At 64.8% G+C, this 111,878-nt stretch carries 109 protein-coding genes and 2 pseudogenes (1 of these 111 cut by a window edge); 62 read left to right on the top strand and 49 right to left on the bottom strand.

Annotated features, from left to right (window positions below; genetic code table 11):
- Positions 1-289: 289 nt before the first annotated feature.
- Positions 290-1,600, bottom strand: coding sequence for an urea ABC transporter substrate-binding protein (gene urtA / locus J3R73_RS08230; RefSeq protein WP_307424884.1), 1,311 nt, complete (start codon positions 1,598-1,600; stop codon positions 290-292).
- A gap of 337 nt (positions 1,601-1,937) precedes the next feature.
- Between urtA and J3R73_RS08225 the strand changes: the two genes are divergently transcribed.
- Both J3R73_RS08225 and J3R73_RS08220 read left to right on the top strand, forming a co-directional pair.
- Positions 1,938-5,315, top strand: a complete 3,378-nt coding sequence (locus tag J3R73_RS08225; protein ID WP_307424883.1) for a hybrid sensor histidine kinase/response regulator — start codon at positions 1,938-1,940, stop codon at positions 5,313-5,315.
- The gene (locus J3R73_RS08220) at positions 5,308-6,231 is read left to right on the top strand and encodes a response regulator (protein ID WP_307424878.1); all 924 of its coding nucleotides are present in this window, start codon (positions 5,308-5,310) and stop codon (positions 6,229-6,231) included. The genes J3R73_RS08225 and J3R73_RS08220 overlap by 8 nt, the downstream gene beginning before the upstream one ends.
- A 201-nt stretch (positions 6,232-6,432) precedes the next feature.
- On the opposite strand, the gene J3R73_RS08215 is transcribed toward J3R73_RS08220, so the two are convergent.
- A complete protein-coding gene (locus J3R73_RS08215) occupies positions 6,433-8,433 on the bottom strand; it encodes an SEL1-like repeat protein (RefSeq protein WP_307424875.1) in 2,001 nt (666 codons plus the stop codon).
- Positions 8,434-9,021: 588 nt separating this feature from the next.
- On the opposite strand from J3R73_RS08215, the gene J3R73_RS08210 reads away from it, so the two are divergent.
- The gene (locus tag J3R73_RS08210) at positions 9,022-9,396 is read left to right on the top strand and encodes a YciI family protein (RefSeq protein ID WP_307424872.1); all 375 of its coding nucleotides are present in this window, start codon (positions 9,022-9,024) and stop codon (positions 9,394-9,396) included.
- The gene (locus tag J3R73_RS08205) at positions 9,393-10,655 is read left to right on the top strand and encodes an RNA polymerase sigma factor (RefSeq protein WP_307424869.1); all 1,263 of its coding nucleotides are present in this window, start codon (positions 9,393-9,395) and stop codon (positions 10,653-10,655) included. The genes J3R73_RS08210 and J3R73_RS08205 overlap by 4 nt, the downstream gene beginning before the upstream one ends.
- 25 nt (positions 10,656-10,680) lie before the next feature.
- Here the strand turns inward: J3R73_RS08205 and J3R73_RS08200 are convergent, their stop codons facing one another.
- The 8 genes from J3R73_RS08200 to J3R73_RS08165 form a co-directional block, all read right to left on the bottom strand.
- The gene (locus J3R73_RS08200; RefSeq protein ID WP_307424866.1) at positions 10,681-10,848 is read right to left on the bottom strand and encodes a hypothetical protein; all 168 of its coding nucleotides are present in this window, start codon (positions 10,846-10,848) and stop codon (positions 10,681-10,683) included.
- Positions 10,845-11,183, bottom strand: coding sequence for a hypothetical protein (locus J3R73_RS08195; RefSeq protein WP_307424863.1), 339 nt, complete (start codon positions 11,181-11,183; stop codon positions 10,845-10,847). The genes J3R73_RS08200 and J3R73_RS08195 overlap by 4 nt, the downstream gene beginning before the upstream one ends.
- Before the next feature lie 116 nt (positions 11,184-11,299).
- A protein-coding gene (locus tag J3R73_RS08190; protein ID WP_370879838.1) for an IS630 family transposase occupies positions 11,300-12,255 on the bottom strand; the annotation gives its coding sequence in 2 pieces (ribosomal slippage) (positions 11,300-11,907 and positions 11,907-12,255; 957 coding nt in all).
- A 305-nt stretch (positions 12,256-12,560) separates the two neighbouring features.
- The gene (gene alkB, locus J3R73_RS08185; RefSeq protein ID WP_307424860.1) at positions 12,561-13,211 is read right to left on the bottom strand and encodes a DNA oxidative demethylase AlkB; all 651 of its coding nucleotides are present in this window, start codon (positions 13,209-13,211) and stop codon (positions 12,561-12,563) included.
- Positions 13,212-13,214: 3 nt separating this feature from the next.
- Positions 13,215-14,024 (bottom strand): DUF72 domain-containing protein, encoded by an 810-nt coding sequence (locus tag J3R73_RS08180; protein ID WP_307424857.1) that lies wholly within the window; start codon positions 14,022-14,024, stop codon positions 13,215-13,217.
- Between the two features lie 499 nt (positions 14,025-14,523).
- Complete coding sequence (locus tag J3R73_RS08175) at positions 14,524-15,315, bottom strand: bestrophin-like domain (RefSeq protein ID WP_307424854.1); 792 nt, start codon at positions 15,313-15,315, stop codon at positions 14,524-14,526.
- A 93-nt stretch (positions 15,316-15,408) separates the two neighbouring features.
- The gene (locus J3R73_RS08170) at positions 15,409-15,993 is read right to left on the bottom strand and encodes a TetR/AcrR family transcriptional regulator (protein ID WP_307424852.1); all 585 of its coding nucleotides are present in this window, start codon (positions 15,991-15,993) and stop codon (positions 15,409-15,411) included.
- A 168-nt stretch (positions 15,994-16,161) separates the two neighbouring features.
- Entirely contained in the window at positions 16,162-16,536 is a 375-nt protein-coding gene (locus J3R73_RS08165) for a winged helix-turn-helix transcriptional regulator (RefSeq protein WP_307424849.1), read from the bottom strand.
- Between the two features lie 93 nt (positions 16,537-16,629).
- Here J3R73_RS08165 and J3R73_RS08160 point away from each other — a divergent pair, with 93 nt between their 5' ends.
- Positions 16,630-17,205 carry an FMN-dependent NADH-azoreductase gene (locus J3R73_RS08160; RefSeq protein ID WP_307424845.1) on the top strand — a complete coding sequence of 192 codons (576 nt, stop codon included), beginning with the start codon at positions 16,630-16,632 and terminating at the stop codon, positions 17,203-17,205.
- A 181-nt stretch (positions 17,206-17,386) separates the two neighbouring features.
- Positions 17,387-18,901, top strand: a complete 1,515-nt coding sequence (locus J3R73_RS08155) for an MFS transporter (protein ID WP_307424842.1) — start codon at positions 17,387-17,389, stop codon at positions 18,899-18,901.
- A 33-nt stretch (positions 18,902-18,934) separates the two neighbouring features.
- Here the strand turns inward: J3R73_RS08155 and J3R73_RS08150 are convergent, their stop codons facing one another.
- Together J3R73_RS08150 and J3R73_RS08145 are read right to left on the bottom strand one after the other, a co-directional pair.
- Positions 18,935-19,609 (bottom strand): glutathione S-transferase family protein, encoded by a 675-nt coding sequence (locus J3R73_RS08150; protein ID WP_307424839.1) that lies wholly within the window; start codon positions 19,607-19,609, stop codon positions 18,935-18,937.
- A gap of 335 nt (positions 19,610-19,944) precedes the next feature.
- A complete protein-coding gene (locus J3R73_RS08145; protein ID WP_307424835.1) occupies positions 19,945-21,558 on the bottom strand; it encodes a rhomboid family intramembrane serine protease in 1,614 nt (537 codons plus the stop codon).
- A gap of 278 nt (positions 21,559-21,836) precedes the next feature.
- On the opposite strand from J3R73_RS08145, the gene J3R73_RS08140 reads away from it, so the two are divergent.
- Positions 21,837-23,741: a DEAD/DEAH box helicase gene (locus J3R73_RS08140; protein WP_370879869.1), complete on the top strand. Its 1,905-nt coding sequence runs from the start codon at positions 21,837-21,839 to the stop codon at positions 23,739-23,741.
- 183 nt (positions 23,742-23,924) lie between these two features.
- Here J3R73_RS08140 and J3R73_RS08135 read toward each other — a convergent pair whose 3' ends face one another.
- The gene (locus tag J3R73_RS08135) at positions 23,925-24,836 is read right to left on the bottom strand and encodes a S1C family serine protease (RefSeq protein WP_307424832.1); all 912 of its coding nucleotides are present in this window, start codon (positions 24,834-24,836) and stop codon (positions 23,925-23,927) included.
- A 242-nt stretch (positions 24,837-25,078) separates the two neighbouring features.
- Between J3R73_RS08135 and J3R73_RS08130 the strand changes: the two genes are divergently transcribed.
- Both J3R73_RS08130 and J3R73_RS08125 read left to right on the top strand, forming a co-directional pair.
- Positions 25,079-25,903, top strand: coding sequence for a CoA transferase subunit A (locus J3R73_RS08130; RefSeq protein WP_307424829.1), 825 nt, complete (start codon positions 25,079-25,081; stop codon positions 25,901-25,903).
- Between the two features lie 11 nt (positions 25,904-25,914).
- Positions 25,915-26,691 carry a CoA transferase gene (locus J3R73_RS08125; RefSeq protein WP_307424827.1) on the top strand — a complete coding sequence of 259 codons (777 nt, stop codon included), beginning with the start codon at positions 25,915-25,917 and terminating at the stop codon, positions 26,689-26,691.
- Positions 26,692-26,708: 17 nt separating this feature from the next.
- On the opposite strand, the gene J3R73_RS08120 is transcribed toward J3R73_RS08125, so the two are convergent.
- The 3 genes from J3R73_RS08120 to J3R73_RS31510 form a co-directional block, all read right to left on the bottom strand.
- Complete coding sequence (locus J3R73_RS08120) at positions 26,709-27,194, bottom strand: VOC family protein (protein WP_307424824.1); 486 nt, start codon at positions 27,192-27,194, stop codon at positions 26,709-26,711.
- Between the two features lie 299 nt (positions 27,195-27,493).
- Entirely contained in the window at positions 27,494-27,733 is a 240-nt protein-coding gene (locus J3R73_RS08115) for a hypothetical protein (RefSeq protein WP_307424821.1), read from the bottom strand.
- A complete protein-coding gene (locus J3R73_RS31510; RefSeq protein ID WP_370879868.1) occupies positions 27,724-28,347 on the bottom strand; it encodes an SLATT domain-containing protein in 624 nt (207 codons plus the stop codon). The genes J3R73_RS08115 and J3R73_RS31510 overlap by 10 nt, the downstream gene beginning before the upstream one ends.
- A 109-nt stretch (positions 28,348-28,456) precedes the next feature.
- On the opposite strand from J3R73_RS31510, the gene J3R73_RS08110 reads away from it, so the two are divergent.
- The 10 genes from J3R73_RS08110 (at position 28,457) to J3R73_RS08065 (ending at position 38,941) form a co-directional block, all read left to right on the top strand.
- Positions 28,457-30,283: an RNA-directed DNA polymerase gene (locus tag J3R73_RS08110; protein WP_307424819.1), complete on the top strand. Its 1,827-nt coding sequence runs from the start codon at positions 28,457-28,459 to the stop codon at positions 30,281-30,283.
- A gap of 195 nt (positions 30,284-30,478) precedes the next feature.
- A complete protein-coding gene (locus tag J3R73_RS08105) occupies positions 30,479-31,633 on the top strand; it encodes a TIGR03364 family FAD-dependent oxidoreductase (protein WP_307424816.1) in 1,155 nt (384 codons plus the stop codon).
- A gap of 218 nt (positions 31,634-31,851) precedes the next feature.
- A complete protein-coding gene (locus J3R73_RS08100; RefSeq protein WP_307424813.1) occupies positions 31,852-32,892 on the top strand; it encodes a 2-aminoethylphosphonate ABC transporter substrate-binding protein in 1,041 nt (346 codons plus the stop codon).
- Positions 32,893-33,095: 203 nt separating this feature from the next.
- The gene (locus J3R73_RS08095; RefSeq protein WP_307424811.1) at positions 33,096-34,253 is read left to right on the top strand and encodes an ABC transporter ATP-binding protein; all 1,158 of its coding nucleotides are present in this window, start codon (positions 33,096-33,098) and stop codon (positions 34,251-34,253) included.
- Positions 34,254-35,150, top strand: a complete 897-nt coding sequence (locus tag J3R73_RS08090) for a 2-aminoethylphosphonate ABC transporter permease subunit (protein ID WP_307424808.1) — start codon at positions 34,254-34,256, stop codon at positions 35,148-35,150.
- Complete coding sequence (locus tag J3R73_RS08085; RefSeq protein ID WP_307424803.1) at positions 35,134-35,934, top strand: ABC transporter permease subunit; 801 nt, start codon at positions 35,134-35,136, stop codon at positions 35,932-35,934. Before J3R73_RS08090 ends, J3R73_RS08085 begins: the two co-directional genes overlap by 17 nt.
- A 73-nt stretch (positions 35,935-36,007) precedes the next feature.
- Positions 36,008-36,820, top strand: a complete 813-nt coding sequence (gene phnX / locus J3R73_RS08080; RefSeq protein WP_370879866.1) for a phosphonoacetaldehyde hydrolase — start codon at positions 36,008-36,010, stop codon at positions 36,818-36,820.
- Entirely contained in the window at positions 36,817-38,169 is a 1,353-nt protein-coding gene (gene pbfA / locus J3R73_RS08075) for a (R)-1-hydroxy-2-aminoethylphosphonate ammonia-lyase (RefSeq protein ID WP_307424798.1), read from the top strand. The genes phnX and pbfA overlap by 4 nt, the downstream gene beginning before the upstream one ends.
- Positions 38,170-38,381: 212 nt before the next feature.
- A complete protein-coding gene (locus J3R73_RS08070; protein WP_307424794.1) occupies positions 38,382-38,642 on the top strand; it encodes a type II toxin-antitoxin system ParD family antitoxin in 261 nt (86 codons plus the stop codon).
- Complete coding sequence (locus J3R73_RS08065) at positions 38,642-38,941, top strand: type II toxin-antitoxin system RelE/ParE family toxin (protein ID WP_307424791.1); 300 nt, start codon at positions 38,642-38,644, stop codon at positions 38,939-38,941. Before J3R73_RS08070 ends, J3R73_RS08065 begins: the two co-directional genes overlap by 1 nt.
- Before the next feature lie 142 nt (positions 38,942-39,083).
- Here J3R73_RS08065 and J3R73_RS08060 read toward each other — a convergent pair whose 3' ends face one another.
- Positions 39,084-40,142 carry a calcium:cation antiporter family protein gene (locus tag J3R73_RS08060; RefSeq protein WP_307424787.1) on the bottom strand — a complete coding sequence of 353 codons (1,059 nt, stop codon included), beginning with the start codon at positions 40,140-40,142 and terminating at the stop codon, positions 39,084-39,086.
- A gap of 110 nt (positions 40,143-40,252) precedes the next feature.
- Positions 40,253-40,867, bottom strand: a complete 615-nt coding sequence (locus J3R73_RS08055; protein WP_307424785.1) for a TIGR02466 family protein — start codon at positions 40,865-40,867, stop codon at positions 40,253-40,255.
- Positions 40,868-41,026: 159 nt separating this feature from the next.
- Between J3R73_RS08055 and J3R73_RS08050 the strand changes: the two genes are divergently transcribed.
- Positions 41,027-41,809, top strand: a complete 783-nt coding sequence (locus J3R73_RS08050) for a hypothetical protein (protein WP_307424783.1) — start codon at positions 41,027-41,029, stop codon at positions 41,807-41,809.
- A gap of 692 nt (positions 41,810-42,501) precedes the next feature.
- Here J3R73_RS08050 and J3R73_RS08045 read toward each other — a convergent pair.
- The 3 genes from J3R73_RS08045 to J3R73_RS08035 form a co-directional block, all read right to left on the bottom strand.
- Positions 42,502-43,395, bottom strand: a complete 894-nt coding sequence (locus J3R73_RS08045) for a LysR family transcriptional regulator (protein WP_307424780.1) — start codon at positions 43,393-43,395, stop codon at positions 42,502-42,504.
- Between the two features lie 112 nt (positions 43,396-43,507).
- Positions 43,508-44,470 (bottom strand): thioredoxin-disulfide reductase, encoded by a 963-nt coding sequence (gene trxB, locus J3R73_RS08040; protein ID WP_307424777.1) that lies wholly within the window; start codon positions 44,468-44,470, stop codon positions 43,508-43,510.
- 12 nt (positions 44,471-44,482) lie between these two features.
- Positions 44,483-45,445: a mitochondrial fission ELM1 family protein gene (locus tag J3R73_RS08035; protein WP_307424774.1), complete on the bottom strand. Its 963-nt coding sequence runs from the start codon at positions 45,443-45,445 to the stop codon at positions 44,483-44,485.
- Positions 45,446-45,654: 209 nt separating this feature from the next.
- Here J3R73_RS08035 and J3R73_RS08030 point away from each other — a divergent pair, with 209 nt between their 5' ends.
- Positions 45,655-46,026, top strand: coding sequence for a septal ring lytic transglycosylase RlpA family protein (locus tag J3R73_RS08030; RefSeq protein WP_307424771.1), 372 nt, complete (start codon positions 45,655-45,657; stop codon positions 46,024-46,026).
- A gap of 157 nt (positions 46,027-46,183) precedes the next feature.
- Here J3R73_RS08030 and J3R73_RS08025 read toward each other — a convergent pair whose 3' ends face one another.
- Positions 46,184-47,386 (bottom strand): pyridoxal phosphate-dependent aminotransferase, encoded by a 1,203-nt coding sequence (locus J3R73_RS08025; RefSeq protein WP_307424769.1) that lies wholly within the window; start codon positions 47,384-47,386, stop codon positions 46,184-46,186.
- Positions 47,387-47,773: 387 nt separating this feature from the next.
- Here J3R73_RS08025 and J3R73_RS08020 point away from each other — a divergent pair, with 387 nt between their 5' ends.
- From J3R73_RS08020 to J3R73_RS07960, 13 genes and pseudogenes are all read left to right on the top strand, one after another.
- Positions 47,774-47,935, top strand: a complete 162-nt coding sequence (locus tag J3R73_RS08020) for a hypothetical protein (protein ID WP_307424766.1) — start codon at positions 47,774-47,776, stop codon at positions 47,933-47,935.
- Between the two features lie 126 nt (positions 47,936-48,061).
- Positions 48,062-49,318 carry an aconitase X gene (locus J3R73_RS08015; protein WP_307424764.1) on the top strand — a complete coding sequence of 419 codons (1,257 nt, stop codon included), beginning with the start codon at positions 48,062-48,064 and terminating at the stop codon, positions 49,316-49,318.
- Positions 49,315-49,761 carry an aconitase X swivel domain-containing protein gene (locus tag J3R73_RS08010; RefSeq protein WP_307424760.1) on the top strand — a complete coding sequence of 149 codons (447 nt, stop codon included), beginning with the start codon at positions 49,315-49,317 and terminating at the stop codon, positions 49,759-49,761. Before J3R73_RS08015 ends, J3R73_RS08010 begins: the two co-directional genes overlap by 4 nt.
- A 257-nt stretch (positions 49,762-50,018) precedes the next feature.
- Complete coding sequence (locus J3R73_RS08005; RefSeq protein ID WP_307424758.1) at positions 50,019-52,082, top strand: elongation factor G; 2,064 nt, start codon at positions 50,019-50,021, stop codon at positions 52,080-52,082.
- 306 nt (positions 52,083-52,388) lie between these two features.
- Positions 52,389-53,348, top strand: a complete 960-nt coding sequence (gene trhO, locus J3R73_RS08000; protein ID WP_307424756.1) for an oxygen-dependent tRNA uridine(34) hydroxylase TrhO — start codon at positions 52,389-52,391, stop codon at positions 53,346-53,348.
- 176 nt (positions 53,349-53,524) lie between these two features.
- Positions 53,525-54,220: a 7-cyano-7-deazaguanine synthase QueC gene (gene queC / locus J3R73_RS07995; protein ID WP_307424753.1), complete on the top strand. Its 696-nt coding sequence runs from the start codon at positions 53,525-53,527 to the stop codon at positions 54,218-54,220.
- 176 nt (positions 54,221-54,396) lie between these two features.
- A complete protein-coding gene (gene uvrB, locus J3R73_RS07990) occupies positions 54,397-57,063 on the top strand; it encodes an excinuclease ABC subunit UvrB (RefSeq protein ID WP_307424751.1) in 2,667 nt (888 codons plus the stop codon).
- Between the two features lie 62 nt (positions 57,064-57,125).
- Complete coding sequence (locus J3R73_RS07985) at positions 57,126-57,368, top strand: DUF4160 domain-containing protein (RefSeq protein ID WP_307424749.1); 243 nt, start codon at positions 57,126-57,128, stop codon at positions 57,366-57,368.
- Positions 57,352-57,600 (top strand): DUF2442 domain-containing protein, encoded by a 249-nt coding sequence (locus tag J3R73_RS07980; RefSeq protein ID WP_307424746.1) that lies wholly within the window; start codon positions 57,352-57,354, stop codon positions 57,598-57,600. The genes J3R73_RS07985 and J3R73_RS07980 overlap by 17 nt, the downstream gene beginning before the upstream one ends.
- Positions 57,601-57,710: 110 nt before the next feature.
- Positions 57,711-57,842: pseudogene (locus J3R73_RS07975) on the top strand (ISAs1 family transposase); the annotation flags it as partial.
- Positions 57,843-57,987: 145 nt separating this feature from the next.
- Entirely contained in the window at positions 57,988-59,052 is a 1,065-nt protein-coding gene (locus J3R73_RS07970; RefSeq protein WP_307424743.1) for a hypothetical protein, read from the top strand.
- Positions 59,053-59,171: 119 nt separating this feature from the next.
- Positions 59,172-60,125: an AlbA family DNA-binding domain-containing protein gene (locus tag J3R73_RS07965; RefSeq protein WP_307424741.1), complete on the top strand. Its 954-nt coding sequence runs from the start codon at positions 59,172-59,174 to the stop codon at positions 60,123-60,125.
- A gap of 699 nt (positions 60,126-60,824) precedes the next feature.
- Positions 60,825-61,112 carry a hypothetical protein gene (locus J3R73_RS07960; RefSeq protein WP_307424738.1) on the top strand — a complete coding sequence of 96 codons (288 nt, stop codon included), beginning with the start codon at positions 60,825-60,827 and terminating at the stop codon, positions 61,110-61,112.
- A 94-nt stretch (positions 61,113-61,206) separates the two neighbouring features.
- On the opposite strand, the gene J3R73_RS07955 is transcribed toward J3R73_RS07960, so the two are convergent.
- The gene (locus J3R73_RS07955) at positions 61,207-62,154 is read right to left on the bottom strand and encodes a LysR family transcriptional regulator (protein WP_307424736.1); all 948 of its coding nucleotides are present in this window, start codon (positions 62,152-62,154) and stop codon (positions 61,207-61,209) included.
- A gap of 20 nt (positions 62,155-62,174) precedes the next feature.
- Between J3R73_RS07955 and J3R73_RS07950 the strand changes: the two genes are divergently transcribed.
- The 7 genes from J3R73_RS07950 to J3R73_RS07920 all read left to right on the top strand — a co-directional run bounded on the left by J3R73_RS07950 (position 62,175) and on the right by J3R73_RS07920 (position 70,184).
- On the top strand, positions 62,175-62,627 hold the full coding sequence (locus J3R73_RS07950; RefSeq protein ID WP_307424732.1) for a lipocalin-like domain-containing protein: 453 nt from the start codon (positions 62,175-62,177) through the stop codon (positions 62,625-62,627).
- 21 nt (positions 62,628-62,648) lie between these two features.
- Positions 62,649-63,593, top strand: a complete 945-nt coding sequence (locus J3R73_RS07945; RefSeq protein WP_307424730.1) for a 3-hydroxyacyl-CoA dehydrogenase NAD-binding domain-containing protein — start codon at positions 62,649-62,651, stop codon at positions 63,591-63,593.
- A gap of 30 nt (positions 63,594-63,623) precedes the next feature.
- Positions 63,624-65,117, top strand: coding sequence for a CoA transferase (locus J3R73_RS07940; protein WP_307424727.1), 1,494 nt, complete (start codon positions 63,624-63,626; stop codon positions 65,115-65,117).
- A gap of 253 nt (positions 65,118-65,370) precedes the next feature.
- Complete coding sequence (locus tag J3R73_RS07935) at positions 65,371-66,126, top strand: SDR family NAD(P)-dependent oxidoreductase (protein WP_307424723.1); 756 nt, start codon at positions 65,371-65,373, stop codon at positions 66,124-66,126.
- A gap of 237 nt (positions 66,127-66,363) precedes the next feature.
- Positions 66,364-67,191, top strand: a complete 828-nt coding sequence (locus J3R73_RS07930; RefSeq protein ID WP_307424719.1) for a class I SAM-dependent methyltransferase — start codon at positions 66,364-66,366, stop codon at positions 67,189-67,191.
- A 120-nt stretch (positions 67,192-67,311) separates the two neighbouring features.
- The gene (locus J3R73_RS07925; protein ID WP_307424716.1) at positions 67,312-68,925 is read left to right on the top strand and encodes a GMC family oxidoreductase; all 1,614 of its coding nucleotides are present in this window, start codon (positions 67,312-67,314) and stop codon (positions 68,923-68,925) included.
- Positions 68,926-69,353: 428 nt separating this feature from the next.
- Positions 69,354-70,184 carry an SDR family NAD(P)-dependent oxidoreductase gene (locus J3R73_RS07920; protein WP_307424713.1) on the top strand — a complete coding sequence of 277 codons (831 nt, stop codon included), beginning with the start codon at positions 69,354-69,356 and terminating at the stop codon, positions 70,182-70,184.
- Positions 70,185-70,300: 116 nt separating this feature from the next.
- Here J3R73_RS07920 and ltrA (J3R73_RS07915) read toward each other — a convergent pair whose 3' ends face one another.
- Complete coding sequence (gene ltrA / locus J3R73_RS07915) at positions 70,301-71,668, bottom strand: group II intron reverse transcriptase/maturase (RefSeq protein ID WP_307424710.1); 1,368 nt, start codon at positions 71,666-71,668, stop codon at positions 70,301-70,303.
- 777 nt (positions 71,669-72,445) lie between these two features.
- On the opposite strand from ltrA (J3R73_RS07915), the gene J3R73_RS07910 reads away from it, so the two are divergent.
- The 3 genes from J3R73_RS07910 (at position 72,446) to J3R73_RS07900 (ending at position 74,241) form a co-directional block, all read left to right on the top strand.
- Positions 72,446-73,486 (top strand): RelA/SpoT domain-containing protein, encoded by a 1,041-nt coding sequence (locus J3R73_RS07910; RefSeq protein ID WP_307424707.1) that lies wholly within the window; start codon positions 72,446-72,448, stop codon positions 73,484-73,486.
- A 249-nt stretch (positions 73,487-73,735) separates the two neighbouring features.
- Positions 73,736-73,978: a hypothetical protein gene (locus J3R73_RS07905; protein ID WP_307424704.1), complete on the top strand. Its 243-nt coding sequence runs from the start codon at positions 73,736-73,738 to the stop codon at positions 73,976-73,978.
- Positions 73,978-74,241, top strand: a complete 264-nt coding sequence (locus J3R73_RS07900; RefSeq protein WP_307424702.1) for a hypothetical protein — start codon at positions 73,978-73,980, stop codon at positions 74,239-74,241. The genes J3R73_RS07905 and J3R73_RS07900 overlap by 1 nt, the downstream gene beginning before the upstream one ends.
- Positions 74,242-74,312: 71 nt before the next feature.
- Here J3R73_RS07900 and J3R73_RS07895 read toward each other — a convergent pair whose 3' ends face one another.
- The 4 genes from J3R73_RS07895 to J3R73_RS07880 all read right to left on the bottom strand — a co-directional run bounded on the left by J3R73_RS07895 (position 74,313) and on the right by J3R73_RS07880 (position 78,679).
- Positions 74,313-74,876 (bottom strand): hypothetical protein, encoded by a 564-nt coding sequence (locus tag J3R73_RS07895; RefSeq protein ID WP_307424699.1) that lies wholly within the window; start codon positions 74,874-74,876, stop codon positions 74,313-74,315.
- 188 nt (positions 74,877-75,064) lie between these two features.
- Positions 75,065-75,691, bottom strand: a complete 627-nt coding sequence (locus J3R73_RS07890) for a zincin-like metallopeptidase domain-containing protein (protein ID WP_307424696.1) — start codon at positions 75,689-75,691, stop codon at positions 75,065-75,067.
- A gap of 178 nt (positions 75,692-75,869) precedes the next feature.
- Positions 75,870-77,189 carry a group II intron reverse transcriptase/maturase gene (gene ltrA / locus J3R73_RS07885; RefSeq protein WP_307437198.1) on the bottom strand — a complete coding sequence of 440 codons (1,320 nt, stop codon included), beginning with the start codon at positions 77,187-77,189 and terminating at the stop codon, positions 75,870-75,872.
- A 581-nt stretch (positions 77,190-77,770) separates the two neighbouring features.
- Positions 77,771-78,679 carry a LysR family transcriptional regulator gene (locus tag J3R73_RS07880; protein WP_307424693.1) on the bottom strand — a complete coding sequence of 303 codons (909 nt, stop codon included), beginning with the start codon at positions 78,677-78,679 and terminating at the stop codon, positions 77,771-77,773.
- A gap of 119 nt (positions 78,680-78,798) precedes the next feature.
- Here J3R73_RS07880 and J3R73_RS07875 point away from each other — a divergent pair, with 119 nt between their 5' ends.
- Positions 78,799-79,494 (top strand): NADPH-dependent F420 reductase, encoded by a 696-nt coding sequence (locus J3R73_RS07875; protein ID WP_307424690.1) that lies wholly within the window; start codon positions 78,799-78,801, stop codon positions 79,492-79,494.
- Positions 79,495-79,691: 197 nt separating this feature from the next.
- Here the strand turns inward: J3R73_RS07875 and J3R73_RS07870 are convergent, their stop codons facing one another.
- Complete coding sequence (locus J3R73_RS07870) at positions 79,692-80,246, bottom strand: helix-turn-helix domain-containing protein (protein ID WP_307424687.1); 555 nt, start codon at positions 80,244-80,246, stop codon at positions 79,692-79,694.
- Positions 80,247-80,396: 150 nt separating this feature from the next.
- Between J3R73_RS07870 and J3R73_RS07865 the strand changes: the two genes are divergently transcribed.
- The 4 genes from J3R73_RS07865 to J3R73_RS07850 all read left to right on the top strand — a co-directional run bounded on the left by J3R73_RS07865 (position 80,397) and on the right by J3R73_RS07850 (position 85,249).
- Positions 80,397-81,818 carry an APC family permease gene (locus tag J3R73_RS07865; RefSeq protein WP_307424684.1) on the top strand — a complete coding sequence of 474 codons (1,422 nt, stop codon included), beginning with the start codon at positions 80,397-80,399 and terminating at the stop codon, positions 81,816-81,818.
- The gene (locus J3R73_RS07860; RefSeq protein ID WP_307424680.1) at positions 81,815-82,636 is read left to right on the top strand and encodes an alpha/beta fold hydrolase; all 822 of its coding nucleotides are present in this window, start codon (positions 81,815-81,817) and stop codon (positions 82,634-82,636) included. Before J3R73_RS07865 ends, J3R73_RS07860 begins: the two co-directional genes overlap by 4 nt.
- Entirely contained in the window at positions 82,633-83,433 is an 801-nt protein-coding gene (locus J3R73_RS07855) for an SDR family NAD(P)-dependent oxidoreductase (RefSeq protein WP_307424676.1), read from the top strand. Before J3R73_RS07860 ends, J3R73_RS07855 begins: the two co-directional genes overlap by 4 nt.
- Before the next feature lie 190 nt (positions 83,434-83,623).
- A complete protein-coding gene (locus J3R73_RS07850) occupies positions 83,624-85,249 on the top strand; it encodes an AMP-binding protein (protein WP_307424673.1) in 1,626 nt (541 codons plus the stop codon).
- A gap of 234 nt (positions 85,250-85,483) precedes the next feature.
- Here J3R73_RS07850 and J3R73_RS07845 read toward each other — a convergent pair whose 3' ends face one another.
- Positions 85,484-86,332 (bottom strand): hormone-sensitive lipase, encoded by an 849-nt coding sequence (locus J3R73_RS07845; protein ID WP_307424670.1) that lies wholly within the window; start codon positions 86,330-86,332, stop codon positions 85,484-85,486.
- Positions 86,333-86,592: 260 nt separating this feature from the next.
- On the opposite strand from J3R73_RS07845, the gene kynU reads away from it, so the two are divergent.
- A complete protein-coding gene (gene kynU / locus J3R73_RS07840) occupies positions 86,593-87,783 on the top strand; it encodes a kynureninase (protein ID WP_307424667.1) in 1,191 nt (396 codons plus the stop codon).
- 55 nt (positions 87,784-87,838) lie between these two features.
- Here the strand turns inward: kynU and J3R73_RS07835 are convergent, their stop codons facing one another.
- The gene (locus tag J3R73_RS07835; RefSeq protein ID WP_307424664.1) at positions 87,839-88,480 is read right to left on the bottom strand and encodes a YceH family protein; all 642 of its coding nucleotides are present in this window, start codon (positions 88,478-88,480) and stop codon (positions 87,839-87,841) included.
- 85 nt (positions 88,481-88,565) lie between these two features.
- On the opposite strand from J3R73_RS07835, the gene J3R73_RS07830 reads away from it, so the two are divergent.
- On the top strand, positions 88,566-88,757 hold the full coding sequence (locus J3R73_RS07830) for a hypothetical protein (protein ID WP_307424662.1): 192 nt from the start codon (positions 88,566-88,568) through the stop codon (positions 88,755-88,757).
- A gap of 158 nt (positions 88,758-88,915) precedes the next feature.
- Here J3R73_RS07830 and J3R73_RS07825 read toward each other — a convergent pair whose 3' ends face one another.
- From J3R73_RS07825 to J3R73_RS07815, 3 genes are all read right to left on the bottom strand, one after another.
- Positions 88,916-89,770, bottom strand: coding sequence for a hypothetical protein (locus J3R73_RS07825; RefSeq protein ID WP_307424659.1), 855 nt, complete (start codon positions 89,768-89,770; stop codon positions 88,916-88,918).
- Between the two features lie 166 nt (positions 89,771-89,936).
- Positions 89,937-90,191, bottom strand: coding sequence for an SRPBCC domain-containing protein (locus J3R73_RS07820; RefSeq protein WP_307424656.1), 255 nt, complete (start codon positions 90,189-90,191; stop codon positions 89,937-89,939).
- Positions 90,192-90,552: 361 nt separating this feature from the next.
- Positions 90,553-91,311 carry an outer membrane protein gene (locus J3R73_RS07815; protein WP_307424654.1) on the bottom strand — a complete coding sequence of 253 codons (759 nt, stop codon included), beginning with the start codon at positions 91,309-91,311 and terminating at the stop codon, positions 90,553-90,555.
- 321 nt (positions 91,312-91,632) lie between these two features.
- On the opposite strand from J3R73_RS07815, the gene J3R73_RS07810 reads away from it, so the two are divergent.
- Both J3R73_RS07810 and J3R73_RS07805 read left to right on the top strand, forming a co-directional pair.
- On the top strand, positions 91,633-91,833 hold the full coding sequence (locus J3R73_RS07810; protein ID WP_370879865.1) for a helix-turn-helix transcriptional regulator: 201 nt from the start codon (positions 91,633-91,635) through the stop codon (positions 91,831-91,833).
- A 128-nt stretch (positions 91,834-91,961) separates the two neighbouring features.
- Positions 91,962-92,726, top strand: coding sequence for a hypothetical protein (locus J3R73_RS07805; RefSeq protein ID WP_307424652.1), 765 nt, complete (start codon positions 91,962-91,964; stop codon positions 92,724-92,726).
- A gap of 54 nt (positions 92,727-92,780) precedes the next feature.
- Here J3R73_RS07805 and J3R73_RS07800 read toward each other — a convergent pair whose 3' ends face one another.
- The 4 genes from J3R73_RS07800 to J3R73_RS07785 all read right to left on the bottom strand — a co-directional run bounded on the left by J3R73_RS07800 (position 92,781) and on the right by J3R73_RS07785 (position 96,762).
- Entirely contained in the window at positions 92,781-93,293 is a 513-nt protein-coding gene (locus J3R73_RS07800; RefSeq protein ID WP_307424650.1) for a hypothetical protein, read from the bottom strand.
- Positions 93,294-93,896: 603 nt separating this feature from the next.
- Positions 93,897-94,976: an IS5 family transposase gene (locus tag J3R73_RS07795; RefSeq protein WP_307424647.1), complete on the bottom strand. Its 1,080-nt coding sequence runs from the start codon at positions 94,974-94,976 to the stop codon at positions 93,897-93,899.
- Positions 94,977-96,175: 1,199 nt separating this feature from the next.
- A complete protein-coding gene (locus tag J3R73_RS07790; protein WP_307424645.1) occupies positions 96,176-96,415 on the bottom strand; it encodes a hypothetical protein in 240 nt (79 codons plus the stop codon).
- 86 nt (positions 96,416-96,501) lie between these two features.
- A complete protein-coding gene (locus tag J3R73_RS07785) occupies positions 96,502-96,762 on the bottom strand; it encodes a hypothetical protein (protein WP_307424643.1) in 261 nt (86 codons plus the stop codon).
- Between the two features lie 156 nt (positions 96,763-96,918).
- On the opposite strand from J3R73_RS07785, the gene J3R73_RS07780 reads away from it, so the two are divergent.
- Positions 96,919-97,557, top strand: a complete 639-nt coding sequence (locus J3R73_RS07780; RefSeq protein ID WP_307424640.1) for a VOC family protein — start codon at positions 96,919-96,921, stop codon at positions 97,555-97,557.
- A 46-nt stretch (positions 97,558-97,603) separates the two neighbouring features.
- Here the strand turns inward: J3R73_RS07780 and J3R73_RS07775 are convergent, their stop codons facing one another.
- Positions 97,604-98,017, bottom strand: a complete 414-nt coding sequence (locus J3R73_RS07775; RefSeq protein WP_307424638.1) for a VOC family protein — start codon at positions 98,015-98,017, stop codon at positions 97,604-97,606.
- Positions 98,018-98,191: 174 nt separating this feature from the next.
- On the opposite strand from J3R73_RS07775, the gene J3R73_RS07770 reads away from it, so the two are divergent.
- Both J3R73_RS07770 and J3R73_RS07765 read left to right on the top strand, forming a co-directional pair.
- The gene (locus tag J3R73_RS07770; protein WP_307424635.1) at positions 98,192-98,644 is read left to right on the top strand and encodes an MbcA/ParS/Xre antitoxin family protein; all 453 of its coding nucleotides are present in this window, start codon (positions 98,192-98,194) and stop codon (positions 98,642-98,644) included.
- On the top strand, positions 98,641-99,168 hold the full coding sequence (locus tag J3R73_RS07765) for an RES family NAD+ phosphorylase (protein ID WP_307424632.1): 528 nt from the start codon (positions 98,641-98,643) through the stop codon (positions 99,166-99,168). The genes J3R73_RS07770 and J3R73_RS07765 overlap by 4 nt, the downstream gene beginning before the upstream one ends.
- Before the next feature lie 22 nt (positions 99,169-99,190).
- Here the strand turns inward: J3R73_RS07765 and J3R73_RS07760 are convergent, their stop codons facing one another.
- Together J3R73_RS07760 and J3R73_RS07755 are read right to left on the bottom strand one after the other, a co-directional pair.
- Positions 99,191-99,616: a hypothetical protein gene (locus tag J3R73_RS07760; RefSeq protein ID WP_307424630.1), complete on the bottom strand. Its 426-nt coding sequence runs from the start codon at positions 99,614-99,616 to the stop codon at positions 99,191-99,193.
- Positions 99,617-99,721: 105 nt separating this feature from the next.
- Positions 99,722-100,114: a hypothetical protein gene (locus J3R73_RS07755; RefSeq protein ID WP_307424627.1), complete on the bottom strand. Its 393-nt coding sequence runs from the start codon at positions 100,112-100,114 to the stop codon at positions 99,722-99,724.
- A 264-nt stretch (positions 100,115-100,378) separates the two neighbouring features.
- Between J3R73_RS07755 and J3R73_RS07750 the strand changes: the two genes are divergently transcribed.
- Both J3R73_RS07750 and J3R73_RS07745 read left to right on the top strand, forming a co-directional pair.
- Positions 100,379-101,536: a diphosphate--fructose-6-phosphate 1-phosphotransferase gene (locus tag J3R73_RS07750; RefSeq protein ID WP_307424623.1), complete on the top strand. Its 1,158-nt coding sequence runs from the start codon at positions 100,379-100,381 to the stop codon at positions 101,534-101,536.
- Positions 101,537-101,691: 155 nt separating this feature from the next.
- Positions 101,692-102,549 carry an alpha/beta hydrolase gene (locus tag J3R73_RS07745; RefSeq protein ID WP_307424622.1) on the top strand — a complete coding sequence of 286 codons (858 nt, stop codon included), beginning with the start codon at positions 101,692-101,694 and terminating at the stop codon, positions 102,547-102,549.
- Between the two features lie 33 nt (positions 102,550-102,582).
- Here the strand turns inward: J3R73_RS07745 and J3R73_RS07740 are convergent.
- Positions 102,583-103,235 (bottom strand): annotated as a pseudogene (locus J3R73_RS07740) (DUF2161 domain-containing phosphodiesterase).
- Between the two features lie 28 nt (positions 103,236-103,263).
- Positions 103,264-104,193 carry a ribonuclease T2 family protein gene (locus tag J3R73_RS07735; RefSeq protein ID WP_307424620.1) on the bottom strand — a complete coding sequence of 310 codons (930 nt, stop codon included), beginning with the start codon at positions 104,191-104,193 and terminating at the stop codon, positions 103,264-103,266.
- A 437-nt stretch (positions 104,194-104,630) separates the two neighbouring features.
- Between J3R73_RS07735 and J3R73_RS07730 the strand changes: the two genes are divergently transcribed.
- Positions 104,631-104,804 (top strand): hypothetical protein, encoded by a 174-nt coding sequence (locus tag J3R73_RS07730; protein ID WP_307424616.1) that lies wholly within the window; start codon positions 104,631-104,633, stop codon positions 104,802-104,804.
- A gap of 33 nt (positions 104,805-104,837) precedes the next feature.
- Here the strand turns inward: J3R73_RS07730 and J3R73_RS07725 are convergent, their stop codons facing one another.
- Positions 104,838-105,263 (bottom strand): hypothetical protein, encoded by a 426-nt coding sequence (locus J3R73_RS07725; protein WP_307424614.1) that lies wholly within the window; start codon positions 105,261-105,263, stop codon positions 104,838-104,840.
- Between the two features lie 248 nt (positions 105,264-105,511).
- Between J3R73_RS07725 and J3R73_RS07720 the strand changes: the two genes are divergently transcribed.
- The 3 genes from J3R73_RS07720 to J3R73_RS07710 all read left to right on the top strand — a co-directional run bounded on the left by J3R73_RS07720 (position 105,512) and on the right by J3R73_RS07710 (position 108,548).
- Positions 105,512-105,640 carry a hypothetical protein gene (locus J3R73_RS07720; RefSeq protein ID WP_307424607.1) on the top strand — a complete coding sequence of 43 codons (129 nt, stop codon included), beginning with the start codon at positions 105,512-105,514 and terminating at the stop codon, positions 105,638-105,640.
- 69 nt (positions 105,641-105,709) lie between these two features.
- Complete coding sequence (locus J3R73_RS07715; RefSeq protein WP_503128788.1) at positions 105,710-106,921, top strand: MFS transporter; 1,212 nt, start codon at positions 105,710-105,712, stop codon at positions 106,919-106,921.
- A gap of 220 nt (positions 106,922-107,141) precedes the next feature.
- Positions 107,142-108,548, top strand: a complete 1,407-nt coding sequence (locus J3R73_RS07710; protein ID WP_307424602.1) for an MATE family efflux transporter — start codon at positions 107,142-107,144, stop codon at positions 108,546-108,548.
- 191 nt (positions 108,549-108,739) lie between these two features.
- Here the strand turns inward: J3R73_RS07710 and J3R73_RS07705 are convergent, their stop codons facing one another.
- The 5 genes from J3R73_RS07705 to J3R73_RS07685 all read right to left on the bottom strand — a co-directional run.
- Entirely contained in the window at positions 108,740-109,765 is a 1,026-nt protein-coding gene (locus tag J3R73_RS07705) for a Gfo/Idh/MocA family protein (protein WP_307424601.1), read from the bottom strand.
- A gap of 88 nt (positions 109,766-109,853) precedes the next feature.
- Positions 109,854-110,381, bottom strand: coding sequence for a VOC family protein (locus J3R73_RS07700; RefSeq protein ID WP_307424597.1), 528 nt, complete (start codon positions 110,379-110,381; stop codon positions 109,854-109,856).
- Between the two features lie 41 nt (positions 110,382-110,422).
- Positions 110,423-110,731, bottom strand: a complete 309-nt coding sequence (locus tag J3R73_RS07695) for a putative quinol monooxygenase (protein WP_307424595.1) — start codon at positions 110,729-110,731, stop codon at positions 110,423-110,425.
- Positions 110,732-110,763: 32 nt separating this feature from the next.
- Entirely contained in the window at positions 110,764-111,780 is a 1,017-nt protein-coding gene (locus J3R73_RS07690) for an ABC transporter permease (RefSeq protein WP_307424592.1), read from the bottom strand.
- Positions 111,777-111,878: the 3' end of a sugar ABC transporter ATP-binding protein gene (locus tag J3R73_RS07685; protein ID WP_307424590.1), read on the bottom strand. Its footprint extends 1,437 nt past the window's final position; the window shows 102 of its 1,539 coding nt (coding positions 1,438-1,539); its start codon lies beyond the right edge, outside the window; it ends in the stop codon at positions 111,777-111,779. The genes J3R73_RS07690 and J3R73_RS07685 overlap by 4 nt, the downstream gene beginning before the upstream one ends.

The raw sequence follows: 111,878 nt of genomic DNA, 5'->3' as shown, positions 1-111,878 counted from the left end.
CCGCAGGCATTCTGCCCGCCGTTGAAAATGTCCCGTTCGACGAAGAGGCAGGCAGGGGTGCCCTGATGCGCTGACTTGGCCGGGTAAGGCGTGGCGATGGAGGGGCGATCACCGATCGCCCTTCTTGGAAACGCCGAGCCTGCCGGAAAGGAAGAGGTCGATCGGTGATCGCCCCTCCAATCGCCGGCCCGGGTAAGAGCATAGGGGCAGGATGCCCGCGATCCCGGGCTTGCGGCACCCGGGGAAGGGCCGCTCCGGAGAGCGGCCCGCCAAGTGAGGTAGCCTTGGATCAGGCGGCCTTGCCGCCGCATTTGCCGATCTTGACGTTGAAATTGCCGCAGGACATCGGCTTGCGCCAATCGGCGATGAGGTCCTTCGAGCCGTCGAGATAGTCGGACCATTCGTCGCCGACGACCATCGGCGACTGCTGGACGATGTTGAACTGGCCGTCCTCCTGGATCTCGCCGATCAGCACCGGCTTGGTGATGTAGTGGTTCGGCATCATGGTGGAGAGGCCGCCCGACAGGTTGGGTACGGAGATGCCGATCAGCGCGTCCTGCACCGCGTCCGAATCGGTGGTGCCGGCCGCCGTCACCGCCGCAACCCACATGTTGAAGCCGATGTAATGGGCTTCCATCGGGTCGTTGGTGGTGCGGTTCGCCTTCTTCGTGAAGGCATGCCACTTGTCGATGAACGCCTTGTTCTCGGGCGTGTCGACCGACATGAAGTAGTTCCAGGCGGCGAGATGGCCGACGAGCGGCTTCTTGTCCATGCCGGCGAGTTCTTCCTCGCCGACCGAGAAGGCGACGACCGGGATGTCGGTGGCCTTGATCCCCTGGTTGCCGAGCTCCTTGTAGAAGGGCACGTTGGCGTCACCATTGATGGTGGAGACCACGGCCGTCTTCTTGCCGGCGGAGCCGAACTTCTTGATGTCGGAGACGATCGTCTGCCAGTCGGACTGGCCGAACGGCGTGTAGTTGATCATGATGTCTTCCGGCGCCACGCCCTTGGCCTTGAGATAGGCTTCCAGGATCTTGTTGGTGGTGCGCGGATAGACATAGTCGGTGCCGGCGAGCACCCAGCGCTTCACGTCCTCGTTCGCCATCAGATAGTCGACGGCGGGGATGGCCTGCTGGTTCGGGGCGGCGCCGGTGTAGAAGATGTTCTTGGAGGACTCCTCGCCCTCGAACTGCACCGGGTAGAACAGGATGGAGTTCAGCTCCTCGAACACCGGCAGCACGGATTTGCGGGAAACCGAGGTCCAGCAGCCGAAGGTGGCGACGCAGCCATCCTTGGTGATCAGCTCGCGCGCCTTCTCGGCGAAGAGCGGCCAGTTGGAAGCGGGATCGACGACGACGGCTTCGAGCTTCTTGCCGAGCAGGCCGCCCTTCTTGTTCTGCTCCTCGATCAGCATCAGCATGACGTCCTTCAGCGTCGTCTCGCTGATCGCCATCGTGCCGCTGAGCGAATGCAGCACGCCGACCTTGATGGTGTCCCCGGCGGCGAAGGCCGAGCGCGTGCCGCCGGCGAAGGCGAGCGCGCCGGCGGCGCCGGCGAGGCCCAGCAAGGCTGAGCGACGGTTGATCACCGGTAGTTTCATCGAGTTTCCCCTTTCGATGTGGACGGCGGACGCGCCGACTGAAATGCGTGCCGGCAGGCTGTCACCATGCCGATGCCGCGACTTCACCGCCTTTGTGTGATGCGGCACATACGTCGATTGACGTATTCGGGACGAAGTGCTGCTAATTTGTTCCACATGGCGAAATATTGAGCAGTGCCGCGGCGGCGGCGCGCATAGAATGGGCACCGGGCCGGCACGCGGTTTGCTAAGACAAGGAGGTCGGGGAAGCGCTCTCGCGCGCAGGGCGAAGGAAAGCCACGGCTTGTCCGCAGCGCCGCGCGCGTTCCCTGCAAGACACATGAGGAGACGATCATAAATGCCTGTCCGCCAACGTATTCTTCCCGTGCGGCGGGCTTATAATCGCTGGGTCGCCAACCAGACGCTGGAAGACTACGCGCTGCGCTTCACCGCCAAGAGCGCGCGCCGCTGGTCGGCCAGCCGCGTGTCGCAGACCGCCATCGGCGCGATCTCCTTCCTCGCGCTCGAGGCGATCGGCGGCGCCATCACTTTGTCCTACGGCTTCACCAATACGCTGGTCGCGACCCTGGTCGTCGGAATCATCCTGTTCGCCACGGCGCTGCCGATCAGCCGCTATGCCGCCCGCTACGGCGTCGACATCGACCTGCTCACCCGCGGCGCCGGCTTCGGCTATATCGGCTCGACCGTCACCTCGCTGATCTACGCCACCTTCACCTTCATCCTCTTCGCCATCGAAGCCTCGATCATGTCGACGGCGCTGCAGCTGTGCTTCGGCCTGCCGCTGTGGATCGGTTATGTCGTCAGCGCCGTCGCCGTCATCCCGCTGGTGACGCACGGCATCACCTGGATCAGCCGCTTCCAGCTGATCACCCAGCCCTTGTGGATCATCCTCAACGTGCTGCCCGTCGGCTTCATCCTCGCCAGCGATCCCGGCGCCTTCACGCGATGGACGCATTTCGCCGGGCTGCATGGCGGCAACGACGCCCTCGACATCCTCAAATTCGGCGGCGCGGCCTCGGTGATCCTCGCCCTCATGCCGCAGATCGGCGAGCAGGTCGACGTCCTGCGTTTCCTGCCCGCCAACGGCTCGCGGCGCGGCTGGCTCCTGTCGCTGCTCGCCGCCGGCCCCGGCTGGATCGTCCTCGGCGCGCCCAAGCTGCTGTTCGGCTCCTTCCTCGCCGTGCTGGTGCTGGCCCACGGCGTCCCGCCCGAGCATGCGGCCGAGCCGGCGCAGATGTACCGCCTCGCCTTCGGCTACGTGCTGCCATGGCCGCAGGCCGTCACCGTGCTGACGGCCGCCTTCGTGGTGGTGTCGCAGCTCAAGATCAATGTGATGAACGCCTATGCCGGCTCGCTGGCCTGGTCGAATTTCTTCTCGCGCCTCACGCACAGCCATCCGGGCCGGGTCGTCTGGCTGATCTTCAACGTCGCCATCGCCCTTCTCCTGATGGAGCTCGGCATCTATGAGGCGCTGGAGCAGATCCTCGGCCTGTTCGCCGTCGTCGCCGTCGCCTGGCTCGGCGCCATCGTCGCCGACCTCGCCATCAACAAGCCGCTCGGGCTTTCGCCTGAGGGCATCGAGTTCAAGCGCGCCCATCTCTACGACGTCAATCCCGTCGGCACCGGCGCGATGGCGATCGCGGCGGGCTGCGCCCTGCTGGCGGCCGCCGGCCTGTTCGGCGACGTCCTCAAGGCGCTCGCCCCCTTCGTCGCACTCGGCGTCGCCCTCGTCACCGCCCCGGCCATCGCGGCGCTGACGCGCGGACGCTATTACCTCGCCCGCAAGCCGCGCGCCGCCTGGCGCCTGCAGGCGGAAATCCGCTGCAGCATCTGCGAGCATGCCTTCGAGCCCGAAGACATGGCCTATTGCCCGGCCTATTCGGGGCCGATCTGCTCGCTGTGCTGCTCGCTGGATGCGCGCTGCCACGATCTGTGCAAGCCGAACGCCAAGCTGCAGGCGCAGCTCAGCGAGGCCATCGAAGCCACCATGCCACGCTTCATCGGGCGGCACCTCAGCCCGCGCCTCATCCAGTTTCTGGGAACATTCACGTTGTTCGTCAGCGTGATAGGCCTCATTCTTTATCTAATTTCTTTCCAGGCCGCCGGCTTCGGCCGCCTCCATTCGGCCGCCATCAACCAGGCGCTCTGGGTTTCCTTCTTCATCCTGCTCATCGTCTCCGGCGTCGTCGCGTGGTTCTTCGTGCTCGCCCATGAGAGCCGGCGCGTGGCGCAGGAGGAATCGGCGCGCCAGACGACGCTGCTGCTCAAGGAGATCGAGGCGCACCGGCGCACCGATGCCGCCCTGCAGCGGGCCAAGGACGTGGCGGAAGCCGCCAACCTCGCCAAGAGCCGCTACGTCGTCGGGCTCAGCCATGAATTGCGGACACCCCTCAACGCCGTGCTCGGCTATGCCCAGATCCTGGAGCGGGACGAATCGATCCCTCTCCACCGCCAGGGCGGCGTGCGGGTGATCCGCCGCAGCGCCGAGCATCTGTCCGGCCTCATCGACGGCCTGCTCGACATCTCCAAGATCGAGGCCGGGCGCTTCCAGCTCCAGCGCAACGACATCCGCCTCAGCGAATTCCTCGACCAGCTCGTCGACATGTTCCGGCTGCAGGCCCAGGCCAAGGGGCTGGACTTCCGCTTCAGCCGCCCGGATACCCTGCCGGAGACGGTGCGGGCCGACGAGAAGCGCCTGCGGCAGATCCTGATCAACCTGCTGTCCAACGCCATCAAGTTCACCGCGGAAGGCCATATCTGGCTGCGCATCGCCTATCGCAGCCAGATCGCCACCTTCGTCGTCGAGGACAGCGGCGCCGGCATTCCCGCCTCCGACCTCGACCGCATCTTCGAGCCGTTCGAACGCGGCAGCCATGCCGCGGGCGGCGCCCCCCAGCCGCCCGGCCTCGGGCTCGGCCTCACCATCACCAGGCTGCTCGCCCAGATCATGGGCGGCGAGATCTCGGTCACCAGCACGCCCGGCCGGGGGTCGGCCTTCCAGGTGCGGATGATGCTGTCGGCGGTCGCCAGCACCTCGGCGCCGCCGGCCGTCAGCATCCGCGGCTATGCCGGTCCCCGGCGCACCATCCTGGTCGCCGACGACGACCAGGACCACCAGGACCTCATGCGCGAGATCCTCGAGCCGCTCGGCTTCACCGTGCTGGTGGCGCGCGACGGCGCGACCTGCCTCGCCCTCGTCGAGCACAGCCGGCCCGATCTCTTCCTGCTCGACATCTCCATGCCGGGCATGAACGGCTGGGACCTGGCGCGCAGCTTGCGCGAGGTCGCCAGGGTGCAGGCGCCCATCCTCATGCTCTCGGCCAATATCGGCGAGACGCCGCCGGCGCCCGCCGACAGCGAGACCGCCGGGGACGCCCATGACGAGACGCTCGCCAAGCCCTTCGACCTCGCCCAGCTGCTGCAGCGCATCGGCGCCCTCATGAGGCTGGAATGGCTCGACAGGCCGTGGGTGGAGGCCGAGCCCGCGCAGGCGGCGGCGGAGGCGGCTCCCCTGGTGAGCCCCGGCGCGGCCCATGTCGAGGAACTGCTCGAACTCGGGCGCATCGGCTATGTCAGGGGCATCGAGGCCAAGCTCGCCCAGCTCGCCGGCGACCCGTCCACCCTGCCCTTCGTCGAGGAGATCCGCCGCCACCTGCGCAATTTCGATTTCGACCGCTACACGGCCGTGCTGGAGGCGATGGACGCGCATGAGTGACCCGCTCGCGCCCGGCGCCGGCCCCCGCAGCATCGTGCTCGTCGTCGACGATTCGGCCGACGCGCTGGGCATGCTGACGGATGCGCTCGAACCGGCCGGCTTCACCGTGCTGGCATCGACCTCCGGCACGCAGGCGCTCGCCGTCGTCGGCCGCGTCACGCCGGACATCGTCCTCCTCGATGCGGTGATGCCCGGCATGGACGGTTTCGAGACCTGCCGCCGCCTCAAGGCGATGGCGGCGATCGCCGCCGTCCCCGTCATCTTCATGACCGGGTTGAGCGAGACCGAGCATGTCGTGCGCGGCCTCGAGGCGGGCGGAGTCGACTATCTCACCAAGCCCATCAACATCGACGAACTGCTCGCGCGCATCCGCGTGCACCTCGCCAATGCGCGGGCCTATCAGAGCGCCCATGCGGCGCTGGACGCGACGGGGCGCTTCCTGTTCGCGGCCAACCGGCTCGGCGAGATCCTGTGGTCGACGCCGCAGGCCCATCGCCTGCTCGCGGCCGCCTTCGCCGGCGGCGACGGACCGCTGCGCCTGCCGCCCGGCCTCGTCGCCGAGTTGCGCGACCGCCCGCCGGGCGAGATCCCGCCGCATACCGCCATGGCGGGCGAGGACCGGCTGCAGCTGAGCTTCATGGGCCGGACCTCGGCGGACGAATTCCTGTTCCGCCTCACCGCCGACCGCGCGGCGAGCGAGCAGGAGCAGCTGCGCTCCCGCTTCGCCCTCACCAATCGCGAGGCCGAGGTGCTGGTGTGGATCGCCCGCGGCAAGTCGAACCGCGACATCGGCGAGATCCTCGGCCTCAGCCCGCGCACCGTGAACAAGCATCTGGAGCAGATCTATGTGAAGCTCGGCGTCGAAAACCGCGCCTCGGCCGCCGTGCTGGCCAATTCCGCCGTGAGCGGGCGGTAGGCAGGACGCGGGGCCCTCGCCGTCCGTCGGAGCTGCGCGGTGCCGGCACGCGGCACCTCGAAAGCCGGATAGGCACGACTCGACTTCTTCACGGAACCGGCGCGCCATCATTCGCGGAAATCATACGAGCGCAGCGCGGAGATGGAGCCGGGGGGCGATCGGCATGCCTGCCGCTTGCGGATCGATCAGGCCGGCTCGAGCCTATGGGGCCTGTTTGCCGATCCAACCGCCAGTCGTCTCAAGGCCTTGAATTGCCTCACCAATATCGCGGTTTTTTGTTTCCATCGACGACAGATTTTGCAGATTGACCTTCGCCTGGGATTGCCCCTGATCGGCTGCCTTCTGAAGCCAATACCTTGCTTGGACGTAATCTTTCGGCAGGGTGTTACCGATCATGTACATATAACCAAGATTGTTCTGGCTCTCTCTATCTCCCTGCTCGGCCGCCTTGCGAAACCAGACTGCCGCCTGTGCATGGTCGGTCAGACCGGCCTCGCCGTGCAGATACATCAAGCCGAGCGTATTCTGTGCCGTTGGCGCCCCCTGTGCAGCGGCCTTTGCCAGCCAATACGCCGCCTGCCCCGGATCCTTCTCGATGCTGTCGCCGAGATAATACATTGCCGCGAGATTGAGCTGTGCCGGCAAATCGCCTCGTTCTCCCGCCTTTTTGAGATAGTCGAGCGCCGAAGCCACATCTTTCGGCACGCCTTGCCCGAAGAGGTAGAGATTGCCGAGCTGGCGTTGTGCCCCGATATTTCCTTGCTCGGCCGCCATCAGGAACCAGAATGCGGCCTGCTGGTCGTCATGCACGATCCCCCTGCCGGTCTGGTAACAGGCAGCCAGGTTGAACTGCGCCTCGGCAAGCCCGTGGCCGGCAGATTTCCTGAACCAGACGACGGCGGCAGCCGCATCCTGGGGAACGCCATCTCCCTGGGCATAGCGAATGCCCAACAGGTTCTGCGCCTCTCTGTTTCCCTGGTCCGCCGCCTCGCGAAGCAGAACGATGGACTGCTCCGGCGCCGGCGAGGAGATCTTATTGCCGCCCAACAGCGCGGACAGAATGTATTGGGCTTGGGAATTGCCTTGTGCCGACGCCTTCTCGTACCAGGCCTTTGCCTGTTCGATATCCTTTGTGACACCCTTTCCCGCCAAAAAGAGGCCGCCCATGCTGACCTCGGCGTCCGGATCGCCCTGATCGGCCGCCTTGCGATACCATTCGGCCGCCTTGCGAAAATCGACGGGCACGCCAAGACCCTCGGCATAGATGGAGCCGAGACGCATCTCGCCCGCGGCGTCGCCGGCGGCCGCAGCCCGGCTCGCCCACTCGATGACTTTTTTTGGGTCCCGGGCGACACCTTGCCCTCGCCGGTAAATGTCGCTCAGGTTGTTCATTGCACTGGTATTGCCACGGGCTGCAGCCTTTTCGTACCAGTAGATTGCCTCGTCGATATTGAAAGAAACGCCTCTCGCTCCATAATAGAGCGTGCCTGCTATGAATTGCGCAGCAGGCATATCGTGTTTGGCCGCATCGAGATACCAGGCCACGGCCGGACCATAGTCCTGGTAGGCACCAGGAGGAGCGGCCATGATCACGCCCATATTGTTGCCGAAGCGAAGTTCACTCTCGCGAGCCCGCAGCTGCAACTCCCACCATGCGGCATGCGCGGCATTCCGCTTGACGCCGAGGCCGAGCCGGTAATCCTTCGCAAGTTCACGCTGGGCCAGGGCAAAGCCTCGCTCTGCCGCCTGCTCCAGCCAGACTGCCGCCTGGACATCGTCCTTCGGCGTGTCGAGACCCTTGCTGTAGATCGCCCAGAGGTTGAGCAGGGCCGTCACATCGCCTTGTCCGGCGGCCAACCGGTACTGCCTGATGGCTTCGTTCCAGTTGAGGGACGTTCCTCGTCCCTGAGCGTAGAGAGTCCCCAGATTGTTCTGGGCCGCAGCCAATCCTTGACTGGCTGCCTTGTCATACCAGATCAGCGCTTGTGCGGGATCATCGGGAATACCTTCGCCGCGGTCATAGGCAAGTCCCAGCATGTACTGTGCGACGGCATCGCCCTTATCGGCGAGAGGCTGCAGACGATCGTGGACGGCCTTGTAGTTGGTGACGCTGTAGTTGAACGTTCCGAAGCGAGGATTCTCGTCTGCTAGCGCAGCGTTCGCAAGAAACAACAGAATAATTGATAGAACTAACTTTTCCACCTCTTGCCGCCTCGTATTTTCAATATTTAACTATATTTAATTTATAGTCTCATATATTTGTAATTTCGTTGATTTTCATGCTTGCGAACAGATTCGGAACAAGAATATCGCATGCGGAACACATCGCCAGATCTATACCACAGCGACAGTCACGAGGCCAACACCCGGGAAGAAGCCGAATGGCAGATGACCTGCCCGGACAGCGGGCTTCTCAGTCCAATCCGAAAGCATTATACTATTGTATATATACAATATAAATAACAAATTGAGTGCGAATATCGTATAAACATTGATATAGTAAGTAATATAAAAATAAAATTCTGAATAACTATATCTTTGAAGGTCCGTTACGGCCAATATCGTAGAAATAAATCCCCACACAATTTTGTACTGCTGATGCAGGCGATATGGATGACCGCCGATGCTTGATCTTGAGCAGGCGGCGAGGTGAGGATGAGAGACATCCGAACCCGCCGGGGGCATTTCAGTGCCCGGAATGACAAGCGCGGCCCCGTTCGAAAAAAAAGCCTTTGCACCCTGTCGGGAACACGCCTTGTTGTTCGTTCCTGAGGATAGGGAGGAAACCGCATGCTCTACGCCATCCTTTGCTACAATCAGGAAGATGTCGTCGGCGCCTGGTCCCGCGAGGAAGAGGATGCCGTGATGGAGAGGCTCGCCGCGGTGCAGAAGCCGCTGGCCACGGCCGGCCGGCTCGGCCCCGTCGCCCGCCTGCTGCCGACCACGGCCGCCACCACGCTGCGCAAGGGCGGCGCCGAGCCGCTGGTGATCGACGGCCCGTTCGCCGAGACCAAGGAACAGCTGCTCGGCTTCTATGTCATCGACTGCGCGGGCCTGGAGGAAGCGCTGGACGTCGCGCGCGACCTCGCCCGGGCCAACCCCGGCCCCGGCTCCTACGAGATCCGGCCGCTCCGGCTCTTCAGGCCGGGGGCGATGCCGGCGTGACCGAAACCGACTGGATCCATGCCGCCCTGGTCTCCGCCCGCCCGCAGGCGATGGGCGCCCTGCTGCGCTATTTCCGGGATCTCGACACCGCCGAGGAAGCCTTCCAGGAGGCCTGCCTCCGGGCGCTGAGGAACTGGCCGCAGCACGGCCCTCCCCGCGACCCCGCAGCCTGGCTGATCTTCGCCGGCCGCAACACCGCGATCGACGCCAAGCGCCGCGAGAAGAAGCAGGCGGCGCTGCCCGAGGAGGAGCAGATCTCGGATCTCGACGACGTCGAGACCCCGCTCGCCGAGCGGCTGGATGGCGCCCATTACCGCGACGACATCCTCCGGCTGCTCTTCGTGTGCTGCCATCCGGAGCTGCCGGCGACCCAGCAGATCGCGCTGGCGCTGCGCGTCGTCTGCGGCCTGACCGTCAGGCAGATCGCCCGCGCCTTCCTCGTCGGCGAAAGCGCGATGGAGCAGCGCATCACCCGGGCCAAGAGCCGCATCGCCGCGGCCGGCATCCCGTTCGAGACGCCCGGCGCCGCGGAGCGCAGCGAGCGGCTCGCCGCCGTCGCCGCCATGGTCTATCTCATCTTCAACGAGGGCTATACGGCCGGCGGCCCGCCGGACGGCGGCCGCGCCCAGCTCTGCGAGGAAGCCATCCGTCTCGCCCGCCTGCTGCTCCGCCTGTTCCAGGCCGAGCCGGAGATCATGGGGCTGACGGCGCTGATGCTGCTCCAGCATGCGCGCGCGCCCGCCCGGTTCGGGGCGGACGGCGCCGTCATCGTGCTGGAAGACCAGGACCGCGGCCTGTGGAACGGCCCGATGATCGCCGAAGGGCTGGCGCTGATCGACAAGGCGATGCGCCATCGCCGCCGCGGCCCCTATCTGGTCCAGGCCGCCATCGCGGCCCTGCATGCCCGGGCCAGGCGGCCCGACGACACCGATTGGGCGCAGATCGACCTGCTCTACGCCTCGCTGGAGCTGCTCCAGCCTTCGCCGGTGGTGACGCTCAACCGCGCCGTCGCCGTCGCCAAGGTGCGCGGGCCCGAGGCGGCGCTGGCGATGATCGAGCCGCTGGCGTCGCGCCTGTCGGGCTATTTCTATTTCTTCGGCGTGAAGGGAGGGCTGCTCCGGCAGCTCGGCCGCGGCCGCGAGGCGCGCATCGCCTTCGATCAGGCGATCGCGCTCGCCCATACCACCGCCGAGGCGGAGCATATCCGGCAGCATCTCGACCGCCTCGCCCGGGACGATGACGGCGCGCCATCGCCATGAACCGGCGGCGATCAGGGCGCGGCGATCATCCGCGCCGCGGCGGCACCGACGACCCCAGGGCCTCGCCCTCCTCCACGGTGTTGTCGTTCACCTGGAACGACGTGCCCCGAAGCTTGGTCCGGGTGCCGTCTCCCACGGTTTCCGGCCACGGCGGCGCCGGCGACGCGCCCTCCTCCACGGTGTTCTCGTTCACCTGGAACGCCTTGCCCGGGAGCTTGGTCCCGGTGCCGTCTCCCACGGATTCCGCGGCGGCGACGCCGGCGACCCGAGGGGCTCGCCCTCCTCCACAGTGTTCTCGTTCACCTGGAACGACCTGCCGTGGAGCGTGGTCTGATTGTCGTCCTCCGGGGGCTCCGACTCCGACGGCGGCGGCGACGATGCGATCGGCTCGCCTTCCTCCACGGTATTCTCGTTCACCTGAAACGACTTGCCCTGGAGCGTCGGGCTGCGATCGCCGCCGGACTGGCCCTGCGGGCGGGCCTGCCGGTCTTCCGGGCCGTTCTCGTTCACGTCGAGTGCTTTCGCCATCATGTCCTCCATTGCTGGAAGGACAATGCCCCGGCGCCGCCCGGGGTTCCGGACGAGGCATGTACGGTGCCGTTCGGATGCGCGCGCAGCGCCCATATGCGCTAGAGCGAAATTGTTCAGACTGTAGAATATCCAGCATTAGAGAAGTAATTTCTGCATTCGGACGGGGAGAAGCGCGGGAGAGTTTTGGCGATTTCGTCCCAGAGATCGTGGATGGATCGGGTTGCAGCCGCGCGCAGGAGAGCTTTGAGCTTTGCGAAGAGGTTCTCGATCGGATTGAGATCGGGGGAGTAGGCGGGCAAGTAAAGCAGTTCCGCCCCTGCGGCCTCGATGGCTTGGCGCACACCCGGGACTTTGTGGCTGCTCAGATTGTCCATGATGACGATATCGCCGTAATTGAGGGTGGGAACGAGGATCTGCGCGACATAGGCCTTGAAGCAATCGCCGTTGACTGGGCCGTCGAGCACGCAGGGAGCTGTCAATCCCCCGCTGCGCAGAGCGCCAATGAAGGTCGTGGTTTTCCAATGGCCATGCGGCACGTAGTCGATCAGGCGCTGTCCGCGCTTGCACCTGCCGTAGTGGCGCGCCATCGCGGTCGAGGCCCAGGTCTCGTCAATGAAGACCAGACGCGAGGGCCTCAGCCAGATTTGGTTGCTGTGCCATTTGCGGCGAGCGGCCGCGACATCGGGGCGTTTTTGCTCGCTGGCGTGGATCGTCTTTTTTTATATGTCAGCCCAAGCCGCTTGAGCATATGCCACATCGGGGCATGGCTGATGCTGACCCCCAATTCTTCCTCCGCCCAGGCCCGCAGATCCGCGACACGCGCATCCGGATCAGCCGCGACCTTGGCCCGCAGAACCTCTTCATGCTTGGCAAGCTTGAGCGGAACATGATTGCGCTGGGGGCGGGCACTGACCTCCCCCGTCGCGCGCCGCCGCGCGGCCGCCTTGTAGATGTAGGACACACTCACCCTGAAGATTGGTGCGATTGTGCTCGCCGACATCCCGCTATCCAGCGCCCCAAGCACACGATCTCGCAAATCCTGCGAATAGGCTTCACCACGCTTCGTCATGCTTCATCTCCGGAATAGCCCGGAAACCTATGAATCACACTAAGCCATCCAGTGGAATCCCTTCCGATTCCACTCAGACAAATTCCGCTCTAACTTTGCCGACAATAGCGCGATTTTCCTTCTCCCATGCGGGAGAAGGTGGCGCGAAGCGCCGGATGAGGGTCTAGACTTCTGCAATTCCAGCGCGACTATTGAGCTATCTGCGTTGAAGTTTAGACCCTCATCCCCCTACCGGGACCTTCTCCCGAACCGGGAGAAGGCGGGTATTTCCGTTATGTTAGCGCATATGTGCGTAGCGCCCGGGGTCACAGGGCCTTTCGGAACGTCAGGTTGATGCGGTTGCGTCCGAGCCGGGGATGCGCGCTGTCCTTCAGCGCGAGCACGCCATGGAAGGCGAGGCGTGACGGGCCGCCCCACACCACGACGTCGCCATGTTCGAGCGGCACTTTCTGCGGCTTGTCGTTGCGTGCGAGGCCGCCGAACTGGAACATCGCGGGCAGACCGAGCGAGACGGAGACGATGGGGTGGCCGAGATCGCCCTCGTCCTTGTCCTGATGCAGCGACATGCGGGCGCCCGGCTCGTAGCGGTTGACCAGGCAGGTGTCTGGCATGAAGCCCGCAAACCCCGCCTCCGCCGCGGCGCTCGTCGCCAGCTTCAGGAAGACGGCCGGCATCGGCGGCCAGGGCCGGCCGCTGAGCGGATCGAGCGGCGCGTAGCGGTAGCCGCCGCGATCCGTCACCCAGCCGGCCGCGCCGCAACTGGTCATCGCCACCGACATGGTGAAGCCGCCCGGCGTCACCATGTGGCGGAACGGGGCGGCGGCGACGATGCCGTCGAGCGATGCCAGCAGGCTCTCCTCGTCGGCGAGGGCGCGGCCGCGCAGCAGGACGGCGCCGTCGGCGAGTTCCTGCCGCGCGGGGCCCTGCATGCCCGCGAGGGAGAACAGGTCCGCCACCCCCTAGCCTTTCCGCCCGGCGAGTTCGGCGAGCAGCGCCATCGCCGCCGCCGGCGCCTTCGGCTTGAAGCCGTTGATCATGAAGACGAAGACGTCGCGCGGCGATCCGGCCCCGTCGGACGGCCCGGCCAGCCGCTCGAGATCCGCGGGATCCTCGCCGCGAGCCCATGCCTGCGCGCGGTCGGCCCATTGCGACAGGACCTTCGGCGCGTAGCCGCTCTCCTCCGCCTCGGATGCGCTCTGCAGGCGGGCATAGACGAAAGGCGCGGTGACGTCGGCGATTTCGGGAAACTCGTTCTTGTCGGTATAGACGACGCCGATGCCGTAGCCGCGCAGCAAGGCGATGAATTCCGGCACCCGGAAGCTCGGATGGCGCACTTCGACGACATGCCGCAGGGCCTGCCCGTCATGACTCGCGGGCAATAATTTCAGGAAGGCTTCGAAATCGGCAGGATCGAATTTCTTGGTCGGCATGAACTGCCAGTTGATCGGCCCGAGCTTTTCCTTCAGCTCGGTGACGCCGCTGGTGATGAAGCGCTCGATCGATTCGCCGGCTTCCGCGAGGATGCGCCGATTGGTGGTGAAGCGGGTTCCCTTCAGCGCGAAGACGAAGCCGTCCGGCGATTCCGCCCGCCATTTGGCGAAGCTTTCCGGCTTCTGCGAGCTGTAATAGGTGCCGTTGATCTCGATCGCCGTGACCTTGCGGCTGGCATATTCGAGCTCACGCTTCTGCGGCAGGTCGCCGGGATAGAAAGTGCCGCGCCAGGGCTCGAAGGTCCAGCCGCCGATGCCGACACGAATGGTTCCCGTCATTGCGAAGTCTCCAGAATCCGGGGGAGGCCCGCAGCATAGCACGGCCCGCGCCGGCGTCGAAACCGCGGGAAGCGAGGAAACGCGGTTCCCATAAAATCACGTTTCTCCAAAGGCTTGCGGGCATGTTTAACGCGATGCCCGGGCCGGAATCCGATGTGGATCACACATTTTCGCGGCTACCGTCCATGGCCGGCAGCAAGGCGGACGCCTGACACCCTTCGCTCCCACGGGCATCCGCAGCGCGGTCCAGGACTGCGTGCCGAAGGCGGCGGCTCACACGCGCGGCGGCCGCGTCTCCCATGCAATCCCGGCTTGCCTCCCACGAAAGCCCGCCACAGCGAGGGGCGCGCCGGTCGAGGCTCGACAGGAGGTATGCCGACCGGACCAGACGGCGCGCTCACACGAAATCCGGTCCTGTCGGCGCCGAAGGAGGCGGCACTTCCGGGCGAGACCGGCTCGGGCGGCGATCCTGCTTCCCACGCCTCGACGAGATGGAGGATCACTGGCCCGGCGGCAGGCTCTCGCCGATCGGGCCTTCGAGGAGCGTACTGAATGGCCTCGGCGCCAGCTCGCCCGGCGGCACGAAGGGATTGGCGAAGGCATAGATGAAGAACAGGATGATGCCCGAATAGAGGCCGAAGATGCCCAGCAGCAGCAGGTGGCTCCGGCTCGGCCGATACACGTAGAAGGGGACCGCCAGCAGCACGAGGCCGATCAGCGCCGGCCCCCAGAACAAGCCGCTGAAGCCGCTTCTGGCCGTCGCTCCCCTGATCTGGCGGAAGCGCGCCACGGCGGTGATACGGTCGCGCATGCGCGCGGCGAGATAGCGCTGGCGGTCCGTGGTCGGCGCCAGATCGAGCAATTGCTCGTAGACGGCGTTCCACTCGTTCCATGCGCCGGGCGACAGCCCCTCCCGGCGGCCGAGCCTGCCCCATTCCTCGTTCACCACGATCGAAAGGTAGCGCGCCAATTCGGCCTGGACCGGCTTGACGGCCGCCCCGCCATAGCGCGCGATATCGTTGTAGACGTCGGCGATCGCCACGGCTTCTTCCGTCAGATTGCTGCGGATGCCCTTGTAGTCCTCCAGCTCCTGGGCATAGACCAGGGCGAGGATCAGCCCGTAGAGCGCCGCGATGCGGCCGGCGACGGAAGCCGCCGCGTCATGCGTGCGATCGCCGTCGAGCCCCATGGGCAGAACGCGGCGCGCCAGGAAATAACTGCCGAGGACGATGAGGATCGCGATGGCGGCGAAACACACGCCGACGACCGAGGACGTGATGAAATCGTCCATGTCCCGCCCTCAGCCTCACCACGTCCCACGCGAATCCTACCATCATTCCGGGACGGGAAGAAGCAGGCGGGCGGCGCCTTCCACGAACCGCCGTCACCGCCGCTTCAGGGCCTCCATGGCGACGTCCACGACCTGCCGCAGTGCGGCGGCATCGAGCCCCGCCTTGCCGCTCACCTTCAAGCCGAGCAGGGTCGCCTGGATGAAATGCGCGGCCGCCTTCTCGTCCAGCCCGGCGGCGAGCTCGCCGCGTGACCGGGCCTTGCCGAGGGCGCGAACGAGCGCCGCGTCCAGCGTCAGCGCGCTCGACCGGTTCAGCGCGATGATCTCAGGGTCCGACTGGCCGAATTCGGAAATCGAGCCGACCCCCATGCAGCCGAGCGCCCGCGAGCCGACACTGCCTGTCGCGAACGCCATCAGCATCCGGCGGATGCCGGCGAGCGGCGAAGCCTCCGATTCCAGCATGGCGACATGGGACGAGACGCTGGCGGCGAGATAGCGCTCCAGCGCTTCGAGATAGAGACGCCGCTTGTCGCCGAACGTGTCGTAGAGGCTCTGCCGGCCGATCTTCATCGCCGCCAGCAGGTCGTCCGTCGAGGCGCCTTCGAACCCCTTGGCCCAGAACACGGCCGTGGCGTGCTTCAGCGCTTCGTCACGATCGAATTCCCTCGGTCTCGCCATGGCTGTCGTCTCGTATCTGTGGCCTGATCCGTCAATACACCGCCGCGCCGGATCCCGGGAGCGTCCAGCCAAGAGGCTTCGCTCGCCCCGGTCCCTGATCCTCGACCGCAATCGGCGTGTTGTCCACAGGGGGCGATCGATGATCGCTCCAGCCGCCTTGCCCGAACCTCAGTCCTTCCCATCGAATTTCGTGCGTGCCGCCTCGATCTCCGGCAGATGCGCGAAGGCCCAGTTGCCGAGCGCTTCCACCGGCTGCCACAGCGAGCGGCCGAGATCGGTGAGCTCATAGTCCACCCGCGGCGGAATGGTGGGGAACACCGTCCGCGTCACCAGCCCGTCGCGCTCCAGCCCGCGCAGCGTCAGGGTGAGCATGCGCTGCGAGATGCCGCCCACCATGCGCTTGATCTCGTTGAAGCGCCGCGGCCCGTCGCCCAGCAGCATGACGACGAGCATGCTCCATTTGTCGCCGATGCGCGCCAGGATCGTGCTGACGCCCCGGCAGTCCTCGGGGCCCCGATGACGGGGCCCGGCGGTCACATCCATGTGTCCGAGTTCCAAAAAAGTGCCTCCTTGCGCGCCTCTCGGGCGGGCATCTACATAGCCTTGGTTACATTTTTATACCAAAAAGGCTATGCCATGAAGCTTCTTCACATCGATACCAGCATCCTCGGCGATCATTCCGTCAGCCGCAGGATTTCCGCCGCCGTCGTCGCCCGCCTGCGCGCGGTGACGCCCGGCCTGGAAATCCGCTACCGCGACGAGGCCGCCCAGCCGCTCCCCCATCTGTCGGGCGCCGCTCTCGCCGGCCAAGGCGAGGACCTCGCCGCGGGCGCCGGCGCCCTGGAGGAGTTCCTCGCCGCCGATATCGTGGTGATCGGCGCGCCGATGTATAATTTCACCCTTCCGAGCCAGCTCAAGGCCTGGATCGACCGCATCCTCGTGGCGGGCAAGACCTTCCGCTATGGCGAGGGCGGCGCCGAGGGCCTGTGCGGCGGCAAGCGCGTCATCGTCGCCATGGCGCGCGGCGGCTTCTACGGGCCGGAGGCGCAGGCGGCCGAGCATCTGGAGACCTATCTGCGCTTCGTCTTCGGCTTCATCGGCATCACCGACATCACCTTCGTCGCCGCCGACGGCATCCAGATGGGCCCGGACCATCGCGAGAACGCCATCAACGGCGCCCTGCAGGCGGTCGAGGCGCTGCGCGCCGCCTGAAGCCGCGGCGGGGGAGCCGGTTCCCCACGGTTCCCCCGCATTCCGCGCATGGCTGCTGCGCCGAAAGCGCGGCTGCATCGCAGACCCTTTTGCTCTAAACATCGACACTTGGCGTTTCGCCTTGTCCTGTCGATTTGATTCACGAATTTTAAGAACCTTGCGGTTCCATGCCGGGGATGGAATGAGTATCGCCCAAGGGACGGCCCGGCATCGGGTGCCGGCGTCCCCTTCTGAAGCGTCGCCCGACCCGCGGCGTTGGGCGGCCCTGTTGGTGCTGCTCGCCGGCACGCTGCTGTCGCCGCTGGACTTCTTCATCGTCAATGTCGCCCTGCCCTCGATCCGCGACGATCTCGGCGCCTCCTCCTCCTCGATCCAGATGGTGGTCTCGGCCTATTCGGCCGCCTATGCGGTGCTGCTGATCACCGGAGGCCGGCTCGGCGACATCTATGGCCGGCGCCTCGCCTTCGTCGTCGGCCTGGTCGGCTTCGGCGTCGCCTCGGCGCTGTGCGGCCTCGCCTGGTCGCCCGCCATGCTGGTGGCGAGCCGCGTCCTGCAGGGCGTCTTCGCCGCGCTGCTGATGCCGCAATCCCTCGCCTCGATCCGCACCCTGTTCCCCGAGCGCGAGCGCCCGCGCGCCATGGGCTTCTATGCCATGACCTTCGGCATCGGCTCGATCGCCGGCCAATTGCTGGGCGGCCTGCTGATCGCGGCCAATCCGTTCGGCCTCGGCTGGCGCAGCGTCTTCCTGGTCAACCTGCCGATCGTCATGGTGGTCGCCCCGCTCGCTCATATGCTCCTGAAGGAGAGCCGGGAGGGCGAAGCGCCCCGCCTCGATACCGGCGGCGTCCTGCTCCTCGGCGCGGCGCTGACCGCCCTCATCGTGCCGCTGATCGAAGGGCGCGAGCAGGGCTGGCCACTGTGGTCGCTCGTCTCGCTGGCGGCCTGCGTGCCGCTGTTCCTTCTGTTCTGGCGCCACGAGCACCGCGTCGTGGCGCGGGGCGGCGCGCCGCTGGTCGTGCCCTCGCTCCTCGACGACCGCGGCCTCAGGCGGGGCCTCGCCGCGGCCCTGTTCTTCAACACCCTGTCCGCCTTCTTCCTGGCCTTCGCCATCTATGAGCAGTCCGGCAACCATCTCAGCCCGCTCGCGGCCGGCATCGCCATCCTGCCGCTGGCGATCGGCTTCGTCATCAGCCCGACGGCGCTGCCCTGGCTGCTGGTGCGCCTCGGCCACCGGACGCCGACGCTGGCGGCGATCCTGCTCGCGCTCGGCGCCTTCGGCACCTCGGCCGCCGCGCTGTCGGGCCAGGGCTGGGCCATGCCGCCCGCTTTGTTCGTCGTCGGCTTCGCGCAGGGGCTCGCTCTACCGACCATGATCCGCACCGTGCTCGAACGGGTGGACCGCCGATGGGCCGGCCTCTCCGCCGGCCTCGTCAACACCATGATGCAGATCAGCGGCTCGCTCAGCGTCGCCCTGGCCGGCGGCCTCTTCTACACCGTGCTGGGCACCAGCACGGCGTCGTCGGCGATCACGCTCGCCTTCGCCAGCGCGTCGGGCGCCGTCGGCGTCTCCGTCCTCGTCAGCGCCTGGCTGATCGACGGCGTGCGGCCGGCCGCCGGCAAGGCATCGGCGGTTCCCGGCGACGGCGCCTGCGAGACGGCCCGCGCCCCGGCGATCGATTTCGTCGCCGGGCACTGATCTGCCGTCCCGAGCGTCGCGAGCGAAGACCGGTCAGGCCGCCTTCAGGATCTGCGCATCGTGCAGGCGCAGGCGCCCCAGGAAGAGATCGATGAAGTCGGCGGGAACGGCGGCCTTGACGCTCGGACGCGCCGCCAGCGCCTTGCTCCAGGCCTTGACCCTCGGGAAGGCGTCGAGCAGGCCGGTCCGGTGGATCGTCTCGATCGCGTCGATCTGGCGGAAGGCCGGCGCGAAGACGGCGTCGACATAGCTGAAATCGGCGCCGGCGAAATAGGGTCCCTCGCCCAGCGTCTCCTCCAGGCGGCCGAGCTTGGCCACGAGCGCCTCGCGCGCCGTCGCGAGGTCGGCCGCGGTCCCGGCCGTGGTCAGGCGCCAGATGTCGCCGATCACCGTCGAACCGAACTCCATCCAGGCGCGATGCCGGGCCCGATCCACCGCATCGGCCGGGTGCAGCCTGGCGCCGGGGGCGGTCTCCTCCAGGAATTCGACGATGACCGAGCTTTCGAAGATCACCGCCTCGGGCTGGCCGGGCCGCTCGACCCGCAGCACCGGCACCTTGCCGAGCGGCGAGATCGCCAGGAACCAGTCGGGCTTGGCGGCGAGGTCGATATAGACGACGTCGAAATCGACGTTCTTCTCCTTCAGCGCGATGATGGCGCGCTGCACGAAGGGACAGGTGGGGAAGCTGATCAGGGTGAGCTTGGTCATGGCAATGGCTACTCGATGGGGAAAGGGATAAGGCGGCAAACACCATCACATCATTCGATATTTATCGAACAAGCACAAGCCGCCGGTCGGGCATTCCCGGGTGCGCGGACGTCCCGCTCTGGGCGCTGAGATATCGAACCTGCCGCCCTCTCCCAGCCGGGAGAAGGAAAATCGCGCCATTTTCTGCGAACTTAGCGCCCATGGACGTCCCGTCCTCTCCGGGAAACGCAGAGCGTGCGGGAGAGCAAGAGGTCGATCGGTGATCGACCCTCCATCGCGCGCTTATCCAGGCGCATGGGGAGGGACGTCCGCCCACCCCGGGAAATACCCGGCCCTCAGGGGCAGAGCCGCCGCTGCGCGAGCAGGTCTGCGAAATAGCGGGTCGCCACGGCGCCGCAGACCGGCTTCGCGGTTTTCGCCGCCTCGTCCGTCCGGCCTTCCTCATAGAGGATGGCGGCGAGGAAGGCAGTGAGGTTGGCTTCGAACTCCGGCGTGAAATCGTTACGCAGGATCTCCTTTTCCGCCAGCGCCGCGCGCAGCTGCGCTTCGGCGCCCGCCCGGTCGCCGGCCTGCGACAGCATCAGCGCCCGCACGAAGCGCACGCGCGGATCGTGGGGATAGCGGGCCTCGGCGGCCGGGGCTTCGGCGATCTGCGCCTTGATGTCGGCCGGCCAGTCGGCGGCCAGCAGGCCCTGCCGCCGATAGCCCTCGGCGAGCGGAACGGCGGCGCCGGCCGCCACCGCGAAGAACAGCGCCCCGAGCGCGGCGCCGGCATTGGCCCAGCGCGGGCGCGGACGATAGCCGGGCCACAGCGCCAGCAGCACGAGTCCCATGGCGGCGCCGGCGGCGGCCCCGCCCGCATGGGCGCCGTAGTCGATCCGCGAGCCCTCCCGGGCCGCGTTGAAGAAGGGCAGCAGCGCCGGCAGCAGGCCGTAGACGGTGCGGGCCTGCAGGCGCGACCGCAGGACGCCCGCCGGCATGCGGAAGGAGGCGATCAGGCCGGCGGCGAACAGGCCGACGATGCCGCCGGAAGCGCCGACGCCGATGAGGTCGTGCGGATTGACGGCGAGCGAGGCCAGCGAGCCGCCGAGAGCGCTGATCGCGAAGACGCCCGCCATCCAGCGCCAGCCGATCAGCGGCTCCAGCACGCGCCCGATCAGGAACAGAGCGAGGACGTTGAAGAAGATATGGACGGCGTCGGCATGGAGCAGCGGCGCGGTGAACAGGCGCCACCATTGCCCGCCGTCGACGACGAGCGGATAGCTCAGGCCGCCGAAGGCCTGGAGCGTGCGCAGCGACGGCGTCAGCAGGCCCGCCGTCCTGTCGAGGCCGAGGCCGGCCTCGCCGGCGAAGATCGCGGCCAGCAGGGCGATCAGGGCGAAGGTGAGGACGGGTGCCCGCCGCCTGTCGGCGATCTCGCGCCGCCTCGGCGCGAGCCTGGCCTCGTCGAGGCGGGGCGCGCCGAGCAGTCTCTCCATCGCCCGCCTCGGGCCGAAGCGGCCGCCGAAGGCCATGTTGGTCCAGGCCTGCCGCGTCTCGGTATCGAGAAGCCAGGCCCGGAGCACGCTCTTCGACGACAGGCCCTCGCGCCGGTAGGGCGCCAGGCGCGCCATGTTCGGCAGATCGACGACGCCGGGACCGATCTCGTAGACGGTGATCGTCACCGGCAGGCCGGCGCGTGCCGCCCGCCCGGCACGCGGACGGCAGGCCTGAGCGACGGCCGCGGTTTCCTCCGCAGACAGGCCGAAGCTGCGCTCGGGATCTGCCTCGCGGTCGACGATGGCCGCGATCTCGAGGCCGGCCCCACCGGTCCTGACGAGCACCTGGTCGCAGGCCCGCGCCAGAGGCTGCAATTCGGGCTGGGTCCCCGCGGCGTATCCGCGCCGGGCGATCAGATAGCGGGCGAAATAGGCCGCAAAGGTTTCGCCCGGGGCCGCCGATCCGTGCATGCGCTTGCCGCTCCTTCGATTCCCTCTTCCTTTCGGCAGCCTGCAGCGCCTTTGCAACCGATTTTGCGTGGGCCGCGCCGATTTGCCCGCCCGCTCCCGGCGCATGGCCGCATCCCGCCTTCACGCTCGCTTTTGCGCTTCATTTGCTGTATGTGCACCGCAACAGGTGAACCAACGCGAGAATCGGTCTTTGCATCCGGCATGCCGGATCCCGTCCGGCGGTCCGCTTCCCGCATTCCGATTCCCTTCAGGCTTTCCGCCCTCCGACAGGTTTTTCCGTGACGTTACCCCCCATGAATCCGGCGCTGCGACAGGCCCTGGCCGAACGCAGCTATGATGAATTGACGCCGGTTCAATCCGCCGTCATGGCCGACGAGACCGCCGGCCGCGACTTGCTGGTCTCCGCGCAGACCGGCTCCGGCAAGACGGTCGCCTATGGCCTCGCCATCGCCGCCGACCTCCTCGGCGACGACCCGACCTTCGAGGAGGCCCATCTCCCCCTCGCCTTGGTGATCGCGCCGACGCGCGAACTCGCCATCCAGGTCGAGCGCGAGCTCACCTGGCTGTACCAGAAGGCGGGCGGGCGCATCGTCTCCTGCGTCGGCGGCATGGATCCGCGGCGCGAGCGCCGCCTCCTCGCCGACGGCGCCCATATCGTGGTCGGCACGCCCGGCCGGCTGCGCGACCATATCGAGCGCCGCGGCATCGATCTGTCCGCCCTCAGGGCGGTGGTGCTCGACGAAGCCGACGAGATGCTCGACCTCGGCTTCCGCGAGGACCTCGAATTCATCCTGAAGGCGGCTCCCGAGGACCGGCGCACGCTGCTGTTCTCCGCGACCATGCCCAAGGGCATCGTCGCCATTGCGCGCGAATACCAGAAGAACGCGCTGCGCATCGAGGTGAAGACCGCCGAGCGCGCCCATGCCGACATCGAATACCGCGCCATCCGCATCGCGCCGAAGGAGACCGAGCACGCCGTCGTCAACCTCTTGCGCCTGATCGCGCCGCCGACGGCGATCGTGTTCTGCAACACGCGCGAATCGGTGCGCCATCTGCATGCGACGCTGCGCGAGCGCGGCTTTTCCGTCGTGCTGCTGTCGGGCGAGCTCGGCCAGCACGAGCGCAACCAGGCCCTGCAGGCCCTGCGCGACGGCCATGCCCAGGTCTGCATCGCCACCGACGTGGCGGCGCGCGGCATCGACCTGCCCAATCTCGGCCTCGTCATCCATGCCGACCTGCCGCATGACGTCGAGAAGATGCAGCACCGTTCCGGCCGCACCGGCCGCGCCGGCCGCAAGGGCATCAGCGCGCTGCTGGTGCCGATGTCGCGCCGCCGCAAGGCCGAGATGATGCTGAACCAGGCCGGCATCAAGCCGGTATGGGCCGGCCCGCCCCAGGCCGACGAGATCCGCCGGCTCGACCGCGAGCGCATGCTCGACGATCCCCTGCTGACCGAACCGGCCGGCGAGGAGGATCTCGCCATCGGCAAGCTGCTGCTGGAGAACCGCCGCCCCGAGGACATCGCCGCCGCCCTCGCCCGCGTCTACCGTTCGCGCCTGCCCGAGCCGGAGGAAGTGACCGATCCCGGCCAGGGCTTCGAGCGCCGCGACAGCCGCCAGAAGCCGTCGCGCTTCGAACGGGACGATCGTCCGGCGCGTTTCGAGCGCGACGACAGGCCGCCGCGTTTCGAGAAGAGCGACCGCCCGGCCCGGTTCGAACGACCGGAGCGCCAGGAACGGACCGAACGTCCCGAGCGGGCCGAGCGCCCCGAGCGCCCCGAGCGGACCGAACGCGCGCCCCGTTTCGAACGCGACGATGCCGGCCCGCCCGACAGCGGCGAGATGACGCTGTTCCGCCTGAGCATCGGCCGCCGCAACAATGCCGATCCGAAATGGATCCTGCCGATGCTGTGCCGCCGCGGCGGCGTCAAGCGCCGCGACATCGGCACGATCCGCATCCTCGACAACGAGACGGTGGTGGAGATCTCCAAGGAAGCCTCGGAGCATTTCGCGGCCAATGTCCGCAAGCCGGACGAGGAGAACATCCGCATCCAGCCCTATCGCGACCACGGCGGCGAGGAGCCCCGGGACGCCCGCCCCCCGCGCGAGCGCAGCACCGAAGCCCGGGAGCCCAGGTCGCCCCGCGCGGGCGGATCGCCCCGCAGGGGTCGCGCCAAGGAATGACGGGCCGACAGGGGCCGGGATAGGGGATCAGCCGCCTTCTCCCGGGCCGGACTCGACGCGGATAAGCCGATATCCGCACCTCGATTGTCGAAGTTCAGGCCCTCATCCGGCGCTTCGCGCCACCTTCTCCCGACCCGGGAGAAGAAAAATCGCGCTCTGTTCTGCAGGCCAGCGGCCCGCCCCTCAATGCAGGCGCGGCCGCTTCAGGAAGCTGCCGCGGTCGGCGGAGCGGACGCGGACCCACAGGCTGCGCCCCTCGCGCACCACCTCGATCGGGATCTCGGTCCCGGCGGGGCCGCTGCTCCACACCTTGCGGTAGAAATCGGCGAGGCCGTCGATGCCGAGGTCGCGCACGCCGGCGACGACGTCGCCCTGGCGCAGGCCGGCCGAAGCGGCCGGGCTCTTGCCGGCGACGTTGGCGAGCACGACCTTGCCGTCGCTTTCCGCCGAGTAGACGCCGAGCCAGGGCCGCGGCGGCTTGTTGACCTGGCCATAGGCCAGGAGGTCGTCGAGGATCGGCGGCAGCAGGTCGATCGGCACGATCATGTTGATGTCCTGCGTCTTGCCGCTGCCGGCCATCTGCTGCATCAGCAGGGAACCGATGCCGAGGAGCCTGCCCTCGGCATCGAGCAGGCCGGCGCCGCCCCACAGGGGATGGGCGGGGGCGACGAAGATCGCCTCGTCGAGCAGATATTCCCAATAGCCGGCGAATTCCTGCTTGCCGATGATGCTGGACTGCACGAAGGGCGCGCGTCCGCCGCCGGCGATGACGACGGAATCGCCCCGCCGGGCCTCACCCGACCGTCCGAGTTCGATGGCCGGCAGGTCGAGCTGGTCGAGCGCCTGCACCAGCCCGAAGCCGGTCTCCTGGTCATAGGCGAGCGCATGGGCCGGGACGACCCGCCCGCCGGAACTCGTCAGCCAGATGTTCTCGGCCTCGGTGATCAGGTAGCCGATGGTGAGGACGAGGCCGCTCTCGCGGATGACCACGCCGCTGCCCACCCTTTCCGTCCCCAGGCTGGCTGCCGTGAAGCCGTCCTCCGGAATGGTGGCATGGAGGGCGACGACGGATTGGAGAGCGTGATCGAGGTCCAATCCTTACTCCTTTGGTAAGCGACGACAGCCGGAAGAGGCCCTGTAGAACTAAGCCGCAATCGCGCCGACGCAAGATCCGATTTCGCGGCGCCAGGCGAACACCGGCAACGCGCCGGGTGGCCTTGCGGTTTCCGGCCGCCGCGAAGGGAATGCTGGATTTCGTCTCGGGGGGATGGTCATTGTGCAGCGAACCGGCCGCGGCCGGCTTCCGACACGCTCATGCCTGCCACGAGGCCCCGCCGATGTCTTCCAACCTGCAGCAATGGGCCGAACTGATCACGCCGGGATCGCGGCTGGCGCTGCCCGCCGACTATGCCGGCGTGTCGATGGCGATGACCCGCGCCATCATCGCCGCCGGGCCGGATAATCTCCACCTCGTCTGCGTGCCGACCGGCGGGATGCAGGCCGACATGCTGATCGGCGCCGGCCTGGTGTCCTCGATCGAGACGAGCGCCGTGTCGCTGGGCGAAGCCGGCGGAGCGCCCCGTTTTACCGATGCGGTCGGTCGAGGCGCGCTCGCCATCCGGGATGCGACCTGCCCGGCGGTGCATGCCGGCCTGATGGCGGCCCAGAAAGGCGTGCCCTTCATGCCGATCCGGGGGCTGATCGGTTCGGATGTCCTGGCCAACCGGCCGGATTGGACGGTGATCGACAATCCCATGGCCGCCGATCCCGATCCGATCGTCCTCGTTCCCGCCATTCACGTCGACTTCGCCATCTTCCATGCGCCGCTGGCGGACCGGGCCGGCAATGTCTGGATCGGCCGGCGGCGCGAACTCGCCGCCATGGCCTATGCCGCCCGGAGCGTCCTCGCCACCGTCGAGCGCATCACCGAGGACGACCTCCTCGATAGCGAGATCCTGGCGGCGGGCGTGCTGCCCTCGCTCTATGTCCGCGGCGTCGCGGTCGCGCCGCGCGGCGCCCGGCCCTACGGCCTGTGGGGCGAGTATGCCGCCGACACCGCCGAGCTCAAGCGCTATGCGAAGGCCGCGCGCAGCCAGGCCGGCTTCGACGACTATCTCGCCGGCTTCATGCGGGACGACAGCGCCGTCGGGGCCGCGCCATGAAGGGGAACGCCATGAAGGGGAACGCCATCGCCCCGCCCGTCACGCCGCGCGAACTCCTGATCGTGACCATCGCACGGCTGCTCGACGGTACCCGCCACGTCGCCGTCGGCGCCTCCTCGCCGATCCCGGCCGCCGGCGCCATGCTGCTGCGCGCCCTGAAGGAAGGCAGCGGCGAGGCGCCCGTGCGGCTCTCGATCCTGGGCTCGGTCAGGCACAATTTCTTCACCAATGGCGGCGCCGAACTGTTCGACTGCGCCGCGCAGGGGCGCATCGACGCCTTCTTCCTCGGCGGCGGCCAGATCGACGGCCACGGCAACATCAATCTCGTCGGCACCGGGCCCTATCCGACGTCGGCGGTGCGCTGGCCGGGCTCGTTCGGCTCCGCCTTTCTCTATTACGTCATCCCCCGCGTCATTCTCTTCCGCGAGGAGCATACGCGAAGGGTCCTCGTCGATCGCGTCGATTTCATCAGCGCGCCCGGCGCGAGCGACAGCGGCGTCTACCGGACAGGCGGCCCCCATGCCCTGCTCACCGGGCGAGGCCTGTTCTCCTTCGACAAGACGCGGCGCGGCTTCCGGCTCGAATCGATCCACCCCGGCCACAGCCTGCCGGAAATCGTGGCCGAGACCGGCTTCGCCTTCGAGCACGATGCCGAGACGGCCTCGACGCAATTGCCCTGCGCCCGCACCCTGGATCTCCTCCGCAGCCGGGTGTTCGACGAATTGGCGGAGACCTATCCCGATTTCGCCCGGCAGCTGCACGACGATACGGCGATCCGGGCCGGCTGACCGCCGCGGGATCGGCCCTACGCCCCCGCCCCGCGCCGGGCCGCCTCGATCGCGGCGACGTCGATCTTGTGCATCGTCATCATGGCATCGAAGGCGCGCTTGGCCTCGGCGCCGCCGGCCGCCATCGCCTCCATCAGAACGCGTGGCGTGATCTGCCAGGAGACGCCCCACTGGTCCTTGCACCAGCCGCAGGCGCTCTCCTGGCCGCCATGGCCGACGATGGCGTTCCAGTAGCGGTCGGTCTCTTCCTGGTCGTCGGTGGAAATCTGGAACGAGAAGGCTTCATTGTGCTTGATCGCCGGCCCGCCATTGAGGCCGAGGCAGGCAATGCCGGCGACGGTGAATTCGACCATGAGCACGTCGCCTTCCTTGCCCGACGGATAGTCGCCCGGGGCGCGGTGGACGGCGTGCACGCCGCTGTCGGGAAAGATCCCGGCATAGAAGCGGGCCGCTTCCTCGGCCTCCTTGTCGTACCACAGGCAGATCGTGTTCTTGGCGACCATCGCTCGTCCCTCCCTTTCCAGCCGGTGCCGGTCCGGCGTTGCACGCATTCCGGGCAGGCGCCGCGAACAGGGAATGCGTCCGCGCCATCCGAGGTTCCCCAAGGGTATCACGCCCCCGCCTTTCGAGGCCAGGGGGCGAGCAAGCCCGGCCACGCTGTCATCCCGTGCGCATGGCACCCCGCAGGGGTGCGATGCAGACACGGAACCGCAAGCCGAAAAGAGCGCCTCTATCGGCCCGACGGTCCCGGATCTGCGAAGCGTCACTTCGTGCCGCATCGCGTCCGGGATGACCCCCGCCCTCACCGCCCGATGCGCCGCGCCACGGCGGAAACGAGATCGCCGAGCACGGCATCGAAGGGCGCGCCGCCGGTCTCGACGCTCAGATCGGCAAAGGCCTGCGCGCCATAACCCTCCCCGATCATCGCCCGGATGCGTGCCTGCTCCTCCACGCCGAAGCGGCGGCCGCGTCCGAGCGCGGTGATCTGTTCATAGGAGGCCCGGAGAGGCTGTTTGGAAACGCGGCGATAGATCACCTCCATATAATATAATATACAATCGCTCCTAATAGAGGCGCCAGCATCGCGAACAAATATGTCATCCAGACTCTCAAACAAATTACCACTCGCGCGATAGCTCTGGTAATTATACACTTTACCCACCACTCGTTGAACTGCCTCGGATTAGACATCTGAAATATTCTGTAGTCCATGTCTCGATGATTATTAGGATATTTCTCTAGTATATTCGAATAACGACGATCGAATTCAGCAACCTCTTCTTGGGAAATTCCCTCATCCTCGTAACGAACGGAAATCTCTCCATATAATCTACCAATCTCCAAGGCAGAGGAATTCATTGCCTCTGCCGCTCCGAGATAATCCCGAGAGAATTCAATTAAGCTAAACGCAATAATACAAACTGAAAGGACGACATTAGCCGCATTTATCACCTTAAGGTCAATGTGATTTAATTCCGCTTCAAATAGCAAAGCTACTAGAGAGAGAGCAATTACGTAAATGGAAAGTACACTTATAGACCAAATTGACAGCAAATTTTGGCCTCTATATCGCGCCTGGGCAACGAACCGTGACCCACGCGTCTTCCACATTCGAGAACGTAAAGCTTTCGCCGCTTCTTTTGATTCCGCACTCATTATCCCTTAGCCTTAACCGATTCGTCTGCCCTATGTGTATATGCCCCTAAAAGGGCGGGCACCATGTTAAAGAACGTGAACGTCCTAATACGAATGTTGGAATCAAAAAGTGCGATCACCTCGTTTTTCCCTCCGAGAGAAAGAGTTACAAGATTTGTTTCGACCGAGTGCGTTGAAACGCACTTGGCGTGAAGATATTCGAACTAAGCTTCGTGAGAGAATGCTGCCGGATCCGATTGAAAATTTGGACTTTCATGTTGATCTAGACAACAACTGTAGACGAATTTCAGCTGAAATTTGCGGTGGAACTTATAGACCGCAGCAACCTATTAGAGTTCTGGTTGAAAAATCTAAGGGGATTTGCCGGCAGATCGCGCTGCCAACCGTTGACGACTCTCTTGTACTTCAGAGGCTTTCTGATGCACTCTTTCATTCTATTCGTGGCAAGGCTCCCTCCCCAAGTGCTTACTTTGAGCCTGATCAAACTCGTTTTAGAGGTAGGCGCTTCGATGGCCCCGACTATGGTAGTTTTGCCGCTTGGTTGAAATTTAAAGATAAAATTTATGACATGATCGAAGTGAATAAATTCATCGTGGTGACGGATATCGCCAATTATTATGACTGCATTGGATACGTTCTTTTAAGAAATGTAATTTCATCATATATTTCCGCCAGCGAAGCGACTCTGGATCTTTTGATTTTTACATTAGATGGAATGCTTTGGCAGCCTGATTATATGCCTAGGGTGGATATAGGCTTACCACAAATAGATCTAGACGCACCAAGAATACTTGCACATTGCTTTCTATACGATTTGGATGCCTACGTTACCAAAAAAGGCGTAAGCTATACTAGGTACATGGATGATATAAAACTTGGCGTTTGGTCTATATCTGAAGGAAAGTCTCTACTTCGTGATATAGATATTATTTTGCATACGCGTCATGTTCGCTTAAATTCAGGGAAAACAATAATTTTGAGTGCAACCGAAGCTATTAGATACTTCTGTGTTGACGAAAATAGGCGAATTGATAAGTTTGAGCGTTACATAGATCGAAAGATCACCGGCGGAAAACCTTTAGTAAAAATAGCATATTTACTTTCAAAAATTATCAAACAAATTGTCATCCGAGGCCATTTTAAAGACGGTTGGGGAGAGAAGATAGTTAAGAGACTTTTTGGTTTGGCTAAGATCGCGAAGGCTAATCTACCGCTTGCTCCATTACGGCAAATTCTTAAGGATCGTCCCGGCTGTAGACAGGCGGTCTTGGACTACTTGGCGTCACGTCCACTTACGAAAAAGTGGCTTGATCTGTTGAGATCTTATATTGAAGATCCTGAAATTGTGGATGACGCTGCAATTATTAAAGCGGCAGGTACAATTGTCGATATGACTTCAACGGGAAGGAGATACGAGGCCGTTGAGATAAGGGGCATCAGTCGTTCAATTGCAAGAAGAGGAAATTTTGGCTTTTATGCTGCAATCTGGTTGCTTTCAAAATACGGTGCGCCCGGCGTCATACTTTCACTTATTGAAGACGGCTACGATGTTTGGCGAAATGATCGACAGTTCGGAAGAATGGTAGCTGGCATGTACCCCTTATTTCTTCGGACAAAATATTTTGATAGATTTGAAACATTACTGACGAGTGTGAGCAACAGTGGCGTCGAAGAGGTATTGGATTTTCATAGGCAGCTTAGCGATACATTACGAGGCGCTGGGAGAATTAGATCTATTCTTCGTGCAAAAAACTCTTCTAGAGCTAGCGGAATCACGCATTCTAAATTTCTTATGCTTATAAGTGTTTTTCACAATAATCTTATAAATAATAAGCAAAAGGAAATGTTAGTGAAGATACATTCTAAAGCTTTTCTTGACAGACGATACCGCAAATTGGCTTTACGTTCACTTCCTCCTGCACTTAGAGTTTTTTAAATTTTAGTTACAAAAAATCCGTTTCCTTGTCGATTGTTCGGGCCGCGGTTCGTCCCACCGGGAACAAGAGCGGACGAGACGTCCGCACTCCCGGGAGGCCATCCGCGCCTCCGGCCCACTTTCCTCCGTCACGAAGACGTCGCATAAGGGCGGTTACTGTCCGCCTCCCCTGCCATCTCACCCCGTGCGTATCCCATGTCCGCTTCCGCTCGTTCCTTCGATCTCGCCGTCGTCGGCGCCGGCATTTGCGGGCTGGCCCATGCCCTCGCCGCCGCCCGGCGCGGCAAGCGCGTCGTGGTGTTCGACCGCGACGCCCAGGCCAACGGCGCCTCGATCCGCAATTTCGGCTTCATCACCATCACCGGGCAGCAGGCGGGCGCATGCTGGGCGCGGGCCATGCGCTCGCGCGAGGTCTGGTCCGAGGTCGCCGAAGCCGCGCGCATCCCGGTGCTGCAGCGCGGCCTCCTCACCGTCGCGCGCCGGCCGGAGGCGCGCCGCGTCATCGAGGACTTCCTCGCCACCGAGATGGGCGCCGAATGCCGCCTCGTCGAACCCGCGGGTCTCGCGGACTACGGCGCCGGCCTGCGCGCCGGGCGCTTCGCCGGGGCGCTCTACAGCCCGCACGAGATGCGGGTCGAATCGCGCGAGGCGATCCCGCAGCTCGCCGCCTGGCTCGCCGAACGCCATGGCGTGGTCTTCCACTATCAGACGGCGGTGCATGCCGCTGCGCCGCCGCGGCTCGAAACCAGCGCCGGCGCCTTCGAGGCCGGCGCCGTGGTGGTCTGCCCGGGCGACGATTTCCGCACCCTGCATCCGGAGCGGATCGCCGCCTACGGCCTCCGGCGCTGTCTCCTCCACATGATGCGGCTGGCGCCGGCGGCGTTCGACCCTGCCTTGCCGGCGGTGATGTCCGATCTCGGCATGGTGCGCTATCTCGGCTATGCCGAGCTGCCGGCGGCGGCGGCCCTGGCGCGCCGCCTCGAAGCCGAGCAGGCCGCCCATCTCGACAATGGCGTGCATCTCATCGTCGTGCGCAGCGCCGACGGCTCGCTGGTGGTCGGCGATTCCCATCATTATGCCGCGACGCCGCCGCCCTTCGCGCCGACCCGCGTCGACGATCTCATCCTCGACGAATATGCCGAGGTGTTCGACGGCCCCCTGCCGCCCGTGGTCGAGCGCTGGACCGGCACCTACGCCTCCGCCGCCGACCGCCTGATGCTGGTCGACCGGCCGTCCGACGCCCTGCGCATCGTGCTGATCACCAGCGGCACCGGGGCCAGCACCTCCTTCGCCATCGCCGAGGAGGTGATCGACGAACTCTACGGGTCGGCGCACGGTGTGCCGGCATAACGGCGTCCGGGTCGATCACCGATCGACCTTCTCCTCTCCCGCACGCTCTTCGCTTCCAAGAAGGGCGATCGGTGATCGCCCCTCCCGGCTGCGTTACCGCCCCCTCGCGCGAAGTATTCGCGGCGCGCTGTACCGGTGTTTGTCAACGTCACAATAGCTTCATCTGCGTGCCTTACCGATGCGCGCATCGACGGGATCGATGAACCGGAATGACACCCATGAAGACCTTGCTCGGCGCCGCGCTGCTCTGTGCCACTGCTTTCTCGCCCGCATGCCTGTCGCAGGCCTGGGCCGCTTCGGACGTCGTCACGATCTACAGCGCCGACGGGCTGCATGACGGCACGCCGAACTGGTACCAGAACGAGTTCGACGCCTTCACCAAGGCCACCGGCATCAAGGTGCAGTATATCGAGGGCGGCTCCGGCGGCGTCGTCGAGCGCATCGCCAAGGAAAAGTCCAACCCGCAGGCCGACGTCCTGGTGACGCTGCCGCCCTTCATCCAGCGCGCCGCCGCCGAGGGCCTGCTCCAGGCCTATGAGCCGGCCGGGGCGGACCAGATTCCCGCCGCCGACAAGGATGCCAAGGGCCGCTTCGAGCCCCTCGTCAACAACTACATGAACTTCATCTACAACGGCTCGGTGCTGAAGGACGCGCCCAAGACCTTCGCCGACCTGCTCGATCCGAAGTTCAAGGGCAAGATCCAGTATTCCACGCCCGGCCAGGCCGGCGACGGCACCGCGGTGATGATCGAGGTCTTCCACGCCTATGGCAGCAAGGAAGCCGGCCTCGACTTCCTGAAGAAGCTGCAGGAGAACAATGTCGGCCCCTCCGCCTCCACCGGCAAGCTGACGGCCCTCGTCAACAAGGGCGAGCTCTATGTCGCCAATGGCGACCTGCAGATGAACATGGCGCAGATGGCCGACAATCCGAACATCCGCGTGTTCTGGCCGGCTGGTCCGGACGGCAAGCGCTCGACCTTCGCCCTGCCTTATTATGTCGGCCTCGTGCACGGCGCGCCCAACGGCGACAACGGCAAGAAGCTGATCGACTTCCTGCTCAGCAAGGACGCCCAGTCGGCCGTCAGCTCCGTGGCCATCGGCCTGCCGGTGCGCAAGGACGTCACGCCGACCGACGCGAACTTCCAGAAGATCCATGACGCGATGGACGGCGTCACCGTGTGGACGCCGGCCTGGGACAAGGTCCTGGAGACGCTGAAGGCCGACGTCGCGGCCTGGCAGAAGGCCACGAGCGGCAACTAGAGCGTTTTGTGTTTTGACGGAATCGGCAAAACGCAAAGACGCGTCGAAAAACAAGGAGTGAGAGCAAAGCGCCGTTTCTGCCTAAACGCGCTTTGCTCGAGAGCGTTTCATCTTCGGATCGCATCAGCGAGAATCGCAAAATGCGTTTGATAACAGCACGTTAAATTGGTGGACCGTCCATGCTTGAACGCATTTTGCTTTAGATGACGGCAGCATCGCTCAGCATGCAGGCGGACGCGCAGGCCGGTGCCGCGACGCAGGTCGCCGCCCCGGCGGCCGGCAGCCGCGTCGGCTTCGACGAGGTGACGATCGCCTATGGCGCGTCGACCATCGTCGACCGCCTGACGCTCGACATCGATCCGGGCGAGATCCTCGCTTTGATCGGCCCCTCCGGCTCCGGCAAGACCACGGCCCTGCGCGCCCTCGCCGGCTTCGTGCGGCCCGTGGCCGGCCGGCTCACCATCGGCGATACCGACGTCACCCGCCTGCCGCCCTATGCGCGCGGCATCGGCATGGTGGTGCAGAACTACGCGCTCTTCCCGCATATGAAGGTCGAGGAGAACGTCGCCTTCGGGCTCGACGCCCGCGGGACGGCGCGCGACATCGTGCGCGAGCGCGTGGCCTCGAGCCTGCGCATGGTCGGCATGCTCGACTTCATGGGCCGCTATCCGCGCCAGCTGAGCGGCGGCCAGCAGCAGCGCGTCGCCATCGCCCGCGCGCTGGCGATCCGGCCGCGCGTCCTCCTGCTCGACGAGCCGCTCTCCGCGCTCGATGCCCAGATCCGCCGCACCATGGTGGAGGAACTCGCCAAGCTGCACCGCGAGCTGCCCGGCCTCACCGTGCTCTATGTCACCCATGACCAGGCCGAGGCGCTGACGCTGGCCGACCGCATCGCCATCATGCGGGGCGGCCGCCTCGCCGCGCATGCGCCGTCCAACGCGCTCTACCGCCGCCCGCCCAACCGCTTCGCGGCGGAATTCCTCGGCCGGGCCAATCTCCTCGACGTGTCCGTCGCCGGCCACGAGCAGGGCACGCCCTTCATGCGCGTCCGCTTCGGCGCGGGCACGCTGCTGGCGGCCGCCCATCCGCAGATGGAAGCCGGCGCGAAGGCGCTCCTGTGCGTCCGCCCGCACGACCTCGTGCTGCGCCGCGACGAGATCCATTGCAACGCCGTCACCGGCACGGTGCAGGCCATCCAGTGGCAGGGCGATCTCCATGCGCTCACCGTCGAGGTCGGCGGCAATGCCTCGCCGGTGCGCGTCGTCTCGGCGCCGCTGCGCGAGCCGCCGGCCCCCGGCACCACGGTCGAGCTCTATTTCGCGGCCGAGGACGCGACGCTGATCGCCGACGAGGCGGCCTAGATGGCGGATGTCGCAGCCCAGGCCGGCGCCGCGCCGGCGCCCGGCACCGGCGACCGCAGAGGCCTGCCGGCCGCGGCATGGGTGGTGCCGCCGGCGCTGGTCGTCGCCGCCCTGTTCGCCTATCCGCTGGCGCTGATCATCCAGCAGGCCTTCACCGACGCCGACGGGCTGGCCTCGGCCGCGCCGATCCTCGACGTCCTCGCCTCGCATGCCTTTCTCGGCGCGCTCTTCAACACGCTGGAGATCGCGCTCGCCTCGACGCTGGGCTGCCTCCTGCTCGGCTCGGTGCTGAGCGTCATCTTCTCCTTCGTGCCCTTCCCGGGCGTGGCCTTCGCCGCGCGGCTGATCGACACCTATATCGCCCTGCCGACCTTCCTGGTCACCCTCGCCTTCACCTTCCTCTACGGCTCCGCCGGCCTCCTCAATGCCGGCCTGATGCAGGCGATGCATCTCGACCTGCCGCCGATCCACTTCCTCTATTCGGCCTGGGGCGTCATCCTCGCCGAGACGACGGTGTACACGCCCTTCGTCATGCGCCCGCTGATGGCGGCGTTCTCGCTGCTCGACCGCTCGCAGGTCGAGGTGGCGAGCAGCCTCGGCGCCCGGCCGTCCTATGTGCTGCGCCGCGTCATCATCCCGGCCGCGCTGCCGGCCCTGCTCGCCGGCGGCAGCCTCTGCCTGCTGCTGACGGTGAACGAGTTCGGCATCGTCCTGTTCATCGGCGCCAAGGGGGTGATCACTCTGCCTTTGCTGATCTACGACAAGGCGATCCAGGAATCGGATTATTCCGCCGCCTGCGGCATCGCGATGATCAACATCGCGCTCTCCCTGGCGCTGTTCGCGCTCTATCGCCTCGTCGTCGCCAGGATCGGAAACACCCATGCTGCTGTGGTCTAGCGCCAGCAAGGCGGCGGCCTGGGGCCTCGCCGCCATCCTCGGCCTGGTGATCTATCTGCTGCCTTTGGCGGTCATCCTCCTGGCCAGCGTGGCCGGCCAGTGGAACGACGCTTTGCCCAGCGCCTTCACCCTCGGCCATTACGCCGACGCGCTGCGGGGCGATTCCGCCGGCCTGCTCACCACCAGCCTCGTCACCGGCGCGGCGGCGAGCCTCGCCGCGCTCGTCGTCGGCGCCTGGGCCGCGCTCGCCCTGCGCGGCATGGGCCGCCTGCCCCGCCGCCTGCTGACGCCGCTGTTCTTCATTCCGAGCGCGGTGCCGTCCGTGTCGGTCGGCCTCGGCCTGCTCGTCGCCTTCAGCCAGCCGCCCGTCCTCCTCAACGGCACCGTGGCGATCGTGCTGGTCGCCCATCTCGTGCTGATCTCGGCCTTCACCTTCGGCAATGTCTCGGCCGGGCTGGAGAGGCTGTCGCCGGATTTCGAGCAGGTTGCCGAAAGCCTCGGCGCCCGGCCGTTCTACAAGCTGCGGCGGGTGACGCTGCCGCTGATGATGCCCTATCTGCTCGCGGCCTTCAGCCTGAGCTTCGCGCTGTCGATGGGCGAACTCGGCGCCACCGTCATGGTCTACCCGCCCGGCTGGGTCACCATGCCCGTCGGCATCTTCAGCCTGACCGATCGCGGCGAGGTGTTCCAGGGCGCGGCGCTCACCATGCTCCTCGTCGTCCTCACGCTGTTCGTGCTCGCCGCCGTCTCGAAGATCCCGACGCGGGCTGCCGCGCCGCGATAGGAAATCCCGCCCCTCCGGCGCGCGCCGGGACTATGATAGGGCGCAGCCGCCTCCCGGCCCCATCCAACCCGCGATGAACCCCATGAAACATCTCAAAGCCGTCATTTTCGATTGGGCCGGCACCGTCGTCGACCATGGCTCGCTGGCGCCGATGGGCGCCTTCGTCGACGCCTTCCGGCAGTTCGGCGTCGACGTCACCATCGCGGAGGCGCGCGGCCCGATGGGGATGGCCAAGCGGCCGCATATCGCCGCGATCTTCGCCCTGCCGCGCGTCGCCGCCGCCTGGCAGGCCCGGCACGGCCGGCCGGCGACCGAGGCCGACATCGATGCCCTCTACGAGGTGTTCGTGCCGCGCAACATCGCCTCGGCCGCCCGGCACGCGACGCTCATTCCCGGCGCCGCCGAGACCGCGCGCGGGCTGCGCGCCCTCGGGCTGAAGATCGGCTCCACCACCGGCTATACCAGGGAGATCATGGCCGAGATCCTGCCGGTCGCCGCGCGGCAGGGCTTCGAGCCGGACAGCCTCGTATGCACCGGCGACACCGCACAGGGCCGCCCGACGCCGCTGATGATCTACCGCACCTTGCTGGACCTCGGCATCTGGCCGGCCTGGCACGCCGTGAAGGTCGACGACACCGAGGTCGGCATCGCCGAAGGCCTCAATGCCGGCGCCTGGACCATCGGCGTCGCCGTCAGCGGCAACGTTTTCGGTTACTCCCTGGAGGAGACGCAGGCCTTGCCCGCGCATGACTTCCGGCGCCTGCGGGGCGAGGCCGCCGACAAGCTCCTGGCCGCCGGCGCGCATTACGTCGTCGACAGCGTCGCCGACCTCCTGCCCGTCATCCACGCCGTCGAAGGGCGGCTGGCGCGCGGAGAGCGGCCGTGACGGCGGCCGAGGAGGACCCGGCACCGAGCGAGGGCGACGTCAACCGCTCGCCCGCCCGCGCCGCCTGGCGGGCCGGGCTGGCGCCTGCCACCGTCGCGCTGCTGGACGCCGACGAGCGCCATTTCCTGCACCAGTCGCTGTCGACGCCCTGCCTCGACGTGCTCGAACGCGCCGAGGGCGCCGTGCTCACCGATGTCGAGGGCCGGCAGATCCTCGATTTCCACGGCAACAGCGTCCACCAGCTCGGCCACGGCCATCCGCGGGTGGTCGCCGCGATCAAGGCGGAGCTGGACCGCCTGCCCTTCTGCCCGCGCCGCTACACCAACCGCACCGCCATCGCGCTGGCGGCCCGCCTCGCCGCGCTCGCGCCCGATCCGCTCGACAAGGTGCTGTTCGCCCCCAGCGGCGCCGCCGCCATCGGCATGGCGCTCAAGCTGGCGCGCTACGCCACCGGCCGCCACAAGACGCTGTCGATGTGGGACAGCTTCCACGGCGCCACGCTCGACGCCATCTCGGTCGGCGGCGAGGCGCTGTTCCGCCGCGACCTCGGCCCGATGATGCCGGGCACGGAGCATCTGCCGCCGCTCGGCCTGGCCGAACGCTTCTTCGGCGGCGGCGGCGACGCCTTCGAGCGCTTCGCCGACTATATCGACTATGTGCTGGAAGTGCAGGGCGACGTCGCCGCCCTGCTGGCCGAGCCGATGCGCTGGACAACGGTCGAGCCGCCGCCGGCCGATTTCTGGCCGAGAGTGCGCGAGAGCTGCACGCGCCACGGCACGCTGCTGATCTTCGACGAGATCCCGAGCTGCCTCGGGCGCACCGGCACGATGTTCGTGTGCGAGCAGGCCGGCGCGACGCCGGACATCCTCGTCATCGGCAAGGGCCTCGGTGGCGGCATCATGCCGATGGCGGCGATCATCGCCGATGCGCGGCTCGACTGCGCGCCGCAGGCGGCCCTCGGCCACTATACCCATGAGAAGAGTCCCGTCGGCTGCGCCGCCGCGCTGGCGACGCTCGACGTGCTGGAAGAGGAGGACCTGCTGGCGAGGGCGCGTGCGCTCGGCGCGGCCGGCCTCGAACGGCTCGCCGCGATCAAGGCGCGCCACGCCTGCGTGCGGGACGTCCGGGGCGTCGGCGCCTATTTCGGCGTCGAGATCGGCGGGACGGATACGCGCGAGGCCAACGCCAGGGCCGACCGGCTGCTCTATGCCTGCCTCGAACGCGGCCTCAGCTTCAAGCTCGGCGGCGGCACTGTCGTCACGCTCTGCCCGCCCTTGACGATCACGGACGCCGAACTGGCGAAGGCCTTCGACATCCTGGACGCCGCCTTGGCCGAGATCGACGTGTAGTCCCGGGTGCGCGGACGTCCCGTCCGCCTCTTCCCCTCCTGCACCCCCAGCGGTTCGGAAAGCGGACAGGACGTCCGCGCACGTGGGATCGACCCACAAGCCGATCTCCGCCCCACCAGATCCTCGGCCTCCTCGGTCGGCAGCGGTCCGGCCCGCCCGGTGTTGATAATAGTTATTGGCTGATGCTACGATATCGAGAGGAGGACGGTGAAATGGCATCGAGTGCAGAGCTTGGTCCCCACCTGGAATCGTTCGTGGATAGCTTGGTGAAGACGGGCCGCTACCGTTCGCGCAGCGAAGTCATGCGCGAAGGCGTTCGCCTGGTCGAGGAACGCGAAAAGCGCCTGGCGGCACTGGATGCCGCCATTGCGCGGGGGATTGCCGATGCCGATGCCGGACGAGGCAAGCCGGCGAGCGTCGTGTTTGACCGTCTCGAAGCCAAATATGCCGCTGCTGCCCGCCGCAAAGACTGATGCGGGTTATCATACAGCCCCAGGCCGAGGCGGACCTGGAGGAGATCGTCGACTACATCGCCCGAGATGCGCCCCTGCGTGCCTTCAGTTTTGCCCGGGAACTGCGCGAGCGTTGCGAAAGCCTGGCTGACATGGCTTTGGCCTTTCCTCTGGTACCGCGGTACGAGCACAAGGGTGTACGCCGTCGGCCTCATGGCAACTATCTCATTTTCTACCGGGTTGCCGTCGACCAGATTGACGTCCTTCACGTTCTCAACGGCGCGCAGGACTATGAGGCCATCTTGTTTCCCGCAGAGTGAAACTGGCGGATGAGCCCGCTCCGGACGCCCCTGCCTGCCAACCTCCGACGGGCGTCGGGCTCGATGGGCTTTCCCGTTTCGATGCCGAACGGCTTGATGTGCTTATCCCGATCCCTATCGGCATGATGTCCGCGCGCCCAGGTCACCCCCACCAGAAGATGGCGGCGATGATGACGTAGAGCCCGACCAGGGCGGCGCCGTCGACCATGTCGGCACGCCCGTCCGCGGTGACCACCACGCCGATGATCGCCGCCAGCATCATCGCCACCGCCAGCATCGGCGGGATGACGAGGGTGAAGGGCACGCCGCCCATGACATAGCTGGCGAAGACCAGCACGGGAATGAGCGCCACCGCGACCTGCAGCGAGCTGTTGAGGATCACGCTGATGGCGAGGTCGGCGCGGTTGCGGGCGGCGAGCTGGATGCCCACCACATTCTCCACGGCATTGCCGACGATGGCGACGATGACGAGGCCGGCGAAGGCCTGGGACATGCCGAGCGCCTCGATCGCCGGCGACAAGGCCTCCACGAACCAGTCGGACACGAACAGGGCGGCGATACCGGCGAGCGCGAGCACGGCCAGGGCCAGCCAGAGCGGCCAGTGATCGCCCGTCTCGTGCACATCGGCCGGGACCGTGCGCTGGCTCCCCTCCAGCGTCGCCAGGACCGAGACGACGAACACCACCAGCAGCACGCCGGCGCAGACGAGGGCGAGCTTGTCCTCGTGCCCGCCGGCCGGCAGATGCAGCAGCGAGGCGAGCGTCGGCAGCAGCAGCGCCGAGACGGCGAGCAGCAGCAGGGCGGCGATCATGCGCGGCCCGGCCGCGTCGAAGACCAGGACCTTGTGGCGGGCGCTGCCGACCAGGAAGGCGAGGCCGAGCACGAGCAGGCTGTTGCCGAGGATCGAGCCGATCAGCGAGGCCTGCACCACCGTGACGAGGCCGGCCTTGAGCGCGAAGATGCTGACGCAGAGCTCCGGCAGGTTTCCGACCGCCGATTGCACGATGCCGGTCGCCGCGGGGCTCATATAGGCGCCGAGGTGGTCGGTCGATTCGCCGATGGTCGCCGCCAGCCCGCCGAGGGCGACGGCACCGACGACGAAGACGGCGACATAGGACGATCCGGTGAAATGCAGCACGCCGGCCAGAACCGAAGCGGCGAGCGCGACGGCGATCTTGGCGAGATCCCCTCTGGAAAACATCGATACCCCCTGCCCCGGCAGGCTGCCGCCCTGCCCGACGCCATCCAAGCCCAAATCGGTGAAATATTGATGGAGGCCGGTCGAACCGGGTTGCGGCAGGACGGCGCGCCTCAGCGCCACCGATAGTTGAAGCTGACGCTGATACGCTCGTCGGCCGACTGGTTGAGCGGCACCTCATGGCGCAGCCAGCTCTCCCACAGCAGCACGGTGCCGGGCTGCGGCGCCTCGTAGACGAAGGGCCTCTGCTCCGCGGAGGCCTTGGCCTTGCGGGGCGGCGCCGCCATCATCAGGCCGAGCCGGGGATCCTCCAGCTTCAGCGCGCTGGACCCCTTGGGGGTGGCGACGTAATAGGTGCCCGAGATCACCGAGCGCGGATGGATATGGGAGGTGTGCACCCCGCCTTCCGGCAGGATGTTGACCCAGATGTCGTCGAGCTTCAGCCTGTCACGGCCGAGATCGAATTCGAGCTCCCTGGCGAAGGCGGCGACCTGGATGTCGAGCGCCTTCACCAGCCTCTTGATCGCCGGGAAGCGCCAGGGCAGGTCGTTGAGCGAGGCATAGGAAGTGTAGCCGGCATAGCCGTGCCTGCGGCACCAGGCCTGGCCGGCCTCGTCGTCCTCGGCGAGCGAGCGGCAGGTGGCGTCGATCTCGGCGAGCGGCGCCTGCGTCTCGTCGAGTTCGGCGCGGAAGAGCTTGGTGACGAAGAGGGTCTGGATCTGGGCCATGCGAAGCCATTGGCGCGCGGGCCCTCCTCTGTCAAGCCATGCGGGTACGGCACCGTCCCGGGGCTGCGGACATCCTGTCCCCCCTGCCTTTCACGCGTGCCGGGGTGACAGGGACCCGGATTCCCCCTATGCCGGACCGTCTCCCCGCGGAGCCCGCCGATGTGGCCATTTCGTCGCAAGACCCTGCTCGATGCCGACGCCGCGCAATGGCATCTCGACAATTTCGCCTGGCTGGCGCGCAGCTTCCCGGGGCGCGCGCGCCCGGCGGGCGGGCGCCCGATCGTGCCCGGCGACGGCTGCTTCGTCACGGATGGCGAGACCGGCCACGCGCTCGCCGAACGCCTGTTCGAGCAGGTGCAGCGCTATGGCGGCTTTGCCGGATCCGGCATCGTGCTCGTCGCGGATGACGGCCTGCCGCCAGATGGCGCCGGCCCTTTTCCGATCGTCCACGGCAAGCATGCCGTCGGCACCTATAGCTGGGGCGGCCGGATCGGCACCGTCGCCGATAACAGGCCGCGGATCTCCTACGCCTCCAAGCTGCTGGCCGATCCCCAATCCTTCATCGCGACCATGGCGCATGAACTCGCCCACCACCTCCTGCGCGCCCCGACGGCGGAGCCGCCGCCGATCGACGAGGATGAGGATGAGCATCTGACCGATCTCGCCGCGGTCTATCTCGGCTTCGGCGTGTTTCTCGCCAACAGCGCCTTCACCATGCGCACGCTCCCCGATGGCTGGAGCTATTCGCGGCAGGGCTATCTGCCCGAGCAGGATTTGGTCTTCACCACGGCGATCCATCTGGCGGTCACCCGCTCCGATCCGGCGCCGGCCAAGCGCTATCTCAAGCCGCATCTCGCGCTGATGCTGCAGACGGCGATGGACGACCTGAAGCCGCGCAGCCGGGAGATCGCGGCGATGCGCGCCTCCGATCCGATGGCATGAGCGCTCATAAGAAGCTCTCGGGCAGGCCGCGGCCCAAAAAAAATCGGCCGGGACGAACCCGGCCGAGCTTGGACAAAATCCAAAAGTCACCATCCAGAGGGGAACGTCAGCGGCTCAAGGTCGCCACCGGGAGGATGATGGCCCGAACTGCTGACAGTTGAAAGAATAGGCCTGCCCCCCACGCCGAACAATCCCCTCCTGCACATGCCGGCCCTGCGTGCCGCGCATGGATGCAACTGCCGCCAAAAAAGCATCTTTCTTGCATAAAACTTAATCAACGGCCTCGGCACTGCCTCTTGACACCTCAGACCAGCCCAAAAGGGGTCGACGCATGAAGATTTGTGATGGCGGGGATTGCGAGATATTATCGAGCACGCCGTGAGCCGCCGGACGGTCCTCTACGAAACATAAAACGCGGCAGGCGCGGCTTTGTTCCGCGTGCCTGGAACGGCAGCGCGCGGGGTTCAGGGTTGCGAATTCAGGCTGATTTCAACGGGCATCGTATGCGTCATCCCCGGCGAGCGTAGCGAGGGATCCATGACGTAGGATGGCGTCCCGCCCACGGATTCTCTTTCCTCGCCGCCGGGCGGCTCGCCTGACGTGACGGACCGTGACCGAGCAGCCTCCCACTCGTCCCGTCGTCGGCTTTTGCTGGCCTGAATTCGGCGCCCTGGCTTGGGGCCGGCGCGACCTCAGAACGACCAGCGCTGCGCCTTGCTGACGAGGAAGTCGCGCAGGACCTGAATGCGGGCGAGATTCTTCATTTCCTCGGGATAGACGAAATAGGTCTCCATCAGCGGCATCTCCGCATCGGGCAGGACCTGGACCAGCGGCGAATCCCGGCCGACCAGATAGTCCGGCAGCACCGCGAGGCCGACCCCCTTCTCCACCGCCGTCTTCACGCCGCCGAGATTGTTGACCTCGAACACCGGCTCGCGCGGATCCTTCGGATCGCGTCCGGCGGTGGTCAGCCAGTTCATCCCCTGCTGGACGAAGCTGCCGGGGCTGCCGCCGAACATGATGATGCGGTGGCGATCGATCTCGTCGATGTTGCGCGGCTGACCGAAGCGCTTGATATATTCGGGCGCGGCATAGACGCGGAAATGCATGGTGAACAGCCGGCGCTGGATGAGGTCGCCCTGCTCGGGCTGGCGCAGGCGCAGCGCCACGTCGGCCTCGCGCATGCCCAGATCCAGTTCCTGCTCGGTCAGCAGGAGTTTGAGCCGGATATCGGGGTAGAGGTCGAGGAATTCGCCGATGCGCGGCGTCAGCCAATAGGTCCCGAGTCCCACCGTCGTCGTCAGGCGCAATTCGCCGTTCGGCCGCTCGCGGCTGTCCGTGAGGGCGCCCATCGCCGATTCGAGCTTGAGCATGACGTCCTGCGTCGTGCGGAAGAGCATCTCCCCCTGCTCGGTCAGGATGAGGCCGCGCGCGTGACGGTGGAACAGCGGCGTGCGCAGATCCGCTTCCAGCGCCGAGACCTGGCGGCTGACGGCCGATTGGGACAGGCCCAACACATCGCCAGCATGCGTGAAGCTGCCCGCTTCCGCAGCCGCGTGAAAGACTTTGAGCTTGTCCCAGTCCATGAGGCCCCCAGTTCAGCCCATCCCGCGGCCGCAACCGAGGCTCCCGCGATGCATACATCATATCATCGCAGAGAAGTTCGAAATGGGTGGCAAATTTACGGCAAAAAACGATTTATTCAGCCGCTTCCCTGTGGACTTCCTGCGCAGCGAGCCATTTTTCCGCTTCCAGGGCAGCCATGCAGCCCATGCCGGCCGCGGTGACCGCCTGGCGGTACACGTCGTCGGCGACGTCGCCGGCCGCGTAGACGCCCGCCACGCCGGTGGCGGTGGTCCCCGCAACGGTCTGGATATAGGCTCCGTTCTTGAAGCCGAGCTGGCCCTCGAACAGTTCGGAAGCCGGCTTGTGGCCGATGGCGATGAATACGCCGTCGGTCTCGTGCCGGCTGACCACCCCGGTCTCGACGTCGCGCAGGTTCACATGGGTGACCCCGAGCGGGGTGTCGTGCCCACCGATCTCGTCGACGACGCTGTTCCACACCACCTCGATCTTCGGGTGCTTGAAGAGGCGGTCCTGCAGGATCTTCTCCGAACGGAAATGGTCGCGCCGGTGCACCACCGTCACCTTCGCCGCGATGTTGGCGAGATAGAGCGCCTCCTCGACGGCGGTGTTGCCGCCGCCCACCACCGTGACGTTCTTGTTGCGGAAGAAGAAGCCGTCGCAGGTCGCGCAGGCGGAGACGCCGAAGCCGCGGAACTTGTCCTCCGAAGGGATCTCCAGCCATTTGGCCTGCGCGCCGGTGGCGATGATCAGGGCGTCGGCGAGATAGACGTCACCGACATCGCCCTCGAGCCGGAACGGGCGACGCGAGAGATCGACCTTGGCGATGTGGTCGGACACCATGCCCGCCCCCATGCTCTCGGCCTGCTTGCGCATCTCCTCCATCAGCCACGGCCCCTGGATCACCGAGGAAAAGCCCGGATAATTCTCGACGTCGGTGGTGATGGTCAGCTGTCCCCCCGGCTGGATGCCCGAGATCAGCAGCGGCGACAGATTGGCGCGCGCCGCATAGATCGCGGCCGTATATCCCGCCGGGCCTGAGCCGAGGATGATGAGCTTGGAGTGACGGGTGGCCATGGCGGGTTCCAATCAGTGTCTGGCGGGCAGGCGAAGGCGGTGGAGGATTTCGCGCGCGATCAAGGGTGTGGAATCTAGGGGCTCATAGGGGCTGATTTCAAGACGTCCCTCGAACTTCACCACAGCGCCGTGCGCCGCCAGCCCGTCGACGAAGCGCCGGATCTTGGCCGGCACCCCCTCGGGCATGAAGACGTGGATGGTCTTGCCGGTGCTCGCCGCCTCGCTCAGCATGTTGGCCGAATCCGCGGTCACCACGAAGGCGTCGGCCAGGCCCAGCATCTCGGCATAGGGATTGCTCGCCTTGCCGTCCCAGATCCAGGCGCTGCGGCCGGCCAGCGCCTGCGCCATCGCCTGCGTCATCGCCTCGGGCGTGCGCCGGGACGGCGTCACCATCAGCCCGGCGCCGCCATCCGCCAGCATGCGAAGCGCGAGGGCGAAACGGGCGATGTCCCTGTCGCCGAAGCCGACATCCTTGGACGGACCGCCCGCCAGCACCGCCACCCGCGGCTGCGGCAGCGCGAGCAGGCCCGGGCGCGCCGCGGCGCGGGCCGCCGCCAGCGCGGCGGGCGTCTGCCGGTGCGGCGAGGTCAGGGTCGCCAGCACATTGTCGCCGCGCAGGCGGTCATGCTGCGGCACCCAGATGAAATCCGCCGCGCCCGTCCCCGTGCGCGGGTCCTTGAGGAAGACGGTGAAGGTCGCCGGCGAGCGCTTCTTCAGCCAGCGCAGATAGGTGACTGCACGCCGTCCCGAGGCGATGGCGATATCCGGCGCCGCCGCCGCCAGATCCTCCGACAAGGCCTGCAGATCGGCCGGATCGGGAGGCCCCCACGGCATGGCGAGGGCATAGAGGCGCCGCGGGCGCACGCGATGTTCGACGATGCGCCCGCCCGTCCCGGCGAGCACCGCTTCGGCCACGCCGAGGCACTGCAGCGCATCGCCCGCCTTGCCGTCCGTCAGGGTCCAGATCACAGCCATCGCCTTGTCTTAGCACGATCGCCGGGGAGCGAAAGATGGCGGGGCTTGAACATAACATTTTACCGCCCGAGGAGCGGCACAGCTTATCCGATCGAAGACTCCTCTATCCGTAAGTCATTGAGATTTTCGGGGCTTTTTCGGTGATCATATTCAGACCACATTTCCCAGTATAAGCCCTCAAATCCCCCAACAATTGAGAGCTTGACTGGATGACGTCTTATACGACGAACGCTACTTTTTTTGCTTTGGCATTAAGTCTATTAACAGTGACAGGTCCGGCCCTCGCAGGGTCTGTCGGCGTGGCTTCTTACTATGGCAAGGAAATGGGCGGGCGCCGTACTGCCGATGGCGAACGCTTCAACCCGGGCGGGCTCACCGCAGCCCATCGCTCCCTTCCCTTCGGGACGAAGCTCAGGGTCACCAACCTTCGCAACGGCAAAACGGTTGTTGTGCGCGTGTCGGACCGCGGTCCGTTTGCGCGCGGACGCATGATCGACCTGTCCTATGGCGCGGCCCGCGCCATCGACATGCTTCATGCCGGTACGGCCCGGGTGAAGATCTCGCGTCTGGCGGAACGATAGAGTCCCCTGCGGAGCGAGCGTCTTGCGGTCCCGAAGGGATCGCTCGCCCGCCGAACGGCTCGTGAAAAAAGGGGCGGCCCGCCGGGGCCGCCCCTTTTTGATCGTCGCCAATTTTGATTTTCGCCAGGCGCGAGCGCCGCGCCGGGCTGCGCCCCGATCAGCGCAGGCTGTTGCAGAAGCGCTGGATGCGCCGCCCGGCCTCCTCGAGGGCCTCGGTCGAGGTGGCGTAGGAGATGCGGAAATTCGGGCCGAGGCCGAAGGCCGAGCCGTGCACCACCGCCACGCCCTCGGCCTCCAGCAATTCGGACACGAAATCCTCGTCGGTCTCCAGCGTCTTGCCGGTCTCCGTCCGCTTGCCGAGCGTGCCGGCGCAGGACGGATAGACGTAGAAGGCGCCTTCCGGCGTCGGGCATTCGATGCCATTGGCCTGGTTGAGCATGCCGACGATGAGATCCCGGCGTCCCTCGAAGATCTTGCGCCGCTCGGGCAGGAAGTCCTGCGTGCCGTTGAGCGCCTCCACCGACGCCCATTGCGCGATGGAGCAGGCGCCGGAGGTCTGCTGGCCCTGGATCATGTCCATCGCCTTGATCAGCTTCTCCGGCCCGGCGGCGTAGCCGATGCGCCAGCCGGTCATGGCATAGGCCTTCGACACGCCGTTCACCGTGAGCGTACGGTCGTAGAGCTGCGGCTCGACCTGGGCGGCGGTGTAATATTTGAAGTCGCCATAGATGAGATGCTCATACATGTCGTCGGTCAGCATCCACACATGCGGATGGCGCAGCAGCACGTCCGTGAGCGCCTTCAGCTCGTCATAGCTATAGGCCGCGCCCGAGGGGTTGGACGGCGAATTGAAGATCAGCCACTTCGTCTTCGGCGTGATCGCCTTTTCGAGCGTCGCCGCATCGAGCTTGAAGCCGGTGGCGATGGTGGTCTCGGCGAACACCGGCGTGCCGCCGCACAGCGCCACCATCTCCGGATAGGAGACCCAGTAGGGCGTGGGGATCACCACCTCGTCGCCGGCATTGAGCGTCGCCATCAGCGCGTTGAAGAGGACGTGCTTGCCGCCGGTCGAGACGATGGTCTGCGAAGGCTTGTAGTCGAGCCCGTTCTCCCGCTTGAACTTGGCGGCGATGGCCTCGCGCAGCGGCGGGATGCCGGAAATCGGCGTGTACTTCGTCTCGCCGCGCATGATGGCGTCGATGGCGGCCTTCTTGATGTTGTCCGGCGTGTCCATGTCCGGCTCGCCGGCGCCCAGCCCGATGATATCGCGCCCCGCCGCTTTCAATTCGCGCGCTTTCTGGCTCACCGCGATGGTCGCGGAGGGCTTGATGCGCGAAAGGGCGTCGGCGATAAAGGCCATGGCTGAGACTCCTGTGTAGCCGTGATTTTGCGGGCGGACCCTAGGCGCGGCCAGACCGGGGTTCAAGCGCAAAGATCGCGCTGTCCGGCGCGGATCGGCAAAGCTGCGCAGGGTGCGATCGCCGGCCGCCGCCGCCCGGGCGCAGCGCCGCCGGACACGACATTGCCGCGAAACTTCCCCATCTCCGCCCGACGAGGCGCAAAGACCGGCCGCGATCCCCCGCGATAGTGATTAAATCGACACCGGCTCCGGGAATGCGGAACAAACCCATGCGACACGCATTTTAGCTCCGAAAGTATGACAGCGGGATTTCAAGCAGATCTTTCGTCATACCAGCAGATCCTTCGTCATATCGATTGTCGAGCAGTCGCGTTCAAGGAGATCACGATGGCCAACGGTCCTACGATCAGAAACTTCCCTAGGGCGACGACGCGTGCCATGCGCGTCTCGGCTGCCGAAGCCGAACGCCAGCTCACCCTTGCCTTGTGGCTGGTGGCCTTCCTGGTCGCCGCCACCTTCGTAACAGCGACCGTCGGTCTCTTCGCTTAAGCCCCCCCAACCAGCGAACGCCGCGGATCGCTTCCCGCGCCGGATGGTCCCCCCGCCATCCGGCGCTTTTTATTGTCACGCATGCGCCGGCCGTCCTATGAGGCGGGATCGATCCGACCGGAGGGCATGGCGTTGCATCTCACCGCATTCGAGCAGGACATGGCGGCGGGCGGCCGGGGCGAGGCCGCCGCCTTCGCCATGGACATCCTGCTGCGCTTCGCCGCCGCCGTGGGAGCGCCGCATCTCATCGAGATCGCACAGGCCCATATCGATGGCTGCCTCTATCACGGCGAGGTCAGCCTCGACTTCGTCGAGAGGCTCGTCGCCGAGGAAGGCCGGGTGAGCGTGCCGACGACGCTCAATGTCGGCTCGATGGACCTGCTCCATCCCGAGCTGATCGGCGGCGCCGAGGCGGGGCGCGCCGCCGGCCGCCGGCTGATGGAGGCGCATCTGGCGCTCGGCTGCGAGCCGAGCTTCACCTGCGCGCCCTACCAGACCCGTTTCCGCCCCGGCTTCGGCGAGCAGATCGCCTGGGGCGAGTCCAATGCCATCGTCTTCGCCAATTCGGTGATCGGCGCCCGCACCAACCGCTACGGCGATTTCATCGACCTGTGCTGCGCCGTTACCGGCCGGGCGCCGGCCTTCGGCCTGCATCTCGACGAGAACCGCAAGGGCGAGGTGCTTTTCCGGCTGAAGGGCCTGCCCGTCTCGGCCGAGGCGACGGACGCGCTCTATGTCGCCGTCGGCGCCCTGGTGGGCGAGCGCTCGGGCGGCCGCGTCCCGGTGATCGAAGGCCTGCCGCCGCCCCGCTCGGAGGACCAGCTCAAGGCGCTCGGCGCCGTCGCGGCCTCATCGGGCTCGGTGGCGCTGTTCCACGTCGTCGGCGTGACGCCCGAAGCGCCGAGCCTGGCCGCGGCGTTCGGCGGCGGCGCCCCCGCCGAGATCGTCGAGCTCGACGCGGCGGCGCTGCGCGGCGCCCTCGCCCGCCTGTCGACGGCCGCCGAAGGCGCCCCACTCGCCGCCGTCAGCCTCGGCACGCCGCATTTCTCGCTCGGCGAGTTCCGGGCGCTGGCGCCGCTGCTGGACGGCTTCCGCGCCGCGCCCGGCGTCGACATCTACGTCAACACCGGCCGGGAGACCTATGCGGCGCTGGCGGCGGGCGGCCTGCTGCCGGCGATCGAGGCTGCCGGCGTCACCGTGCTCACCGACACCTGCACCTATGTCACCGCGCTGACGCGCGGGCTTTCGGGGGTGGTGATGACCAATTCCGGCAAATGGGCCCATTACGCCCCCGGCAATATCGGCGTCGACGTCGCCTTCGGCTCCCTGGAGGACTGCGTCGCCTCGGCGGCCGCGGGCCGCGTCGTGCGGAGCGGGCTATGAGGCGCCTGTCCGCACGCTTCCTGGTGGAGGGCACGGCCGAGGGCCTGCTCACCGTGTGGTCGACGCCTCTCAGCTTCTGGGGCGGCTTCGACAGCGCCGACGGCCGCGTCATCGACCGCTCGCACCCGGCCTTCGGCACCGCGGTCGCCGGCCGCATCCTCGCCATGCCGTCCGGGCGCGGTTCGAGCTCGGCGAGCTCCGTGCTGGCGGAGGCGGTCCGCCGCGGCACCGCCCCGGCGGCGATCCTCCTGGCGATGCCCGATCCGATCATCGCCGTCGGCGCCATCGTCGCCCGCCGGCTCTATGGCAGGACCTGCCCGGTGCTGCTTTGCGATCCCGCCGATTTCGGGCAGCTCGCCGACGGCGCGAGGGCCGAGATCCGCAGCGAGGACGGCCTCGCCGTCGTCGTCCTCGGCGAGGGGCCGCCACCGCCGAGGGCCTGACGGCATCGGCGCGGCTCCTCCCGCGGCCGCGCCGGCCTCTCCCGGTGCGGAACCGCCATTTTTTCCTTGCCAGCCCTCCCGAACGGCGCGACCATCCGCCGACGACCGAGCCGGCGCAGGATCCCTTCCAGCACAACCGAATTCGAGCGCCTCTTCCGCGGTGTGAATTGTTCCGACGAACAGTCCCCGTCCGTCAGGCAGTCCGTACCGCCCACCGCCTCCAAGAGCGGCGCCCCATTCATGCGGGAGGTACGACCATGACCCAGGACAATGCGAATGGCAGACGATATGGCGGGCCGCGCTGCATCGCCATCGTCGGCCCGTTCCAGAGCGGCAAGACGACGCTGCTCGAGGCGATCCTCGCCCGCATGGGCGCGCTGCAGCGCCAGGGCACCGTCGCCGCCGGCACCACCATCGGCGATGCGAGCGCGGAGGCCCGCAGCCATGCCATGAGCGTGGAGGCCAATGTCGCCGCCGTCGACTTCATGGGCGACACCTATACCTTCGTCGACTGCCCCGGCTCGATCGAGTTCCTCGCCGAGATGCAGCCGGTGCTGCCGGCGATCGACGCGGCGGTGGTGGTGTGCGAGGCCGACGAGAAGAAGATCCCGGCCCTGCAGCTGATCCTGCGCGAGCTGGAGGATCGGAAGATCCCGCGCTTCCTCTTCCTCAACAAGATCGACAGTTCGAGCCAGAGCGTGCGCGAGGCGCTGCCTCTGCTGCAGCCCGCCTCCCGCCTGCCGCTGCTGCTGCGGCAGATCCCGATCTGGCGGAACGGCGTCGCCGTCGGCTATATCGACCTCGCGCTCGAACGGGCCTTCATCTACCAGGAGCACGCCGCCTCGCAGGTCGTCGACATCCCGCCGGACGAGCTGCCGCGCGGCCGGGAAGCCCGCTATTCCATGCTGGAGCGGCTGTCCGACCATGACGACGCGCTGATGGAGCAGCTGCTCGACGAGGTCGAGCCGCCGCGCGACCGCGTGTTCGACGACCTCGCCCATGAATTGCGCGACGGGCTGGCGGTGCCCGTGCTGATGGGCTCGGCCCTCAACGGCAACGGCATGCTGCGCCTGATGAAGGCGCTACGCCACGAGGCGCCGGGCGTCACGGAGACGGTGGCGCGCCTCGGCTTGACGGCGGAGCCCGGCGCGCCGGCCCTCGGCCATGTGATGAAGACCTTCCACACCGCCCATGCCGGCAAGCTGTCGCTGACGCGGGTGCTGCGCGGCACCTTCCAGGAAGGCATGACCGTCACCGCCTCCTCCGGCGAAAGCAGCCGCGTCGCCGGCTGCGCCCGCCTGCTCGGCCAGACCACGCAGAAGGTCGCGCAGGCCCAGGCCGGCGACACCGTGGCCCTCGGCAAGGTCGATGCGGCCCATACCGGCGACGCCCTCAGCGGCGCCGGGGCCGTCGGCCGGCTCGCCGCCGTCGCGATCGCCGAGCCGGTGATGGCGATCGCCCTGCGCGCCCGCGACCGCAAGGACGACGTCAAGCTGTCGGCGGCGATCCAGCGCCTGCTCGACGAGGACCTCTCGCTCTCGGTCGAGCAGAATGCCGAGCTCGGCGACACCGTGCTGCGCGGCCAGGGCGAGATGCATCTGCGCGTCGCCGTCGAGAAGCTCGCCTCCAAATTCGGCGTGGCGGTGAATTCCTATCCGCCGCAGATCGGCTACCGCGAGACGATCCGCAAATCCGCGACCGGCATACGCGGCCGCCACAAGAAGCAGTCGGGCGGCCACGGCCAGTTCGGCGACGTCGTCATCGACGTCGGCCCCCTGCCCCGCGGCACCGGCTTCGTCTTCACCGACCGCATCACCGGCGGCGTGGTGCCGCGCAACTACATCCCCTCGGTCGAGGAAGGCGTGCGGCATTATCTCAGGCGCGGGCCGCTCGGCTTTCCCGTCGTCGATGTCGGCGTGGCGCTGACCGACGGCTCCTACCACACGGTCGATTCCTCCGACATGGCGTTCCAGATGGCGGCCCGCCTTGGCATGGGCGAGGCGATGCCGCAATGCAGCCCGGTGCTGCTCGAGCCGGTGCTCGGCGTCGAGATCACCGTGCCCTCCGACGCCACCGCCCGCGCCAACGCCATCGTCTCCTCGCGGCGCGGCCAGATCCTCGGCTTCGACGCCCGGCCGGGCTGGGACGGCTGGGACATCGTCCGCGCCCTGATCCCGGAGGCGGAGATCACCGATCTCATCATCGAGCTGCGCTCGGCCACCGCCGGCGTCGGCACCTTCCGGGCGCGCTTCGACCACCTCGCCGAGATCTCGGGCCGCCACGCCGACGCCGTCGTCGCCTCGCGCCAGGCAGCGCAGTAACCCCGGGACCGCAGGCTTCCAGCCTGCATCTTCGGAAACGCCGACGTTTCCAGGAGCAGGCGGGACGCCCTTGGGCGCTCATTCTGCGAGGAAAGGCGCGACGATGGAGGGGCGATCACCCGATCGCCCATCTTGGAAACGCAGAACCTGCCGGAAAGGAACAGGTCGATCGGTGATCGACCCTCCATCGCGCGCCTATGTCGACGCCTGCATTCGTGGAAACGCGGAGCCCGCGGGAAGAGGCAGGCCGGAAGCCTGCAGTCTCCGGAAATTGCCCCGCGTCCTTTTTGGCGCTACACAGCGCCGATGCCGACCGTCGAGATCGCCGCCTTCTATCATTTCGCACGCCTGCCGCACTTCGCCGCCCTGCGGCAGCCGCTGGCGCAGCTGTGCTGCTCGCTCGGCATCAAGGGCATCGTCCTGCTCGCGCCCGAGGGCATCAACGGCACCGTGGCCGGCTCGCCCGCGGCGATGGCGGCCTTCCATCCGAAATTGCGGGCGATCACCGGCCTGCCGGACATCGGGCACAAGACCTCCTTCGCCGAGGCGATGCCCTTCCTGCGCATGAAGGTCCGGCTCAAGGAGGAGATCGTCACCCTCGGCGACCCCAGCGTCGATCCGATCGAGCGCGTCGGCACCTATGTCGAGCCGCGCGACTGGAACGCGCTGATCTCGGATCCGGACGTGCTGGTCATCGACACCCGCAACGATTTCGAGGTGCGCATCGGCAGCTTCCAGGGCGCCGTCGACCCCAAGACCCGCAGCTTCGGCGAATTTCCGGCCTATGTCAGGGACCATCTCGATCCGGCCCGCCACCGCAAGGTGGCGATGTTCTGCACCGGCGGCATACGCTGCGAGAAGGCCACCAGCCTGATGCTGCGCGAGGGCTTCGAGGAGGTCTACCATCTCAAGGGCGGCGTGCTGCGCTATCTCGAGGAGATCCCGCCCACCGAGAGCCTGTGGCAGGGCGCCTGCTTCGTCTTCGACCAGCGCGTCGCCGTCGGCCACGGGCTGGCGGTGGAGGATTTCGCGCTCTGCCATGGCTGCCTGTCGCCGCTGAGCGCCGACGACCGCCGGTCGCCGGACTATGAGGAGGGCGTCAGCTGCCCCTGGTGCGCGCAGGCGCTGACGCCGGAGCGCAAGGCCTCGGCCCGCGAGCGCCACCGCCAGGTCGTTCTGGCCCGCGCGCGCGGCGACACCCATCTCGGCCCGCGCGCCGAAACCGAAAATACCACTCCGTTCCAATGCGATGGCGTGGGACCGTGAATCGATCCGGCAAACTGTTTACACCCGTCATTCCCGGCGAGCCGCGCAGCGGCGAGGGAAGGGACTCCATGGGCCGGGACACCGCTCCATGCCATGGCTCCCCTTCCCTCGGCCTCCGGCCTCGCCGGGGATGACGGGCCCTCGGATCTGTCTCTTCATTCCAGCGGAACGCCGCCATGACCGAAAAAGCCCTCGTCCTCTTCTCCGCCGGGCAGGATTCCACCACCTGCCTCGCCTGGGCGCTCGACCGCTTCGACCATGTCGAGACGGTCGGCTTCGACTACGGCCAGCGCCACCGCATCGAGCTCGATCTGCGCCCGGCGGTGCTCGACGCTCTGCGCCGCGCCTTCCCCGACTGGGCCGCCCGGCTCGGCGAGGACCACATGGTCGACCTCTCGGTGCTCGGCGGCATCAGCGACACCTCGCTGACCCGCGACGTCGAGATAGCGATGCAGGCGAACGGCCTGCCCAACAGCTTCGTGCCCGGCCGCAACCTCCTGTTCCTCACCTTCGCCGCCGCCATCGCCTATCGCCGCGGCGCCAGGCATCTCGTCACCGGCGTGTGCGAGACCGACTTCTCCGGCTATCCTGACTGCCGCGACGACACCATGAAGGCGATGCAGCTCGCCCTCAATCTCGGCATGGAGAGCCGCTTCGTGGTCGAGACGCCGCTGATGTGGATCGACAAGGCGCAGACCTGGGCGCTGGCCCGCGAACTCGGCGGCGACGCTTTGGTCGACCTCATCCGCGAGGACACCCACACCTGCTACAATGGCGACCGCACCCACCATCACGACTGGGGCTATGGCTGCGGCGCCTGCCCCGCCTGCGACCTGCGCGCCGCCGGCTACCGCCGCTTCATGGCGGGCTGACCGGAGCGCCCCCCTGGGACCGCAGGCGTCTCGCCTGCTCCTGGAAACGTTGCGCCTGCAGGAAGAGGCAGGCGAGACGCCTGCGATCCCGGGCCCCATCCTGCTGACACCACGCTGTCAGCAAGTTTCCCCTGCCGGCCCTTTCATCGCGCCCTGACTCACCCCATTATCAGGCCATGGCCGACACTTCGAAAGATTCTCCCGCCCGCAAGGTCCGCACGCCCCGTTCCAAGGCCTCGCGGCCGCCTCTGCCCTCGCTCGACGAGCACCTGAAGGCCCTGCTCAATCCGGGCCTGCTCAAGGAGGGCCGGCGCAGCCCGCCCGAGGGCTTCGGCGAGGCGCCGCAGGCCGGCTTCGACACCGCCGTCACCGGCCTCGACCCGGACCTTGCCGGCAAGCTCGGCATCCCCGTCGCCGGCGGCGGCGCCAGGATCGAAGGCCGCGCCGTCAAGCGCAAGGCCAAGGGCACGGGGAAGGGCAAGGACGAGCCCGAGCTCGATCCGGACGGGCTCGACAGGCTCGGCGGCTCGGCCGGCACCATCAAGGCGCTGACGGCGCTGCTGGAGAGCGGCGATCCGCGCCTCGCCGGCAAGCCGGTATGGACGCCGCACCGCCCCTCGCGCCCCGACAAGAGCGAGGGCGGCATCCCGCTCGCGCTCGTCTCCGAATACCAGCCCGCCGGCGACCAGCCGACGGCCATCGCCGAGCTCGTCGACGGCCTCTCCCTGCATGAGCGCGACCAGGTGCTGCTCGGCGTCACCGGCTCGGGCAAGACCTTCACCATGGCGCAGGTGATCGCCCGCACCCAGCGCCCGGCCCTGGTCCTCGCCCCCAACAAGACGCTGGCGGCCCAGCTCTATGGCGAGTTCAAGAGCTTCTTCCCCAACAATGCGGTGGAATACTTCGTCTCCTATTACGACTATTACCAGCCCGAGGCCTATGTGCCGCGCACCGACACCTATATCGAGAAGGAATCCTCGATCAACGAGCAGATCGACCGCATGCGCCATTCGGCGACGCGCTCGCTGCTGGAACGCGACGACGTCATCATCGTCGCCTCGGTGTCCTGCATCTACGGCATCGGCTCGGTCGAGACCTACACCGCCATGACCTTCGGCATGACGGTGGGCGAGCGCGTCGAGCAGAAGCAGCTGATCGCCGACCTCGTCGCTTTGCAATACAAGCGCATCAGCGCCGATTTCGCCCGCGGCACCTTCCGCGTGCGCGGCGACACCATCGAGCTGTTCCCGGCCCATTACGAGGACCGCGCCTGGCGCATCAACCTGTTCGGCGACGAGATCGAGAGCATCGCCGAGTTCGATCCGCTCACCGGCCAGAAGATCCAGGACCTGCAATTCGTCAAGGTCTACGCCAATTCGCATTATGTCACGCCGCGCCCCACCCTCAACCAGGCGATCAAGGGCATCAAGGAGGAGCTGAAGGTGCGCCTGCAGCAGCTCTATGCCGGCGGCCGCCTGCTCGAGGCGCAGCGGCTGGAGCAGCGCACGGTGTTCGACCTCGAAATGATGGAGGCGACCGGCTCCTGCGCCGGCATCGAGAATTATTCGCGCTGGCTCACCGGCCGCCAGCCGGGCGAGCCGCCGCCGACCCTGTTCGAATACCTGCCCGACAACGCCATCGTCTTCACCGACGAGAGCCACGTCACCGTCCCGCAGATCGGCGCCATGTACAAGGGTGACTTCCGGCGCAAGGCGACTTTGGCCGAATATGGCTTCCGCCTGCCCTCCTGCCTCGACAACCGGCCGCTCCGCTTCGAGGAGTGGGACGCGATGCGCCCGCAGACCGTGCATGTCTCGGCCACCCCCGGCAAATGGGAGCTGGAGCACACCGGCGGCGTCTTCGCCGAGCAGGTCATCCGCCCCACCGGCCTGATCGACCCGCAATGCGAGATCCGCCCGGCGCGCACCCAGGTCGACGACCTGCTCGGCGAGGTGCAGCAGGTGGCGAAGCAGGGCTATCGCAGCCTCGTCACCGTGCTGACCAAGCGCATGGCCGAGGACCTCACCGAATATATGCACGACCACGGCGTGCGCGTGCGCTACATGCATTCGGACATCGACACCATCGAGCGCATCGAGATCATCCGCGATCTGCGCCTCGGCGCCTTCGACGTGCTGATCGGCATCAATTTGCTGCGCGAGGGCCTAGACATCCCCGAATGCGCCCTCGTCGCCATCCTCGACGCCGACAAGGAAGGCTTCCTGCGCTCGGAGACCTCGCTGGTGCAGACCATCGGCCGCGCCGCCCGCAATGTCGACGGCCGCGTGCTGCTCTATGCCGACCACATGACCGGCTCGCTCGAACGCGCCATCGCCGAAACCGACCGCCGCCGCGAGAAGCAGGTGGCCTGGAACACCGCCCACGGCATCACGCCGGAAAGCGTCAAGCGCTCGATCGCCGACATCACCAATTCGGTCTATGAGCGCGACCGCGTCACCGTCGACAAGGGCATGGCCGACAGCGTCTCCACCATCGGCCATAATTTCGAGGCGGTCACCGCCGACCTCGAAAAGCGCATGCGCGACGCCGCCGCCGACCTCCGCTTCGAGGAAGCCGCCCGCCTGCGCGACGAGCTCAAGCGCCTGCGCGAGACCGAAATGGCGGTGGCCGACGACGGCGCGGCGCGGCAGGTCAGCGTCAAGCAGAAGGCCGGCGCGTATAAGGGGCCGAAAGCCTATGGCGACGCCGCCAACCTGCCGAAGACCCGCGCGGCCAAGCCCGGGCTGGACAGCATGGGCCCCGGCACCGACCGCGAGGTGCCGCTGGGCGCGGAAGTGCGGAAGAAGGGCGGCGGCAAGGCCGGACGGGGGTGGAAGCGGTGAGGCAGCGGGACGCAGCGAAACGCCAATGCACCTCAGTTCTCCCATAGATGGAGCTGATAGGGATGCCTGTCGTCCTGCGGCTCGATGGTTTCACCTTCTTTTTCTATTCGAACGAAGGAAACCCGCGCGAGCCCGCGCATATCCACGTCCGGCGGGGCAGAGACGAAGCCAAGTTCTGGCTGACGCCGGCCGTGTCCCTGTCGTATAATGATGGCCTTGACGCTAGGTCGCTGAATCGCGTCCAACGCATGGTTGAAGACCATCGCGTTCAATTGGAAAGGGCGTGGAATGAGTATTTCGCCTAGAGCCCTGCGCTTCGACGACGATTGCCTATGGGTTGAACTGGAAGACGGCCGGACGATCGGCGTGCCGCTCGCTTGGTTCCCCCGCTTGCTTCACGCCACCCCGCAGGAACGCGAGAATTACGAGTTGAGCCGGCGGGGCATCCATTGGGACGCCCTGGACGAAGATGTCTCGATCAGCGGCCTCCTCGCGGGCCGAGGCGATGCGACCCACCCGGCCAGGACAGCGGCTTAGGGCAATGGCGAATCGGGGCCGTGAATGCTGGCTCAACGGCAGCGAGATCATATCGGCAGGAACAGTACACTCGGGGGTGGCGACAAATCAAATGCACTGTCACCGTAATTCTGACAACCTTGCGCAAGCTCGCCCTGAACATCCTGAACCAAGCGCGCCCGGGCATCTCCGTCCGCCGCAAACGAAAACGATCAGGATGGTCCAACGACTTCGCAAGATCCATCATCGGCCAAATGCGATGACCCTGACATCAACGCTTTGTCACCTACTTCTTCACCCGATTGCCCTGTAAAACAGACGCTCGAAAGTTTGCTGCCGACGCGATAAAGTTGATTTTGGGCTTTTATATCGGATCTTTCACGAAAATCTTCTAGCACGGGAGGCGTCATGGCTGAGGAAGGTGGCGATGAGGTGTGGCAGGCACTGGGCATCGCGCTTGGAGCTGATCCGCGGGAGAATACCACCATTACCGGCATAAGTGGTTTAGAACACCCCGTTCAATCCATTTCCGTAGATGATAGAACTAAGCGGGTTATTATTATCTCTGCTGAAAGCAATCCTCGCATAGCCGCGCTTATGCAAGTCGATGTTCAAGCGACGATGCCCGCCGACACCAAGGTTTTAGTTGCGCGCCCAATCTCTGTCGATATTTCGGATTTCACCCGCAGGCTTTTTGTTACGGCCGACGGCCAGGTCGATGTGAGCAAGGTCTTTGATGTTGGAAAGCTGTTGGCGACATCCGAAGAACCGGGTCATAAGGAAGAGATCTCCCGCCATTTTGATCCCGTGATGAAGCCAATCATGCGTATCTTCGATAACTTGGAGATGCGTCCCGCCAGCCAGATCGTTGGTGTTGTGGAGCAACTAACTGCGATCAATTGGATGCACATATTTCAGTCTGCACAGCAAAATCCGATGAATCTTTTGAATGCGATCTTCGATATCGTTAAGATCGACAACTTGGCTCTCGACCGAGCCTGCGGCGTCTGCCCACTTCCCTTGTATCAATTTACAGACGACGATTGGCTGCTATTCAAGTCTAAAGGCAATCGCGGAGACGCCCAGGCTCGTCTAAAGGAACTTGGGATTTACCAATATTTCTTTCCTCCGAATGAGCAACTCGTTCTCGGTATTGTCGATAAGGGCAATACGTCACTCGATCTCGTTTCCCAGGGCGTTGCCCTCTCGAAGAAGCTTGGTCACATCCAGGGAGAGGGAGAGCTAGTGCCGGGTCTGCCTAATTTTTTTGATGCGATAGATGGACTAAGAGAGCGTGGCTACATCACCAACATAAATAGCACTCTCGAAATTACGCCCGCCGGAAAGGCCGTGCGCCATACGGTCGATATTCAGCCAAGAGAAAGCTTGGTTTCAAAGATAGTCTCTCGGTTTAAAGTCGAGATAAAAGCCAATATAGCAGACGCCGTCAAAGCTTTTAAAAGCTTTGGGTAGCTCTAATTTTCTGCATTTGGGCTGACGTCTTGATGCGAGCGAGTCACGCACTGTGTACATCCCCGCGTGCGTGCCGGTGTCAAAGCTGGGGGCCTCTCTAGCCGAGTTAGGATGGTACGGTGCTGAAATTGGAATCCATAACTGACCTTCAACGCCTCGTTGATGAAAAGCTGTCAGAAAGCCTAACCCTTGACTACAAGGCATCTCCCTCTCTCGCCAAGGACAGCAAAAGCCGGGATGAGCTTGCTAAGGACGTGTCGGCTTTCGCCAACTCGGCGGGGGGCCAGATCATCTACGGGATAGTCGAAAAGAAGCAGATTCCGCTCCGTGTCGATGAGGGTTCAGACCGAGATGATATTACCCCGGAGTGGATCGAGCAGGTTCTCAGCAGCACGGTCATGCCGAGAATAGCGGGAATAGTGATTAAGCAGATACCCATTTCGGATGATGGCAAAAGGGTCGCATATGTTCTTACGATACCAGCTGCAACTTCATTAGCGCCTCATCAAGCGCCGGATAAAAAATACTTCCGCCGTTATAACTTTGAATCGATCCCGATGCATGACTACGAAATTCGTGATGTCATGAATCGGGCCCACGCCCCGGACATTCGACTAGTCTTTGATATGCGGTTCCATCCGAACTGGTGTCCTGTTGAGTTTGAGGGAGATAGCTCTTGGTCCAACCCGCTCATTATTTCGGTTACGCGTGAAAATATCGCGGAGGAGCCGTGTCTCTACTCGGTTGAACGTGTTTTCTTCGACCACGCACTTAATGTGTCAAAAACAACCGCCGCCGTCACGTTCGAGGAGGGACATACCACCGCAAATAATACGCCCGCCTACGTCTACACGAAGAACTTCAATGTTCCCGCCTTTTTGCCTCTCTTTAAAGGGGTGCGATTTACGTTTGGGATATTCGATGTTCGGATCTCTCGCGAGCATCTGGGCAACAGACATTCCTTTTTATTAGGATATATGGTCAACGCACCAGGGTTTTCGGCCAAACGATTCGGAAAATTCGAATTCGATGGAGCTAGGGCAAGGATTGTCTTTACTGATCCAGCGATTTAGCTAAGTCCTTAACGTAGCCGCGCCACGCGTTCCGCCGCATCCGCCGTCACATGGTACTGCTTCGCCCGCTTGCCGGACTTCACCGTTATCCAGGTGCTGTGGAGCGTCTCCCCTGACCGGGCCAGGGCCTTCCGTACATCGCTGATGCGGTGGCCGATGTCGTTGACCTCATGGCCAGCGGCGCGGAGGGCCTTCTTCAATTCCTGCGCGGTCGCCGGGCGGCCGGTCAGCAGCGCCCGGAGTATGACGCTGTTCTAATTGTAGAGTCGAGGAAGGGCGCGGTAGCTTGGGCCGTTCGGCGACGCCCGTTTCCCTTCCCCGCTCATCAAACCGGGCGTGCGGATTTCCCGCATCCGGCTTTCCGGCAGACTTCATTGCAGGCTCACGGCGGTTGCCTTCGGCGTCGTGGTGAGTTGCTTGACCCCGAGTGTCCCGAAGATTTCTCTCCAGGGGAAGGGCGCCATCTGGTCCTGATGCCTGATGCCCGCCCCCGTGCACCTGCGGCTGATGCCGCGGGACGAGGACGGCATGCGCCCCGCGCTCACCGCCCCCGTCGCCGCCATGCCGGCCGCGTTCATGCCCGGCTGAACCGCCCGGGGCATTTCCGGCAGGGGCGCTACGGTTCCGTCGCCCTCGACGAGCCGCACGGGCTCGCGGCCCTGCGCACGATCGCGCCCAAACCGGTGCGGGCCGGCCTTGGTGCCGGAGGCCGTTGGCTGGCGCTGGGCCAGCACGCGCGCGCTCATCGACGGCGCCGACGATGGGATCACCGACATCGCTTCGGTCGTGCAGCGCGTGCCGCGCTTCGCCGACCTCCTCGCTCTTGGTCCGCATGAGGACGGCTTCGCCCGCCTGCGCCGCGCCGAAACCGTGGGGCGCCCGCTCGGCGATCCCGGCTTCCTGGCGCAGATCGAAGCGGCGACGGGCCGCACGCTGGCGGCGGCAAAGCGTGGGCGAAAGCCGAAGGATGAGGCGCGCACGCCTTGAGAGGCGAGCGTCGAAAAGGATGCACTATAATTCCGTAATTCGATTGTGCGCTGAAACCGGCACGCCTGTTAGAAGGCCACCGGCTCTGATCGGGTCAGTCCGGGTTCCAATGTGCTGTTATGGCCTTGACGAGCAAGCGCGCCGGTGTCGCGCTCTTTGGACGCCATGCGATGACGAGCGGGAGCGGAGGCGGGCCGCCCACCAAGGGGCGAACGGCGATGGCGGGCGGGACGAGATGCCGGCCATAATCCGGCATAAGACCAAAGCCATGGGCCGTGAGAATGAGCGATAAGCTGGCGCCTAAATCGTTCACCGTGTGGCTCGGCGTTAGGGTCAATGATTGCTGCTGGCACCAGTTGTCAACCGCATCGCGCAGAGCGGGAGCGGATTGCTGACTGACCGCGATGTAAGGTTGGGTCTGCAGATCCCGGAAGGCGACGCTCTTTTGTTTCGCCAACCGGTGATCGGCGGGGAGCAAGACCACGAAGGGTTGCAGGGCCACCGTCTTAAAATCGAGGTCGACGGCGCCCTCTTCCTGCCGCATGAGCGCGAAGTTGAGTTCCCTGGCTCGCAGGAGCTCGACAAGACGGGGTGAAGGTGCACTGACTACCTGGACATCTACGTCCGATGCGTGCGGCTTCGCGAGCTGTATCACTCGTGGCAGGACGTCGGGCTCAAGGCCCGTGAGGCAGCCAAGTCGCAGGATCGTCCTCGTTCCGCGCGTGTCATTCACCGCTACGTCGAGACGAGACAGGATGTCGCGGCAGTGCTCAAGGAAACGCTGACCGGACGGCGTGAGGGTGATGCCTCGTGGGCGTCTCTCGAAGAGCTGGACACCGAGCTCATTCTCCAGTTCACGAAGTTGGCGGCTGAGCGAAGGCTGGGCCGTGTGCAGTCGTACCCGAGCCGCTTCGCTGAGACTCCCTTCCTCGGCGACGGCCACGAAATAGCGCAGATGCCGAAGCTCCAATTTCCCATACCTATCAGGCATAGCGCATAGAGCTACCATGTCTTTGTGAGAGTGCCAATCACGATCCATCATGAGCATTCAAGGAGTGCACGATGATCACACGGGAACAACTGATTGGCGCTTGGTTTCTGGAGAGCTACACGGAAACCGACGTTCAATCCGGCGAAGTCAGCTACCCGATGGGGACGAATCCCGCGGGACTGATTCTCTATACGTCCGACGGATATATGTCGGCTCAACTGAGTTCGGGCGGACGCGATCGCTTCAAGAGCGACGACCTCTACGGCGGATCGGGCGAGGAATATACGGCCGCCGGCCGCAGTTACATCGCCTACAGCGGCCCTTTCTACTTCGACGAAGGACGGGGCCGGCTAGAGCACGAAATGTTCGTGAGCTTTTTCCCGAACTGGCGGGGGCAACGGCAGGTGCGTGTCGTCGCGATTGACGGCGGCAGGCTTCATCTCGGCCCGGAGCACCCCATGCCGTTTAACGGCCGGCTCAAGACCGCGAGCCTGATCTGGAAACGCGCAGCCCCCAATCTCTGACCGAAAAGGCGAAGATCAGCCATGTCTCAGAATAAATTCTCCAAGATCGGTATCGTCGGCACCGGCGTTATCGGGGCGAGCTGGGCGGCCTACTACCTGTCCCGCGGTTTCGACGTTTCGGCGACCGACCCGGCGCCCGGCGCCGAGGAAAACCTCCGCAATCTGACCCGGAGCTTTTGGGAGCCGCTCGGCCGCTTCGGTCTTGCCAAGGGCGCCTCTCTCGACCGGCTGACCTTCGATGCCGACCTCGGCAAGGCGCTCGCAGGCGTGGAGTTCGTACAGGAGAACGGGCCCGAACGGCTCGACATCAAGCGCCAGCTCCTTGCCGACGTCTCGGCTGCCATTGGAGACGACGCGATTATCGCGACGTCCTCGTCCGGCATTCTCATTTCGGATATCCAGGACGCCGCCAAGAATCCCGGCCGCGTCGTCTTAGGCCATCCCTTCAACCCACCGCACCTCATTCCATTGGTCGAAGTGGTGGGCGGAAAACTGACCACGGCGGAGACAATCGAACAGACGCTCGCCTTCTACACCGCCATCGGTAAGAAGCCGATCCATATCAAGCGGGAGATCAAGGGCCATATCGCCAACCGCCTCCAGGCCGCTCTGTGGCGCGAAGCGTTCTACCTGGTCGACCAAGGGGTCGCAAGCGTGTCCGACATCGACACGGCCATCGCCCATGGGCCTGGCTTGCGCTGGGCGCTGCTGGGTCCGTTCATGAACCTGCACCTGTCGGGCGGCGCTGGTGGCATCGGCCATGTGATCGATCACTTGGGACCGCCGATCGAGAGCTGGTGGCGCGACCTGGGCGACCTGTCGTTCACCCCGGCCGTTCGTGCCGAAGCCGTCAGCGGCATCGAGGAAGAACTGAAGGCGCGGTCGCTGGATGCGATGACTCGGGCTCGGGACGACGTCCTCATTCAGCTCCTCTCCCTGAAATCTGCCACACCGACGCTCCCCTGAGCGCGCGGGTCCCAGCAACAAGGACGCACCATGCTCCCCATCCAAACCCGTATCACCAAGGCGATGGCCAATCCCATCGCCGATGACCGCACCATCGACCCGATGCGCGAACTGCGCGAGGTGCTCGCCGCGACCGGACATGCCCCCACCGATGCGGGCGGCTCGGTCCGCTTCGAAGGGCGCGACCCTATCATCTCCAGTCCATGGCCCCTGGCGACCATGGCGGGCGTGGCGCTGATGGCGAAGGCCGTTGCCATGGCGGACATTTGGCGGCTGCGCACCGGTGAGGCGCAGGACCTTTCGGTCGACTTGCGGCAGGTATTGCACAGGCTCTGCCCGTTCTACGATCGAAAGTGGGAATTGCTGAACGGCTATGCGCCGGGCGCGCCGTCTGATCCCACGAACCCGTTCATGCCGAGCCATATGTATCAGGCGCGCGACGGGCGTTGGGTTCAGCTGCTCAACATCTACCCGCGCGCCAAGACGGCGGCACTGGCGTTCTTGAAGACCAACGATGATCATGACGCCATCGCCAAGGTGGTGTCCCGCTGGAACGGCCTGGATCTGGAAGAGGCCGCCAACGCCGCCGGCCTCCAGGCGACGATGGTGCGCACGGTCGAGGAATTCATGGCCGAGGAGCAGTTCCGCCACCTCGCGGATCTGGACCTGGTTCAGATCGAGAGGATCGGCGAGAGTGACCCGGTGCCCTTCACGCCGAACCCGAAGGCGCCCTTAGATGGGATTCGCGCGCTCGGCCTCGGGCACGTGATTGCAGGTTCCGGTCTTGGCCGGGCGCTCGCTTATCACGGTGCCGACGTGCTCAACATCTGGCGGCCGACCGACTTCGAGATCGATCTGGTCTATTACACGGCCAATGTCGGCATGCGCTCATCGATCCTCGATATCGCCGAGCCCGACGCCATGGCCCGTTTCAAGGCGCTCGTCTCCGGTGCCGACGTGTTCTTTTCCAACCGGCGGGCCGGCTACCTGGAAAGGTACGAACTGACCGCGGAGGCGCTCGCCGAGATTCGGCCGGGGCTGATCCATGTGGACATGTCGCTCTATGGCTGGTCCGGGCCGTGGGCCAAACGGTTCGGTTTCGACCAGAATGCCGGGGGCGTGTCCGGTGTGTTCGCCCGGGAGGGGACGCCGCAGCAGCCGAAGTTGACGGAGATTTTCGTCGTCAATGACTACGTCATGTCCTGGATCTCCAACGTCGCGGTTGCCGCGGCGTTGAAGCGGCGCGCCGTCGAGGGCGGCAGCTATCGCGTCCGCATCAGTCTCGCCCGGCTGTCGATGTGGCTCTTGCATATGGGCGTCTTCGACAAGGCTTACGCCGCGTCGATCGCCGGCAGACAGGGCGAGCATGAATATCGCGCGCCGGAGCTTTTCCGCGCCGAAACCGCCTGCGGCGACTACCAGGGGGTCACCGACCAGGTGCGCATGTCGCGTACCCCAGGCTTCTACCGCGTCCCGCTCGTTCCGCGAGGTGCGAGCCGGCCGGAATGGGCCCTTGCGGACTGACGGCATCATCCCCGGCTGACGCTCAACCGCTACTGCTGGACAGCGTCTGAGATCCGGAACCCGGCAAAGCTGTCAGCCAGGGGAAGATCCTTTCAACATACTCGTCGATTGGTTACGGCCGTAACCAATCAAATGCTGCATGCAATTCAATTGCAATGGTCATCCTGCAGCTTCCATCCACGATCAGGCATTGCTTCTTAAACATGCCTGCGGCCGTGCGTTTGAGTTTCATCCAAAAAGAAGGAGGTCACATATGACCAAAATCGCCCTTGTCACTGGCGGAAGCCGCGGACTTGGCCGCAACACGGCCCTCAACATTGCCCGCAAGGGAAGCGACGTCATCATCACGTATCAGAGCCATGCGGAGGATGCGCAGGCCGTGGTCGCCGAAATCAAAGCGCTGGGCCGCGCGGCGGCTGCCTTTCAGCTTGATGTCAGCGACGTGTCCACCTTCGCTCCGTTTGCGCAGCATTTGAAAGTGGCGCTGCGCGATCGTTGGCAGCGCGACGCCTTCGACTATCTAGTCAACAATGCCGGTCATGGAGATATGGCCTCGTTTTCGGAGACGACCGAGGAGCAGTTCGACAAACTGATCAACGTCCATTTCAAAGGCGTCTTCTTCCTCACCCAGAAACTGCTACCGCTGATCGCAGATGGTGGCCGCATCGTGAACTTGTCTTCAGGTATGACTCGGATAGTCTATCCCGGCTTCGCTGCCTATTCGGCGGCGAAAGGCGCGGTCGAGGTGCTCAGCGTCTACATGGCCAAGGAACTTGGTAGCCGTGGTATCGCCGTCAACACTGTCGCACCGGGTGCCATCGAGACCGATTTTCTTGGCGGTGCCGTCCGTGACTCGCGAGACTTCAACAAATCGCTTGCCGACGCGACGGTGCTCGGCCGGGTCGGTCTACCCGATGACATCGGGCCGATGATCGCCAGCTTGCTCGCCGAAGAAAACCGCTGGATCAACGCTCAGCGCATCGAAGTCTCCGGCGGCCAAGGTATCTGAACCGGGGGGGGCGGCCCGACTCGGGTCGCCCGCAGGTACCATCGGTGGATCCTTGGTGCGGGTCGGCTAAGCGAGCGCGCGGCGCAGTGATAGGTGCTGACAACCGTCATTTACAATGAAGACGAGACCAACGGCACAATAACGTCCCGAGTAACGTCTGTTACCAATGACGTATAGGCGCAATCGCATCGTAGCGAGATGAGGGCTTTATGAAACCTCGCCGTGATCGGAGGACTTATGACACACATTGAATCTGCCCAAACGCCTGATTACCTCATGGGGCATTCCGGCTGGGAAATAGCCCGACTGCAACTCCAAGCCACGATGTTGGCACCCATCACGCGCCGTCTCTTGCACGAAGCGGGATTGCAGCGTGGTATGCGTGTGCTGGATATCGGCTGTGGAACAGGTGACGTGAGCGTCATGATTGCCGACATCGTTGGCAAGCAAGGCAAAGTTGTAGGGATTGACCGCAGCGACATCGCGATCAAAACCGCACGGCAGCGGTTCGGCTCCTATCCAAACATTCAATTCGCGGTAGGCACGCTAGACGATCTGCTCGACAACGAGCGGTTCGATCTGGCTTTCGGCCGCTATGTGTTAATCCACCAGCCGGAACCATCAGAGATGCTACGCCAGGCCGCAGCCCTTGTGCATCCTGGGGGCGCTCTCGCGTTCCACGAAATCGTCCTTTCCGATGGCTTCCCGACTTCGCCGAGTTCCCCGTTGTGGGACCGACTCAACCGCTATTACGTCCAAGCGTTCGAGAAACGACTACGTCATTGCGATATAGCAAAGCGCTTTGTGGCGTGCTTTGCAGCAGTTGGGCTTGGAACGCCAAAGATTATTTCTGAGAGTATCGTGGGAGACGGCGCAGCGTCCACCCTCACTCCCTGGTTCGTGGAGACGATCAGGACCCTCATCCCGGAACTCGTGGCATCGTTCGGAGTCAACGAGGAGGAACTTGCCATTGACACGCTCCTGGACCGGCTGCGGGAAGAGTCAAGAACTTGTTGTGCCCAGGTGTCCTCTTCTCGTCAGATAGGAGCGTGGGTCACCGTCTGATTAGAATCACCACGCCATTCGGCCTGAGCCAAGCCATCGGCGGCAAAAATGGACTCATCGGAGGCCATGAAGCGTTACGGATACGCTGCGTGGAGCAGCAACCCGAACCACGGATACTATATGACCTTCTCAACGCAAAATTCCGAAACATCCGAATTTATTCGGCGGGTACGTATCAATCAGCAGAACCTCACCGACAACCTGAAAAACCGATACGATTTCATCGTTTGCGGATCTGGTTCTTCGGGGTCGGTCGTGGCGCGACGGCTGGCCGAGAATCCGAAGGTCAGCGTTTTGTTGATCGAGGCTGGAGGTTCCGACGACGTGCCTGGCGTCATGGAAGCGGGCCAATGGGCGTCGAATCTTGGGAGCGAACGCGATTGGGGTTTTCGAGCGCGGCCCAATCCCCACTTGAACAATCGCAGTCTTCCAATGGCAATGGGTAAGGTACTGGGCGGCGGATCTAGCATCAATGTAATGTACTGGGTGCGCGGACATAAAAATGATTGGGATTTTTTTGCAGCCGAGGCCGGCGACGAAGCATGGAACTACAAATCGGTCCTGGAAATCTATCGCCGCATAGAAGACTGGCAGGGCACGCCGGATCCGAAATATCGAGGAACCGGAGGACCTGTATATGTCGAGCCCACCCGCTCAACCCCGCTTTCTCTTGCGGTGTCCGAGGCTGCGCGCTCGGTCGGTATTCCGGCATTCGAAAACCTCAACGGCCGAATGATGGAGGACGATGGCGGATGGTCGCAAGTTGAGTTGCGGCAGCGCGATGGACGCAGGCTTTCCATATTCCGGTCGTACACGTTCCCTCACATGGACCGGACCAATCTGACAGTCCTCACACAGGCCATGGTTACGCGTTTGGTGTTTGCGGGAAAACGGGTGACCGGTGTCGATGTCGCTCACGATGGTAAAGTCCATCGTATATTTGCCGGGCTTGAGGTTGTCCTGTCGTTGGGCGCAATCAACACGCCGAAGGTTTTGATGCAGTCCGGCATCGGACACGAGGATGAATTGCGGCGCCTTGGAATTCCTGTAGTGCAGCACCTTCCCGGAGTCGGGAAGAATTTTCAGGATCATGTTCTGCTCTTCGGCTGTGTGTGGGAGCATGAACCTGGCGAGGCCCCTCCGGGGGGAAATTCATGTCTTTTATGGAAGAGCGACCCCACCCTCGACACCCCGGACATGCAATGTGTTCACCTTGAAGGTGCCTATACCAGCCCTGAAACAGCAAAGTTCAATCCTCCAAAGAACGCTTGGACGTTCGTTCCGGGTGTCATACGGCCCAAGAGCCGAGGGCAGCTCCATCTCACAGGACCAAATCCGCTCGACACGATGGAGATTGACGCCAACTTCCTTGGAGATCCCGACGATCTGAAGGCCTTCCTGAAGAGCATCGAGCTTTGTCGTGAAATAGCCCATTCCTCTGCACTGCACTCTTTCGTGAAGCGTGAAGTGATTCCCGGTAACTTAAAGGGCCCCGATCTCGAAAATCTAGTTCGGAATTCTATACTAACTTACTGGCACCAGAGCTGTACCGCCAAGATGGGCCGGGATTCCATGTCTGTGGTAGACAACCAGCTCAGGGTTTACGGGATAGAAAATCTTCGCATTGCCGACGGATCCATCATGCCGCGCGTAACCACGGGCAATACCATGGCGCCCTGTGTCGTGATCGGCGAGCGTGGAGCAGAGATGCTAAAGACCCGACATCAAATGTAACTTGAAACGGTCGCGCGTCAGACCGGTCGGCCTGCCGTATCATGTCGATTGGCGCGCCTCGGAAGTCGCCAGCCTCAAGGTACCAACATCGACAGCGGACGCTTCGCCGTCTCCCACGATGCTCTCAGATTTACTGTGGGCGGATCTGGTTCTTCTGGGGTGGCCGTGCCGCGACGGCCAGCCAAGAATCCGAAGGCGAGCGTTTTGTTGATCGAAGCTGAGGTCCCGAGCAGCGGATCCGGAATCAACGTGATGTGTTGGCGCTTGGACCCACAACGAGTGGGGCTTTTGGGCGCCGATGTCTGTGACGAGACGAACGCTGCCAGTCTTCGATGCACTTTGTGTTCGGGAGAAATGGATGCGGTTCGAAAACCAGTTAATGCCGGCCGCGTAACAGGAGAGATTAGGTGTCCTCACCAGAGTTTCCTATGGCTATGAAGCAGTCGCAGGGCACCGGAAGGCCGGTCGCCCTGATTACAGGAGCATCAAGCGGGATAGGTCTGGAATTTGCCCGGCAGTTAGCGTCGGAGCACGATCTGATCCTTGTGGCCCGGCGTAAAGACTTGCTTGAGGCTGCGGCCTCCGAACTCGAAAAAAGGTTCGGTACCCAGGTGCAGATATTGCCGGCGGACCTGACCAGCGAGGCGGAACTGTCCATGGTCGCTGAGCGGATCGCCAACGAGAAAAACCTCGCTCTTCTCGTAAATTGCGCCGGGTTTGGGCTGGAAGGATATTTTTGGAAGGCCGGGCTCGCTGAGCAAGAGAGAATGCACCTCCTGCACGTAATGGCAACGGTCAAGTTGAGCCACGCGGCATTGAAAAACCTCGTTGCGAAGAATTCTGGTGGTGTGATCAATGTGAGTTCTGTCGCTGGATTTGTTTGGTTTGGAAACGTCAGCTATGGGGCCACGAAGGCATGGATGAAGGCGTTTGGCGACGGGGTGTGTATCGACTTACACGCCGCTGGCTCGAAGGTGACGATGCAGACCCTCTCTCCGGGCTACACGCATACGGAGTTCCAGCAGGCGATGGGCTTAGACCCCACGAAGGTGGCTCCGCCCAAATCGTGGTCGACAGCCAGCGACGTGGTCAGCGCTTCACTTGCGGGATTGAAAAGGGGAAAGCATCTTGTAGTACCAGGATGGCGTAATAGGGCCCTTATAGGATTGTTTGCTTTACTGCCTTGGCGGTTGCGACGGAGCTTGTTGGCTGGCAAGGCGAGAGAGGGTCGCGGCGGTGCTGCGTTTCCGGGGCCGTAATGCAAGTACTTCGCCGATCGGCGTCGAATTTTGGCCCTGCCTCACTCTCGGTAGAGTCGAGGAAGGGCGCGGTAGCTTGAGCCATTCGGCAACGCCCCGTTTCCCTTCCCCGCTCATCAAACCGGACGTGCGGATTTCCCGCATCCGGCTTTCCGGGTGGCTTCATTGTAAGGCCCACGACGGGACACAGGATGCACGCGTCTGAGCTGGCGCACACCGAGTTCGGCGAAGATGGTGCTTCGCGAGAACGCTGATGTGCCGCTGTTTTGCTCCTTGTGTCGTTTGGCGAGGAAGTGCCTCACGCGGTCAACGACATGATGATCGGCCGCCTGATACGTCAGCGACAGCGAGCCATAGCCGAAGTAGGCCGACCAGCCAGCCAGAAGGCTGTTCAGTCGATCCCGCACGTCGGGCCATGATCCCTTGTTGCCGGGCACCAGCAGATCGCTCACCTTGCCTTTCAACCGTTGCAGGCTCCTGGCGGACGGACTGGCGCCGAGATAAAGGCGGCCATCCTTGCTATGACGATGCGGACCGAACGTGTAGCCGAGGAAGTCGAAGCGCTCGGTTCGAGCTTCCTTCACCGAGGTTTTCGCCTCGTTGATCGTCAGCCCGAGCCTTGTCATCACCGCCTTCGTCCACGCCAGCGCCTCTGCCGCGTGGCCGCGGCTGAGGATGACGAAGTCGTCGGCGTAGTTGACGACATGCGCCCTGAACGCCTCGCCGCAAGCAGCAAGACGCCAGTGCTTCAGGAACCGGTTCATGTAGAGGTTGGCCAGCAACGGGCTGACGACACCACCCTGCGGCGTGCCGAGCCGGTTGCGCTTGCCACCCATCCTGCGCCGGGTTCCATCCTCGCCTTGTTCCTCGACCGGCACTTTGAGCCACATCCGGATCAGATGCAGCACATGCCGGTCACAGGTACGACGAGATACCGACTTCATCAGTTCAGGGTGCGGGATCGTATCGAAGTACTTCGACAAATCCGCATCCACCACATCCGTATACCCTCCAAGCAAGTGCTGGTGCACCTGCCGGATCGCCTCGGCGGCGCCCTGCTGGGGACGATAGCCGTAAGCAGTCCTTTCCAGGTCCGCTTCGAAGATCGGCTCGAGCACAAGCTTGGCGGCGGTCTGAACAACCCGGTCCCGTATCGTCGGGATGCCGAGCGGGCGTTCACCGCCTCCCGGCTTGGGGATGATCACCCGCCGTACAGCCTGCGGCCGATACGTCTTCGAAGCGAGGTCCTTACCCAATGCCGCCAGCCAGTTCTCGACACCGCCCGCCTCGATCTGCGCAAAGCTCATCCCGTCAACACCCGATGCACCCCCATTCTCACGGGCACGCAACCAGGCATGGTGCAGGATGTCTTCACGGTAGATCTTGTCGTACAGTGCATAGAAGCGGAAGGCAGGCTCCGCCTTCGCCTTGCAATACAGCTTTCTTTGAAGAATCCGGATCCGTTCGGGCGTTGCTAGACGCATCGTCAATCGCCTCCACCTCATCTTTGCCGAAAGCACACCACAAGTCAGGGGCCTTCCCTCCACCGGCATTACCCGGTCTCGACAGTACTACGCCCCTGTCCGACTCCCGCCCGATGCCGCTGTCCTGAATGACAGCGTTGAGGACGCGACCCCCGCACCAAACGGGTCTCCCCCGATTACGCCCACCACCTTGCCGGCGTGCCGTGCCCACTACCCCGGTGAACCGGACGGGTGCAGATGTCGATTGCTTCCCCCTCCGCGCGGCCTTCCCCGGTAATCCGGCGGGTCGGCGCTCACATCTCGACTTTCGAGGCCTGCTCAGGCTTTACTCACATTACGGCCCACCGGCTCGCTCAACCGCCCAGGGCGGCCTTTGTCACGAGGCTCCGGCCCGCCCAATTACCCGGACAAGCCGCTCGTCTGCTACCGGATCAATCGACAACTGTCCGGGTGGAATCTTCCTCCACTGGTGATGTACACCGTCGGGGCGCACGAATTACAGTGACTGTCACCGATATTTTCCGTCTTCCAGTTCGACCCATAGGCAATCGTCGTCGAAGCGCAGGGCCCTAGGCGAAATACTCATTCCACGCCCTTTCCAATTGAACGCGATGGTCTTCAACCATGCGCTGGACCCGATTCGGCGGCCTCGCGTCAAGGCCGTCATTGTACGACAAGGACACGGCCGGCATGCCTGGATTGACATCCTCAGCGTAAAAATATCTAGAGTTCGTATGTGTAGATGATTCGAACTTGCGAGATTCCGAGGATATTTCTATGGCGTTTGTCGAACCAGGGCTATACTCTCGGGGGGAGCTAGACCGAGTTGGTAATAGGATACGCCACGGTATAATAAACGATCAAGATCTTGCCGTTTTAGATAATTGGCGAGCGTCCCATCTCTACGTTTTAAATACATTTCAAGCCTCGCTTCGCAACCGGCGATCTCGCTCTAATGTTGGCGAGCAGATTACAATCGCGCAGCGTCTAAAGCGACGTCCCACAATTATTGATAAACTAAGTCGAGAAGAGGGGATGTCACTATCCCGCATGCATGATATCGCCGGTTGTAGAATAATATTTCCAACCCTTGGATCTCTGGAAATTTTTCGAGGTGGCGTGCTATCTTCTCGGGCTTCTCATGAATTATTAGGTGGAGGAAACCGGTATAATTACATAGAGACTCCCAAGCCATCAGGCTATAGGGGAATTCATGATGTTTACAAATATAATGTCGGATCTGCGGGTGGAATTAAATGGAATGGACTTCGCGTTGAAATACAATATAGAACTTATATTCAACATGCCTGGGCGACTGCTGTTGAGATAAGCGATATTGTCAACGCGACTCGACTGAAATTTAGCCAAGCGAATCGAGATATAAGTCGTTTGTTTCTTTTGTGTAGTGAAATTCTCTCCAGATATCACGAGGATCGAACCGGATTTTGTACCGAGGTGGATAGTGGAGATTTACTAGAGGAGTTCAGGGATTTAGAATCAAAAATTCATGCAATATCTCGGTTAAGGAGCTTGACATCTTCAGCATTTCAAAAATTTGCTCGTACGTCGAAATTATTCATTTTGGTAAATTATACTGTTTCAGACAAAGAAGGGCATTTTGAAGCAGAGGGATTTACTGATAATGCATCCGCTGTTGTTCGATATTCTGAGCTTGAAAAACAGTTAGAGGGAAAGGCCGATGTTGTCTTAGTCGGGGCGAGTCAGCAAGACGCAGTTAAACTGGCGTATACAAACTATTTTTCTGACGCATCAGAATTTATCGCTGCGCTTGATACTGCCGTCGAGGACCTTGCGTAAGGTAAAGATTGATAGAAATTCTTTCATCAGCTGAACCGCGGTCGCTGCCCACCATCCTGCCGATGTCATCCGGGACTTCTGCGTTCTCCGCATGCGCACGATGGGAAATATGGAGGCTTGGGATGCGGCGGGTAAAGGCTGGGCGGTGCGCATGATTGAGGTTTTAAGCTTCGCCCGGGACATGCTTTAAGAAAACCCTTGCGGGTTTAAGCGGGTGTGCCAACATTACCGGACAAGAAAGAAACCTAAATGCAAGACATTTTTGTCAACCTGATCGGTAAAGTCGCCCACAATACCGTGGCGCTTCTCATTACCCTCTTCGTCCTCGCCGGGCTGAGCGCCGTTTCCAAGTATGAGAACTGGACGGTGCTGCAAACCCCGCTCGATTACCTGAACGGCGTCATCGTCAGCCAGGCCAACACCGTGGTTGTGAGCAACCCTAGCTCTACCGTCGTGGTGAGCGGCACCGTGGTCAGCCCCACCGCGCAGTAGTGTCCAGCCTTGCCGACATCCTCACCGCGTTCTTTTCCTGGCTCGCTGGAGCGGTGCAGGGTGCGATGGCCGTCATGCTTAAGGATGAAGACGCGGAATCCCAGCAAAATGCAGCTGCCCTCGAACGTGAGCGGCAGCTGCATGCTCTTCCTGATGCTGATCTGCTTGACCGGATGCATGACACCAACGCCCAACTGCGGGCAATTCGCTCCCGTGATTCTGACTGCCCCCGAGATTATGTGCCTATCCCGGCCGAACCGTGAGCAGGTGGAATCGAATAACGAAGCGTGGCTGGAGCTGCGCTAAGAAAGCCAGTGCTCTTAGGGTACCGGACCTAGCCAAACCAAATGCGCGTTATCATGTTCGCATCATCGTGCTCTATGTTCACTCGCGATGGAATAAAATCCATTGTTAGGCTGTCCCCCTGTTTATAGTAGCGGCATCTGCGGCCTTGAAGGTCGAGTATCTGCGTGGGCTGCGAGCCTACCTGGGTCAAGCTCGATATGAAGTTGGCAAAATTCGCTCTGAGTCCTTCCACGTCGATGTCTGACGAGGAATGCGACCACGGAAATGGCCAAGGCACAGGACGATCCTCCACGAGGGACTTTCTTCCATCCGAAGGAGCAGGCCAGACCCAAAGCTTGAAACCCCGAGGACCGACAAATCCCTTGAAAAGAATATAGGCTCCGTCTTCGGTCAGTTCATATGCATTCACCGCCCCAGTAGGAGTGCCGCACAACGCTGGTCTTAGAAGAGGAAGCATGCGCTTCTCTTCAGATATAATGGATGATGACCCCACTATTTCTGTTAGGGAACCCCTCATTTCCTCAAGGGAGATTTCATTGCCCATTCCGCATTGCATGGTTCCATCTTCTTTGTAAACCCATACGTTTGCCATTGCAGTTTCCTCTAGGCGGGAAAGTCCGCAAATATTTAACTTCCACATTTTAGAGTAAGTAACAACTTTACAATTTATGCGTGCAACGCACAAAAAACAATAATCACGAAAAGATCACGCTTGGGCTTTGTAAAGCCGGTTGATAGCAAATAAAAAAATGCCCTACCTCCACCAGGTAGGGCAATTCGCTATACAACCTCAACTAGGTCGTCTTCGCGTTCGGGTTCCGGCGTATCGTCATGAACCGCGTGGTAAGCCTGCTCCTCCAGCCACCGCGCCCCGTGGGAAGCGTAGCTCGCGGCGCTGACGACGGCCTTGTGGTCGTTTTCCAAAACCTTCAGCCAGTGAGCAATGTAGCTCGCCGCCGTCCGGGTCGTAGGCAGGTAGCCTAACTGTGCGCAAAGGAACGCGCTTCCCAGCTCCGCCACCAATTCCTCGAAAGCGTAGGCGCTATCTCCGAACCGGGAGCCGTACTGGCGTGCCAGCCGCTCCTTGTGGCCGGTGGCATGGATCAGCTCATGGCACCAGGTACCGAAGAACGTGTCGTCACTCTCGAAGCTGCCGTAGGTCGGCATGTCGATGTAGTCGCGGTTGACGTGGTAGCAGGCCTTGTTCCCACCAAAGTGGGTGTTGATCCGCGTGTCTTTGCAGAACGCCACACCGGCATCGAACTTCTCATCCTCTGGCTTCGGCTCCGCCTGCTCGTAAAACTTCTCGGGAAGTTTCTCGAATTGGTCGACGTTGAAGACGGAAAAGGTGCGCAGCACCGGCACGTAGAGTCGAGGAAGGGCGCGGTAGCTTGTGCCGTTCGGCAACGCCCCGTTTCCCTTCCCCGCTCATCAAACCGGACGTGCGGATTTCCCGCATCCGGCTTTCCAATTGTAGAGTCGAGGAAGGGCGCGGTAGCTTGTGCCGTTCGGCAACGCCCCGTTTCCCTTCCCCGCTCATCAAACCGGACGTGCGGATTTCCCGCATCCGGCTTTCCGACAGACTTCATTGCAGGCTCACGGCGGTTGCCTTCGGCGTCGTGGTGAGTTGCTTGACCCCGAGTGTCCCGAAGATTTCTCTCCAGGGGAAGGGCCGCGTTCCTCGTCCACCTTCCTTGTGCCGCTTGGCGAGGAAGCGTCTGACGCGATCACAGATGTGCCGATCGATGGCCCGATAGGCCGCAGCCCGGGTGCCATAGCCAAAATACGCCGACCAGCCAGTCAGAAGACCGTTCAGCCTGTCGCGCACGTCTGGCCATGCTCCCTTGTTGCCTGGCACCAGAAGGTCACCGATCTTGGTCTTGATCCGTTTCACGCTCTTTCTGGAGGGACTTGCGCCCGAATACCTCTGGCCATCCCGTTTCCGGAACTTCGGACCAAACGTGTAGCCGAGGAAGTCGAAGCTGTCCGCGCCGGCATCCTTCACCGAGGTTTTCGCCTCGTTGATGCTCAGCCCAAGCCTGATCATCACTGCCCTCGTCCACGCGAGAGCCTCAGGCGCATGCCCGCGGCTGAGGATGACGAAGTCATCGGCATAGTTGACCAGATGCGCACGGAACGCCCGACTGCATCCTTGCCTCCGCCAATACTTCAGGAACCGGTTCATATAGAGGTTGGCAAGCAACGGGCTGACAACGCCGCCTTGCGGCGTGCCTCGCTTGTTGCTCTTGCCGCCACTCATGCGCCGGATACCACCACCATCCCGCTCCTCGACCGGAGCACGAAGCCACATCTTGATCAGATGCAGAACATGCCGGTCAACGATACGGCGAGCCACCGATTTGAGGAGCTCCGCATGCGGGATCGTGTCGAAGTATTTCGACAGATCGGCGTCGACGACATCCGTATACCCCTGTCGGATCAGCCGATGGGTCTGCGTGATGGCATCGAGCGCGCTTCGTTTGGGCCTATAGCCATAGGCATTGTCTTCCAGATCTGCCTCAAAGATCGGTTCCAGCACCAGCTTGGCAGCAGTCTGGGCCACCCGGTCCCGGATCGTGGGAATACCCAAGGGCCTCTCCCCGCCACCGGGCTTGGGGATCATCACCCGCCGCACCGGCTCGGGCCGATACCTCTTCGAGGCAAGGTCCTCCCGCAAGGCTGCCAGCCATTTCTCCACCCCCGACCGCTCAATGTCCTCGAAGTGCACTCCATCCACGCCCGGAGCCCCGCCATTGTGACGGGCACACGCCCACGCATGAGCCAGAATGTCCGCGCGACAAATCTTGTCGTGGAGCAGATAGAAGCGGAAGGCAGGCTCCGCCTTCGCCTTGCAATACAGCTTCCTCTGAAGGTTCCTGATCTTATCCGGTGTTGCCAGGCTCATCGCCAATCACCCTATCCTCACCTTCTTCACAAGCGCATCTGAAGCAAGGGGCCTTCCCTCCACCGCAATTACCCGGTTTCGACAGTACTACGCCCCTCTCCGACTCCCGCTCGGTCCACCGCCCTGCGACGGCGCGAGGTATCATCCTCGACCAGCGGGTCTCCCCTGATGACCCGTCTCTCTCTTCCGGCGTGCCGTGCCCAATACCCCGGCGGATCAAACAGGTGCACGTGTCGATGGCTTCCCTGTCCGTACTGCCTTCCCCATCACCGTGGCGGGTCGGCATCCGCATCGCACCTTTCGAGGCCTGCTCAGGCTTCACTCACATTACGGCCCGTCGGATCGCTCAGCCACCCAAGGCGGCCTTTGTCACGAGGCTCCGACCCAGCAGATTACCCTGCCAAGCCGCTCGTCAGCTACCGAACCTATCGACTATTATCCGGGTGGAACCTACCTCCACTAGAGAAACACGCCTACAGGGCGCACACGGTGACAGTGCATTCTATTGTCCCCCCTCCCCCACGCTTGACATCCTTTTCCCGTGGGCCCTCTCGCGCGTCGTCGTTCCGGGTGTGCCCTGCTCAAGCCGTTCGGATTGCTGCCCGTCCCAGCTGTTCCACCACCATCTCGATGAAGCTCTTCAGCTTCGGCGTTTGCCGCCGATCGGGGTGGAAGAGCAGGTGGATGGGACGCGGCGGCGTTTCGTAGTCCGGCAGGACCCGGATGAGCCGCCCGGTCGCGAGGTGGGGACGCACCAGCTCTTCCGCGAGGAGCGCCAGGCCGAAACCGGCGAGCGTCGCCTGCAGCAGCGAAGCGGCGCTGTTGACCTTGAGACGGCCGTGGATCAGGGCCTTCGAGGTGAGGCCGTCCCGTACGAAGACCCAGTCGCTGACCGTCGCTTCGGGCCAATTGCCGAAGATCAGGCATTGATGGTCGGCCAGATCCGGCAATGTCGATGGCATCCCTCGCTCCTTCAGGTAAGCGGGCGACCCGCAGACGATCGTCTGAAAGGGGGCGAGCTCGATCGCTCCAAGGTTCAGTTTTCTCAGTGGACCGATCCGGAACACCGCCTCGAACCCTTCGTCGATCAGGTCGACGAAGCGGTCGTTGAGAACCAGGTCGACATCGACGCTGGGATGGTCGCTCAGATAGCGAGCGATCACCGGCGTCAGGCTGTGGGTTCCGAACGAAACCGGCGCGTTGACGCGCAGGAGCCCTCGCGGTTTGCCCCTGGCCTCATCGGCAATCGCATCCGCCCAGTCGACCTCGGCCAGCGCCACCTTGCACCGATCGTAATAGGACTTGCCGATCACCGTCAGGCTTTGCTTTCGGGTCGTGCGGTTGAGCAGGCGTGTGCCCATGCGCGCCTCCAGATAGGCGACGTGCTTGGCCACCATCTGCGAGGAGATGCCGAGCGCCGACGCCGTCGCGGCAAAGGAGCCGGTTTCCGCCGCCTTTACGAAGGCGGCCATGCTGGCGAGACGGTCCATTCCACACTCCTGGTTGGGAGAGCCGGTTTCATGATGCCATTTATCGACGGAACGCAAGGGTCCATTGCTGTCGTCATCATCCGCTTCCCCACCCGGGGACATCTTCGAAAGGCATACACATGAAGATCGGCATTGTCGGCGCCGGCCATATCGGCGGCGCGCTCACCCGTCTGTTCCGGGCCGCAGGGCACGAGGTCACGGTCGCCAATTCGCGCGGACCGGCGTCCCTGGCGGACCTGTCGGCGGAAACCGGCGCGCGGGCCGCGGTGATCGAAGACGCCGTCCGCGGCCAGGAGGTCGTGGTCGTCGCCGTTCCCATGGACAGGATCCCGAGCCTGCCCCGCGACCTGTTCGCGGCCACGCCCGCCGACGTCGTGGTGATCGACACGTCCAACTACTACCCGCAGCAGCGCGACGGCCGTCTGGACGGCATCGAGGACGGGAGCACCGAAAGCGCATGGGTCGAGCAGCATCTCGGGCGTGCGGTGATCAAGGCGTTCAACACGATACTGGCGACCCATCTTCAATCGGGCCCCAGGCCCGCGGGCGCCGCGGACCGGATCGCCCTGGCGGTGGCGGGCGACGATGCCCGGACCAAGTCCAAGGCGATGGCGCTGCTCGACGGGATCGGCTTCGACGCCGTGGACGCCGGCACGATCGCCGAGTCCTGGCGCCAGCAGCCGGGCTCGCCGGGCTATCTCAAGGACTATGACGTCAAGGGCGTGCGGCGCGCGCTCGCCGAGGCGAGCCCCGAACGCCGGCCCGAGTGGCGCGCGACGCCGAACAGCCCCGGCACCTACGACTCTCCGGCCTGAGCGCTCCTTGTCCGCCACGCCCCCTCACGCCCGGACGATCGAGGACTGAACGGCCGACCGTCTCATGGAGCGCGGCATAGGCCGTCAGCGCGCGGTTTCATCGAGGACGACGATCAATTCCATCGCGTTGACGGCCCGGCTCCCGGCATGAGGTCTCCGTCCTTTCTCGACGTCACAGAAAGGCGATCTTGCCACCACTACCATGCCGGAGGCGTGTTCACGTGCAGGGTAACGGCATCGCAGTCGGGGCACTCCCATCGGTGGGGGATGTCGCTGGTGTGCCACAAGGAGTCCCCGGCCCTCAATTCATATGCGTCGCTCCCCACATAGTAGGTCACCTGCCCTTTGACGACATAGACCATTTCCTCGCCGGGATGGCTGAACGCCTTGAACCGGCCGCCGCCACGGGGCGTCCGATAAAGGGTCGCCTGCAATGCGCTGTTCATGCGCGGGATAAGGGTCTCGCTGGTCGCATTGAGTGCCCCGTTTCCCTCCAGCTGGAGGGAGGGGCCCCGTCCGGCCCGTGTCAACAGGGGCTTGGGACCGGAACTCCTCTGAAGGAACTCGATCAGCTCCGCATCCCAGAACGCGGCAATGCGGCGCAAGGTGTCGACGGTAACGCCTGTCTTGCCGCGTTCCAGACGGCTCAGGAATGACTCGGTAAGTCCGGTGCCGCGTGCGACGTCTGCCAGGGATTGGCCGCTCGACGTACGCCGCTCGCGTATCCGCCGCCCGAGTTCGACATCTTCCACGCTCGTTTCGTTCTCTTCGTTTGTCATGGCGCCACTATGGCGAAATATTGCGCCACGCTCAAGGAAATTGTCGCTAGCGCAATTTTGTTGACTGGGGGTTCATTCTCTTGCATGGTCTGCAAATCCGGCAACGAGGGTGGGAGCCCCGACATGACGCAGAAGTCAGACCATTCACTCTCGCGCGGGGCCCTCGGGACCGTTGGAATTATCGTCATGTCCACTGTCCTCATGGGACCGGCGATTTCCCTCTTCTTCAACACGCCCGTCATGGCGGCCAGCGCCGGCGCCGCGGTGCCCTTGGCCTATCTCGCCTCGATGGTCGCCGTGCTCTTCACCGCCTATACCGTCGCTCAGTTCTCCAGGAAGATCGCCTCGGCCGGCTCGTTTTATGGCTTCGTCACGGAAGCCGTCGGTCCGAAATCCGGCTTTCTCGTCGGCTGGTGCACGTTCGGCGCGTATGGCGGCATTGCCATGGCGGGCGGCCTGATCAGCGGTGCTTTTCTATCGTCGGTCATCGAGACCCACACCGGGGTCCATCTGAGCTTTCTTGCCTGCGCCGTTGCGATTTTCGTGGTTTCCGGTGCGCTCGCGTTTCGAGGGGTGAAGCTGTCGGAGCGCTTTGCCATCGTCATGCTCGGGATCGAACTCGCGACGATCGTGATCATCGTTGCAGCCATCCTGTTGCAGGGTGGGGCCCACGGCCTCAGCGCCGCGCCTTTCGACCTTGGCGGAGCCAGCCTCTCGGGCATCCGCTCGGCCATGGTGTTCGGCATCTTCGCCTTCATCGGATTTGAGATTTCGGCAAGCCTGGCCGAAGAGACCCCCGATCCACGGCGCAGCGTCCCGATCGCCGTCATCGGCTGCACCCTTGTCGTCGGCGCGATTTTCGTGATCGGCAGCTATGCCATGGTGATGGGCTATGGCATCGACCAGATCGACAAGCTCTCCTCCGACGCCTCGGCCTATGACACGCTCACCGGGAAATATGCTCCGGCCATCCAGTCGATCGGAGACATCATCCTTGTTCAGGCGCAGATCGGCGCGATGATCGCGATCGTCACGAGCTTCGCGCGCATCGCCTTCTCCCTCGGACGCAGCGGGCTTCTGCCGGCACCGTTCGGCAAGACCCATCGGACTTACCGCACGCCCTATGCGGGCATTGGCGGCATCGTCGCTGCGGGCGTTGCCGCCGCGCTCCTCAGCGACGTCAACGGGGTCGACGGCGTGACGGCCTATAACTACGTTGGGACGCCGGCGATCATCCTGATCCTGCTGGTCTTCATCGCCTCGAACATCAGCGTCGGGCGCTTCTACAAGGCGCGCTACCCGAACGAGTACAATGTGGTCCGGCACATCATAGTGCCGTGGGTCGGTATCCTTGTTCTCATGATCCCGCTCGTTGCGCAGTTCTACCCGCAGCCGCCCGCGCCGCTCAACTGGTTGCCGGCTTACTCGGCATTGTGGATCATCCTCGGCCTCGGCGTGCTTGCCTTCAATCGCGACCGCGTCGCTTCCCTGGGGCCGTCGATTCTGGCCGACAGCGCGTCTCAGGGCGCGGAGGCCGGCAAATGACTTCCTTCCATCGCCTGCCCGACGGCACCCGTCTTGCCTACACGGAGGCCGGTGTCGGGCAACCCGTTGTTTTCCTCCACGGCGTGCTCGCCTCGAAGCGCTTCTTCGAACGCAACCTCGCCACGCTGGCGCAGACATTCAGGGTCATCGCGATTGATTTTCGCGGTCACGGCGACTCCGACGACAGCCAAGGCGGCAACACGGTCGCGCAGTTCGCGCGCGACCTCGACCACTTCCTTGCCACCAAGGAATTGGCCGACGTGATCGCGGTCGGCTGGTCGATGGGCAATTTCGTGATCTGGGACTATCTTGAGGAGTTCGGCGCCAACTCGCGGATTTCAGCACAAATCTGTATTTCGCAGGGGCCGACCGACCTGATCAGCGCCGATTGGCCCCATGGCTTCACCGACCACGTCGGATTGCGTGACATGGTGCGCACGGCTCAGGAGGACTACGCCGTCCTCTGCGCACATGTCGTCACCCTGCTGACGCATGAGCTGCCCGGGCCGGAGGATTGTGTCTGGATGGTCGAGGAACAGCTGAAACTCCTGCCCAACAGCGCAGCCTGCATTCTCACCGACCAGACCCAACGCGACTACCGCGCGTTTCTGCCGTCGTTGGCCATTCCGGTTCTGGGGATTTGGGGGGCGGACGAGAAAGCCGTCTCGCTCAAGACAGCCGACTGGATGCGCGCGAATGTCCCGGACTTCACCCTCGAGATCTTCGGGCACAGCGGGCACATGCCCATGTGGGAGGAGGCCGGCCGGTTCAACAACCTCGTCACATCCTGGATTCGAGACGGCAGGAGCATTCGATGAGCAGTGCCCGCAAGCCTGGCACGGTTCTGATCACCGGCGGAACCGGCGGCATCGGCAGCGCGCTTGTCGAGACGTTCCGTGGTTTCGGCGACGAGGTCTGGTTCACCGACCCCGGCACGCCGCCGGCGACGACCGGGACGGGTCCCGGACTTCGCGCCTTCCAGCTCGACCTGACGTCTTACGCAAGTGTCCAGCAATTCGTCGCGGATCTTCCGGGTACCCCTGACATCTTGATCCACAACGCTGCGCTTGGTTCGGCGACCGTCAAACGCTTGACCGAGGCCGCCCACGAGCAGGACCGGCTGATGTTCCAGGTCAATGCCGTCGGCATCCTGTGGCTCAACAGGCTCCTCGTACCCCGGATGGTTGCCCGGAACTCCGGCAAGATCGTGCTCTTCAGCTCTGTCGGTGGCGGGATCACGATCTTTCCGGGTTTTTCCTACGCGGACGCGATGAGCAAAGCCGCCGTGGCAACGCTCGGGCGCGCGCTGGCGGCCGATCTTGCACCGACCGGAGTGGACGTCTTCACCGTTTGCCCCGGCGCGACGAGGACCCCCATGTTCGAGGCCAGCACCCTCGCCGCGCTCAGTCCGCAGCAGCGGCGTGATCTCATCGGGTCGCTGCCGGGTGGACGCCTGGTCGAACCTGCCGAGATCGCCGATCTGGTCGCCTATATGTGCACCGACGCCGGGAAGATCCTGCGTGGCGCCGTGATCGACGCGTCTTTGGGGCTGGGCGTCAATCCGGGAATGCTCGCCGAGGGCAGCCGCGCGGGAGCGGCCGGCATGGCTAGATGAACCTGGCTCTGCCTCCGCCAGCCACCCCACGGCCATTCCCGCCTCTCGGGTCCTCCGCCGAATAGAGACGGGTTCGCGGCACGGGCCCGACAATGTCCGGAGAACGTCGTCGCGGTGGCGGCCGAGGCACGGCCGGAGCATCTGGAGGGCGCGCGGGGGGAGGAGCCTCGTCGGTGCAAGGGAAACGAAGATGCAACTGGGACCAACCGGACATTCCGACACCTTCTGCCGGGACAACCTGCCGCCGTTCGAGCTCTGGCCGGAGCTGAACCTTGCCGGTTTCGACTATCCGGAGTGGCTGAACGCCGGGGTGGAGTTGACCGATGCAATGGTGGCAAGGGGCTTCGGCGACCATACGGCGCTGATCGGTGACGGGCGGCACCGGACCTACAAGGAACTTGCCGACTGGACCAGCCGGATCGCGCATGCGCTGGTCGAGCACTATGGGGTGAAGCCCGGCAACCGGGTGCTGATCCGTTCGGCCAACAACCCGGCGATGGTGGCCTGCTGGCTCGCCGCCATGAAGGCAGGCGCGGTGGTGGTGAACACCATGCCGATGCTGCGGGCGGGCGAGCTCGCCAAGATCATCGCCAAGGCCGAGGTGACGCTTGCGCTCTGCGACGGGCGGCTGAAGGAAGAACTGGTTGTCGCCGCGAAGGAGGGCGCGCTGCTCGACCGGGTGGTCTGCTTCGATGGTACGGCGAACCACGATGCCGAGCTCGACCGGGTCGCGCTGTCGAAGCCGGTGCGGTTCGAGGCGGTGCGGACGGGGCGGGACGATGTGGCGCTCTTGGGCTTCACCTCGGGCACCACCGGCGAGCCGAAGGCCACGGCGCATTTCCATCGCGACCTCCTGATCATCGCCGACGGCTATGCCAAGGAGGTGCTGGGCGTCGTGCCCGAGGATGTCTTCGTGGGGACGCCGCCGCTCGCCTTCACCTTCGGTCTCGGCGGCCTCGTGGTGTTTCCGCTGCGCTTCGGCGCCTCCGCGGCGTTGCTGGAGAACGTCTCGCCGCCGAACTTGATCGAGATCATCCAGAAGCATCGGGCCACGATCTGCTTCACTGCGCCCACGGCCTACCGGGCGATGCTGCGTGCGATGGACGAAGGGGCCGACCTGTCCAGCCTGCGTGCTGCCGTTTCGGCCGGCGAGACGCTGCCGGGGCCCATCTACGAGGAATGGCAGGCGAAAACCGGCAAGCCGATGCTGGACGGGATCGGTGCGACCGAGATGCTCCACATCTTCATCACCAACCGCTTCGGCGACAGCCATCCGGGCTGCACCGGGCGGCCGGTGACCGGCTATCAGGCGCGTATCGTGGGGCCGGACGGGGCCGAACTGCCGGCGGGCGAGATCGGGCGACTGGCCGTGCGGGGGCCGGTGGGCTGCCGCTACCTTGCCGCGCCGGAGCAGCAGCGGGACTATGTGCAGCACGGCTGGAACCTGACCGGCGACAGCTTCTGGCGCGACGAGGCGGGGCATTTCCACTTCGCGGCGCGCACGGACGGGATCATCGTCAGCTCCGGCTACAACATCGCCGGGCCGGAGGTGGAGGCGGTGCTGCTCGCCCATCCGGCGGTGGCGGAATGCGCGGTGTTGGGGGTCCCCGACCCGGACCGCGGACATATCGTGGAGGCGCATGTCGTCCTGACGGCGGGGCATGCGGCCGGACCGCTGATGGTCAAGCTGCTGCAGGACCACGTGAAGGCGGCGATCGCCCCCTACAAATACCCGCGATCCATCGTCTTCCGCGGGGCGCTGCCGAAGACGGAGAGCGGCAAGATCCAGCGGTTCAGGTTGCGCGAGCCGGCGTGAGGCGACGTTGCGAAAGGAAGCCGGCATGGCGATGAAGGTTCTTCGCGGGGGGCGAAGTCGGCGGCCCAAGCCGGCGGAATGCGCGGGTTCATGCTTGAAAAGGAATGAGAAGGGCCTCAGCGCCCCGAAGGCCGAGGGGGATGTCCGGGCCGGGGCCGTTACGGATTTTCCCGGATGTATTTTCCCGGACGTCATGGCGGCGGCGGAGAATGGCCGATGGTGACAACGGCCACGTCACCCCGGTGGGAGAGGCTGAGGAGCAACGCAGTCGCCCACGAAGGCAAGGGTAAGCGGGTGGTCCGGCTCCTTCAGCCCGTCGATCACGTCGAAATGGTGCCGTCGCGGATCGGCGACGAGTCGCGTCTGCGCGCCCTGGCGTCCCCAGGCCTCGGCAAGGAGCGCCGACTGGCGCAGGAATTCCGGCCTCTCTCTGGCGCCGACCCAGGCCGTCACGTCGACACCCGGCAGCGGGGCGTGCAGGACCGGGCTTTCCGTCTCGGCCTCCGCTGCGTCGAGCCGCAACGTATCGTTCATGCCGTTCAGGCGCAGCGGCCGCAGGTCGTGCAGCCCGCTGATCGAGACCAACCGGTCCACCCGCGCTGCGGTGTCCGGCGTGAGCGGCGTATCGTTGCAGACCATCCGCGCGGCGAGGTGTCCGCCCGCCGAATGGCCGGTGAGCCGGATCGGGCCGGGAACCCGCGCTGCCGCCGCCTCGATCGCCCGGCCGACTTGCCGGGTGATCGCGCCGATGCGCGCCGCGGGCGCCAGCGTGTAGCCCGGCAGCGCAACCGCCCAGCCCTGCGCGAGCGCCCCGGCGGCCAGCGCCGACCAGCTCGACTTGTCGAAGCTCAGCCAGTAGCCGCCATGGATGATGACCGCGAGACCGCGCGCCACGCCGTCGGGCAGGAACAGATCGAAACGCTCGCGCGGTTGGTCGCCATAGGCGATATCCTGCAGTCCGCGCACTGCTTGCCGGAAAGCCAGGGCGTCAGCTGCCCAGCGGGCCGGATAGCCCTCACCGCCGGGGATGTATGCCCCGTTGCTGAAGGCGTCTTCCCAGTCGATGCCGGATGCATCGGTCATATCGAATCTCCCCGCTCTCGCCGGATCGAGCCGGTCCCATGGCTAGAGTTGCCGCAGATATGTTTCAAGCTTGAAATGAATTTGCGCGCTGCAGATCGGACGATGAAGGGCCGATCGGCCCGGCGCCGCGCGGCTCCTGGGCCGCAGGGCATCGGCGCGCCGCGTCGAGCGGAGAACGACATGACTGGCGATGCATACGACCCAGGCTCTGAAGGCGCCCGGTTCCCTCAGTTCTGGCATCTGTACGGAGAGTTTCGACCATGACGCTGTTGCCCTGCAAAGATCGGTTCGACCTGCCCGGGGGGGTGATCTACCTCGACGGCAACTCGCTCGGGCCGCTGCCGAAGGGCGCGGCCGAGCGTGCGCTTGCCGTGATCCGCGGCGAGTGGGGCGGCGAGCTGATCCGGGCCTGGAATACCGCCGACTGGATTTCGCTGCCACGGCGCGTGGGCGACCGCATCGCCCGGCTGATCGGGGCTCCGGCGGGTTCGGTGGCGACTGGTGATACGCTGTCGATCAAAGTCTACCAGGCGCTCGCTGCCGCTCTGAGGATGCGCCCCGGGCGGAAGGTGATACTGTCGGACAGCGGCAACTTTCCGACCGACCTCTACATGGCGCAGGGCCTGATCGACACCATTGGCGGAGGCTACGAGCTGCGCACTCCGGCGCCGGCGGCGGTGGCCGGCGCGATCACCGAAGACGTCGCCGCGGTGCTGCTCACCCAGGTCGATTTTCGCACCGGCCGGATGCACGACATGGCCGCGATCACGCGGCGCGCGCAGGCGGCCGGCGCGGTGATGATCTGGGACCTCGCCCACAGCGCCGGCGCGATGCCGGTGGACCTCGCGGCGAGCGGGGCGGAATTCGCCGTCGGCTGCACCTATAAGTTCCTCAACGGCGGCCCCGGCGCGCCGGCCTTCATCTATGCCCGCCCCGACATCGTGGGCGAGGTTCGGCCGGCGCTTGCGGGATGGATGGGGCATGATGATCCTTTCGCAATGGAGGCCGCATACCGGCCGGCGATGTCGACTGAGCGGCTGCGCGTCGGCACGCCGCCGATCGTCCAGCTCTCGATCCTGGACGCGGCGATGGATGCCTGGGACGGCATCGACATGGCCGAGATTCGTGCCGCTTCGATCGAGCTCTCGGAGCTCTTCATCCGCGAGGTCGAGGCTCGTTGCCCGCAGCTGACGCTGGTCTCGCCGCGCGCGGCGGCCGAACGCGGCTCGCAGGTCTCTTTCGCCTTCGCGCAGGGCTATGCTGCGATCCGGGCGCTCATTGACCAGGGCGTGATCGGCGACTTCCGCGCGCCCGACATCATGCGCTTCGGCCTCACGCCGCTCTATCTGGGACGGGAGGACATTCTGCGTGCGGCGGACATCCTTGGCCGCGTGATCGGCGATGGGCTCTGGCGGGATCCGAAATACCAGGCGAAATCACGGGTCACGTGATCGCGGCAGCCTTTGGGTGGCGGTGCATTCATTTGCACGCCCCCGGCCCTGCCGGTCACCCTCCCACCGCGTCGAGCCGGGCCTTCAGCTCGGCCACCTCTTCCTCCAGCGCCCGGAGGCGCTCCTCGAGCGCGGCGAGGGCCGGGACCGGCGGTGCGGCTGCGCGCGGCGCGGCGGTCGCGATCGCGGCGACGTCCACATCGCCGCAGAGCAGATGCGCGTAGCGGTCCTCGCGCTGGCCGGGGGCCCGGCCGATCTCCTTGACCAGCGGCGGATGCGCGCTGGCGAGCAGGTCCAGCTCCGGCATGATCTCGCCGGCCGAGCCGAAGCTCGCCATGCGCTCGGTTCGCGTCTGCAGCTCGTTCAGGGTTTGCGGCCCGCGCAGGAGCATGATCGAGAGCAGGGCCGATTGCGGCTTGGTCAGCCTGTAGACCTGCCCCGCGAGGTGCTCGAAGCGTTCCGCGCGCGAGCCCAGGGCTCGGCGCGCCAGTCCCTTCCCCTCCAGGGAGACGAGCGTGCGGCCGATTTCCGCCGCGTCGAGCGCCATCACCGGCTCGCGCGACGTCTTCTGGTTCGTCGCGGCCTGGAGCAGGTTGAGCGTCAGCGGATAGGCGTCCGGCGTCAGCAGCTGCTTCTCGATCAGGCAGCCCAGGACGCGGGCTTCCAGGGCATTGAGGGGGAGGATATCGCTGGACATGGGAAAATGACGGCCGGTTGGGAGGAATCACGGCGACACTCTACCCCATTGCCGTATCACCGACACCGCCCCTGCCCTGCAGCGCATGCCGCGCTTCGCCGACCTGCTCGGCCCGGGCCCCGACGAGGAGGGGTTCGCCCGCCTGCGCCGCGCCGAAACCATCGGCCGCCCGCTCGGCGATACCGGCTTCCCGGCGCGGATCGAGGCCGCGACGGGCCGTACGCTAGCCATGGCGCGGCGCGGCCAGAGGCCGGAGGACGGGGCGGGACGGGCATGAATACGGAGGAAGGGGCGGACGAATAACGTGCAATGCTACCGTAATACAGCGCGAGCGCGACGCCGAAGAGAAAGGGGTACAACTTCTCTCAGAAATTGATGATACTGATACGCCGAACCGAGAATCAATCTCGATTGTCCCTTGTAGACGCGCGGAATTTACCCTTGTTCGCGGAGAAAAATCTGCGCAATGCGTCCTATTTTCACTGCAAGACCAATATCTTCGGGTAACGTTGGAAAGATATCTACTACCGGACCTTCGGGGTGGTGCAGAAACCTTGGAACAAGTACGCCAAGACGCTGCTTTGCCTCTCGCAAGCCGTCAAGCTTCTCAAATTCTTGAGCTCGAAGAGCCGCCGAAGTTAATGTCTCGAGACGTTCAAATTCAGCTACATCGCCGGGCGTCAAGGCCGTCGGCGGCACATAAAGTGGCATACGGTGCGCTGCCGGATTACGGCGCGTCTTTACATCCCTCTCCCACTCCCTAAAAGGTTGAAGTATGTCGGCCATCGGCCCCAGGGCGGCATCGGCCGCAAAGATTGGCTTAAAGAGGCCGATAGCAAAGGGATCGGCAGAGCGGGTTGCCGCACTACCTATTTGCCAAACCATGGTCCAAGCATAGTTATCAAGCAAACCGAGAATATCGATATAGATTGAGTTTAGGTCACGGCAAACGCTGCTGGACTCCTCTGAAGACAAGGGGCGTGTCCGATCTGGCGTGATAACGCTCTGAAAACTCCTGAAAGATGAATCGATCATCCGCAACCGGCGCATGACACCATACTTGAAATAGTATCCGCTGTCTTTGCTAAACGATACAATTGAAAGAATAGATAAAGCATCTGAAACGAGTTCAAATAGGGCGTTGTTTATAGAAAACACATGATTCTGCTGGGCCTCATGTGTAAAATAACGATTATTTTCCACGTTTCCCTCAACGAGGAAAGGCGTCGCATATTGACGAAAATGAAAGCCATACTCGACTTCTTGAAATCCGTATTGGTTAAACGGCATAAATTCCTCTCTTACAGTTTTTTCCTCTATCCCATGGAGCACTATAGACTAAAATTACCATGACCGCGTGGGCGCCCTCTCTGCCCGATTTTGGGGAATAACCCTGACAGTCGCCGCAAGACCGGCAGGCGGTGCCTCGGAAGCGAACAGCCACCTGCCATCCGCGTCAGCGCATCGAGGCGGCCAGCGTGTCGAGCTGATCGAGCGTCACGCGCATGCCCGCCTCCATCCCGTTGGCCAGCGCGCCTTCCAGCGCTTCCCGGCTCGGGAAGAGCTGGTGCAGCGTCAGACGGGTCGTACCCTGGCTCTCCTCGAAAATGACCGTCACGACAGCCTCGCCGGCGTCGGCCATCCGCTCATAGACCTGGGTGAGGACCAGCCGCGAGGGCGCATCCACCTCCAGATAATGTCCTGAAAACACCTCGGGATTCTCTGGGTCGCGCCCGAAGATGTAGCCGCATGTGCTCGCCGCCCTGCGCTATATCGCTCTCAACCCGGTGCGGGCCGGCCTGGTGCCGGAGGCCGTTGACTGGCGCTGGGCCAGCACGCGCGCGCTCATCGACGGCACCGACGATGGGATCACCGACATCGCCTCGGTCCTGCAGCGCCTGCCGCGCATCGCCGACCCGTTCGCCCGCGGCCCCGACGCGGGGGCTTCGCCCGCTCGGCGATGCGGACTTCCCGGCGCGGCTCGAAGCGGCGGCCGAAGGATGGAACGGGCGGGAATGCGGAGGCCGCCGGGTATGACGGCGTCCGCATGGCCGCACGTCTCAAACAGCCTCTCAGAACCTGTAGTTCAGGCCCAGACGGATGGTGCTGAAGTCCGTGCGCATTTTACCATTGATGCTGTAGCCCGTCACAGTCGGCCCGGTTATCTCAGGCGCGGAAGCCTTCGAGGTTCCCAGATCGATATACTGATATTCGAGCTTGGCGCTCCAATGGTCATTGATTGCGTACTCAACGCCCGCACCGAGAACAAAGCCAACTTTGGTGCTGCTGTCACGCGAGTTCGCCGTGTATATGAGAACATCGCGCTGGTAGTAATCCTGGCCGTACCTTACGCCGCCGAAGGCAACGCCGCCGGTAGCATAGATCAGGATGTTGTCAAACGCGTAGCCAATACGAGGGCGAACCGTTCCGAACCAGTTGACATTGTCCTTGGTCGATACGGTACTGCCGTTGTGGTTGTTAAACCTCGATGCCTTTCCGTCGATCGCAGCCCCTTCAATATCGGCTTCCAAGCCAAGGACAAAATTCCCATACTGCTGGTTATAGCCGGCCTGAATGCCTCCGAAGCCTCCTTTTTGTGACAGGCTTCCATATTTGAACGTGTTCTCCGGGCTGCCACCCAGGGCCTCGGTCATATTTGCGTCACGGCGGGTACCGAAAGCATAGCCCCCGTTGATGCCGGCATAGAGGCCGGTCCAGCTGAACGGCGCTACGATCGGGGCGATCGGCTCTGCCGCCTGGGGCGCCAGATCGGCAGCAAACGCTGCGGTCGATGAGAGCAACAGAACGGCCGCAAGCGGTAGAAATTTCATGTCATTCTCCAAGGGAATTCAATTTTTTATCTATGGCACTTGCCGCATCGGAAAGATGTGACAATAAAGATACAGGCGGATTTTAATGAGCATAACCGCCATTCTGCTTGGTCACCGTAATTCCTATGCTGGAGTGCACCCTTGAATTGAGGCAGGGACGGTCAGGCGACATGGTGTGATCGGAGGCGCAATGGCCGATCCATCATTATCGAAACCTCGATTGTCAGACAGAACGATCGTCATGACCGAGATCGTTGCAACCTTGCCGCCGATGCACCCGGGCGAGATGCTGCGCGAGGAATTCCCGGTTCCGCTGGGCGCATGCGGATCGAGCGCATCGCGAAGGAAGAGTCAGGCATCACCGCCGATACGGCACTGCAGCTCGGCACCTCGCCGGAATTCTGGCTCGACCTCCAGGCGCGCCATGACCTGCTCACGGCGCGGGCGGCCTTGGGCCGAGCGATCGACGAGTTGAAGTCGCTGCGTGCCGCCCAACCTGCGCAAGGCCGTGGATTGGCGTAGGGCCGGAACGGCGCAGGTTTTTCCTCTTCTTTCGGGGAGCCGGGTCGCGGATATCGTCACTTTATTCTTCAGCAGAATCGCCACACAATTTCACGTCTTTCACAATCCAATCCGGGCGCCCCTCCCCCATGCACATGGCCCATCTCGTCACCACCGCCATGCTCGCGATCCGGCGCGGCGGGGCGCCGGCCTCGCCTGAGGCCGTGTTTCCCGATTGGCAGCCGCATGATCGCTTCGGCATCGTCATCGACGAGCCGTTCGGCGGCCTCGGCGCCGCGCTCCTGATCCAGCTCGCCACCACCTTGTTCTACGATGCCAGGCCCAGCCGGCGCGCGGAGCGCAAGGTCTATCCGGAGATCTATGCGCTGCATCGCGGGCGCGGCTTCGGGGCGCATGCGCCGTTCGATTTCTGGCCGGCGCGGCGCGAGGCGATCCTCGACGGAGATCATCGCGTGCTGCTCGATGCCGTCAACGACCGCGGCATCACCCGCCTCGCTTTGCCGGATCGCCCGCCCCGCGACATCGAGCACCGCCCCAAGGAAGAGGACGCGGCGCTCGACCGCATCGTCTCGGCCGTCGTCTACAGTGCCGGCGGCCGGGTCGACGCGCCCGATTTCACCATCAGCGGCACCGATCTGCGCACCGAGCACAACCCCGGCCGCGTGCTCAAGCTGGCGGGGGAGCCTCAGCCGAAGCCGACGGGCAGCGGCTCGCCCTTGCTCAAGGAGAGTGACACCTCCTATCACGACTGGATCGAGCTGCGCCGGGGCGACACCACGCCCGCCGACCGCGAACGGGCGATCGCGCGCCGCCGGGCCCTGCTCGACGAAGCCGGCCTGGCGACGGAGAGCTATCGCTTCATCGGCGTGGCGGAGGCTTTGAAGCGGCTTTAGTTCGACGGGGAGCGGGGGGAAGATCCTGGGCTGATGCGCCAGCTCTGAATCGCCTCAAGTCCTGTGCGCTACGCTGTGCTTTACCAACGTGCCGTCCAGTTTGACCGAGATTTCATCCGTCTCCGAGCGCATGAGGATCAAACCTTTGTCCCCTGAGCTCCACGTATCCGATGACGTCGCTTCAATTGCCACGTCATGCGAAGCGCCCTGAATCATTCTCGTAGCCCGCATGTTGTAATTTTGCTTCACGAAGACGGTAGAGCCGTCTTGATGGACCGATGTGACCGTTGTCCCTCCAGCCTTCTCGATACTGACATCGATCTTCTCTATACTCGTCAGCCATTCATCGCGACTTTTTGTTTTTCCGGAGGTATCGATGTCCTGATACTCCGGAGACACGATCGACTTGATGAGATTTTCATTGCGTGCGAGCACGGCCGCGTGGATTTCGTCGTATCGATCCTGCAGCGTCTTCAAAAGATCGGCCCCGGCGGTTTGCCCGAGTAAGGGCGTGGAAAACAGAAGCGCCGCTTGAACCAGTATCGTCGTGAACGCTTTGCCCGCCATGCCTTCTCCTGCTCCTCTTCCTTCGACGACGCATGGGATGACCGCCGGGCCCCGTATATTGCCGGCACCCGTCATCTTGCGGGTTCGTCTCTGCAATTGCCATTCGATATCGCTTCGTGGGCTTCACCGCCATGATGGGCCGTTGCGGCACCTGATTTCCACCCCGGCCTTCTCATAGCCGACCCCCTTGCCGTTGCGATGACGGCGGGGCTCCGGCTCGGAGGAGCGCGAATGCGTGCGGCGAGGCGCCGGGATACGATAATCGGCCGCCTTCTCCCGTTTGAGGTCCCCGCAGGGGGATGGAGGTCCGAACCTCGACGCAGACAGCTCAAAACCGCATTTCAATTGGCGAAGTCCAGGCCCTCATCCGGTTGTCATAGCCGGGCTTGTTCCCAAGTCGCCGGTTGCCGCCTTGTCCTGGCCTCCGCCTCCTCGATTGCCGGGACGAGCGATGGCAACGGTCGAGGTCCAAGATCAAGCGTGCGCTAACAGGCTGCGGAAATTGACATCTGTATAGGTGATTTTCGTTTTTGCTCATGCAGTTGGAGTGGGATTTCTGACGGATTTGGATCGGGTATCGATGCGTTTTTCCGGTATTCCGGTTCAAGTCGTTGCGAAGAGTTTGGGAAGTCGGATGAGGTTGTAGGCTGCGGCTCTGAGAGTGAACATCCATCCGACCCGTTCTTGGCCTCGGTGTTTTGTTTGCCGGAAGCCGCCGGCTTCCTTGATCCAGCCGAACGGCTCTTCGATGCGTTTGCGGATCGTCTGGCTGAGGGCATATCCGGGGTGGCGTGTCGTGCGCCGATCGATGGCTGACCGGCGGTTGGTGGCGTTCTGCGCGACATGCGGCGTCACGCCGAGAGCGCGCAACCTGGCCACATGCGCAGCGACGTCATAGGCCTTGTCGGCGCCCAGGGTGACACGGCCGGCCGGCGCGGCGTCCTCGATCATCGCCTCGGCCGCCGCCCGCTCGGCCCAGCCGGTGGCCTTCGTCAGTTCGGCATCGACGATGAGGCCGTTGCGGTTCTCCATGAGGACATGGCCGAGATAGGCCAGCTTGGCGGGCTGGCCGTCCGCCTTGCGATAAAGCCGGGCATCCGGGTCGGTGGTGCTCTCATGGGTCTCGTTGGAGCGCTTCTCGCCCCGGAAATCGCGCTCGCCATTGCGGCCCGGCCCGGGCGGTGACCCGCTGCCATCCTTGGGCTGAAAGCTCTTCATCGACGCCCAGGCGGCGATCAGCGTGCCGTCCACCGAAAAATGCTCGCTCGACAGCAAGGGCTTGACCTGCGGATCGGCCAGGATCGCAAGCAGAAATTCCCGCGCGATGTCGCCCTCCAAAAGCCGGTCGCGGTTCTTGGTGAACACCGTCACATCCCAGATCGGCGCATCCATCGACAGGCCGATGAACCAGCGGAACAGCATGTTGTAGCGCACCTGCTCCATGAGCTGGCGCTCGGAACGGATGCCGAAGAAGGCCTGCACCAACAAGGCCCGCAGCAGTTTCTCCGGTGCGATCGAGGCGCGGCCATACGGCGAATAGAGCTTCGAGAACGGCTCGGACAACCGTTCGAGAGCCGCGTTCACCACAAGGCGGATGGCACGTAGCGGATGATCGCGAGGAACAAGCGATTCAGGGCTCTGATAACTAAAGAGCGCACCCGTCTGTTCATCCGATCCGCGCATCAGCCCCTCCAAGCAATCCACAACAATCAGTGAATCAGATCGCTCGCGCTTCGGGTAGTGAATTTCCGCAGCCTGCTAATCGGAACAAAACACGTACAAACCTTGACATCCGCCCTCCGCCATGGCCTACTTTCCCTCGGAACGAAGCGCGGCGGGGCCAAGGTTCGCGATACCGCCCCGTGCCTTCCACCCACTCCGGCCGATCCCGGTTCGCCTGCGGCGCGCCAGCCGCATCAAGGCGCCCTCCCATTTTCGTCCTGGCTTGGAAACCAGGACGGGGCCGGCGCCGAGGGGGATCGCTGCAGACCGCCCCATTGCTCTCACGAGCAATGCCGGGACCGCCGACATCCGGTAGCGCCGGGTGTGCGATCACCCGGCCGTCAGGTCTGCACACGGGGCTTGATGAGGAACGTGCCGGGATCGGGCCGCCTTCGGGCCTGCCGCAGATCCCGCGCGAGACAGGAGAGGCGCCGGCCGCTCGCAAATCGTCCGAAAGGATGAATAGCGGGGCCTTCCAGGCCGGATCGCCTTGTCGGACGCCGGCGGCCGGCAAACCCGGCCCGCAGCGTCCGCGGCCGCAGCAGCACGGGGACCCGGCTGCCCGGCCGGCGGGGTGCGGCGAAGACATAAGCCGTCCGCCAAGGCCCCTGTCCCGCCCGTTCCGTGGGTGAGGCTTTGCGCGTCCCGACCGGCTTCCCTGGCCCGGAAGCGGTGAAGGGCGCGGGGCCTGTCCGGCGTGGCTGGCAAGGGAGGGAACCGTGCCCTCCGGCGCCGGCGATGCCTCCCGTCCGGCAATCCGGTTCAGGCCGCAGGCTTGATCCGGAGCGACGGGAAACAGCCGGGCCCCGGTGCGTTGCCTGTTGGCGCGCCCGGCCCGGCGGGAAAGGGGCGACGGCGGCCTTGCACAACATGCCAGGCCACGATTCCTCACGACCACCGATACACAGCACCACGGCTGACACGAGACCAGCCGTCGCCGCCCCGATCTTCCCTTGCACAATCCGGCCCGCTCAGGGCGCGGCGACGAAGACGCATGCCTGCAGAGCCATCGTCATCCCGTGCGCATCGCACCCTGCAAGGGTGCGGTGCAGACACGGGACCGCGCGCCTGGGGAACCTCATCCTGCGCGCGATCCCGGATTTGCGATGCGTCACTGACGTGCCGCATCGCGTCCGGGATGACCGGCAGCGCCCTCGCCCTCAATCGATCGCATGCGCCCGGTGCGCCACGGTGGTGGCAAAGGCGCGGGCGCTGGCCGAATACCATTCGGGCGGATGCTTGGCGGCCGCGGCCGCCACCGTCTCGGTGGTATCGGCCAGCACGCGCTTGCCGGCCCCGTTGGTGGTCACGCTGAACTTGTAGCGATGGCCCTCGTCATGATGGGCGATCTCGACCTCGCGACGCGATTTCGAGACGATGTCGAATGCTGGAGCAGACATGGCGGCCTCCCGATCTTGTTGTTGGCCGCCACTCTATGCCGATCGCGCGGTTTGGCCACCCCCGATCGCGGCGGCGGCCGCGGCGCTCAGAAATCCGACCATTCGCCGCCGCGCCAATAGCCGCGGCCCTGATGCTCCCGCCAGCGATATTTGTGCTCGTCCTGCCACTGCCAGTCGTCGGGATGGACCGTCAGCCGGAATTCGGGGCGGTATTCGTAATCCGACTGCACATGCCAGCAATCGCCCTCCTCGTTGCAGACGATGCGCGCCGATGCGCCCATGGCGACGAAGGCCAGGGCCGTCGCGCCGAGCAGGACAGCGCACGCCTGGGTTCTGATGTTTTTCATGTCGGTATCCTCGGTTGCATTACAATTTGGTAACGTTGAGCTCCCGCCATCGGTTCCGCCCGCCCGGCCGCCGCCCCATCGGCCCCAAGCCCGGCCTTGCCTTTCGGCCGGGATTGCCGGAGTCTGCCCGGCCTCGGATGCGGGGAGGAGACGGCCTTGACCAACGACGAATTGCGCGAACTCAACAAGCATCGCCAGATCCAGCAGATCGCCTTCCTGTCGCGCGATCTCGAAAGGTCGATGCAGGCCTGGATCGACGTGCTGCGCATCGGGCCGTGGCGGGTGTTCCGCTTCACCGAGAAGACGGCGAGGAACCTCAAGGTCGGCGGCAAGCCGGTCGAGGGGCCGTTCGCCGCCACCGTCGTCCTGGCCTGCGCGCTCGCCTCCCCCGCCCTCGCCTCCGACGCGGCGGTGACCGACAAGGCGCTGATCGCCTTCCGCGACGTCTGCCTGGCGACGGCGCCGTCCTTCGACAAGGCGATGGCCGCCGCCCGCAAATTCGGCGTGAAGCCGCAGATGGACCTCGGCGCCGGCATGGTCGGCATGGCGCCCGGCAACGCCTTCTCGGTGCAGGTCCGGGCGCGCAAGGAATGCGCCGTCACCGCCGAGAGCGATCCGGATCCCGGCCTCGACGCGCAGTTCCGCGGCGTGGTCGCCGAGGCTGGCGGCCTGAAGGCGGACAGCCTCGCGCCCGGCCGCCCGATCACCCTGACCCTACACGGCCGGACCTATGTCGTCCGCCACGACCGCCGGGGCGCCGAAGCCTATGTGATCATCGACGCTGCGGGATTGTGAAGCGGAACGTTTGCGGATCTCCCGTCCAAAACGCGAAGCGCCGCCCTCAATAGGTCCGCCAGACGCCAGGCGTCATCAGTTCCAGCATATGGCCGTCGGGATCGCGGAAATAGAGGCTGCGGCCGCCGGCGGGCCACTCCGCCCGCCCTTCGACCGCGACGCCATGGGCCGCGAGGCGGGCTTCCCAGGCGGCGAGGTCCGCGGCCGGAACGGCGAAGCAGACATGGATGCGGCCGCTGGCGTCGTGGGGCGGGATCGAGCCGCCCGGCACGATCTGCGTCTCGTCGGACGCGCCGCGCTTGAACACCAGCAGGACGTTGCAACCGCCGACGTCGAAGGCATGGAGCCGCTCCAGCCTGACCAGCGCCTCCAGCCCCAGCACGGTTTCATAGAAGGCGGCCGCACGGTCGAGATCCTCGACATAGACGGCCGTCTCGACGATGCGCTCCAGGCGGGGCATGGCACCTCCCATCGGCACGAAGCCGCGGCGGCAAGCCTATCACCCGGCCTCCGCCGACGAAAGGCGGCCGCCCTCCTGCCGGATCGACTGGACAGGCCCGCGCCGCCTTGTCATAGTGAGCGGCATGATTACATGTCTTCCGGTGCGACAATGCTGAAAGCGAGCACGGGGCCAATGTCGGGATCACCCGCGAGGACATCGAGAAAAGCCACGCCGCCCGACGCCGGGCGGGACGGCCTGCCGCTGCCCGCCGAGGGCATCCGGCCGGGCACGCGCTTCGTCACCAGCTTCTTCGACGACAATGGCCTCGTCCAGGTCGACCGCGTCATCGACCGTTTCGGCATGTCCAAGAGCCAGCTCGCCGAGACGATCGGCCTGCGGCCCGAAACGCTGCAGCGCGTCAGCCGCGCCGTGGCGGCGCGGACGCAGAGCCGCGTCACCGAAATGCTGGAGATCGTCGCGCGCATCGCCGCCTGGGCCGGCAGCGAGCGGCAGGCGATGGCCTGGTACCGCGCCGAGCCCCTGCCCGCCTTCGGCGGCCGGACGGCGGAATCGCTGGTCAAGGAAGGCCGGGCCGGCGCGGTGCGGGACTATCTCGATCATATCGCGCTGGGCGGCTTTGCGTGAGGTTCCAGGGCCTGTGCTATCGGGGCCATGATCCGAAATGGGCGTTCTCGCCGACCTCGGGCGCCGGCGCGGCGATCCATGGCGGCCGATTCAACGCCCCAGGCGTGCCGGCGCTCTATCTCGCCTTGACGCTGGAAGGCCTCTTCCTGGAAGTCGCGCATGGATTCGGCCACCGCTTCGAGCCGCTGACCGTCTGCACCTACGACGTCGACGCCGAGGACGTCGTCGACCTGCGCACGGACGACACCCGGCGCGCGGCGGAGGTGACGCTCGCCGATCTCGCCTGCGCCTGGGCGCTCGATCGCGCTTCGCGGCGCAAGCCCGCCTCCTGGACCGCAACGGAGCGCCTCACCGAGGCCGGCGCCGCCGGAATCCTGGTTCCGTCCTTCGCCTCGGGCGCGCGGCCGGGCATGGACAATCTCGTGCTCTGGCGCTGGGGCGACGGCCTGCCCCACCGCGTGAGCGTGCACGATCCCTCCGGCCGGCTGCCGCACGACCAGTCGTCCTGGCCGGGCGAGCCCTGACGGCCCGCCGCTGCGGCGGGCGCTATTTCACGGTGATCGCAAAATCCTTGGTCGCGTATTTCATGATGGTGCCGTTGCTGTAGAGCGTCCATTTCCACGAGATGGAGACGCTGTCGGGGCCGACATAGTTCACGGCGGGCTGGTAGATCAGCCATGGCACCTCGAAGCGGGTGCCGCTGCAGATCCCCGCTTCCTTGCCGAGGGTGAAAGGCTTCTTCACGAAGGTGACGGTGCCGTGCCGGGGCTTCTCGGTGACCCTCAGCTCGGCCACCGGATAGGAGCCGCAATCGCTCTTTCCGTAGGTCATGACCGGAAAAAGCCCCGCCGCCGCATTGCGTGGGACGGTGGTTTCGAGCGGTCCCGCGAGCGCGGCGGCCCCCGAAAACGCAAGACCCGCTGCGGCGAGCATGGCGGCGGCCAACGTGCCGCGGCGCAACTGCATATCCATATATCTTCTCGGCAAGTGACGTATCGACCCCGGAAATTGATGCATATCCCCTCTGCCGATAGCTCTCCGCAGCGTGATTCGGCTACGCCCGAGCGTATAGGGCATCTACTTTATCGTAATGGCGAAATCCTTCGTCATATAAGTCACGTGCGTGTCATTGGTATAGGATGTCTTGTTCCAGGAAATCGAGACCGTGTCCGAGCCGACGTAATCCTTGGCGGGCTTGTAGACCAGCCACGGCACTTCGATCCGCGTGCCCTTGCACAGCCCCGTCGCCTCGTCGAGCGTGAAGGGCGCCTTGACGAAGCCAGCGATCCCATGGCGGGGCTGCACCGTGATCTTGAGGTCCCGGATCGGATAGGAGGCGCAATCATCCTCGCCATAGGCCAGGATGGGCCAGAGACCCGCCGGCGTATTGCGCTTGACATCGCTCTCCACCGGCCCTGCCGAAGCGGCTCCCGACAATACCGCCATGCCCACGGCCGCGAACGCAGCCACGAGCACTCCAAGACGAGTCCGCACCATCCAAATCCCCCAAGACATAAAGCTATCCAGCGGCCTGGCGCCGCACCGCGATCAATGAACCCTCGTCCGAAACGCAACCTGGACGGAAGCTGCAAAGTATGATGCTACCGGGCGCCTGTCCAGCGCCGCATTGCCGAAAAGGCGTTGTAAGAACGGGCGTTCTCCGCTTCAATCGCCGCACGTCCGGTGCCGTCCGTCGTGACGGCGGACCAGAACAAGCGGGCGCGAGGGAGAGCCATGCCGTCCATCGTCATCGCACAGGGGGGCGGTCCCACCGCCGTCATCAACCAGACCCTCTGCGGTGCGATCACCGCGGCCCGGCGGCACGATCCCTCGCTGCGCATCCTCGGCGCGCGCTACGGTGTCAGGGGGCTCACCGCCGGCGACGTCGTCGACCTCAGCGACATCGGCGACGCCGACCTGCTGCGCCTCGGCCATACCCCGAATTCGGCCCTCGGCTCGACCCGCGACAAGCCCGACCCGAAGGCCTGCGAGGCGATCCTCGCCGCCCTGGAGCGGCTCGAGGCGCGCGCCTTCGTCTATATCGGCGGCAACGACACGGCGGGAACGCTGGAACTGCTGCGCCGGCACTCGAGCGGGCCCTGCGCCTTCGTGCACGCGCCCAAGACCATCGACAACGATCTCGTCGAGAACGACCACGTCCCCGGCTTCATCTCGGCCGCCACCTTCGTCGCCAACGCCTTCGTCAGCATGGATCTCGACTTCCGCGCCATGCCCGGCATCTATGTCGCCATCGTCATGGGGCGCCATGCCGGCTTCCTCACCGCCGCGGCCTCGGCCTGGCAGCGCACGCCCGACGACGCGCCGCATCTCGTCTACACGCCGGAAAAGCCGTTCTCGGTCCGGCAATTCCTCGACGACGTCGCCGCCGTGCAGGATCGCCTCGGGCGCTGCATCGTCTCGATGTCCGAAGGGGTGCAGGACGAGGACGGCCGCCCGCTCGCCGAAGCGCTCGCCGCCGGCGCCCTGGAACGGGACGCCCACGGCAATGTGCAGCTGACCGGCGGCGACCTCGGCATCGAGATCCAGAAGGCGCTGAAGTCGCGCTTCCCCAAGGCGCGCGCCCGCGTCGACACCCTCGGCTATCTGCCCCGCGGCTATCTCGGCGTGATCGACGCGACCGACCGCAAGGAAGCCTTCGCGGCGGGCGAATTCGCGGCGCAGAGCGCCTTCCTGGGCAGCGGCTCGGTGGTGCTGCATCATGACGGCCTCCACACCGAGCCCCGCATCGTGCCGCTGAGCCATGTCGCCGGCAAGACGCGGCATATGCCCGAGGCTTTCTTCGCCGGCAGCAATGCGGTGTCCGACGAGGGCCGGCGCTATTTCGGGCGCCTGCTTCCCCGCCGCCCCGACATCTTCACGCCCTTCGTGTAGCGCTCCGGGCATCCGGATCATAAGGCCGCCGAGGCGGTACCGAACCCCTTTCAGCCCGGCCTCGCCGGAGAGGCGACGTCCCGGGAATTGCTCAGCCGGGCGTCGCCCGCCGCCAAGCTCCGCATGCCCGTCACCCCCGCCAGATGGATGAACCCATGGCCGAAACCGCCGACCCCTTCATGATCCGCGCCCATGTTCCGCATTTCGAAAGATGCGTCGCCGACTACCGCGCCGCGAGCGAAGCCACGCGCGGCCGGCTGGCGGGGCGTCTCGGCCTCGCCTATGGCGGACAGGCCGACGAGCGCCTCGACCTGTTCTTTCCCCCCGGCCACGGGCCGCAGGGCCGCCCGGCGCCGATCCATATCTTCGTGCATGGCGGCTATTGGCGGGCCAATACGCGGCACGACTATGCCTTCGTCGCCGACGCCGTCACCGCGCGCGGCGCCATCGCGGCGATCGTCGACTATTCCCTGATGCCGGGCGCGCGCATGGCGACGCTGGTGGCGCAGGTGCGAAGCGCCGCCGCCTGGATCGCGGCCCATGCCGCCGAGTTCGGCGGCGATCCCGCCGCGATCAGCGCCAGCGGCCATTCGGCCGGCGGGCATCTTGCCAGCTACCTCGTCGGCCGGGGCCCGTTCGAAACCGATGTCCCGGCACCGGCCGTCCGCTCCGTCCTGCTGGTCAGCGGCCTCTATGACCTCGCGCCGATCGCCCGCAGCTTCCTGCAGGCCGAGATCGGCCTCACCGAGGAGGAAATCGCCGCCTGGTCGCCCTGCGACGGCACGGTGTGCGAGGGAAGCGACATCCGCATCCTCGTCGGTGCAGCCGAGACGCCGCCTTTCTTCGACCAGGCCCAGCGCTTTTCGGCCCATCTCGCCGAGGCGGGCCATCAGGCGCCGGTGCATCGGCTGGAAGGCGAGGACCACATGACGATCGTGCGCTCGCTCGGCAGGCCCGGCACCGCCTGCGAGGCGCATCTCGGCGCCACCATCGCCGCCTCGCTCGGAAAATAGGAGAACATCCGCACGGAACCGCCGGCCCGTCGGTCAGGATTGCGGCCAGCGTTCCAGCGCATCGCGCCCTTTCGGCGTGAGGTCGTAGACGCCGCGTTCGACGCGGACGAACCATTCATACACGTTGCCCTGCAGGATCTTGGCCGCCTCCGGGACGATCATCGCCAGGTCGCGCCGGCGGCGGGGGCGCTCGGCCAGCGCGGCGGCGCAGGCCAGCGCCTGCTGGCGGTAGGCGGTCATCACCGGCACCCGCGTGCTGCCGCCGGCGGCGGGATCGCCCCTGCGCCGGCGATGCTCCTCGACGAGCCGGGAGCGTCGCCGCGCGTCCCGCCGCGGCATCGGCGCAGCCGGGCTGACCAGGATCTGCACCTCGTCGCGGTCGGTGATGCCGAGCAGGCCGAAGCCGAGCCGCCGGCAGAGATTGCGGTAGCGCGCATCGCTTTCCCGCCCTTTGCCGCGCGCGGAGATGCGCGCGCGGCAAGCCAGATCTCGTCGCAGGCGCCCGCCCGGTCGACCCCCTGCAGGATGAGCTCCAGATTGAAGCTCTGCTTCAACTCGCCGATCACCACGATCGGCGGATCGCCGCCGCCGAGCGCCAGCACGTCGCAGCCGACCACCTCGCCCTTGACCGCGAAGCCGAGGTCCTCGAGGAAGCGCTTCACCGGCAGATAGAGCGACGTCTCCAGCGTCACGCCTCGCCTCCGGCCGCTGCGCTCACTGCAGGCCGACCCGGTCGACGAGGCCGGCGCTGCATCCGGCATCCGTCGGGGACGCGCCGGCGATCAGCGTCGAGAGCGAAGGATTGTCGCCGACATCGCCGCGCAGGCCGATCGTCAGCTCGACGATGAGGCGGCGATCGCCGTCGCGCTTGCAAGCCACCCGCACGCGCTCGCCGGCTCCGGCCCCGAATCCCGCGTCGAAGGCGGCGCGAATGGCGCTCGCCTGGATCTGCCTGCCGATATTGTCGGCGAACAGCTTGCGCACCGGCGACGCGTTGAGCTGGGCGATCAGGGCGACCTCGCGGCTGAAATAGGCTTCGGCGGATTTCTCGAAGAAGCAGCTGCCATGCTCGACCCATTCGTGCCGGTCGAGGAAGGAGGCGGTGCCCGGCATCGCCTGTTCCAAGGCCCGGCGCGTGGCGGGCTGCAATACCGGCTCCGGCAGGCGATCCCAATGCTTCGACCGGTCGGCCTCGATGTCGGCCTGCGGCACCCCGCAATAGGCGAGGCGGCGCGGCTGCGGCCACAGGCCGTGCAGGGTGAAGTGGGTCGCGTCGAAGCGATCCGCCGTCTGCGTCCGGCATTCGGTCTTGTCGGGAAGCCCTTCGCAGAAGGCCGGCTGCCAGCTCACCGCGAACACATAGGCCCGGCCGCCCTCGCCCGCCGCGCTGCCCGGCTCCGCCGGCGCGGCCGGCTCCGGCGCCTTGCCGGATGCGTTTGCGGTTTCGCCGCAGTCGACCGGCACCCAGCGCTCCGGAGGGGACGCCCCTTCGACCTCGACCCGGTAATAGCTCGCATCCGGCTTGTTCTTCGCCAGGAGCTTGTAGCTGCGCTCCGGCTGCAGCTTGACGTCACCAGGGTTGGTCTGCTTGCGTATCGACTGCAGCGCAGGACAGGCCTGATGCGCCTTGAACAAGCCTTGCATGGGCTCGTCGGCCCGGGACGGTCCGGCCAGGATCGGCAAGGCGAGAGCCAGTGCTGAAAGCAGAAATGCCGACAGATGTCTTTGCATGGTTTCCCCCGCCTCATGGTTGGTGCCACCGGTCGATGGCTTCCCTTCATGCCCCGGTCCGATACCGGCATCCAGAATAAAATGGCGGCCGGGTCCGTCGCGGCCTCGGCCCGTTACGGTTCGGGATCGTCATTGCCGGGCTCGTCCCGGCAGCCGTGGGACATGCCCGGGGCGTGACGGATTGCGCTCCTCCGCTTATCCGAGCACACAGGGGCGGGTTGTTGTGCCCACTTGCAACCATGCGATGCGAGCATGCCCGACATACGCGAATAAGCGTGCGATTTCACACGGTTTTCGCCTGATTTGGCGTATAGGACTGCGCAACAACGCATCTCCTTCGGATTTCAGCCGTGACCACCTCCTCGCTCCTCACCGTCCTCGCCTCCCGCGTCGCGGCCTTCCGCCGCCAGCGCCGCCGCGCCGCGACCGTCCGCCCGCAGCTCGGCTATCGCGAGTTGATGGATATCGGCATCTATCGCGGCCACATCGACCGCGTGGCGAGCGCCGAAAACGAAGCGATCTGAGCGCCTCGCCTCACAGCGTCACGTCGCGGCGCGTCAGTTCGCGCCGTTGATGGCGAAGATGCGATAATCCGGCCTGCCCGGGTCCGGCGAAGTGTCGTGCACCCATATATTGTGGTCGCCGCTGCCGATCATCATGCCCTGCCAGTTCGAGAACAGGTCCTGCGGCCTCTGCGCCATCACGTCCGCGCGCAGCTTCGGCCCGAGAAGGCCGGGGCTGGAGGTCAGGAAGGCATATTTGCTCTTGATGAGCGCCTTGTGCCGGCCGCGGACCGTCAGCGGATAGTCGATATGGCCGGCGAGCCAGGCGCCGTCGCTCCTGCCGAGCGCCTGCTGGAGGTCCGCCAGGAAGCGCTCCCTCGCGCCGGCCTGCGAAGCGGACGCCGGGAGCCCCGGCATGCCCGCCAGCAGCGCGGCAACGGCCAGGATTGCAAGACGCTTCAAGATCGCAAGACGCTTCATGATGATCCCTTCAGTCCCGGCCGGACCGGCGGGTCGCGGGCGATCGCCGGCGGAAAGTTCGATTCGCACCAGCCGATCCTGCCCCAGCGCCCCGCTTGCCGGCAACCGGAAGTCTTCCCCGGGCGGCAGATGCCTTTTGTTCCGCGCTTCATCGCGTATTCGTGATGTATCGCATAACGAAGTTTCATAAATGACGGCGCGTCTCGATATTTCCCTGGCGGAGGCGATCGGATAGAACACACACCCGTGTGGCTCTCGCATTCCATGACTCCACTCCCCACAGTGACGTCATCGCCCCGACCCAGCCCCGCGACATCGGCATGCTCGGGCTCGTCTGCGACAGCGGCGCCGGATCGACACGCCACAACAAGGGATAGCACCGGAATTGCGCCTTGGGCGTCGATCCGCCGGTCTACTGACTGACTATGGACGCCAAAGCACCGACATTGTCCTCGGCCTCGGCCTTCCAGCCGGATCGCACGGCCTATTCCATCCTCATCGCGATCAGCGTTTCGCATTGCCTCAACGACACCATCCAATCGTTGATCCCGGCGATCTATCCGATGTTGCGGGACAATTTCGCGCTCAGCTACAGCCAGATCGGCCTGATCACCCTGGCGTTCCAGCTCACCGCCTCGCTGCTGCAGCCGGTGGTCGGCCTATATACGGACCATCGACCCCAACCCTATTCGCTCACCATCGGCATGGGCTTCAGCCTCGTCGGCCTGATCATGCTGGCCTTCGCGCCGAGCTATTACCTGGTGCTCCTCGCGGCCATGCTGGTCGGCACCGGCTCGTCGGTGTTCCATCCGGAATCCTCGCGCGTCGCCCGCATGGCGTCGGGCGGCAAGACCGGTCTGGCCCAGTCGGTGTTCCAGGTCGGCGGCAATCTCGGCTCCTCGATCGGGCCGCTGCTCGCCGCCTTCATCGTGCTGCCCTTCGGCCAGCATTCCATCGCGGCTTTCTCGGCGGTCGCGCTGCTCGCCATGTTCATCCTGTGGAACGTCGGCAACTGGTACGCGGCCTATCGGCGCAACATCGCGTCGGGCCACAAGTCCCGGCTGGCGACCACGGTCAACACCCTGTCGCAGACGCGCGTCATCGTGTCCCTGGTGATCCTGCTCGCGCTCATCTTCTCCAAGTTCTTCTACATGGCGTCGATGTCGAGCTACTATACGTTCTACCTGATCTCGAAGTTCGGCCTGTCGCAGCAGGAGGCCCAGGTCCACCTGTTCGTCTTCCTGTTCGCGGTGGCGGCCGGCACGCTGATCGGCGGTCCGATCGGTGACCGTATCGGGCGCAAATATGTGATCTGGGTCTCGATCCTCGGCGTGCTGCCCTTCACCCTGGCCCTGCCCTACGCCAACCTGACCTGGACGACTGTGCTCGCCGTGATCATCGGCTTCATCCTGTCCTCGGCCTTCTCGGCGATCATCGTGTTCGCGCAGGAACTGGTGCCGGGCAAGACCGGCATGGTGGCCGGGCTGTTCTTCGGCTTCGCCTTCGGCATGGGTGGCCTGGGCGCCGCCGCGCTCGGCGTGCTGGCGGACTGGACCAGCATCGAATTCGTCTACAAGGTGTGCTCCTTCCTGCCGATGATCGGCCTGCTGACCCTGTTCCTGCCCAATATCGAGCGGCCGGCACCGGCCAGGGCCTGACGGCGCGAGGGTAGCGGCCGCCGCTCCGCCGGACGGCCGCCATTCACATATCCGAGCGGGGGCCGCGTCCGACGGTGCGGCCCCCGCTCCAATTCCAAGCCGAGCGTCACGGGTATTCTCGCCCGTGACGCTCGGCAAGATTCTTGAAAGAACGCAGCAGTTTTCGGGTCCATCCGTCGGATGGACCCGAAAATTCTGCTTGGGACGGGACGAAACGACCATGGCAAACACGACCTCGGCGACGGGGCACCGGAATGCCTGGCTTCACGGCGGCTCATGGCGCAGCGAAGCCTGGGCGACCTGCGTCCTCGCCCTGCCGCTGATCCTCACCAACCTCGTCGAGCTGGCCCTGACCACGACCAACCTCATCCTGGTCGGCGAGCTCGGCGCCTCCACGCTCGCCGCCGTCACGCTCGCCAACAATCTCTTCTTCTTCTTCGCGATGATCGGCCTCGGTGTCGTGACGGCGGTCGCGCCCATGGTCGCGCGGCAGCTCGGCGCCCGCGCCGACGCCACCGACGACGTGCGCCGGACGGTGCAGCAGGGGCTGTGGGCGGCCGCGCTGGTGTCGCTGCCGGGTCTTGCCTGCCTCGCCGAGGCCGAAACCATCTTCCGGCTGCTCGGCCAGACCCCTGCCATCGCCGCGGAGGCGGGCCGCTACATGGCCGGGCTGTGCTGGGCGCTGCCGCCTTTCGTCGGCTACATCGCCCTGCGTTCGGCCGCCACGGCGATGGGCCGGCCGCGTTCGGCGCTGTGGGCCGCGCTGGCAGCGATCCTCGTTAACGCGGTTATGGCCTGGGCGCTGCTTTTCGGGCGGCTCGGCCTGCCGGCGCTCGGCCCGCAGGGCGCGGGTATCGGCACCGCCATCGCGACCTGGAGCCTTTTCCTCCTGCTCGCCGCTTCCCTCGCCTTCGCCCGGCCCTTCCGGCGTTTCCGGCTGTTCCACCGCTTCGGTCGGCCTGATGTCGAGCGGCTCATGCAGGTGTTCAGGCTCGGCGTGCCGATCGCGGTCACGCTGATCTTCGAAGTCGCGGTCTTCAACGCCGCCGGCATCCTGATGGGCCTCGTCGGCGAGGTCGACCTCGCGGCCCATGGCATCGCCATGCAGATCGCGTCGATCAGCTTCATGGTGCCGCTCGGCCTCGGCCAGGCCGCCATGGTACGGGTCGGCCGCGCCTATGGCGCGCGCGACGCCCGGGCCATCACCCGCGCCGGCTGGACGGCCTATGCCCTCGGCGTCGGCTCCATGGCGGTGACGGCGCTGCTGATGCTGCTGGCGCCCCGTCTGCTGATCGGCAATTTCATCGACCTGAACGATCCCGCCAACGCCGAGGTCGTGGCGCGCGCCGCGCTGTTCCTCGTCTTCGCCGGCCTGTTCCAGATCGCCGACGGCGCCCAGGTCGTGGCAGCCGGCATGCTGCGCGGCCTGCATGACACGCGGGCCCCGATGCTGCTGGCGGCGATCGGCTACTGGCTCGCCGGCCTCCCGCTCGGTGCCCTGCTCGCCTTCCATTACGGTTTCGGCGGCTCGGGCATCTGGATGGGCCTCGTCGCCGGCCTGCTGGTCGTCGCCGTGCTGCTGACCGGGCGCTGGATGCGGCGCGACCGCCTCGCCCCAGCGGCATAGCTCGCCGGGGCGGCAATCATCCGGCGTCGCACCTAGCCGCACACCTCCAGGGCCAATCTTGGGAAATTTCGTTAAAATCAGTATTCTTCACACCTGCTCTCACGGCGAAACGACCGCCTCGACAGGCCGTGCGCCATTCTGTCGGCGACGCCGAACCGATGCGCGACGTCGATTTCCGATTTGGCGGCGCGTTATACAGCGACTGTGACACGCTTCGAAGCCGCTTCGGCGATCGCGATGACGGCCCGTGCATTTGCGCGGGCATCCTCCATCGCGTAGAGGGGGCGCTCGTCGGCCAGCACGGCCCTGCTGAATTCCCGGAACTCCGCCGCGAACATGCTGGCGGCGGGAAAATTCTCAATTGTTGGTTCGACGCCGTCCAGGAAAATTTCGTCGCCGAAACGGTGCGAGAGGAGACGGGTGAAGGGTTCACCGCGCATTCCGGTGCCCTGCATGCTGATCCATCCGTCGGTGCCGACGATCTCCACCTGACTCAACGGGTTGATGTGGTCGAAGGAGACCGAGAAGATCGATGTTCGGCCGCCGCCGAAGTCCAGCACACCCGATGTCGTCGTATCCACCTTTTCGTCCGGGCGGACCCATTGCGTCGCCAAGGCGGCGACCGGCTCAGCGCCGAAGATGAGACGGCTCATATTGACGGCATAGCAACCCATGTCCCACAGCGCACCGCCGCCCGCGCCAGGGTCGAACCGAATATTGTAACTGTCGTAGAACTGCTTGAAGCCCAGCGTTATCCGAGCGAGGCGAGCCTCGCCTATCTGGCCAGAGCGAATCAGCTCCATCGCTCGCACCCAACGCGGGGCGAAGCGATACATGAAGGCTTCCATCACTTGACGGTCCGCGCGCGTCGCCGCCGCCTCGATCTCCTCGACCTGCGCCAGCGAGAGCGCCAGGGGCTTTTCGCACAGCACATGTTTGCCGGCTCGAAGGGCAGCGACCACCCATTCGCAGTGCAGGTGATTGGGAAGGGGGATGTAGACAGCCTCGATGTCGCGGTCCTCCAACAACAGTTGGTACGAGGCATAGGCCCTGTCAGCCCCCCAACGGAGGCGGTCCGCTTCGGCGACGTGCGGCCGGCGGCTCGATACGGCCAGCAGACGGGCGTTGCCCGCCGTCAACAGCCCGGGAATGGCAAGGTTGTTGATCCAGGCGGAGCCCAGAACGCCCCAGTTTACGCACGCTGTCATTTCGCTCATGAGCCCAGCTCTATTTGCGGCAGGCGGCTTGAATGCCGGCCCTATCGTTGGAGACTTCCCCGCATCCTGGGGATGCGGGGCTTTTCCGTCACGCCGGCTCCGGCGGATAGATGGTAACCATCTCCGGCGGCAAATCCTGATAGGGGCAGTTGCCGAGTTCGTAGACGAAGTCCAGACTTGGTTCGGTGTCCAGGTAGAAATGGAAATCGGCCACGAATTGCCCGGTCTGGGTCACCGCAATCCCCCGCGCCTCGTAGTCCGCGACAATCTCCCCCATTCGGTCGTCGGGGAGCTTTTCCTTGATGTGATGCAGGCCTTCGCCCCGCCGCCGGATGTAATCCTCGTAGATCATCGGTCCCCGCACGGGCTGGATCAGCTCGATCTCCATGGCTCCGACATGGGTGATCGCGATGCGGAACTCGAACGGCTCCTCAACCAGGCGGCCTCCGACCCTGAGGTTCTTGACGGTCTTGTCAGTGAAGCGAAAGACGCGCCAGGGCCCGATGCGAAGAACGTCAATCCAGGCCTGCATCGACTTTTCGAGGTCTCGGGTCACCCAGGCGATCTGCTGGATCTGCCGGCTCTTGTTCAGGGCTCGAAGTTCATCGTTGGTCATGTGTGCTTCCCTCCTTGGTCAATGATCTCCTCGGATCGGCTTCACCGATCATACGGGCTGATCATCTCGAAGAAGCGCAGCTCGACCGGCTGGGCGAGATACTCGCCTTGCTTGGCAAACCAGTCCTTCTGATAGTCCAAAGCGATATGGCGGTCGAAATCCGCGCGCTCAGCCCAGTTCTCATAGAAATAGAACATGTTCGGATCATCCATGCTGACATGGAAATGATAGTCGACGCAGCCCTGCTCGGAACGGGACTTGCCGACGAAACTGGAAAGCAATGCCACCAGGGCCTCTCGCTTTTCCGGCTTGGCATGGAGGGTTGCGGTCAGGTTGAATTGCGGTTGCATCGGAGTTTTTCCTTTCGGTTATTGTGACGTGGTTAGTGGCGTTTCTTGAAGGATGCGAACAAATTGGACGCCGGCGTGCCGGGTGAACGCAACGTGCTGATCAACACTGCGAGCAAGACCACCAGACCATTGGCGACGTATTGGGCGTAGGAGTTGACGCCGAACAAGACCATGGCGTTGTTCAGGACCGCGATGAAAAGGCCGCCAAGCATGGTGCCGAGCATCGAGCCTTTGCCGCCGAACAGGCTGGCGCCGCCCACGATCACGGCCGTGATCACCGCGAATTCCAGGCCGGTACCCATATCGGCATTGCCGGCCGCCAGGCGCGAGGTCTGCAGCAGGCCGGAGACGCCGGCCAGGAAGCCGGTCAATCCAAAAAGCACGGTGCGCACGGAGGCAACGGGAATACCCGAAAGATACGCCGCATCTGCGTTACCGCCGATCGTGTAGACAGACCGGCCGAATGACGTGCGGTTGGCGATCACGGAGAAGACGACGAAGACGATGATCAGAATTAGGGCCGGCACTGGCAGGCCAAGGAGCGAGCCTGTTCCCCACCAATTGAAGCTGTCGTCGAGGATCGGGATCGGAATGGCGTCGGTCAGAAGCCATGCAGCACCCTTGAGGGCCGAAAACAGGGCCAGCGTGACAATAAAGGAGGGTACGCCGAAAAAGGCCCGGATCGCTCCGGCGGCGAGGCCGACCAGACTCGACGAGGCGAGTACCGCAACGGCCGCGAGGGGGAGCGGCCAGCCGAAGTTGACGGCGACCACCCCGAAGAGCGCGGAGCTGAACGCGACCGCCGATCCGACGCTGATGTCGATCTCGCCCGCGATGATGACCAGCGTCATTCCGAGCGCGACGACGCCGGTGAAGGCCATCTGGCGTAGAATGTCGAGCAGATTTGCGATAGAGGCGAAATGGGGCGCAAAGAGCGTGGCGACCGCCATGAGGATCGCGAGCGCAATCAAGAGCCCACCATGGTCGAGCGCCACGTCCCGCACCACCGACCGCCACCACGTTGGCATGGCCATATCCTGCTCGCTCATGGAGCCTCTCCCGCCATGGCCAACTGCATGATTTCCTCCAGGCTGGTGTCTGCAACCGCGCGCTCGGCGGCGATGCGCCCCTGCGTCATGACCAACAG

Origin of the sequence: Labrys monachus, assembly GCF_030814655.1 — a bacterium.
Taxonomy (GTDB): Bacteria; Pseudomonadota; Alphaproteobacteria; order Rhizobiales; family Labraceae; genus Labrys; species Labrys monacha.
Note: the sequence above shows the minus strand (reverse complement) of the source record. Positions and strands in the feature narration are given on the sequence as shown.

What these genes read in the sequence shown, in the direction of transcription:
- J3R73_RS08220 (WP_307424878.1), top strand. Translation starts at nt 5,308, where the DNA reads ATGAGTGACCCGCTCGCGCCCGGCGCCGGCCCCCGCAGCATCGTGCTC.
- J3R73_RS08195 (WP_307424863.1), bottom strand. Translation starts at nt 11,183, where the DNA reads ATGGCGAAAGCACTCGACGTGAACGAGAACGGCCCGGAAGACCGGCAG.
- J3R73_RS08120 (WP_307424824.1), bottom strand. Translation starts at nt 27,194, where the DNA reads ATGGTCGCCAAGAACACGATCTGCCTGTGGTACGACAAGGAGGCCGAG.
- J3R73_RS08010 (WP_307424760.1), top strand. Translation starts at nt 49,315, where the DNA reads ATGAGGCGCCTGTCCGCACGCTTCCTGGTGGAGGGCACGGCCGAGGGC.
- J3R73_RS08155 (WP_307424842.1), top strand. Translation starts at nt 17,387, where the DNA reads ATGAGTATCGCCCAAGGGACGGCCCGGCATCGGGTGCCGGCGTCCCCT.
- J3R73_RS07700 (WP_307424597.1), bottom strand. Translation starts at nt 110,381, where the DNA reads ATGACCAACGATGAACTTCGAGCCCTGAACAAGAGCCGGCAGATCCAG.
- trhO (WP_307424756.1), top strand. Translation starts at nt 52,389, where the DNA reads ATGCCGACCGTCGAGATCGCCGCCTTCTATCATTTCGCACGCCTGCCG.
- J3R73_RS07860 (WP_307424680.1), top strand. Translation starts at nt 81,815, where the DNA reads ATGACTTCCTTCCATCGCCTGCCCGACGGCACCCGTCTTGCCTACACG.
- ltrA (WP_307437198.1), bottom strand. Translation starts at nt 77,189, where the DNA reads ATGAGCCTGGCAACACCGGATAAGATCAGGAACCTTCAGAGGAAGCTG.
- J3R73_RS08180 (WP_307424857.1), bottom strand. Translation starts at nt 14,024, where the DNA reads ATGACGGGAACCATTCGTGTCGGCATCGGCGGCTGGACCTTCGAGCCC.
- J3R73_RS07805 (WP_307424652.1), top strand. Translation starts at nt 91,962, where the DNA reads ATGCACATGGCCCATCTCGTCACCACCGCCATGCTCGCGATCCGGCGC.
- J3R73_RS08035 (WP_307424774.1), bottom strand. Translation starts at nt 45,445, where the DNA reads ATGGCTGTGATCTGGACCCTGACGGACGGCAAGGCGGGCGATGCGCTG.
- J3R73_RS07710 (WP_307424602.1), top strand. Translation starts at nt 107,142, where the DNA reads ATGGCAAACACGACCTCGGCGACGGGGCACCGGAATGCCTGGCTTCAC.
- J3R73_RS07855 (WP_307424676.1), top strand. Translation starts at nt 82,633, where the DNA reads ATGAGCAGTGCCCGCAAGCCTGGCACGGTTCTGATCACCGGCGGAACC.
- J3R73_RS07950 (WP_307424732.1), top strand. Translation starts at nt 62,175, where the DNA reads ATGATCACACGGGAACAACTGATTGGCGCTTGGTTTCTGGAGAGCTAC.
- J3R73_RS08210 (WP_307424872.1), top strand. Translation starts at nt 9,022, where the DNA reads ATGCTCTACGCCATCCTTTGCTACAATCAGGAAGATGTCGTCGGCGCC.
- J3R73_RS07795 (WP_307424647.1), bottom strand. Translation starts at nt 94,976, where the DNA reads ATGCGCGGATCGGATGAACAGACGGGTGCGCTCTTTAGTTATCAGAGC.
- J3R73_RS07845 (WP_307424670.1), bottom strand. Translation starts at nt 86,332, where the DNA reads ATGACCGATGCATCCGGCATCGACTGGGAAGACGCCTTCAGCAACGGG.
- J3R73_RS08095 (WP_307424811.1), top strand. Translation starts at nt 33,096, where the DNA reads ATGACGGCAGCATCGCTCAGCATGCAGGCGGACGCGCAGGCCGGTGCC.
- J3R73_RS07905 (WP_307424704.1), top strand. Translation starts at nt 73,736, where the DNA reads ATGCAAGACATTTTTGTCAACCTGATCGGTAAAGTCGCCCACAATACC.
- J3R73_RS07835 (WP_307424664.1), bottom strand. Translation starts at nt 88,480, where the DNA reads ATGTCCAGCGATATCCTCCCCCTCAATGCCCTGGAAGCCCGCGTCCTG.
- J3R73_RS08030 (WP_307424771.1), top strand. Translation starts at nt 45,655, where the DNA reads ATGACGTCTTATACGACGAACGCTACTTTTTTTGCTTTGGCATTAAGT.
- J3R73_RS07930 (WP_307424719.1), top strand. Translation starts at nt 66,364, where the DNA reads ATGACACACATTGAATCTGCCCAAACGCCTGATTACCTCATGGGGCAT.
- J3R73_RS07770 (WP_307424635.1), top strand. Translation starts at nt 98,192, where the DNA reads ATGTCGGGATCACCCGCGAGGACATCGAGAAAAGCCACGCCGCCCGAC.
- J3R73_RS07705 (WP_307424601.1), bottom strand. Translation starts at nt 109,765, where the DNA reads ATGAGCGAAATGACAGCGTGCGTAAACTGGGGCGTTCTGGGCTCCGCC.
- J3R73_RS07830 (WP_307424662.1), top strand. Translation starts at nt 88,566, where the DNA reads ATGCCGCGCTTCGCCGACCTGCTCGGCCCGGGCCCCGACGAGGAGGGG.
- J3R73_RS08060 (WP_307424787.1), bottom strand. Translation starts at nt 40,142, where the DNA reads ATGTTTTCCAGAGGGGATCTCGCCAAGATCGCCGTCGCGCTCGCCGCT.
- phnX (WP_370879866.1), top strand. Translation starts at nt 36,008, where the DNA reads ATGAACCCCATGAAACATCTCAAAGCCGTCATTTTCGATTGGGCCGGC.
- J3R73_RS08085 (WP_307424803.1), top strand. Translation starts at nt 35,134, where the DNA reads ATGCTGCTGTGGTCTAGCGCCAGCAAGGCGGCGGCCTGGGGCCTCGCC.
- J3R73_RS08055 (WP_307424785.1), bottom strand. Translation starts at nt 40,867, where the DNA reads ATGGCCCAGATCCAGACCCTCTTCGTCACCAAGCTCTTCCGCGCCGAA.
- J3R73_RS07810 (WP_370879865.1), top strand. Translation starts at nt 91,633, where the DNA reads ATGCGGATCGAGCGCATCGCGAAGGAAGAGTCAGGCATCACCGCCGAT.
- J3R73_RS08020 (WP_307424766.1), top strand. Translation starts at nt 47,774, where the DNA reads ATGGCCAACGGTCCTACGATCAGAAACTTCCCTAGGGCGACGACGCGT.
- J3R73_RS08225 (WP_307424883.1), top strand. Translation starts at nt 1,938, where the DNA reads ATGCCTGTCCGCCAACGTATTCTTCCCGTGCGGCGGGCTTATAATCGC.
- J3R73_RS07735 (WP_307424620.1), bottom strand. Translation starts at nt 104,193, where the DNA reads ATGCAAGGCTTGTTCAAGGCGCATCAGGCCTGTCCTGCGCTGCAGTCG.
- J3R73_RS07955 (WP_307424736.1), bottom strand. Translation starts at nt 62,154, where the DNA reads ATGATGGATCGTGATTGGCACTCTCACAAAGACATGGTAGCTCTATGC.
- J3R73_RS08015 (WP_307424764.1), top strand. Translation starts at nt 48,062, where the DNA reads ATGGCGTTGCATCTCACCGCATTCGAGCAGGACATGGCGGCGGGCGGC.
- J3R73_RS07935 (WP_307424723.1), top strand. Translation starts at nt 65,371, where the DNA reads ATGACCAAAATCGCCCTTGTCACTGGCGGAAGCCGCGGACTTGGCCGC.
- J3R73_RS08025 (WP_307424769.1), bottom strand. Translation starts at nt 47,386, where the DNA reads ATGGCCTTTATCGCCGACGCCCTTTCGCGCATCAAGCCCTCCGCGACC.
- J3R73_RS08125 (WP_307424827.1), top strand. Translation starts at nt 25,915, where the DNA reads ATGAAGGGGAACGCCATCGCCCCGCCCGTCACGCCGCGCGAACTCCTG.
- J3R73_RS07940 (WP_307424727.1), top strand. Translation starts at nt 63,624, where the DNA reads ATGCTCCCCATCCAAACCCGTATCACCAAGGCGATGGCCAATCCCATC.
- J3R73_RS08090 (WP_307424808.1), top strand. Translation starts at nt 34,254, where the DNA reads ATGGCGGATGTCGCAGCCCAGGCCGGCGCCGCGCCGGCGCCCGGCACC.
- ltrA (WP_307424710.1), bottom strand. Translation starts at nt 71,668, where the DNA reads ATGCGTCTAGCAACGCCCGAACGGATCCGGATTCTTCAAAGAAAGCTG.
- J3R73_RS07880 (WP_307424693.1), bottom strand. Translation starts at nt 78,679, where the DNA reads ATGGACCGTCTCGCCAGCATGGCCGCCTTCGTAAAGGCGGCGGAAACC.
- J3R73_RS08065 (WP_307424791.1), top strand. Translation starts at nt 38,642, where the DNA reads ATGCGGGTTATCATACAGCCCCAGGCCGAGGCGGACCTGGAGGAGATC.
- J3R73_RS07850 (WP_307424673.1), top strand. Translation starts at nt 83,624, where the DNA reads ATGCAACTGGGACCAACCGGACATTCCGACACCTTCTGCCGGGACAAC.
- J3R73_RS07750 (WP_307424623.1), top strand. Translation starts at nt 100,379, where the DNA reads ATGCCGTCCATCGTCATCGCACAGGGGGGCGGTCCCACCGCCGTCATC.
- J3R73_RS08130 (WP_307424829.1), top strand. Translation starts at nt 25,079, where the DNA reads ATGTCTTCCAACCTGCAGCAATGGGCCGAACTGATCACGCCGGGATCG.
- J3R73_RS07790 (WP_307424645.1), bottom strand. Translation starts at nt 96,415, where the DNA reads ATGTCTGCTCCAGCATTCGACATCGTCTCGAAATCGCGTCGCGAGGTC.
- J3R73_RS07980 (WP_307424746.1), top strand. Translation starts at nt 57,352, where the DNA reads ATGAGTATTTCGCCTAGAGCCCTGCGCTTCGACGACGATTGCCTATGG.
- uvrB (WP_307424751.1), top strand. Translation starts at nt 54,397, where the DNA reads ATGGCCGACACTTCGAAAGATTCTCCCGCCCGCAAGGTCCGCACGCCC.
- J3R73_RS07745 (WP_307424622.1), top strand. Translation starts at nt 101,692, where the DNA reads ATGGCCGAAACCGCCGACCCCTTCATGATCCGCGCCCATGTTCCGCAT.
- J3R73_RS08145 (WP_307424835.1), bottom strand. Translation starts at nt 21,558, where the DNA reads ATGCACGGATCGGCGGCCCCGGGCGAAACCTTTGCGGCCTATTTCGCC.
- J3R73_RS08115 (WP_307424821.1), bottom strand. Translation starts at nt 27,733, where the DNA reads ATGGAGGTGATCTATCGCCGCGTTTCCAAACAGCCTCTCCGGGCCTCC.
- J3R73_RS07690 (WP_307424592.1), bottom strand. Translation starts at nt 111,780, where the DNA reads ATGAGCGAGCAGGATATGGCCATGCCAACGTGGTGGCGGTCGGTGGTG.
- J3R73_RS07785 (WP_307424643.1), bottom strand. Translation starts at nt 96,762, where the DNA reads ATGAAAAACATCAGAACCCAGGCGTGCGCTGTCCTGCTCGGCGCGACG.
- J3R73_RS07775 (WP_307424638.1), bottom strand. Translation starts at nt 98,017, where the DNA reads ATGCCCCGCCTGGAGCGCATCGTCGAGACGGCCGTCTATGTCGAGGAT.
- J3R73_RS08165 (WP_307424849.1), bottom strand. Translation starts at nt 16,536, where the DNA reads ATGGATGTGACCGCCGGGCCCCGTCATCGGGGCCCCGAGGACTGCCGG.
- J3R73_RS07970 (WP_307424743.1), top strand. Translation starts at nt 57,988, where the DNA reads ATGGCTGAGGAAGGTGGCGATGAGGTGTGGCAGGCACTGGGCATCGCG.
- J3R73_RS08070 (WP_307424794.1), top strand. Translation starts at nt 38,382, where the DNA reads ATGGCATCGAGTGCAGAGCTTGGTCCCCACCTGGAATCGTTCGTGGAT.
- J3R73_RS07825 (WP_307424659.1), bottom strand. Translation starts at nt 89,770, where the DNA reads ATGCCGTTTAACCAATACGGATTTCAAGAAGTCGAGTATGGCTTTCAT.
- J3R73_RS07815 (WP_307424654.1), bottom strand. Translation starts at nt 91,311, where the DNA reads ATGAAATTTCTACCGCTTGCGGCCGTTCTGTTGCTCTCATCGACCGCA.
- J3R73_RS07945 (WP_307424730.1), top strand. Translation starts at nt 62,649, where the DNA reads ATGTCTCAGAATAAATTCTCCAAGATCGGTATCGTCGGCACCGGCGTT.
- J3R73_RS08045 (WP_307424780.1), bottom strand. Translation starts at nt 43,395, where the DNA reads ATGGACTGGGACAAGCTCAAAGTCTTTCACGCGGCTGCGGAAGCGGGC.
- J3R73_RS08160 (WP_307424845.1), top strand. Translation starts at nt 16,630, where the DNA reads ATGAAGCTTCTTCACATCGATACCAGCATCCTCGGCGATCATTCCGTC.
- J3R73_RS07925 (WP_307424716.1), top strand. Translation starts at nt 67,312, where the DNA reads ATGACCTTCTCAACGCAAAATTCCGAAACATCCGAATTTATTCGGCGG.
- trxB (WP_307424777.1), bottom strand. Translation starts at nt 44,470, where the DNA reads ATGGCCACCCGTCACTCCAAGCTCATCATCCTCGGCTCAGGCCCGGCG.
- J3R73_RS07985 (WP_307424749.1), top strand. Translation starts at nt 57,126, where the DNA reads ATGCCTGTCGTCCTGCGGCTCGATGGTTTCACCTTCTTTTTCTATTCG.
- J3R73_RS07725 (WP_307424614.1), bottom strand. Translation starts at nt 105,263, where the DNA reads ATGAAGCGTCTTGCGATCTTGAAGCGTCTTGCAATCCTGGCCGTTGCC.
- queC (WP_307424753.1), top strand. Translation starts at nt 53,525, where the DNA reads ATGACCGAAAAAGCCCTCGTCCTCTTCTCCGCCGGGCAGGATTCCACC.
- J3R73_RS31510 (WP_370879868.1), bottom strand. Translation starts at nt 28,347, where the DNA reads ATGAGTGCGGAATCAAAAGAAGCGGCGAAAGCTTTACGTTCTCGAATG.
- J3R73_RS08150 (WP_307424839.1), bottom strand. Translation starts at nt 19,609, where the DNA reads ATGACCAAGCTCACCCTGATCAGCTTCCCCACCTGTCCCTTCGTGCAG.
- urtA (WP_307424884.1), bottom strand. Translation starts at nt 1,600, where the DNA reads ATGAAACTACCGGTGATCAACCGTCGCTCAGCCTTGCTGGGCCTCGCC.
- J3R73_RS07875 (WP_307424690.1), top strand. Translation starts at nt 78,799, where the DNA reads ATGAAGATCGGCATTGTCGGCGCCGGCCATATCGGCGGCGCGCTCACC.
- J3R73_RS07695 (WP_307424595.1), bottom strand. Translation starts at nt 110,731, where the DNA reads ATGCAACCGCAATTCAACCTGACCGCAACCCTCCATGCCAAGCCGGAA.
- J3R73_RS08105 (WP_307424816.1), top strand. Translation starts at nt 30,479, where the DNA reads ATGTCCGCTTCCGCTCGTTCCTTCGATCTCGCCGTCGTCGGCGCCGGC.
- J3R73_RS07910 (WP_307424707.1), top strand. Translation starts at nt 72,446, where the DNA reads ATGGCGTTTGTCGAACCAGGGCTATACTCTCGGGGGGAGCTAGACCGA.
- J3R73_RS07895 (WP_307424699.1), bottom strand. Translation starts at nt 74,876, where the DNA reads ATGGCAAACGTATGGGTTTACAAAGAAGATGGAACCATGCAATGCGGA.
- J3R73_RS07800 (WP_307424650.1), bottom strand. Translation starts at nt 93,293, where the DNA reads ATGGCGGGCAAAGCGTTCACGACGATACTGGTTCAAGCGGCGCTTCTG.
- J3R73_RS07760 (WP_307424630.1), bottom strand. Translation starts at nt 99,616, where the DNA reads ATGGATATGCAGTTGCGCCGCGGCACGTTGGCCGCCGCCATGCTCGCC.
- J3R73_RS08175 (WP_307424854.1), bottom strand. Translation starts at nt 15,315, where the DNA reads ATGGACGATTTCATCACGTCCTCGGTCGTCGGCGTGTGTTTCGCCGCC.
- J3R73_RS08170 (WP_307424852.1), bottom strand. Translation starts at nt 15,993, where the DNA reads ATGGCGAGACCGAGGGAATTCGATCGTGACGAAGCGCTGAAGCACGCC.
- J3R73_RS08100 (WP_307424813.1), top strand. Translation starts at nt 31,852, where the DNA reads ATGAAGACCTTGCTCGGCGCCGCGCTGCTCTGTGCCACTGCTTTCTCG.
- J3R73_RS08005 (WP_307424758.1), top strand. Translation starts at nt 50,019, where the DNA reads ATGACCCAGGACAATGCGAATGGCAGACGATATGGCGGGCCGCGCTGC.
- J3R73_RS07920 (WP_307424713.1), top strand. Translation starts at nt 69,354, where the DNA reads ATGGCTATGAAGCAGTCGCAGGGCACCGGAAGGCCGGTCGCCCTGATT.
- kynU (WP_307424667.1), top strand. Translation starts at nt 86,593, where the DNA reads ATGACGCTGTTGCCCTGCAAAGATCGGTTCGACCTGCCCGGGGGGGTG.
- J3R73_RS08050 (WP_307424783.1), top strand. Translation starts at nt 41,027, where the DNA reads ATGTGGCCATTTCGTCGCAAGACCCTGCTCGATGCCGACGCCGCGCAA.
- J3R73_RS07865 (WP_307424684.1), top strand. Translation starts at nt 80,397, where the DNA reads ATGACGCAGAAGTCAGACCATTCACTCTCGCGCGGGGCCCTCGGGACC.